The following is an 87,667-nucleotide window of genomic DNA, read 5'->3' on the forward strand; positions in this document are numbered from 1 at the left end:
GGTGGAAGTGGGAGGAGGGACGGTGGGGGTGTCCCGTCTCGGGGGTTGACCCTAGGAGGCGCGCGGACGACGCTGAAGTGTACGTTTCCTCCACTCAGGCGCCCCGAAGTGGAGGTTTCGCACATGCCGCGTTCCGTGCCCCCGCCGTCCACCCCGCCGGTCCTGTTGGCGGACCTGCTCGCCCGGACGGACTTGGGCCTGCGTCAGCTCGCCGGCCCCCGTTCGGGCGTGACGATCCACTGGGTGCACACCTCGGAGATGGCCGACCCGGTGCCGTACCTCCTGGGCGGCGAACTGCTGTTGACCGCCGGCGTCCACCTGGCGGAGGCTCCGGCCTCGGAGGACGGCGCCGCGCTCGACGCCTACCTGGACGGCTACGCGGCCCGCACCGTCGCGGCCGGCGCCGCCGCCCTCGGCTTCGGCATCGCGCCGGTGCACCGGACCGTGCCACCGGCCCTGGTGGACGCCTGCGACCGGCACGGGCTGGCGCTCGTCGAGGTCCCCCGGGAGACGCCGTTCACGGCCGTGGAGAGCGCCGTCTGGCAGGCCGTGACCGAGGCCCGGCACCGCGAACTGACCCGGATCGGCGCGGCCCAGCGCGCCCTGTCCGCGGCGGCCGCCCGCCCGGAACCCGCCAGCGCCGTGCTCCGCGCCCTGGCCCGCCACGCGCACGGCTGGGCCGCACTGCTCGCCCCCGACGGCACCGCGCACGGCACGGCCGGCCGGCGCCCGTCCGCCGCCTGCCGGGCCGCGGCGGTCCGCCTGGCCGGGGTGGTCACCGCCGGCGGCCCCACCTCGGCCGCGGACGCGCTCCCGGGCACCCAACTGACCGGCTACGCCCTGACGGGACGGCCGCTCCCCGGCCCCCAGGAGGCCGAACCCGCAGGGACCGGCCCGCAGGAGACCGGCGGCGGGCTCGCCCTGGTGGTCGCCACCGACCCGGACGATCCGCCCGCGCACACCATCGCGGGCGTCGCCGCCGTCCTGCTCTCCCTGATCACCGGCCCCGCCGCCACCGGGCCGGCCGGCGGCGACCACGCGGCGGCCCTGGTCCAGCTCCTCGTCGGCGCCGCCCCGGACGACGTCGCGCCGTTCCTCGGCCATCCCCGGTGGACCGTCGTGCACGCCGCACCCCGCCGCGACACCCCGGCCGCCCCGGCCGGCCTGGCCCGCGCCCTGAAGACCCCGCTGGTGGCGCCGGCTTCCGCCCCCGGCGGGCTGCGGGCCCTGGTCCCCGGTGACGTCGGGGTCGCCGCCCTCCCCGGCTGGACGCTGGGCGTCAGCGAGCCCGTCCCGGTGGCCGGCCTGCCCGCCGCCGACCGGCACGCCGCGACCGCACTCCGGCGCGCTCTGGCCCGCCGCACCCCGCTGGCGCGCCACCACGCCGCCGGCCCGAACGGTCTCGGTGCCCTCGTCGACCCCGCGGACGCCAGGGAACACGCCCGGGCCCTCCTAGCCCCTCTCGCCGACTCCCCTCCCCTTCGCACCACGTTGCACAACTGGCTCTCTTTGCACGGAAGTTGGGACCGCACCGCGACCACCCTCGGCATCCACCGCAACACCGTCCGCCAACGCATCACCCGCATCGCCGGCCTCCTCGACACCGACCTCGACGACCCCGACGTCCGCATGGAACTCTGGTTCGCCCTCCGCACCCTGGAGGACGAGACCGACGAAACACCGAACAGGGCAATACCTGACCAGCAGAACAAATAGACCCAACCGCCTTATTCACCTGAAGCCAGCAAGTCCCGTAAACCCCACAAGTTCCGCAAGTTCCGTAAGCCCCGCAAGTACCGCAAATGCTGCGAAGAATGGGAAACATCCCGCTAAGGGGCCGAAGATCCGGGCCGGGCGACCGGACCGTTCCCGAACGCCCCCGGCCCGGCACCCGCCACAGGCGAACCCACTACGCTTCTCCGACGTCGGTCAAGGTGACCGGAATTCGCGGCCTTGACCTGGTCGTGACTGATGCAGGACGACACGGCATGACAGCGGGCATGACCCAGCGAAGCCAACGGGAGGGACCTCCATGACGGACTCCGCAGCCGGCAACCCGGCCGGGAACGCGGGCGCCGCCCCCGGCGGACAGCCGGGCGGCACCACGGGCGCACCGGAGGGCACCACCGCCGGCCAGCCGCCGCTGCCGCCGCCGTACCCGCCGAGCGCCGTCCCCGGCCAACAGCCCGACGCCGACGCCCCGCCCAAGGTGGTGCCGACCTCCGCCGACCACGCCCTGGAGATCGGCCGCGCCTACTTCCCGCCGGTCGGCACCCCGGGCGGCCCGGTCTCGCTCCTGGTCCACGAATTCGACGAGGGCTACCTCGTCTACGCCGGCTGGCCCACCCCCGAGGACCCCACCGCCCCGCCGGCCAGCCCGGGCGGCACCAACATCGTGATCACCAAGAGCAACGGCGACGTGACCACGGTGCCCAACTTCCCCCCGGACTCCGCCATCGCCGTCTACCGGCAGTGGTACCGCCCGGGCACCGCGTGAGGCACGCGGACGCCGGCCGGCACCAGGCCGACGCCCTCACGGCACCTCACGGCACCTCACGACGCCCGCAGGCATGACAACGCTGTGACAGTAGGCATCTTGCTGTGCAGCAGACCGACGCGACTAGAATTTGCTTGAGTCCGAGCACTACGTGACGAACTCTGAACGGGGGCAAAGAGCATGGCCGGCGATGGCCTACAAGCAGACGTACCGTCACTGAAGTCGGGTGGCGGCAGCTTCACCAACATCGGCGAGCGGTACCAGACCGCCGTGGAGAAGCTCAAGAACGGCCTCACCGATCTGGAGGGGTCCGGCACCCCGCCGTGGGGCGACGACGACATCGGCTCGAAGTTCGGCGTCGTCTACGAGGGCCTGCGCGACGGCATGTACGAGTCGATGGGGCATCTCGCGGCCAAGCTCCAGGAGATCGGCGGCGCGCTCACCACCATGGCGACCAACCATGAGAGCAACGAGGACTTCAACCACTCCTTGATGCAGCAGCACGTTGCCAACGCCGAGGCCGAGAGCCAGCTGATCAGCAACTTCAAGTCCCCCAACACCTAGCCCCGGGGCGCCTGCCCGGGGGTGGGATCGGGGTCGGATCAGGGCCAGACAGGGGTCGGATCGAGGTCCGCGTCCGGGGGCTCGGAAGCCGTCGCCATGCGGTCGCTCCCCGGCTTGCCGCCCACTTCCCCTTCCTGCTCCTCAGCTCCCTCACCGCTCCCTCCGTTCCTCCTTCTCCATCTGCTCCTCCCGCTCCTTCTCTTTCCACCTCTATTCGTTCGCGCTCACCGCCTCGCCGTCTACGGGGGATTCTCCATGTCAATCATGCTGCCGGACTGGCTTGAGTGGGTCCTCCAGATGCTCGGCTACGACTGGCCGACGGGCGACGAGGACAAGATGAACGAGTCCGCCAGTGAGTGGCGGGAATTCGCGAACATGGTGGAACAGCTCCAGTCCGAGGGCGTCACCGCGGCCGGCAACGTCCTGTCGTCGAACTCCGGCGACAGCATCGACGGTTTCAGCAAGAACTGGGACAAGTTCTCCGACGGCGGCAACGGCTACATGAACGACGCCCGCGAGGCGGCCGAGCTGATCGCCTTCGCGATGGACGCCGGATCAGGCGTGATCGTCGGGATGAAAGTGGCGGTGATCGCCCAGTTGGCGATCCTCGCGGCGGAAATCATCGCGGCCCAAGCAGCCGCCCCCTTCACCTTCGGGCTCTCCGAAGTGGGGGCCGCGGGCGCCACCCAAGCCACCCGCCTCATCGTCCGCCGCATCCTCAAGGAAGCGCGCGACGCCCTGGTCGAGGCGATCATGAACACCGTCAAGCAGCCGGCCATGGACGCGCTACAGGCGATGATCTCCGACGCCATCGCCCAGGGCGTCAACATGTCGTTCGGCGCCCAGAACGGCTTCGACGTCAACCGCAGCCTCAAGACCGGCGCCGACACGGCCACCGACTCCCTCAAGAACTCCGGCGAGAACCTCGGCACCAACTTCCGCGACGCGCTGGGCGGCAAGGCGGGCCACCACGCCCGCACCGGCCTGGACCACGCGGCCGGCCACGGCGGCGGCGAGCACGGCGGCAGCGGCGGCGAGCACGGAAGCGGGGAGAGCGGGGGCGGGGAGCACGGGAGCGGCTCGGGGTCCGGTTCCGGGGCCGGGTCGGGGTCGGGGTCGGGCGAACACGGCGGGTCCGGGTCCGGAGGTGGCTCAGGTTCCGGGTCGGGTTCCGGGTCGGGTTCGGGTTCGGGTTCCGGCGAACACGGTGGATCCGGGAGCGGTTCGGGCTCCGGTTCCGAGGGGCACTCCGGCTCGGGCGAGGGCTCCGGCAGCGGCAGCGGTTCGCACGGCGGCTCCGGAACGGACTCCGGTTCTGGTTCCGGCTCCGGCTCGGGTGGACAGTCCCACGCCCCGCGCCCCGGCGACAGCCCGTCCAGCCCGACCACCTCCCCCGAACGCGCCCACTCGGACACGCCTCCCGGCGCCGACTCGGGCTCCCACAACGGCTCCGATTCCGCTTCGGGTTCGGGTTCGGGTTCCGGTTCTGGTTCTGGTTCCGGGAACGACCATCCCAGGCCCACCGCCCAGCCCCTCCCCGACGCGGCCCACCGCTCCCCCTTCGACGAGGGCTACCAGGGCGGCCACGACGCGTCCGGGCCGTCGCACTCCCCCGAGTCCGCCGCCACCCCCGACTCCGGTCACGGCCCGACTGCGGAGCACCCCGACGGGGTCAGCACCCACCCCACGGCCGACAACACCCCCAACTCCGCGCGCCCGGAACCGTTCAGCACCCAGCCGGCCGCCGACCACACCCCCGACGCGCCGCACCAGGACGGGGTGGGCACGCACCCGACGCCGGACGCCGCCCGGCCGGACTCCGTCGGCACCCACCCCACCCCGGACACCGCTCCGGACCACTCGGCGAGCCACCCGCCGGACCGCGGCCCCGACCCGGTCAGCACCCAGCCGGCTCCCGAGCACCACGCCAGCCCGAGCCACGACGACTCCGCCGGCGCCCCACCCGCGCCACAGCACTCCGCCCCCAGCCCGCACGACGCCCCGAGCCACGACGGCACCTCACCCACCGACCACGGCTCCGGCAGCCCGTCCCCCGCGCCGTCCCCCACCCCCTCCCACGACGGCGGCTCCGGCAACGGCACCGGCACAGGCACCGGGGACTCGTCGGGTTCCGGCTCGTCGGGCGGCCCGGGGGCGGGCAGCCGCCCCTCCATGCCGCACATGGGCACACCGGTCGCCCAGGGCGCGCCCATCCAGCACTCCGCGGGGCAACCGTCCGTCCAGCACCGCGACCCGGCGCCGGGCGACCCCATGCCGCACGTCGGCGACGACCACGACACCACCGTGCGCACCCAGTCCGCCGACACCATGACGGCGCCGCCGCCCACCCAGCACAGCGCCACGGACTCGGGCGCCGGCAGCCCCAACTCCGCTGCATCCGGCGGCACTTCGCCGCAGGGCTCCCAGGGCGCACCGCAGAGCGCCGGCCCGGCGATGGGCATGCCCTCCGCCATGCCGTCGCACGGCGGCGGCGCGCCCTCGGCCGGTTCGGGCACCCCCGGCCCCGCGCCCTCCCGCCCCACCGCCGACGGCGGCGCGCCGAGCAACCGGCGCCCGGACGGCTCCCAGCCGATCCGTGACGTCAGCCAGCAACGCGGCCCGGACCGCCCGGCGTACAACCCGCGCCTCGACGGCCCCCGCCCCAACGCCAACGCCACCGCCCCCGGCCCCAACCGCCGCCCGGACGGCACCCAGGCCGTCCACGACGTCACGCAACAGCGCACCCCGGAACGTCCGCCGCACGACCCGCGCCTGGACGGCCCCCGCCCGAACGCCGCCCACCCGGACGCCCGGCACCCGAACGATGGCCACCCGAACGCCCCGCGCCCCGCGGACGCCCACCGCCCGCAGGACCCACGACCGGACGCCAACCACGCACAGCCCCAACGGCCGACGGACACCAACCACCCGCACCCGGACGCCAACCACCCGCGTCCCGAGGGCACCCACCCGCGACCGGACGGCACCTCGCCGCGCCCGGACGCGGACCACGCCAACCGCCCCCACCCGGACGGCAACCAGCCGCACCCGGACGACCGTGCCAACGGCCGGCACCCCGACGCCCAGCGCCCGGAACCGCCGCGGCCCGACGCTCAGCACCAGCCGAACCCCGACCGGCCACGCCCGGAGAACACCCACCCGGACAGCCCGCGCCCGGACGCCACCCGCCCGAGCGATCACCGTCCGGAATCCCCGTCCCCCGAGCACTCGCAGCCCCAGGGACACCTGCAAAACCCCAACCCCCAACACCCGCAACAGCCCCACCAGCAGCCGGGGCCACACCAGCAGGCACCGCACCAGCAGCCGCAGCAGCCCCACCACCCCCAGCAGCCGCATGCCCAGCAGCCGCACCCCCAGCAAAACCAGCCTCACCAGGCCAACCAGCCCCATCAGGCCAACCAGCAGCACCACCCGCAGCAGCCCACGCTGCAAAGCCACCACCCGCAGCAGCAGAGCCAGCAGCCCCACCCCCAACAACAACACCAGCCACAGCCGCAGCCGCACCAGGCCCCGCAGCAACAGCACCACCAGAATCAACAGCAGCAGCACAACCAGCAGCAGCCGCAGGATCACCACCAGCAGCCTCAACACCCGCAGCAGCAGCACCAACAGCAGGCGCCGCACCACCAGCAGCCGAGCCTCAACGACGTCCGCGCCAGCCTGAACCACCACCCGGGCGGCCTGTACTCACCGTTCCCGCACGACCAGCAGGCGCTGGAGCACAACTTCCCGCGGAACCCGGACGGCACCCCCCAGGTCCACGCCGACCCGTTCCAGCCGTGGGCCAAGTACCAGAACGACGGCGGCCCGACCGTGCCCGGCCGGTCCAACAACTGCGCCGACTGCACCCGCTCCTTCATGGAGTCCTGGTACGGCAACCCGCAGGTCTCCGCGCCCCGTACGTACGACAGCGACGCGCACGGCAACCTGGACCGCGCGAGCGGTGAACGCGACGGCACCCACAACATCCAGAACTGGGCGGGCACCAACTTCCGCAACTCGGGCCAGAACGCCCACGACAGCTACAACAACATCGCCCACGAACTCCAGCAGTCGGGCCACGGCTCGGCCTCGGCCGTCCTGGTGACGTGGCCGAAGAACCCCGACGGTTCGGGCGGCGGCGCCCACGTCTTCAACGCGGTCAACCACAACGGCAAGGTCGTCTGGGTCGACAGTCAGACGGGCCAGATCAGCCACCAGCCCATCCACACCCACGCCGAGGGCGTCTGGCACCTCACCCTCGACGGCGACCGCAAGCCCTTCGACCCCACCGCCACCCAGAACCACACCCCGAACCAACACCCTCAGCAGTCCCCCCACCCCCAACAACAGCCGCAACCGCAGCCGCACCAGAACCAGCAGCAGCCGCACCCCCAACAGCAGCACCCGAACCCGCAGCACCCCTACCAACAGCAGCCCCAACACCCGCAGGTACAGCAGCAACCCCAACACCAGCAGCCGTACCCGCAACAGCAGCCGCACCAGCCACAGCCCCAGTACAACCAGCCCCACCAGCAACCCCAGTACGGCCAACACCAGCCGCAGCACCAGCCGCAGCCGCAGCCGCAGCCGCACAACCCGTACGCCCAAAACCCCCAGCACAACCCGTACGCCCAGCAGCCCCAGCACCAGCCACAGAACCCCTACCAGCAGCCGCACCCGCAGCAACCGCACCAGGGCCAGCAGCAGCCGCACCAGGGCCAGCAACCTCAGCACCCCTACCAGCAGCAACCCCACCAGGGGCAGCAGCCACAACACCCTCAGTACCAACACCCGCAGCAACACCAGCAGCAACACCAGCCGTACCCACAGCAGCACCAGCAGCCGCAGCACGCACCGGCACCCCACCAGCAGCCGCAACCGCACGTGCCGCAACAACCCCACGTGCCGCAGCAGCAACACCCCCAGCAGCCGCACGTCCAGCACCCGCAGCACCCGCAACAGCCCCACCAGGGCCAGCCCCAGCACCCGTACCAACAGCAGCCCCACCAGGGCCAGCACCAGCCCTACCCCCAGCACGCCCCCAACCAGCAACACGGCGGCGGCCAGCACCCCGCGGGCGCACCGGAGCCCCACCACACCCCCGGCGACGGCCTTGCGCCGAACGCCGAGCACCCGCACCACGACTCACCCGGGACGAAGCCCGAGCAAGCTCCGCACCACACGGCGGACCACCGGTCGCCGGAACACGGTCCCGAGCACCAGCCGGCGGCACACTCCGGCGCCGAGCATCCGCACCAGCCGCCCGTGCCCCGCAATCCCGGGGCCCTGCCGCCGCCCGACCCGTCGGGCCACCAGCCCTCGGGGCACGGCAAGGACGCGCATCACCCGGACGACAAGGACGGGAAGAACGGCGACGAGAAGCCGAAGAAGGGCAAGCACAAGCTGGAGGAGACCCCGGAGGAGCGGGCCGCGAAGCGCCGTGCGATGCGGGACCGGAGCGACCAGGTGGCCAGCGAGCCGTACAGCGGCGACCGGGCCAAGGGCAGCACGCCCTACGAGCAACGGCAGCCTGGTGACGGCACGCACGAGCACTACACGATGCAGTCGGATGGCTCCCAGTCCACGCTGCGCCACACCAACGACGTGCGGCAAGTGAATCTCGAACCGGTCATCGAGCATCTGAACCACTGGGCCAAGCCGGCTGACGGAGACGGCGCCAAGCCTCCGCTGCTGCACGCCATCGACGAATCAGCAAAGGGCCCGATCACCAAGGAGCGGCTGGCGGAAATACTGCCCGGATTCGGTTCGATGAAGCAGTCCGAACAGCTCGCCACGGTGGGTGCCATCGCCCGTATGAGCCACCAGTTCCACGATGCACACGCCGTGGAGAACTCCGGCGGCTCCTATCTCCATTCGCGTCACGACCCCAAGAGCGGCGACCCGGTGGACCCCGCGCCGCAGGCCCGCGCCTACGGTGTACGACGAAACGTCACCGAGCACGGGGACGAACCGAACTCCGCGGCACTGGGCAAGGAACAGCGGAAGTTCAACGCACTGTGGCGGAATGTGGTGGGCAAACCGTCCAAGAGCGACGATCCCGATGTGCAGGCGAGCGCCGCCCGGCTGCGCCCGGACTTCTCCGGAAAGAACTACGCGGTGCTGGAAGTGCAGAAGACGAACCACGACGGCAGCACCGAGACGCACTACGTCATCGACTCTTCGGTACCCGCCAACAATTTCGACAAGGCCCCGGACCATTCAGAGCCGGTACTGGGTGAGGCGTTCCGCAAGATGGACGCCGAACACCCGGGCGTCTACCAGTCGATCGCCATGTACACGGAGTACGAGCCGTGCGGCTCCAAAACGGACCCGGCATCGGCAAACTGCTCCTACTACCTCTCCCATGAATTCGAGCGGCCAGCGGGAGCAGATCGCACGCAGTACCACGAAATCCCGCACGACCAGCGTGGCAATCTGCCGAGCCGGACGAATTCGACGACGGTTTACTACGCGGCCGGATACCGCTACGGCGACCTCTCCCCGCACGAGGTCGAACGCATTCGTGACAGCGTCGGCGAGGAGAACGCCGAAAAGGCCGTCAAGGATGCGAAGCAACAGGCAAAGATGCGACGGGAGGAGGATATGCACCGGGCCCGGGGCGAGATGCTCCGCGTATGGATGCAGGTAGCCTCGTCCTGACACCCCCGCCCCTTGGATCGGAGTCCGGAACGTGCAGTACGACGAGGCCCTTCGGACCGCCATCGGCTGGCTGGAGCAAGCCGGTCCCTCGGGCACCGTCCTCCAGGTCTCCGGTCCTCCCGGGGCCGGCAAGACGCAGTTGCTCGCCGACCTCGGCCGGCGTTTCCCCGCAGCCGTCACCGTCGACTGCCGCGGCCTGACCGCCGACCGGGTCGCACACGCCGTGCTGGCCGGCCTCGGGCTCCGCATGGACCCGTCGCGCGACCGCGAACCGCTGCGCGACGCCCTCGCCCGGCACGAGGGTGACGCCGTCGTGCTGCTGGCCAACGCCCAGTGGGCCGGGCCGCTGTTCAGTTCCCGCGAGCCGACCCGGGTGGGCGGGGACCTGACCGCCGAGATCGGTCTGCGCAGCGGCGGCCGGGTGTCGGTCGTGGTGGAGGTGGACGGGTCGCACGAGCGGGTGGCGGTGACCCGCCGCAAGGACGTGGAACTAGCGGGCCGACCGGCGCACGAAGCACCCGTCGCCCGGATCGTCGCCGAACACCCGGTCCTGCAGGCACTGGCGGCGGCGGAGACCGGTACCGTCCCGCTCGCCGTGTGGGCCTTCCTCGCCGGGGCGCTCGGGGTTCCCGCCACCGTCGCCGAGCTGTCCGCCCTGGCCGGGCGCCTCCCGGAGATCGTCGCGCAGCACGCCGCGGACGCGTCGGACAGCGAAGCGGTGGGCTTTTGCACCGACGGTCTCAAGCACCTGGCCCGCCGGGCCCGTCCGCTCACCCCGGACCAACAGCAGGCGCTCACAACGGCGTTGCACACCGCGCTCACCGACCGCCCGCCGTCCGACGAGGTGCGCGCCTACGCCGCGGAGGCGCTGGCCGTGCACGCCGCCCTCGCCGACGCCCTCCCCGCGCTGCTCGACACCGCACGCGCGCTGGCCCACTGCACCCGCTACTCGCTGCTCCAGGCCCTTCCGCTCCACTTCACCGAGGGCGTTCCGCAGCACGGTGTCGCCGCCGACATCCACTACCTCGAAACCGACGGCATCGCCCCCGAGGGCCAAGGGGAGTGGCTTGCCTGGCTCCATTGGGCGGCCACCAACCGCGGTGCCACCGCATGGGCCGCGGCCCTAGCCGACGCCGGCGTCCCGCTGTCGTGGCGCACCGCCTGGTCACACCACCGCCCGTACGGCGTCCTCGGCCCCGTCCCCGGAGAAACCGGCAAGGTGGACTACCTGTACCCCGGGGTCCTGGACGGCGCCGGCGCGGTGGCCGGCCAGCGGCTGCTGCCGGTGTTCCAGGAAGGCGACCACGTGCCGCCGGAGGGAGACGACCAGGCCGTCGAACGGGTGTGGCGGTTGGACGACGGCACGGAACCCGAGCCGTCGACCGTCGTGGACCTCTTCTACGACGTGGAGGGGGACCTCGAAAGCGTCGAAGGCCGGGGCCGGTTCGAGAGCACCGGGGACGCCGCCCTGGCCCTCGATCCGCACACTCCGCTCCGCCTCCCCCGCAGTGCCACCGCCAGCTGCCTCGTGACCGAGGGGCGCTGGGTGTTGGCCGGACGCGGCGGCCTGTTCGCCGTCGACACGGCCCGCCCGGAGCCCGCTGCCGGCAGCGACGACGCGGACCACTCGCCCCACTGGGCGCCCCCGCTCATCGCCCCGCACACCACGGCGGCCACCTGGGAGTTCCCAACGGAGCTCGTCACCCCCCAGGGGCCGACCCCCGCCGCCCTCGCCCGGGCCTTCGGCCCGGACGCCTGCCGTCGCCTCCCCGCCGATGCGGTGCCCGCCGGCCTGGACGACGCCACCCGCCGCTGCCTCACCGAGACCGGCGTGCCCGTCGTCAACGGCCAGATCTACCTGGCGACCCTCCCGCCCCTCGACGAGACGGGCCTGCCCACCGGCGACTGGGAGGCCGAACCCGCCGTCCCCTCCCCCGGTGACGGACCCTTCCACCCCCTCGGCACCTGGATCGGCTCCGGCGCCTACCTGGACGCCGCCACCGGCCGCATCATCCAGGACGGCCGCTCGGGCGCCTCCTTCGAACTCGTCGTCGCCAGCAGCCTCCCCCAGTACCTCGCCCTCCTCTGCCTCTACCGGACCTTCCAGATCAGCCCCTTCGCCACCACGGCCGAACACCGCGATGCCGCCCGGAGCCTCACCCAGTGGGCGAGCCGCATCGATCCCGTCGTCGCGGACAGCGACATGTGGGACGCGGTGCTCTCCGGCTCCATGGAATCCGACCTGATCGTCAGCGGCTGGGACCTGCCCGGCCTCCGGCCCGCCTGACCGACGCACGCGCACTCGCACTCGCACTCGCACTGGACCGTCAACGTGCCACAAGAAGCTCCCGACCCCCTCCTCCTCACCGCCGACCAGGCCGCCGCCCGCGTTCTCGACTGGTGGGAGAACCACCGCGATGACGCGAGTCGGGTGAACCTCGCCGTGGACGACGACGGTGTCGCCCGGCCAGCGGTGCGGGAAGTGCACCGGCGGGTCCCCGACAGCATCCTGCTCGACGCAGCCGGGAAGTCGGCGGAGGGTCTGTTCCGTGAGCTGCTGGACGAACTCGGCCTGGAGAGGTGCCGCTACGCGTTCGAGTGGGGAGGCCAGCTCAGGAAGCTCGGCCGGGACCACCTGGTCCTGATCGACGGCGCCCTCTCCGCGGGCCCCACCCGCCGTTCCGCACAACCCGAACTGGTCGTGCATCACCTGGCCGAGGATCTGCGCCTCGCCACCGGCATCGGCGTCGTCCTCGCCGTGCCCCCGGATCACAAGGTGCGCAAGGGGCGGACCACCCTGCGCCTCGCCTCCCCCCCAGCGGACGCGCTCCCCTCGCCCACCGCCCTCCCCGCCGCCGTCCAAGCCCTCGCCTTCTCCGAGCCCCGCCGGGTCCCCCTGGCCGTGTGGCGGGAGCTGATCGCCGCGGCCACCGCCGCCGGTCTCACCGCACCGGACACGACCGCCCAGGAGCCCGCCGAGCGGATCACGGAGGCGGAACTGGCGGCCCTCGCAGGGCAGTTCGCCGACCACCTCGTCCACGCCGACGGCCACGTCGGCTTCCGTGACGAGCGCACCGCCGAGGCGGTCCGCGGGGCGTACGGGCCCGAGTTGCCCGCCGCCGTCGGCCGCCACCTGGTCGCCTGGCTGCGCGCGCAGGCGCCCGGCTTCCGCCATCCCGACGGCTGGGCCGCCGCCGGCCCGCTCGGCCGCTACGCCGCCGACGGCCTCGCCATGCACGCCGTCCAGGCCGGCCTCCTCGACGAGCTGCTGACCGACGGCACCGTCGTCGGTCAGCTCCCGCCGGACGCCCTCGTCGACGCCGCGCACTGCGCCCACGACGGTTCGCTGCCCGGCAACAACGCCGCCGCCGACGCCGTGCACCTGCGGATGTTCGGCCTGCACCGGCCCGACCAGCCGAGCTGGGCGGCCTGGCTGCACCTCATGGCCAGCGCCCGCAACGACACCGCGCTGGCCGACGGCATCGCACACTGCGGCGTGCGGCTTCCCTGGCAGCCCCTGTGGACCCACTGGCGGCCGCCGGGCGCCTGCCACCTCAGCTATCTGCGACCCGGTCCGGTCGGCACCCCGTTCTGCGTGCGCTGGCAGGGCCGCCCGGCGGTGCTGTCCTCCGGTGACCACGTGCACGTCTGGGACCTGGCGTCGGGCGCGCTGCTCGCCGGCCCCTGGCCCGCGGGCGAGGAGTTCCCCGTCGAGGCCCGGCCCGCCCTCGCCTGGGCCGCCGGCGAACACCCCACGCCCGGCCCGGTCTCGGTCCGCGAACTCAGCCGCGCGGCCGACACCGCGGAGGCGGTGGACGGCGCCCTCGAAGACCTGCTGCACACCTGTCTGGACACCGGGGTCGCGGCCTCGCCCGAACTCCCGGCGCCCCTCGTCCTGTCCGGGCCGGGCGGGCTCTTCGCCGTCCAGCCGCAGCCGGGCGTGGACCGCAGCGCGTTCGACGAACCGGGCGGGGAGCCCCTGTTGGGCACCCTCACCGCCACCGAGGCGGCCACCCCGGCCGGCGCCCCCGACCCCTCGCCCCACGACCTCGCCGACCTCTACGGCACCGACGTCTACGTCACCACCGCCACCGAAGACCTCCCCGAGGGCCTCACCGACCCCACCGCCCGCCGGGTCCTCACCCACACCGGCCTGCCCGAGTTCGACGACCAGGGCCTCGCCCTCCAGCCCTCCCAACCGGGCTTCCTGCAAGAGGTCGAGTGGCCGGAGGACCACCCCGAACAACCCGCCGACGACGGCCCGTTCTACCGCCTCGGCCTATGGATGGGCGGCCACGTCGTCCTCGACGGCCCCACCGGACACGTCCTGCGCTGCCCCACCGACTACGACGACCCCACCGCCGAAGACGGCGTCCTGGTCGCCACCGACCTGGAGAACTTCCTCACCATGGCGGCGCTCTTCGTCACCGGCCGCCGGCTCTTCCTCGGCCTCGACAACCGCGACGAGGTCAACGTGCTGCGCCAGCACACCGAGGACGCCCTCTGGAACGTCGACTGGAAGGGGTCGGGCGCCGGCGCCTGGCAGTACCCCCTCCACAACGAATAACCCCGGCCGCCCCCCAAAAAACCACGAAAACCGCCGGCCGCCCCCGAAGGGGCCGGCCGGCGGTTCGTGCGGTGTCCGGGGGGCCGGTCAGCCGCGGGCGTCCGCGATCTGTCGGGACATGATCGTGGTCAGCTCGTACGCGGTGTGCGAGGCGGCGACGGCCGTGATCTCCGCGTGGTCGTAGGCCGGGGCGACCTCCACCACGTCCGCGGAGACCAGGTTGCAGGACGCCAGGCCGCGCAGGATCTCCAGGAGTTCGCGGGAGGTCATGCCGCCCGCCTCCGGCGTGCCGGTGCCCGGGGCGTGGGCCGGGTCGAGGCAGTCGATGTCGATGGAGATGTAGAGCGGCCGGTCGCCGATGCGCTGGCGCAGCTGGTCGGCGATCTCGTCGGCGCCGCGCCGGTAGACGTCCGCCGAGGTGACGATGCCGAAGCCCATCTTCTCGTCGTCGGTGAGGTCCTTCTTGCCGTAGAGCGGACCACGGGTGCCGACGTGGGAGAGGGCCGAGGTGTCGAGGATGCCCTCCTCGACGGCCCGGCGGAACGGGGTGCCGTGGGTGTACTCGGCACCGAAGTAGGTGTCCCAGGTGTCCAGGTGCGCGTCGAAGTGCAGCAGGGCGACCGGGCCGTGCTTCTTGGCGACCGAGCGCAGCAGCGGCAGCGCGATGGTGTGGTCGCCGCCCAGCGTCATCATGCGGGCGCCGCTGCCGAGGAGGTCGTCCGCGGCGGCCTCGATGGTCTCCACGGCCTCGTTGATGTTGAACGGGTTGGCCGCGATGTCACCGGCGTCGGCGACCTGCGCCAGCGCGAACGGCGAGGCGTCCTGCGCCGGGTTGTAGGGCCGCAGCAGCCGCGACGCCTCACGGATCGCGTTGCCGCCGAAGCGGGCGCCCGGGCGGTAGGAGACGCCGGTGTCGAAGGGGACACCGACGACGGCGACATCGGTCCGGCCGCCGACCTCGTCGAGGCGGGGCAGCCTGGCGAAGGTCGCGGGCCCGGCGTAGCGCGGGATGCGGGAGGAGTCGACGGGGCCCACGGGCTCGTTCGATGCGGTGGTCATGGGGGCAGAGTAGGGACCGCCCGCGCACCCGGCACATGGACATTTCCGATCTCCGGGCCGCTCGCGTTCGACGTTTTGTCCAGCCGCCTCCTCGCCGCGCCGCCGTGTCCGGCCCGTGTCCACCCGGTGTCCGCGCTGTGGAACGCCCGACCGGAGGAGATCCGTACGGGCACAATGTCGCTATGCCGATAGCCGCTGCAGCCCCCTCGCGTGCCGAACTCGTCGACCACCTCGTACGGACCCGGATCGCCGGGCAGGTCGCCACCCCCCGCGAGAACAACCTCCTCCACTACCGCCGGCTCGCGAACGGCGACCGCCACTACTGGTTCGGCCTGGAGCTGGGCGACCGCTGGACGGACGAGCAGGACGTGCTGGCCGTGATGGCGGAACGCTGCGGCGTCAACGACGACCCGCACCACCGGCAGGGCCAGGACACCATCGCCCCCGAGCTGACCGTGGACGCCCTGGACCGCGCGGCCGCGGTGCTGCGCAAGGCCGCCGCCGACCGCCAGCGGGTGCTGTTCGCCACCGGCCACCCCGGCGGCCTGCTGGACGTCCACCGCGCCACCGCCCAGGCCCTGCACGCCCGGGACTGCGAGATCGTGGTCATCCCCGACGGGCTGCACGCCGACGACGGCATGGTCTTCCAGTTCGGCGACGTGGCGATGCTGGAGCGCGGTGCGACGCTGTGGCACACCCACTCCCCGGAGCCGATGGCGGCGGTCCTGGACGGCCTGGAGCGCGCCGGCCGGGCCCTGCCGGACCTGGTGATGGCCGACCACGGCTGGGCCGGCTGCGCGGGGCAGCGCGGCATCCCCACGATCGGGTTCGCCGACTGCAACGACCCCGCGCTCTTCCTCGCCGAGTCCGAGGGCACCGTCCAGGTCACCGTCCCCCTGGACGACCACGTCCTGAGCCCCCGCCACTACGACCCGCTGACCAGCTACCTGCTGGCCGCGGCGGACCTGCTCTGACCCCGGAGGGGTGGCGAGGGGCCGTCGGCAGCGCGTCCGCGGGGCTCCGGTCACCCCTCCCGAGGCGCCCGCACAAGCCCCTCCTGCACCACGGACGCCACCAGGCGCCCGTCCGCCGCGAAGATCCGCCCGGTGCCCAGCCCCCGGCCGCCCCGCGCGGTCGGCGACTCCTGGTCGTAGAGCAGCCACTCGTCGGCCCGCAGCGGCCGGTGGAACCACATGGCGTGGTCGAGGCTGGCGCCCACCACGTCGCCGACCGCCCAGCCGCCGCGGCCGTGGGCCAGCAGCACCGAGTCCAGCAGGGTCATGTCCGAGACGTACGTCACCAGGCAGACGTGCAGCAGCGGCTCGTCCTCCGGGCCGTCCAGCTTGCCGTCGGTGCGGAACCACACCTGGGAGCGCGGTTCGCGGGCCGTGCCGGGGGTGGCGAACGGCGGCTCCTCCACATAGCGCAGGTCGACGGCGGCCCGGGCCTCCAACAGCCGCTGGAGCATGTCCGGTTCGCGGAACCGGTCGGCGTAGCGCGGCAGCAGTTCGGCCTGGGTGGGCAGGGTCAGCGGGTCCGGTGCGGCCGGCATCGGCTCCTGGTGCTCCAGCGCCGCCTCCTCGTGCGCGTGGAAGGACGCAGTGAGGTGGAAGATCGGCTTGCCGTGCTGGACGGCGACGACCCGGCGGGTGGTGAAGGACCGTCCGTCGCGGATCCGGTCGACGGTGTAGACGATGGGCGCGCCGGGGTCGCCGGGGCGCAGGAAGTAGGCGTGCAGCGAGTGCGGGGGCCGGTCGGCGGGGACCGTGCGCCCGGCCGCGACCAGCGCCTGGGCGGCGACCTGGCCGCCGAAGACCCGGGGCACGACCGAGGCCCGGCTCCGGCCGCGGAAGATGTCCTGCTCGATCGGCTCCAGGGCGAGCAGGTCGAGCAGTGACTTCAGTGCGTCGTTCACGTGCGGGGTCCCTGCGCCCTACAGGCCCATGGACTTGGCGATGATGGACTTCATGACCTCGCTGGTGCCGCCGTAGATGCGGTTGACGCGGTTGTCGGCGTAGAGCCGGGCGATCGGGTACTCGTTCATGAAGCCGTAGCCGCCGTGCAGTTGCAGGCAGCGGTCGATGACGCGGTGCGCGACCTCGGTGCAGAACAGCTTGGCGGAGGCGGCCTCGGCGGCGGTCAGCTCGCCGGCGTCGAGGGCCTCCAGGGCGCGGTCGGCGACGGCCTCGGCGGCGTCCACCTCGGCCTGGCAGGCGGCGAGTTCGAACTTGGTGTTCTGGAAGGAGGCGACGGACTTGCCGAAGACGGTGCGCTGCTGGACGTACTCCTGCGCGAACCGCACGGCGGCCTTGGCCTGCGCGTAGGCGCCGAAGGCGATGCCCCAGCGCTCGGAGGGGAGGTTGCGGCCGAGGTAGCCGAAGCCCTTGTTCTCCTCGCCGAGGAGGTCCTCGACGGGCACCTCGACGTCGACGAACGCCAGCTCGGCGGTGTCGGAGACCTTCAGGCCGAGCTTGTCGAGCTTGCGGCCGACGGAGTAGCCCGCGGAGGTGGTGTCGACGGCGAACAGCGAGATGCCGAAGCGGCGGTCGTCCTCGCGCGGCGGGGAGGTGCGGGCGCAGACGATGACGCGGTCCGCGTGCACGCCGCCGGTGATGAAGGTCTTGGCGCCGTTGAGGACGTAGTGCGTGCCGTCCGCCGACAGCTTCGCGGTGGTCTTCATGCCGGCGAGGTCGGAGCCGGTGCCCGGCTCGGTCATCGCCAGGGCCCACATCTCCTCGCCGGAGACGAACTTGGGCAGGAAGCGCTGCTTCTGCGCGTCGGTGGCGAGCATCTGAAGGTACGGCAGGCCGAGCAGCACGTGGACGCCGGAGCCGCCGAAGGAGACGCCGGCGCGGGCGGTCTCCTCGTACATCACGGCCTCGAACTTGTGCGAGTCGATGCCGGCGCCGCCGTACTCCTCGGGCACGCGGATGCCGAAGACGCCCAGCTCGGCGAGCTGGTAGTAGAAGTCGCGGGGCGCCTGCCCGGCGGCGCACCACTCGTCGTAGACGGGGACCACCTCGGCCTCGATGAAGGCGCGCACGGTCGCGCGGAACGCCTCGTGGTCCTCGTCGTACACCGTCCGTCGCATGCCCGGCCTCCTTCACCGCCACAGCTGGCTAAGCGTTTGCTCAGCGCAAGCTACCCGCCGGTCAGCAAGGCTGTCCAGAGGTGGAACGGGCCCGCGGCCCGCCCCCGGAGGGACGGACCGCGGGCCCGGACGCGAGCGGTTCAGCCGGCCCGACGCGCCGCCACCGCGCCGTCCCCGGCCCCCGCGGCCGCCTCGGCGTCCACCGCGCCGAACGCGCCCAGCGCGAGCCGGTGCAGCAGCCGCGCCATCTCCGGGCGCCCCGGCAGCGAGCCCGGGCGCCCCAGGTGCGGGGTGGAGTTCAGCAGCCCGAAGACCGCGTGCACGGCGGCCCGCACCTCGGACTCCGCCGACTCGGCGTGGACCTGCCGGACGACCTGGACCCACAGCTCGACGTACTGCCGCTGGAGCTGCCGGACCCGCTTGCGGTCGGCCTCCCGCAGGCGGTCCAGCTCGCGGTCGTGGAGGGTGATCAGGGGGCGGTCGTCGAGCGCGAAGTCGATGTGCCCGTCGATCAGCGCGTCGAGCACCGCCGCCGGGTTCTCGCCGCCCTCCTCGACCCGCATCCGGCCGCCGGCCAGCAGCCGCTCGCTGATCCCGACGAGGAGTTCGGCGAGCATCGCGTCCTTGCCGGCGAAGTGCCGGTAGAGGCCGGGGCCCGAGATGCCCACGGCCGCCCCTATCTCGTCCACGCCGACGCCGTGGAAGCCGCGCTCCGCGAAGAGCCGGGCGGCCTCCTTGAGGATCTGCTCGCGGCGGCTGGTCGGGGCGGGGGCGTGCGCATTACTCATGCCGTCGATTGTAGACAGGCGGGTTAGTGGTCGTTAACCTGAGGGAAATGAGGTTAACGCCTATTAACCCGCCTGGCCCCGCGACACACCCCGCGGCGCCCGGCGGCCAGCCGACCGAGCGAGGGGGCCCATAGCGATGGAGGCCATCGAGCAGGCACCGGTGCTGACCAGCACCGACGACCCGGCGTCCGACGCCTGGCAGGCCAACGAGGCCGCGCACCGCGAGCTGGCCGACCACCTGCGCGCGAAGCTCGCCGCGGCCCGGCTCGGCGGCGGCGAGAAGGCCCGGGCACGGCACACCGCCCGCGGCAAGCTGCTGCCGCGCGAGCGGGTGGACGCACTGCTGGACCCCGGCTCCCCCTTCCTGGAGCTGGCGCCGCTGGCCGCGGACGGGATGTACGACGGGGCCGCACCGGCCGCCGGGGTGATCGCCGGCATCGGCCGGGTCAGCGGCCGGGAGACCGTGATCGTCGCCAACGACGCCACCGTCAAGGGCGGCACGTACTACCCGATGACCGTCAAGAAGCACCTGCGCGCCCAGGAAGTGGCGCTGGAGAACCGCCTCCCGTGCCTGTACCTCGTCGACTCCGGCGGCGCGTTCCTGCCCATGCAGGACGACGTCTTCCCCGACCGCGAGCACTTCGGGCGGATCTTCTACAACCAGGCCCGGATGTCCGCCGCCCGCATCCCGCAGATCGCCGCGGTCCTCGGCTCCTGCACCGCCGGCGGCGCCTACGTCCCGGCGATGAGCGACGAGGCGGTGATCGTGCGGAACCAAGGCACGATCTTCCTCGGCGGCCCCCCGCTGGTGAAGGCCGCCACCGGCGAGGTGGTCAGCGCCGAGGAACTGGGCGGCGGCGAGGTGCACTCCCGCACCTCCGGCGTCACCGACCACCTCGCGGAGGACGACGCGCACGCCCTGCGGATCGTCCGCACCATCGTCGCCACCCTCGGCGACCGCCCGCCGCTGCCCTGGTCCGTCCGGCCCGTCGAGGAGCCCAAGGCCGACCCCGCCGGGCTCTACGGCGCGGTGCCGGTGGACTCCCGCACGCCCTACGACGTCCGCGAGGTGATCGCCCGGATCGTCGACGGCTCGCGCTTCGCCGAGTTCAAGGCCGAGTACGGCACCACCCTGGTCACCGGCTTCGCCCACGTGCACGGCCACCCGGTGGGCATCGTCGCCAACAACGGCATCCTGTTCTCCGAGTCCGCCCAGAAGGGCGCCCACTTCATCGAGCTGTGCGACCAGCGCGGCATCCCCCTGCTGTTCCTCCAGAACATCTCCGGCTTCATGGTCGGCCGGGACTACGAGGCGGGCGGCATCGCCAAGCACGGCGCGAAGATGGTCACCGCGGTCGCCTGCACCCGTGTCCCCAAGCTGACCGTCGTCGTCGGCGGCTCCTACGGAGCGGGCAACTACTCGATGTGCGGCCGCGCCTACTCCCCCCGCTTCCTGTGGATGTGGCCCAACGCCAAGATCTCGGTGATGGGCGGCGAGCAGGCCGCGTCCGTCCTCGCCACCGTCAAGCGCGACCAGTTGGAGGCGCGCGGCGAGGAGTGGAGCGCGGCGGACGAGGCCGCCTTCAAGGACCCGATCCGCGCCCAGTACGAGACCCAGGGCAACGCCTACTACGCGACCGCCCGACTGTGGGACGACGGCGTCATCGACCCGCTCCAGACCCGCCAGGTGCTCGGCCTGGCGCTGACCGCCTGCGCCAACGCCCCCCTGCCCGGGCGGGACGACGCGGCGCCGGCCTTCGGCGTCTTCCGGATGTGAGAGGACCTATGACCAGCTTCGACACCGGCCCGTTCGACACCGTCCTGGTCGCCAACCGCGGGGAGATCGCGGTCCGCGTCATCAGGACGCTGCGCACCCTCGGCATCCGCTCGGTCGCCGTGTACAGCGACGCGGACGCCGACGCCCGGCACGTCCACGAGGCGGACACCGCGGTCCGGATCGGCCCGGCCCCGGCCACCGAGAGCTACCTGTCCGTGCCGCGCCTGCTGGACGCCGCCGCGCGCACCGGCGCCCGGGCCGTCCACCCCGGCTACGGCTTCCTCGCCGAGAACGCCGCCTTCGCCCGCGCCTGCACCGACGCCGGGCTGGTGTTCATCGGCCCGCCCGCGGACGCCATCGACCTGATGGGCGACAAGATCCGGGCCAAGGAGACGGTCCGCGCGGCCGGCGTCCCGGTCGTCCCCGGCTCCTCCGGCAGCGGCCTGAGCGACGCGGAACTCGCCGCCGCGGCCCGGGAGATCGGCATGCCGGTGCTCCTCAAGCCGTCCGCAGGCGGCGGCGGCAAGGGCATGCGCCTGGTCCACGAGGCCGACCGGCTCGCCGACGAGATCGCCGCCGCCCGCCGCGAGGCCCGCTCGTCCTTCGGGGACGACACCCTGCTGGTGGAGCGGTGGATCGACCGGCCCCGGCACATCGAGATCCAGGTGCTGGCCGACGGCCACGGCAACGTCCTCCACCTCGGCGAGCGCGAATGCTCCCTCCAACGCCGCCACCAGAAGATCATCGAGGAGGCGCCCTCGGTCCTGCTCGACGCGGCCACCCGGGCCGCGATGGGCGAGGCGGCCGTCCAGGCGGCCCGCTCCTGCGGCTACCGCGGCGCCGGCACCGTCGAGTTCATCGTCCCCGGCAAGGACCCGGCCGGCTACTGCTTCATGGAGATGAACACCCGCCTCCAAGTGGAGCACCCGGTCACCGAGATGACGGTGTCCTTCGACCCGACGGGCGCCGGGGGCGGGCTGGACCTCGTCGAATGGCAGCTGCGGATCGCCGCCGGGGAGCACCTCCCCTACGCCCAGGAGCACCTGTCGTTCACCGGGCACGCCATCGAGGCCCGGATCTGCGCCGAGGACCCGTCCCGCGACTTCCTGCCCACCGGCGGCACCGTGCTCACCCTGCGCGAGCCGGCCGGCGACGGCACCCGCACCGACTCCGGGCTCTCCGAAGGCGCCGAGGTCGGCAGCCGGTACGACCCGATGCTCGCCAAGGTCATCGCGTACGGCCCGGACCGGGCGAGCGCCCTGCGCAAGCTGCGGGCCGCGCTGGCCGCCACCGTCACCCTCGGCGTCCCGACCAACGCCGGCTTCCTGCGCCGCCTGCTCGCCCACCCGGACGTGGTGTCCGGCGAGTTGGACACCGGGCTCGTCGAGCGGGTGGCGGCCGACCTGGTGCCCACCACCGTCCCGGACGAGGTGTACGCGGCGGCCGCCGCGGTCCGGCAGGCCGCCCTGGAGCCGGCGGCCGACGTCGCCGGCTGGCGCGACCCGTTCGCCGCCCCGACCGGCTTCCGGCTCGGCGGCGAGCCCGCCCCGGTCCGGCACTGGCTGCGCGTCCCCGGGCACGACCCGGTGGCGTACGACGTCCGACCCGGCGTCGCCCCGGAGCGGTTCGAGGTCACCGCGGACGCGGTGCGGGTCACCGTGGACGGCATCCGGCACGCCTTCCACCGCGGCGGCCACTGGCTGGGCCGGGACGGCGACGCCTGGCACGTCACCGACCACGACCCGGTGGCCGAGGCACTGCGGGAGGCCGCCCGCGGGCACGGGGTGGACACCCTCGCCGCCCCGATGCCCGGCACCGTCACCGTCGTCAAGGTGGCCGTCGGCGACGAGGTCACCGCCGGGCAGGGCCTGCTGGTGGTGGAGGCGATGAAGATGGAGCACGTGATCTCCGCGCCGCACGCCGGGACGGTCACCGCACTCGACGTCACCCCCGGCAGCACGGTCGCCATGGACCAGGTGCTGGCCGTCGTCGCCCCGCACGAGGACGCCACCGGCGGCGACCCCGGGGACGCCGGGACGCCGGCCCCCGGCACGGACGAGGAGGCGACGGCATGACCACCGACGGCGCACCGGCGAGGGCACTGCCCATGGAGGTGACCGCGGAGGGCCTGCCCACCCGCGTGCGGATCCACGAGGTCGGCCCGCGCGACGGCCTCCAAAACGAGCAGGCGGTGGTCCCCACCGAGGTCAAGGCGGAGTTCATCCACCGGCTGGCCGCCGCCGGCCTGCCGGTCGTCGAGGCGACCAGCTTCGTGCACCCCAAGTGGGTGCCCCAACTCGCCGACGCCGAGCGGCTGTTCCCGATGCTGGCCGACCTCGATCCGCGGCACCTGCCGGTGCTGGTGCCCAACGAACGGGGCCTGGACCGCGCCCTGGCGCTGGGCGCCCGCCGGATCGCGGTGTTCGCCAGCGCCACCGAGTCGTTCGCCCGGGCCAACCTCAACCGCACCGTCGACGAGGCGCTGGCGATGTTCGAACCGGTCGTCCGGCGGGCCCGGGACGAGAAGGTGCACGTCCGCGGCTACCTGTCGATGTGCTTCGGCGACCCGTGGGAGGGCCGGGTGCCGATCGCCCAGGTCGTCCGGGTCTGCCGGGCCCTGTTCGACCTGGGCTGCGACGAGCTGAGCCTGGGCGACACCATCGGCGTGGCCACGCCCGGCCACGTCCAGCACCTGCTCGCCGCGCTCAACGAGGCCGGCGTGCCCACCTCCCGGCTGGGCGTCCACTTCCACGACACCTACGGCCAGGCCCTGGCCAACACCTTCGCCGCGCTCCAGCACGGCGTCACCACCGTCGACGCCTCGGCGGGCGGCCTGGGCGGCTGCCCGTACGCCAAGAGCGCCACCGGCAACCTCGCCACCGAAGACCTCGTGTGGATGCTGCACGGCCTCGGCATCGAGACCGGCGTCGATCTGGAACGGCTGACCGGGACCAGCGTGTGGCTGGCCGGCGTCCTCGGCCGTCCCAGCCCCTCGCGCACCGTCCGCGCCCTCTCCCACAAGGAGTGAGTGACCCATGTCCCTGGACCACCGCCTGCCCGACGAGTTGGAAGAACTCCGGCGCACGGTCGAGGCGTTCGCACACGACGTCGTCGCCCCGGAGATCGGCGCGTACTACGAGCAGCACGCCTTCCCGTACGACATCGTCCGCCAGATGGGCCAGATGGGCCTGTTCGGGCTGCCGTTCCCCGAGGAGTACGGCGGCATGGGCGGCGACTACCTGGCACTGGGCATCGCGCTGGAGGAGCTGGCCCGGGTCGACTCCTCCGTGGCGATCACCCTGGAGGCCGGGGTCTCGCTCGGCGCCATGCCGATCCACCGCTTCGGCACCGAGGAGCAGAAGCGGGAGTGGCTGCCGAAGCTGTGCAGCGGCGAGGTGCTCGGCGCGTTCGGCCTCACCGAACCGGACGGCGGCTCGGACGCCGGCGCGACCCGCACCACCGCGGTGCGGGACGACAACGGGGACTGGGTGATCAACGGCAGCAAGTGCTTCATCACCAACTCCGGCACCGACATCACCGGCCTGGTGACGGTCACCGCGGTCACCGGCCGCAAGGACGACGGCTCCCCGCTGATCTCCGCGATCATCGTGCCGGCCGGCACCCCCGGCTTCACGGTCGCCGCCCCGTACTCCAAGGTCGGCTGGAACGCCTCGGACACCCGCGAGCTGTCCTTCTCCGACGTCCGCGTCCCGGCCGCCAACCTCCTCGGCGAGGAGGGCCGCGGCTACGCGCAGTTCCTGCGGACCCTCGACGAGGGCCGGGTCGCCATCGCCGCGCTGGCCACCGGCCTGGCCCAGGGCTGCGTGGACGAGTCGGTGCGGTACGCCAAGGAACGCCGGGCGTTCGGCCGGCCGATCGGCGCCAACCAGGCCATCCAGTTCAAGCTGGCCGACATGGAGCTGCGCGCCCACACCTCCCGGCTGGCCTGGCGCCACGCCGCGTCCCGGCTGGTGCATGGCGAGACGTTCAAGAAGGAGGCCGCGCTCGCCAAGCTCTACTCCTCCGAGATCGCGGTGGACAACGCCCGCGAGGCCACCCAGATCCACGGCGGCTACGGCTTCATGAACGAGTACCCGGTCGCCCGGATGTGGCGGGACGCCAAGATCCTGGAGATCGGCGAGGGCACCAGCGAGGTCCAACGCATGCTCATCGCCCGCGAGTTGGGCTTCTAGGCGGGAACCCGACGCCGCCGACCGGCGGCCGCCCGCACCGCCGGGGGCGCACCCCTCCGGGGCGGGCGAACGGATCCCGTAGGGGGCGGCGGCGCCCCCTGTGGACCACAACGCGGCGGGCCCGGGAGGGAATTCCCGGGCCCGCCGCGCCGCCCCGACGCATCACCGCGTCACCGCATCACCGCATCACCGCGCCGGCCACGCCACTTCCGGCGCCCGGTAGTAGTCGATGCCCTGGGCGTCCCACCGCGGACCCTGCGCGGCCAGCCGCACCCGGTACGCGTCCCAGCCGTGCGCCCGGGCCGGCGACCAGCCCAGCTCGGCGATGCCCGGCAGCCGCGGGAACGCCAGGTACTCGATGTTCGCGGAGGTCGTCAGGGTCTCCGACCACAGCGGCGCCTCGACGCCGGCGACCGCCGCGCCGGGCACGCCGGCCAGGTAGCTCCCCGGGTCCCAGTCGTAGGCCCGCCGGACGTCCACGTAGCCGGCCCAGGCCAGGCCCAGCGGGCTGTCCTTGTCGTACTTCATGTCGAGGTAGGCCCGGTCGGCGGGCGAGAGGATCAGCCCCGTCCCGCGCTTCGCCGCGTCGACGACCTGCTGCCGTTCCTGGGCGCCCGTCTTGTCGTAGCCCCAGTACTGGGCGAGGGCGCCCTTCACCGGGTGGGCCCCGGTCAGCTGGTGCCAGCCGATCACCGTCTTGCCGTACTTGGCGACCACCGGCTGCACCTTGTCCATGAAGGCGACGTAGTCCGCGTGGGCGGTGGAGTGCGCCTCGTCTCCGCCGATGTGGAGGTAGCGGCCGGGGGTGAGCGCGGCGATCTCCCGGATGACGTCGTCGACGAAGTCGTAGGTGACCTTCTTGGGCACGCACAGCGAGCTGAAGCCGACCTTGGTGCCGGTGTAGAGCGGCGGCGCCTCCCCGTTGCAGTTGAGGTCGGCGTAGGAGGCGAGCGCGGCGTTGGTGTGGCCGGGCACGTCGATCTCGGGGATCACGGTCAGGTACCGGCTGGCGGCGTAGCGGACGATCTCGCGGTAGTCGTCCTTGCTGTAGTGGCCGCCGGGGCCGCCGCCGACCTGGGTGCTGCCGCCGTAGGTCGCCAGCCGCGGCCAGGAGTCGATCGCGATCCGCCAGCCCTGGTCGTCGGAGAGGTGCAGGTGCAGCTTGTTGATCTTGTATTGGGCGAGCTGGTCGATGTACCGCTTGACCTGCTCGACGGTGAAGAAGTGCCGGGAGACGTCGAGCATCGCCCCGCGGTAGGCGTAGCGGGGGGCGTCGGAGATCGTCCCGCCGGCGATCCGCCAGGGGCCGGGCTGCCGGCTCTTCTTCTCGACGGCGGCCGGCAGCAGCTGGCGCAGGGTCTGGACGCCGTGGAAGAGGCCGGCCGGGCGGGCGGCGCTGATGGTGAGCGCGCGACCGCCGGAGGTCAGCCGGTAGCCCTCCGCGCCGAGGCCGCGGGTGTCCCGGCCGCCGAGCCGGAAGACGATGCCGTCCGCGCCGCCGCGGGTGGTGACCGGCAGCGCGAAGCCGGTGGCCGGCCGCAGCAGTCCCGCCAGGTAGCCGGCGATCTGCCGGGCCTCGCCGGAGTTGCCGGGCACCCTGATCCGGGTGCCCGCGCCGAGGGTGAAGGCGTCGCCGGCCGGGCGGACCGAGGCGGGGGCCGGGATCACCCGGTCCAGCGGCGTGGCGGCCAGGGCCGCGGTGGCCGGCCGCGGCACGGCGGCGGTCACCGTGCCGGCCGCCGCGACCAGGAGCAGGGAGAAGAGGAGTCTGCGTCGTCTCATGGGCGGTCCCTTCGGCGAGCTTCGTCAGCGGCACGTTCTGCGGGGCGTTCGGCGGGCGACGCACCCGGGGGCGCACGTTCTGCATGGCGTGGAGCGACCGGATGGTGACCATGCGTACCGTGCGCCCGGTTACCGGTCAAGGTGTAGACCAGTTTCCGGGCGCGTTCGGCACCACCTGCCCGATATCGGGCAGGTTTCTTGCGATTCTCCGCTCGGCCCCGCAATATCGACGGGTGCTCGAACGCCGTCCGTCCCACGAGGACCTCATCGACCACCTGGTCCGCAGCACGCCGCTCCACCGCGGCGAGGCGACCCGGGTGGTGCTGGACGTGCTGGCGTACTTCGACGAGAGCACGGAGGGGTTCGTCCGCCGCAGACACCGCGAGCTGCAGTCCCAGGGACTGCGGAACGAGGCGATCTTCGAGCGGATCGCACACGAGCTGCCGCACCGCGCCGTGTCCCCACCACCGCTCTCGCTGCGCCAGCTGCGCCGCCTGGTCTACGGCTGACGGCCGCGACGCCACCGGACCGCAGCCCCGGACGGGTCGAGGACGGCCGGGCACCCACCACGCCAACCAGAAGGGTCACCGTATGTGCGGGATCGTCGGATACATCGGCAAGCGCGACGTCGCGCCGCTGCTCCTTGAGGGCCTCCAGCGCCTGGAGTACCGCGGCTACGACTCGGCCGGCATCGCCATCCACGCCAAGGGCACCGGCAAGGCCGCGGGCGGCCTGAAGACCGCCAAGGCCAAGGGCCGGGTCCGGGAGCTGGAGTCCCGCCTGCCGAAGCGCTTCGCGGGCTCCACCGGCATCGCGCACACCCGCTGGGCCACCCACGGCGCCCCCACCGACGAGAACGCCCACCCGCACCTCGACACCGAGGGCAAGGTCGCCCTCGTCCACAACGGCATCATCGACAACGCCGCCGAGCTGCGCGCCCGGCTGACCGCCGACGGGGTGGAGTTCGCCTCCGAGACCGACACCGAGGTGCTGGCCCACCTGATCGGCCGCTCCACCGCCCCGACGCTGGAGGAGAAGGTCCGCGAGGCCCTCCGCCACATCGAGGGCACCTACGGCATCGCCGTGCTGCACGCCGACTTCGCCGACCGCATCGTGGTCGCCCGCAACGGCTCCCCGGTCGTCCTGGGCATCGGCGAGCACGAGATGTTCGTCTCCTCCGACGTCGCCGCGCTGGTCTCGCACACCCGCCAGGTCGTCACCCTCGACGACGGCGAGATGGCCACCCTCAAGGCCGACGACTACCGCACGTACACCACCGAGGGCTCCCGCACCACGGCGACGCCGGAGACCGTCGAGTACGCGGCCGAGTCCTACGACCTGGGCGGCCACGACACGTACATGCACAAGGAGATCTCCGAGCAGGCGGAGGCGGTGGACCGGGCGCTGCGCGGCCGGATCGACGACCGCTTCTCCACCGTCCACCTCGGCGGCCTCAACCTCGACGCCCGCGAGGCGCGCGCGGTGCGCCGGGTGAAGATCCTCGGCTGCGGCACCTCGTACCACGCCGGCCAGATCGGCGCCCAGATGATCGAGGAGCTGGCCCGCATCCCCTCGGACGCCGAGCCGGCCTCCGAGTTCCGCTACCGCAACCCGGTCGTGGACCCCGACACCCTCTACGTCGCCGTCTCCCAGTCCGGTGAGACCTACGACGTGCTGGCCGCCGTCCAGGAGCTCAAGCGCAAGGGCGCCCGGGTGCTGGGCCTGGTCAACGTGGTCGGTTCGGCGATCGCCCGGGAGACCGACGGCGGCATCTACGTGCACGCCGGCCCCGAGGTGTGCGTGGTCTCCACCAAGTGCTTCACCAACATGGTGGTCTCCTTCGCGCTGCTCGCCCTGCACCTGGGCCGGATCCGGGACCTGTCGGTCGCGGACGGCAAGCGGATCATCGAGGGCCTGCGCAAGCTGCCCGGCCAGATCGACGAGATCCTCAAGGACGAGGACGAGATCAAGAAGCTCTCGGCGCTGTACGCCGACGCCAAGTCGATGATGTTCATCGGCCGGGTGCGCGGCTACCCGGTGGCCCGCGAGGCGTCCCTGAAGCTCAAGGAGGTCTCGTACATCCACGCCGAGGCGTACCCGGCCTCGGAGCTCAAGCACGGCCCGCTGGCGCTCATCGAGCCGGCGATGCCGACGGTCGCGATCGTGCCCGACGACGACCTGCTGGAGAAGAACCGCGCCGCGCTGGAGGAGATCAAGGCCCGCAGCGGCCGGATCCTCGCCGTCGCCCACCAGGAGCAGGAGAAGGCCGACCACACCATCGTGGTGCCGAAGAACGAGCCCGAGCTGGACCCGATCCTGATGGGCATCCCGCTCCAACTCCTCGCCTACCACACGGCATTGGCGCTCGGCCGGGACATCGACAAGCCCCGCAACCTCGCCAAGTCGGTGACGGTGGAATAGGCCCGCAGGACAAAGGCGCTGGCTCCGCGCGCGTGCCACCGTACGCGCGCGGAGCCGGCGCCTCCCCTTTGCCGGCGTCGCCCATTACGCCGGCGGGATGCCGCCGCCCCGGGACCCGTCACTTCCCGACCGACAGCACGTCGTCGTGACCGTTTTCTACCCGCCACCGACGTGCGGCCAACCCTCGGACGGCAACCGGGCACCCGCCGCCCGCAAATCCCCATGACGCCCCCTCAACTGTGGACATGTCGCAAAGAGCCGATCAACGAGGGGCCCGCACACGGGAGTTCGACTCCGTCACGGACGGGACGGAGCCGGGCGTCGGCGTCAGGGAATGACCATGACCGGACGCTGCGCGCGGCGGGCCAACCGACCGGCCACCGAGCCGAAGATCCGGCCGACCAGGCCGTGCGTGGAGCCGACCACGATCGCGTCGGCCTCGTACTCCCGGCCGACCTCCTCCAACTCGTGGCAGATGTCGCCGCCGCGCTCGACGAGGATCCAGGGGACCTCGGCCAGGTGGTCGGCGCAGGCGAGCTCCAGCCCGAGCACCTCGGTGCGGTGGTCGGGGACGTCCACGAAGACCGGGGGTTCGCAGCCCGCCCACACCGTCGTCGGCAGCCGGTTGGCCACGTGGACGATGATCAGGCCGGAGCCGTGACGCCGCGCCATTCCGATTGCATACGCCAACGCGCGCTCGCTCGACGTGGAGCCGTCGAAGCCGACCACGACGCCGTGCCGGAAGGCGGGATCGCAGGAGTGGTGCTTCTGTTCCACCGCTTCGAGGTCCGCCATCGGATCGGCGACCTGCTTGCGGTCCGCGGGTTCAGGGATTTCGTGACCGGCCATGGGTGTCTCGGCGAGAACGTCCTCTTGCGGAGGGGCGAACGGGGAACGGCGATTGACTTGATCCGGCAGTTGACCTGGGCGGCTCGATCAAGGAGCGAGAGCCTTAGTTCAAAGAGGAACGATACGACTGGGAATCATCTTTCCAAGCCGATACCCCAAGAGTACGGCGCTACTCCTCTGCTGCCCAGAACGCCCACGGGCCTCCGGCGCACCCCCACGGGGCGGTCCGGGGCCGCAAGCGTTCCCCGGAGCATGCCGGAGCGTGGCGCGGATGGCAATGCCCCGTCCTGCCCCCGTACGTACCCCCGGCGGCGCCCCGCGCGCCTCGGTGGCGCCGTCCGCGCCGCCCGACCGCGGTGATCCCCATCGTGCCGCCGCCGCACCGGAGATCACTCGACCCGGTGAGCGGCGTCGTGCCTCCGGATGCGCCCGACCGCACCCCGGCGACCGACTCCTTGATCACCGAGCGGATCCCGCGGGACCGACGCGGGCCGCACCGGCACCGGCCCCACCGAGGCGGCCGACGGCCACCGGGGACCCTCACCCCCACCCCGCCGGACGCGCCCGCCCAACGGTGCTTGACCCCCGAAACACTAGATGGACATAAGCGAACAGATAGGTACGTAAAGGCAAGGGGGCGGACACCTCTACAGGGGGCGTACGCCGGTCGTTTGGGGGCTCCGCAAGTCTGCACACGACCGTTTTCAGCCAACTTCCGGCCCCTACCCACCCCATGCCCTGGACCCCCCTCAACCCCGGCGTGAGCAGGGAGGAAAGGACCGCTGGGCATGGTTGTGCCCTACTGCGAACGGGCAGAGCCGAGACGCGCACTTCCCATGCAGGCCCGACGAGTGGAACGCTTCGTGATCGAATGCTTCGCGCCAAGTTGCCATATCGACATACCAGTGGGTGGTGAACTTGGCACTCCATCCTCACGGGACACAGTAGATTCGATCTTGGTCAGTGACGGCGGGGGAACTGTGCAGGACCGAGAGGGCGAGACGACCGAGGGGGGCTTAAGTGCCATGAGCCAGGACTCCGCTGCCGTACCAGATGCCGCACGCAAGCTCGCCGCCCGACGACGCCGCGAAATAGTCGCGGTGCTCCTCTTCAGCGGCGGCCCCATTTTCGAGAGCTCCATTCCGCTCTCGGTCTTCGGCATCGACCGCCAAGACGCCGGCGTTCCGAGGTACCGGCTACTTGTGTGCGCTGGCGAAGATGCGCCTTTGCGCACGACTGGGGGGCTCGAACTGTCAGCCCCCTACGGGCTGGAGGCGATTTCCCGCGCCGGGACGGTCGTCGTACCGGCCTGGCGTTCCATCACCCAGGCTCCGCCACCCGCGGCGCTCGACGCCCTGCGTCGCGCGCACGAGGAAGGGGCCAGGATCGTCGGGCTGTGCACGGGGGCGTTCGTCCTCGCCGCAGCCGGACTGCTCGACGGCCGACCGGCCACCACCCACTGGATGTACGCACCGACGCTCGCCAAGCGTTACCCGTCCGTCCACGTGGACCCGCGTGAGCTCTTCGTCGACGACGGCGACGTGCTCACGTCCGCGGGCACCGCGGCAGGCATCGACCTGTGCCTGCACATCGTCCGCACCGACCACGGCGCCGACGCGGCCAACGCGCTGGCCCGCCGGCTGGTGGTCCCGCCCCGGCGGACCGCGTCCGACCTCGGGCACCAGCGCTACCTCGACAGGTCGTTACCTGAAGAGATCGGCGCCGACCCGCTCGCCGAGGTCGTCGCCTGGGCGCTGGAGCACCTCCACGAGCAGTTCGACGTGGAGACGCTGGCGGCCCGCGCGTACATGAGCCGGCGCACCTTCGACCGGCGGTTCCGCTCCCTCACGGGCAGCGCGCCGCTCCAGTGGCTGATCACCCAGCGGGTCCTCCAGGCCCAGCGGCTGCTGGAGACCTCCGACTATTCGGTGGACGAGGTCGCCGGGCGCTGCGGGTTCCGCTCGCCGGTCGCGCTGCGCGGCCACTTCCGGCGGCAGCTGGGCGCCTCGCCCGCGGCCTACCGGGCGGCCTACCGCGCCCGCCGGCCGCAGAGCGGCGCGCCCGAACCGGCACTGCGTCCGGAGCGGGCCGAGCGTCCGGAGCGCGAGCGCGCGACGCTGGGCGGCGAGCGGTTCTCCGCCGCCGCACTGAGCGGGCACGCGCTCGCCGCCGAGGCGGTGGAGGCGGGCAAGCCCCAACCGGAGGGGTACGCCGCACGGCTGCCGGAGACCCCGGTCGGCCGAGGGGCCGGCCGCCCCGTGCTGCCCGGCCAGCGGGAGCGCCCCGTAGGGTGAGACGCATGAACGATCGCATGGTGTGGATCGACTGCGAGATGACCGGACTCTCGCTGGCGAACGACGCGCTTATCGAGGTGGCCGCCCTGGTCACCGACTCGGAGCTGAACGTGCTGGGTGACGGCATCGATGTGGTGATCCGTCCCCCGGCCGAGGCGCTGACCACCATGCCGGAGGTGGTGCGGCAGATGCACACCGCCTCCGGGCTGCTGGCCGAGCTGGACACCGGGACGACGCTCGAGGAGGCCGAGGCACAGGTGCTGGCTTACATCAAGCAGCACGTGCCGGAGCCGGGCAAGGCACCGCTGTGCGGGAACTCCGTCGGCACCGACCGCGGCTTCCTGCTGCGCGACATGCCGACCCTGGAGAGCTACCTGCACTACCGGATCGTCGATGTGTCGTCCGTGAAGGAACTGGCCCGGCGCTGGTTCCCGCGGGCGTACTTCAACAGTCCGGACAAGAACGGCAACCACCGGGCGCTGGCCGACATCCGTGAATCCATCGCGGAGTTGCGCTACTACCGGGAGGCCGTGTTCGTGCCGCAGCCGGGGCCGGATTCGGAGACCGCGAAGGCCATCGCGGCCAAGCACAAGCTGCCCGCCGAACCGGAGACGGCAGCACAGTGACACAGCTCGCTCCCGGGCACGCGAAACCTGGGAGCGAGCACCCCTCCGGAGCCTGTACACTTTTTCTCAGCCGGTGGGGAAAAGGAACCACACAGCACCGGTCTTGGTGGGTATAGCTCAGCTGGTAGAGCACCTGGTTGTGGTCCAGGATGTCGCGGGTTCGAGTCCCGTTACTCACCCCAGCATCAAGGCCCCCGATCTTCGGATCGGGGGCCTTCGGTGTTTCCGGGTCAGATGCCGCCGCCGGCACCGGCGGCGCCGCACGGCTCAGTAGCCGACGGTGTACCGCTCACCGACGTGACGGGGCTGCTCGACCTCGTCGAGGACGGCCACCGCGTAGTCCTCGGCGGAGATCCGGCTGCTGCCGTCCGCGGCGACGATCAGGTCGTCGGTGGCGGTGCGGTAGCTGCCGGTGCGCTCGCCGGGCGCGATGGTGGCGGCCGGGCTGAGGTTGGTCCAGCGGACGTCGGAGACGGTGCGGTAGAAGTCCAGCGCGTCGCCGTGCGCGTGCATGATCTGCAGCAGCGGGACGGGCAGGCCCTCGGCGTCCCAGACCTGGGTGCCGTCGGGCTTGCGGAGCGAACCGGCGCCGCCGACCGTGATCAGGCGGGGCGCGTCGCCGCCCAGCCGCCGCACCCCCTCGACGAGCGCCTCGGCGGCCGGCCGGATGGTGGCGATGTGGCCGGCGCCGTCGCCGCCGCCGACCGCGCTGACCACCACATCCTGGCCCTTGGCCACCTCGGTGACGGACTCCGAGTCGAGCGCGTCGCCGTAGACCACGGTGAGGGCCGGGTGGGTCACGGTGACCTTCGCGGGGTCGCGGACCACCGCGGTGACCTGGTGGCCGCGGCGCAGTGCCTCGTCGAGGATGCGGCTGCCGATGGTGCCGTTGGCCCCGAACAGAGCGATCTTGGACATGGTGGGTTCTCCCGGTGGTTCGGTGCGGGCTAGGTGTGCCCGGGGTGGGGCGCGGTGTGGCGGCCTCCGTGGTGCAGATGCCGTTTTCCGCCATCAGCCGTGCTGACGTCTCCTACGCTAGGGGCATCAACGGGAGATTCCGGGGTAGCGAGGCGACGGGTCATGGTGAAAAAGCGACAGGACCCCCTGGAGGATGGAGGGGAGATCCGCGAGGTGGCGTTCTCCGCGCCGGCCGGGCGGCCCGCCGGGGTGGAAGTGCTGACCCTCGCCGAGCTGCGCGAGCGCGCCGACGCCTGCCGGCTCTCGACGCCGCACCGGCCCGGCTTCCACCACCTGCTGGTCCTGGACCGGGGGCGCCTGGTGCACTGCGTCGACTTCCACGAGCACCTCCTGACGCCCGGGGACCTGCTGTGGTCGCGGCCGGGGCAGGTGCAGCACTTCGGGGACCTGAGCGGGGCGGAGGGGCGGCTGGTGCTCTTCGAGTCCGGGTTCGTCGGCCCGGCGACCGCCGCCGCGGCCCGCATCGAGGACTGGTACGGGCCGGCCGTGCGGCGCCCCGAGGGCGCCGCGGCCCGGGCGCTGGACGAGGCGCTGACGCAGCTGCACCGGGAGTTCGGGGCGCTGGGCGGGCTGCCGCTGGAGGTGCACCTGGAGGTGCTGCGGCACCTGCTCGCCGTCCTGGTGCTGCGGGCCGCGCACCCCGAAGGGACGGGGAGCCGCCGGGACGACGCGACGTGCGGGGCGAGCGAGACGTACCTGCGGTTCCGGGACGCGGTGGAGCGGGGCTTCCCGCACAGTCGCCGGGTCGCCGACTACGCCCGGACGTTGGGCTACGCGCCGCGCACCCTGTCGCGGGCCACCGAGGCGGCGGCCGGGGTCGGCGCGAAGGAGTTCATCGATCGGCGGGTGGTGCTGGAGGCCAAACGGCTGCTGGCCCACGGCGACCAGCCGGCGTCGCGGATCGCGGACCGGCTGGGCTTCGCGGACGCCACCAACTTCAGCAAGTTCTTCCAGCGGCAGGCCGGGATCACGCCGATCGCGTTCCGGGCGGCCGTGCGGGGCGTCGCCTGACCGACTCCCGGCGGTCGGGGCGGGCCTGGGGACGAAGGGGGGCGGAGCGCAGCGGGTGGGGGTGGGGCCGCTGCGCTCCGCCGGGGAGCGGTCCGGGAGACGGACCCGAACCGGTGGGGGGTCAGCCGGTGTAGGCGCCCAGCGCCTTGGTGAAGGCGAGCGGGGCCTGGTCGACGGAGCTACAGGTCGGCTGGGCGGAGTGGGACGCTCCGCCGGGGCAGGGCCGGTCGCGGGTGGCGGACCACATGGACAGCCAGGCCAGGTGCTTGCTCCGGGCGAACGTCACCAGGGCGGCGGCGTCGGCGGGCGTGAAGACCTCGCCCTGGACGTCGTTGACGCCGATCATCGGGGTGACGGCGACGGTCTTCCAGGCGTCCGCGTCGCTCCGGCCGAGCGCCTTCTTCACCTGGGCCTGGGTGGCGGTGGCGGCCTGCGTCGCGTAGGTGCCCATGTCGCCGTGGTAGGAGGAGCCGTAGTCCATCGCCATGATGTTGACGGCGGAGACCTGCACGCCGTTCTGCTTGGCGTTGCTCAGCAGGTTGACGCCGTCCTGGGTGAGGCCCTCGGGCATCACCGGCAGGGTGAAGGAGACGTCCAGGCCCGGGTGTTGCTTCTGGAGTTGGGCGATGGCCTGGGCGCGGCGGGTGTTGGCGGCGGTGTCGGGCAGCGCGCCGCCCTCGATGTCGAAGTCGACCTCGGTGAGCTTGAACTGGTCGACGGCCTTGCCGTAGGCGGCGGCCAGTTCGGACGCGGAGGAGCAGGCGGCGGCGAGTTCGGTGCCGTTGGCGCCGCCGAAGGAGACCCGGACGTCGCCGCCGGCCTTGCGCAGCGCCGGTATCTGCCGGGCGACCGCGTCGCCCGCGAGGTCGCCGGCGCCGCCCCACTTGGGGACGCAGCCGCCGCCGGAGGTGAGGAAGGCGAGGGTGAAGTGCTTCACCCCGGTCTTCTGCACAGTGCCGGTCAGGTCGTAGGCCGGGGTGAGGGAGGTGTCGACGTACGGGGTGAAGCCGGCCGCGGCGGCCGTGGGGGCGGCGGGGGCGGCCTGCGGGGCCTTGGTGGCCATCGCGGAGCCCGCGACGGCCAACCCGCCGCCGACTGCCAGCGTGCCGGCCGCGGCCACGCCGATCAGCTGGGTCGTGCGGCGCGTCCGGCGCCGGTGTGCCGAGGAACTCATCTCGTGCCTGCCTGTCGTCACATGGGGTGGGGGCGCACCCGTGGGGGAAGGTGCGCCCCGCACGCTAGCGGCAACGAAACGGACAAATGCCGGGATACGCACGGGGGTTGGCGGAATTATGGCCGCCTTAAGGAAGCGGAAGGGGCCGGTTAAGAGCCGGCGCCCCGCGCGGTGCCGCGGGCGGCCCGCCGGCCCCGGCGGCCGAACGTCCCGCCGCCGATCCGTCGGCGCAGCCGGTGCCCGCGGCGGGCGCCGGGGTGGGGGCGCCGGCCGTCCAGCGCCAGCCAGAGGCGGACCTCGGTGCCGCCCAGTACGGAACGGCCGATGCGGACGTCGCCGCCGGTGGACTCGGCCAGTTGGCGGACGATGTCGAGGCCGAGGCCGGTGGAGCCGTCGCCCCCGCCGCCGTGGCCCCGGCGCAGCGCGGCGGCCGGGTCGGCGATGCCCGCCCCGGCATCCGAGACCAGCACGATCACCGCGTCGTCGGCGTTGTGCACGTCGACGGCGAAGGCGGTGCCCTCGGGCGTGTGCCGGAAGACGTTGCCGAGCATGGCGTCCAGGGCGGCGGCGAGGTCGGGGCGGGCGACCGGCACCCGCACCGGGCGGTCCACGCCGGCGACCCGGGCGGTGCGGCCCTCGTCCTCCGCCAGCGCCGACCAGAAGTCCATCCGTTCGCGGATCACTTCGGCCGCGTCGCAGCCGGCCGCGGCGGCGACCTGGACGGTGTGCTCCCGTTGGGCGCGGGCGGTGCGGATGATCTGGTCGACCTCGCGCTCCAGTTGCGCGACCGCGGCCCGGGTCTGCTCGGCGGCCGGGCCGTCGCCGAGCGAGGCGGTGTTGAGGCGGAGCACGGTCAGCGGGGTGCGCAGCCGGTGCGAGAGGTCGGCGGCCAGCTCGCGTTCGTGGGCGAGGAGCTGGACGACCTGGTCGGCCATGGAGTTGAACGCGCTGGCCGCCGAGCGCAGTTCCTTCGGGCCGTCCTCCTGGACGCGGACGCCGAAGTCGCCGCGGCCCAGGTCGTGGGCGGCGGCGGACAGCCGTTCGGCCGGCCGCACCATCCGGGTGCCGAGCCGGTCGGCGACCGCGACCGAGCCGATGACCAGCGCCAGCCCGACGCCGGCCAGCACCGCCCAGGAGGTGGCCACCCCGTTGGTGAGCGCGTCATCGGGCACGTAGACCTCGACGACCGCGATGCCGGAGGCGACCGCGGTGGGCTGGAGCAGCGAAGTGCCGCCGGGGACCTGGGCGATGGAGGCCCGGCCGAGTCGGATCGCGGCGGCGACGTCGGCGGGGGCGGCCCGGCGGGCGCCGATCTCGGCCGGGTCGCCGCCCTTGCCGCCGGCCGGGACGTGGATGCCGATCCGGCCACCGGGGCCGGTCTCGGCACTGGCCAGCGCCCGTTCGAGCTGGGTGCGGTCGGTGGTGATCGCGAGGACCGGGCCGAGGGCGGCGGCCTGCCGTTCGGCGCCGCCGTAGGCGCGGTCGGAGGCCATCTCCTTGACCACCAGCCCCAGGGGCACCGCGAACGCGACCACGACCATCGTGGTGACCGCCAGGGCCACCTTGACCAGGGCCCACCTCACGGCGTCCGCCCGCCGGCCGCCCGGTCCGCGGCCGCCCGGTCCGCGCCGCGGGCGGCGCTCATCGCGGCGGCTCCAGCTTCACGCCGACGCCGCGCAGGGTGTGCAGGTAGCGGGGGCGAGCCGCGGTCTCGCCCAGTTTGCGGCGCAGCCAGGACAGGTGGACGTCGATGGTCTGGTCGTCGCCGTAGGACTGCTGCCACACCTCGGCGAGGAGTTCTTTGCGGGGCACGACCACGCCGGGGCGCTGGGCGAGGAAGGCCAACAGGTCGAACTCCCGGCGGGTGAGGTCCAGTGCGCTGCCGTCGAGCGCGGCCCGGCGGCGCAGCGGGTCGATGGACAGCCCGCCGACCCGGATCACTCGTGAGGGCGGTTCCGCGCCGGGGGCCGCACCCCGGGACCGGCGCAACACGGCCGCCATCCGCGCCGAGAGGTGCTCGACCGAGAAGGGCTTGGTGAGGTAGTCGTCGGCGCCGTCGTTGAGCAACCGGACGATCTCCGCCTCGTCGTCCCGCGCGGTGGCGATGATCACCGGGACGTCGGTGATGCCGCGCAGCATCTTCAGCGCCTCGCCGCCGTCCAGATCGGGCAGCCCCAGGTCGAGGACGACCAGGTCGAAGCCGACCTGCGCGACCTCCCGCAACGCTTCCAGTGCGGTCCCGACGCTGCGCACCGCGTGGCCGGCCTCGGTCAGGTGCCGGATGAGCGCGGAACGTACGAACTGGTCGTCCTCGACCACGAGCACTCGTGCCATGGGCCGCACCGTACGCCATACGGGCGAGTTTCCTTATGCGCGGTTGACACCCGAACGGCGCCCCGCCCGGCAGCGGACGGACTGCTACCGGTGCGGCGGGTGGGGCAAGATGAGCCAGATGCAACGAGGTCTGGTTCATGCGGCGGCCTGGACGCTGGCGACCGGCGCCGCGGTCGCCCTGTCGTGGTTCGGCGTGCACACCGTGCTGGCCGGCACCGTCTACGACGCGCCGCGGGCGCTGCCCTTGTCCGACCAGGTGGACTCCTCGGCCCTGCCGCAGGCCTCCTCGACCCACCGGCCCAAACCGTCCGCCCCGGCCGCCGCGCGCCCGTCCTCCTCCCCCGCCGACGACCGGCCGGCGCGGACCACCGCGCCGTCCCGCACCGCCGGCAGTCCCCCGCCGTCCCCGCAGGCCGGCGCGGGCGGCGGCACGTCGCCGGCCGCCGGCGGCCGGGTCCGCAGCTACGCGACCTCGGGCGGGCGGGTGGTGCTCTCCCTGGGCTCCGACGCCGCCGAGTTGGTGTCGGCGACCCCCGACGCGGGCTGGGAGATGCAGGTGTGGAAGCAGGACCAGTGGCTCCGGGTCGACTTCACCGGCGGCGGTGCGCACACCTCGGTGATCTGTACCTGGAACGGCCACCCGCCGATCGTGCAGACCAGTAACCACGCCTCGTAGCACGGGGGTTGGCGCCCACCGCGGGCTCCGTCAGGTGAAGACGCCGGCGGGCGGGGACGGGGAGGCGACCGCGGTGGCGTCGGTGACCGGGGCGGCGCCGCCGGTGAAGTCCAGCAGCGCCCGGCCGTGTTCGACCCGGCCGGCGTGCGGGTCGCTGGCCGCCCGCCGGGTCAGCTCGGCGATCGGCAGCGTCCGGTCCGCGGCGAGCAGCACGGCGTTGCCGAACCGCTTGCCGCGCAGCACGGCCGGCTCGGCGGTCAGCGCCAGCTCGGGGAAGACGGTGTGGACGGTGGCGATCTGACCTCGTAGGAAGGCCAGCGGCGGCCCGTCGGCGAGGTTGGCCGCGTAGTACCCGCCGGGCCGTAGTACCCGGCGCACCTCCGCCGCCCATTCGACGCTGGTCAGGTGGGCGGGGGTGCGGGCCCCGGCGAAGACGTCGGCGATGACCAGGTCCGCCCAGTCGTCCTGGATCTTGGCCAGCCCGGCGCGGGCGTCCGCGCCGCGCACCCGGATGCGCCAGGTGCCGTCCAACGGGAGGTGTGCGCGGACGAGGTGGACCAGGGGGGCGTCGATCTCCACGACCTGTTGGGTGGACCGCGGCCGGGTCGCGGCGACGTAGCGCGGCAGGGTCAGGGCACCGCCGCCGAGGTGGACGACGCGCAGCGGGGCGCCGGGCGGGCCGGCCAGGTCGGCGACGTGACCGAGCCGCCGCTGGTAGGAGAACTCCAGGTGCGACGGGTCGTCGAGGTCGACGTGGGACTGCGGGGCCCCGTCGAGCAGCAGCGTCCAGCCGTGCGGCCGGTCCCGGTCGGGACGGAGTTCCGCGACGCCGCCGCCGACCGTTGCGGTGACGGTTTCCGGGCCGCCGCGCCCGCGTCTGCTTCTCGCCATGCCCTCAGTATGGCGTGCCGCCGTGCGGAGGTATTCGCTGGTCAGGGCAGGTGCGGAAGCTGAGGCGGCGGACCGCCCAGCGGCCGGGGCCGTGGGCAGTCCGCCTGAGGTGCCGCGCCCCGACCCGGTCCGCAGGTCGCGGCGGACCGGTGCCGGGTCACTTGTTGACGCAGATGTTCCCGAACCCCGGGTTCAGCAGGGCGAGGACGTTGACGGTGTTCCCGCACACGTTGATCGGGATGCTGATCGGCACCTGGATGACGTTGCCGCTGAGGACGCCCGGCGAGCGGACGGCGATGCCCTTGGCGTGCGCACCGCCTCGGCCGTGGCCCTCGTCGAAACGACCGTGGTGGTGCCGACCCTGACGGCCGTGGTGCCCACCGTCAGCGGAGGCGATACCCGCGCCACCCAGGACAAGCGCCGAGGTGACCGCGGCCAGCGCGGCGGTCTTGGCGAACCGCTTCATTCCATTCTCCTCTCAGTTTACGAATGGGGCATCGGACACAACGAACAATATGGACCGGGGATGCGGGCGTTACCACTTAAGCGGATTCATTAGGCTGTCTGGCTGGTATGCGTCCGATCGAAAACCAGGAAGGTGCCGCGGCGCGCCTGCCGCGATTTCCAGCATGATTTCTGCCAGAGTGCTCTCCTGTTTGACTGATTTGCAGCCGGAGAGGACGTCATGGCGAAGTCGCTGGACCGCACCGGGCGCGGCGCCGTGGGTGCGCTCGCGGCCCTGGTCCTGTCGGCCGCGCTGACGTCGGCGGCCCCGGCCCCGAATCCCAGGGAATCCGCCCGGATTCCTTTCGCGGAGCGCTTCCACACCACCGGGCACGGCGGGATCGCGCGGCTCACCCGGACGGTGGCAACCTGCCGGCCGGCGGCGCGCGGGCCGGCCGTCACGGGCGGCCCGTCCTGCTCCGCGCCCCGGCACACCGGCCGCGCCCGGCTACGGCTGCCGGCCGGCTCCCGGGTCCGCTACGCGCGGCTGTACTGGGGCGGCGACCTGCGCGGCGGCGGTCCCACGGCGGCCCGGGACGCCGGGCAGGTGCTGCTCGCCGGGCCCCGCGGCCGCTACGAGGCGGTGCGCGCGGAGGGCCCCCTCGGGCGCCGCAGCACCGGCCGGACCGACGACTACCAGGCGTCCGCCGACGTCACGCCGCTGGTGCGGCAGGGCGGCGCGGGCCCGTACGCGGTGGCCCGGCCGGCTCCCGGGCACCGGCGGGCGCGGGGCGCGGCGCGGGCCGGCTGGACGCTGGTCGTCGCCTACGAGAACCCCCGGGAACCGCTGCGGCGGCTGACCCTGTGGGACGGCTTCGAACCGCTGGGCGGGCGCCGGCGGGCGTTCGCGGTGGAACTGGCTGGGCTGGGCCTGCCGGCGCGGGCGCACGGACGGGTCGGGGTGGTCGACTACCACGGAACCCGCCGACCCCGCCGGACGATCTCCGCCCGGGCCGGTGGGATTACTCCGGTCGCGCTCCACAATTCCGTCGATCAGCCGAACGGAACGGAGAATTCGGCCGATCCGAATTCCGGTCGACGGGCGTCCCTGGCACCCGTCGACCACGGCAACCGTGCTTTTGATTCAGAGGTCTTGGACCTGACGCCGGCGCTCCGGTCCGGGGGCGATCGGCTGACATTCCGCTTCACCACCCGAAAGGCGGGATATCTGCTCGGGGCGCTGTTCGTCCAGGCCGATCTGCGGCGCTGAACGACGGGCCCGGGCAATTCCCGCGGAGTTCTGACAGCTCGGTAATCAGGGGAGCAGTGCGCGTGCTGCCACAAGACCTGCCGTCCCAGGACCGCCTCACGGTCCTCCATGTGTCCCAGCCGGTCGACGGCGGGATCGCCCGGGTCATCGCCGACCTGGTGCGATCCCAGGTGGCGGCCGGCCTGCGGGTGGTGGTGGCCGCACCGCCCGGCGGAACCCTGCACGTGGAGGCCGCCATCGCGGGTGCCGAAGTGGTGCTCTGGCCGGCCCGCGGCACCCTCCGCACGCTGCTGTCCGGGCGCCGGCGACTGGCCCGGCTGGTCCGGCGCGCCGGCCCCCACCTGGTGCACGCGCACGGTCCCCGCGCCGGGTACACCACCCGGATGGCGCTGCGCGGACGCATCCCGACCGTCCACCAGCCGCACTGCTGGCCGTTCGAGGCGGTCGGCGCCTTGGCGGCGCGGGTCTGGGAGCGGTACGCGGCGCGCTGGACGCACCGGGTGCTGTGCGTGAGCGAGGCCCAGCGGCGGCGCGGCGCGGCCGTTGGGGTGACGGGCCGGTGGGTGGTCGTCCCCAACGGCGTGGACCTGCGGCGGTTCGCGCCCGCCGCCGATGCCGCCGACGACGCCCGGGAGGCGCTGCGCGAGGCCCTGCCCGGGCTGCGCGACGCGGTGCCGGTCGGGGCGCCGCTGGTGGTGTGCGTGGCCCGGCTGTGCGCGCAGAAGGGCCAGTCGACGCTGTTGCGGGCCTGGCCCGAGGTGGCCGCGGCGGTCCGGGACGCCCGGCTGGTGCTGGTCGGGGACGGGCCGGACCGGGCGGCCCTCCAGCGGTCCGCGCCGCCCGGGGTGGTGTTCGCCGGCGCCGCCGACAGTGCCGTCCCCTGGTACCGGGCGGCGGACCTGGTGGTGGTGCCGTCGCGGTGGGAGGGGATGGCGCTGGTCCCGTTGGAGGCGATGGCCTGCGGGATCCCGGTGGTGCTCAGCGACGTCGGCGGAGCCCGGGAGTGCCTGCCGGCCGATGCCGCGGACGACTGCCTGGTGCCGCCAGGCGACCCGGCCGCCCTGGCCCGGGCACTGACCGCCCTGCTGTCCGACCACGACCGGCGGGCCGCGCTCGGCACCCGGCTGGCGGAGCACGTGCGGATGGCCCACGACGTGCAGCGGACCGCGGGCGCGGTGCTGAACGTGTACCGCGAACTGCTCGCCGTACCGCCCGTCCTGACCGCGGCGCGGACCGATCGATGACCGCCGACCGCGCGGACGCGCCCGCCCTGCACGCCGGGACGCTGCCCCGACCGGCCGCCCCGGGCCGGCCGCCCCGCCGGGCGTCCGCCGCCCCGCCGGCACCGCTCCGGGCCGGCCGGACGCTGCCGCGGCGGGCGGCCCCGGTCCTGCTCGCGACGGCGGACGCCCTGGCCGCCGCCGGTGCGGCCCTCCTCGTAGGGGCGGACCCGGCGGTGCTCGCCGGGCTGGTGCCGGTCCTGCTGCTGCTCACCGCGCGGGCCGGGCTGTACCGGCCGGGCCCCGCGCCCGCCGCGCTCGACGAGACGGCGCCGCTGGTGGGCCGGGCCGCGGTCGCCCGGTGCGCCACGGCCGCGGCGCTGGCCCCGCTGCGCCCCGGGGACGCGCCGGGCCCGGTGGCCCTGCCGGCCGCGGTGCCCGCGACGGCGGTGCTGGCCGGCGCCGGCCGGGCCGTGGTGTACCGGGTCCGGCGGGCCGCCGCCCGGCGCCGCCCGCGGTCGGTGCTGCTGGTCGGACCGGAGCCGGCGGCCCGGCAGTTGGCGGTGTCCCTGCTGGCGCATCCGGAGTACGGGCTGCGGCCGGTGGGCGTGGTGGCGGCCGGACCGGCCGGGCCCGACGGCGTCCCGCCCGGTGCCGGGCCGCCGCTGCTGCGCTCCTCCGAGGCGGTGACCCGCGCCGTCATCCGGCACACCGTCCGCGACGCGGTGTTCCTGCTGCCGCCGGAGAGCGACCCCTATTCCGCGGCGCTGCTCCGCCGGTTCCTCGGGCAGGGCGCGGCCGTCTGGCTGGCGGGGGCCGCCGCCGGGCGCGACGGGCGGCCGGCGGCGCCGGGCACCGGCCACCTGTGGGGGTTCGCCTGCCGCCCGTACGAGACCGCCCGGTCGCACCCCGGCAGCCCGGTCAAACGGGCCCTGGACCTCGTCCTGGCGTCGGTGGCGCTGCTGCTGACGGCGCCGCTGCTGCTCGGCTGCGCGCTGGCGATCCGGTGGGCGGACGGGCCCGGAGTGTTCCACCGACCGGAGCGCGTCGGCAAGGACGGCCGCCGCTTCGCCCTGCTGCGGTTCCGCACCGCGCGCCCCGGTGCCCGGCCCGGCCGCGTCGGGCGGTGGCTGCGGCGCACCGCGCTGGACGGGCTGCCGCAGCTGTGGAACGTGCTGTGCGGCGAGTTGAGCCTGGTCGGGCCGCGTCCCGAACGCCCGTCCCGGGCCGCGGAGTGCGCCCGCCGGCACCCCGACTACGCGGCCCGGCTCCGGATGCCGCCCGGCCTCACCGGCCTGGCGCAGGTGCACGGGCTGCGCGACGGCGCCCGGGCCGAGGACCGGATGCGGTTCGACAACCTCGCCATCGACGGCTGGTCGCCCGGGCAGGACCTGCGGATCCTGCTGCGGGCCGCGATCCGGCCGCGGTCGCGGCGGGAGGGCCGGTGACCTGGGCCCCGGCGACGCCGTCCGCCGCCGGCGCCCCTGCGCCGCACCGCGGCGCGCTGCCCCACGACGAGGCCGACCCGGCCGCTGACCAGGCCACCCTGGCCGCTACCCCTGGAGGGACCCGGTGAAAGTCCTGCACGTCATCACCGGCCTCGAAGTGGGCGGCGCCGCGCTGCAGCTGCGGCTGCTGCTGCGCCGGCTGCCCGCCCACTGCGAGGTCGTCACCCTGACCAACCCCGGCCCGCTCGCCGAGGCCATCGAGGCGGACGGCACCCGCGTCACCCACCTCGGCATGACCGGCAACCGGGACCTGTCCGCACTCCCCCGGCTGGCCGCCCTGATCCGCGACGCCGGCCCCGACCTCGTCCACACCCACCTGTACCGGGCGTGCGTCTACGGCCGGATCGCGGCCCGCCTGGCCGGTGTCCGGGCGGTCGTCGCCACCGAGCACTCGTTGGGCGACGCGGTCATCGAGGGCCGGCGGCTGACCCGCGGCGTCCGCACCCTGTACCGGGCCACCGAACGGCTGGGCTCGGCGACCGTCGCGGTCTCCGACACCGTCGCCGCCCGGCTGCGCCGTTGGGGCGTCCCCGAGCGGCGCATCCACGTGGTGCCCAACGGCATCGAGGCGCACCGCTTCGCCTACGACCCGGCCGCGCGGGCCGCGGTCCGGGCCCGGCTCGGCCTGCCGGTCGACGCGTTCGTGGTCGGCGGCGCCGGCCGGCTGGTGCCCGGCAAGCGGTTCGACGTCCTGGTCCGTGCGGTGACCCAACTTCCCGGCGTCCACCTGCTGCTGGCCGGCGACGGACCGGATCGGGAGCTGTTGCGGCGGACGGCCGGGCAGTTCGGCTCCGGCGACCGGATCCACCTGCTCGGGGCCCGCAACGGCGTGGACCGGCCGGCGGCCGGCGACGGGCCGGACATCCCCGGGATGCTGTCGGCCATCGACGTGTTCGTCTCGCCCTCCCCCGACCAGGCGTTCGGGCTGTCGACCCTGGAGGCGCTGGCCGCCGGACTGCACGTCCTGCACGGCAGCTGCCCGGTCGTCGACGAACTCCCCGACGACCAGGCCCCCGGCGCCCGCCGCTTCGGCCACGGCGTGCACGAACTGACCGCCGCACTACGGGAGTTGCGGCGCACCGAGGTGGTCCGACTACCGGTTCCGCCGGTGGTGCGGCGCTACGACATCGACCGCAGCGCCCAGGAGTTGATGGCCGTCTACGAGGAGGCCCGGGCCGCGGCGCGCCGGACCCGGGCCGCGGCGGCGCCCACCGGTCCCCCGCCGCAGGGCCTGCCGCCGGGCGTCTCGCTGCCCGACCCGTCCCCGGCACCGTTCCCCGACGGGCACTCGCTCTCCCAGCGCTGACCCGGCGGCGGGCCGACCGGTCCGGCAACGGCGAAGGGGCGGCACCACGGCCGCCCCGCACCGGCCGACGGCCACCTCACTGACAGCGGTCGACCGCTTCGATCGTGCGGGCCGCCTCGCCCAGCGCCGCCCGCAGCACCATCGGGTCGGTGGCGTCGCCGTACGCCCCCTCCGGCGGGACCAGCCAGCCGGTGCCCTTCACCGGCGGCTCCGCCACCGCCCCGTCGTCCGGCCCGCCGTAGGCGACCTCGCGCGCGTAGGTCTGGGTGCAGGCGCTGCCGGGCACGTCCCAGCCGTCGGCCGTGCCCGGCGGGACCAGGAAGCCGAGGGTGTCGCAGGAACCGTCGTGCAGGACCGGCCCGACGCCGTCCCGCAGCCGCAGGATGTCCACCGCCTCCAGGCCCTGCCGGGCCGGCACCGTGACCAGGTCACAGGGTTGGACGACGGTCACCGGGGCGGTACACCCCTCGCGGCCCGCGGTCCGACCCGCGGACTCCTTGCCGGCCCTGCTGACGCCGGTCTCCCACACGGAGAACCCCTCCTCCTGCACGCGCCACACCCTTTACACCGTCTCCAACGGCGAAACGCGTCAACAGCTACGGCGGCGGAACGCCGCAAAGGATGGCACTTCATGGCGGATCGCGGGTGAGATATTCCGGTTTGTCGCCAAACGCAGGGTGCCGGACCGGTCACAGCGGGTACCGTCGTCCCGCCGCACCGCCAGGACGCGGCACGGTCACACGATGGCACGGAGTAGGGCACGGAAGAGGTCCGCCATGGCGTCGCAAGCGCAGCGTTCAGCGTCGTCCCGCACCGTACCCGCCCGCCCGAACACCGCCTTCCGACAGCTGCGCGGCCGACTGTCGCCCGGTGAGTTCGCGGCGGCGGTCCGACGGGCCGCCCGTGAGATCGGCGAGCAGGTTTCGTGCGACGCCCGCTACGTGGGCCGCGTCGAATCCGGGGAGATCCGGTGCCCGAACTACGCCTACGAACGGGTGTTCCGGCACATGTTCCCCGGGCTGACGCTGCCCGACATGGGGTTCGCGCCGCGCGAGACGGTACGCGGACGGGGGGCCCGTACGTCGCCGGACAGCGCCGCGCCCCTGGCGACCGACCCCGACCACCGCGATACCCGTATCCAGAACTGCGAGGAGAGCGACGTGCTACGTCGCGCGTTCATCACCGGCGGCCCGGCGGCCGCCCTGGGCCTGACCGGCCTCTGCCCGGCCGGCCGGACCGACCCCCCGGTGCCCGCACCGGCTGCACCGCAGGGCCACGCGGCGCCCCTTGCCGCCACCGTGCCGGGGCCCCGCACCGCCCCCGGCGCCCGGGCCGGCGCCACCGAGGCCACCGCCGTCGAAGAGGCGGTCCGCCGGATCCGCCTGCTGGACGACCGGCACGGCGCCGACGGCCTGTACCACCGCGCCACCCAACCCCTGCGCGCCGCCTACGAACTGCTGGACGCCGGCGCCCAACGCCGGGCGATCTACGACCGGCTGCACGCCGGCGCGGGCGAACTCGCGATCTCCGTGGGCTGGTTGGCCCACGACTCCGGCCGCTTCGACGACGCCCGTTCGCACTACGCGGAGGCACTGTCCACCGCCCGGGTCTGCGGCGACGCCGCCCTGGAGGCGCACGCCTTCTGCAACACCGCCTTCCTGGCCCGCGACGCCGGTCGGCCGCGCGAGGCGGTGCGGGCCGCGCAGGCCGCCCAGCAGGCCGCCAAGCGGCTCGGTTCGCCGCGGCTGCGGTCGCTGCTGGCGCTGCGCGAGGCCGGCGGCTGGGCGGGCCTCGGCGACCGCACCGGTTGCACGCAGGCGCTGGCCCGGGCCGAGCGGCTGTTCGCGGCCGGGCCCGGGGAGCGCGACCCGGAGTGGATGAGCTTCTACGGGGAGGCCGAGCTGAGGGGCCTCACGGCGCAGTGCTGGTCCGCACTGGGCGAACGGGGGCGCGCGGCGGAGCACGCGCGCCGGGCGGTGGCGCTCCAAGACCCGCACTTCACCCGCAACATCGCCCTGTTCACCACGGAGCTGGCCGGCAACCTCGCGGCGCACGGCACCGTCGACGAGGCAGCCACCGCCGCCCTACAGGCGCTCACGCTGCTGTCCCGGGTCCACTCCGCCCGGATCCGGGCGATGCTGGACGACACGGCGCGGGCCCTGCGCCCCCACCGCAGCTGCGGCCCGGTCGGCGAGTTCCTGGACCGCTACCGGACGGCCGGCGCCCCCGTCGGGCGGCAACCGGCCTGAGCCGCGCCCCGGTCCACGCCCCGTCCCGCCGGGAGCGCTCAGTCCAGGTGCCCGGTCTCGTTCCAGCTCACCACGGCCGGTTCGCCGTACGCCCAGCCGAGCACCGACAGGGACGTCGGCGCCAGTCGGAGCCGCGCCGCGAAGGAGACGTCCAGGCCCAGCCAGCGCGCCCCCAGGACCCGCAGGACGTGGCCGTGCGCGAAGACCAGCACGTCCCGGTCGGCCGAACGCGCCCAGTCGACCACCTCGTCGACCCGCGCGCCGACCTCGGCGAGCGTCTCGCCGTCCGGGACCCCGTCCCGCCAGATCAGCCAGTCCGGCCGGTCGGCCTTGATCTGCGCCGGGGTCAGCCCCTCGTAGGCGCCGTAGTCGACCTCCAGCAGCGCGTCCCACTCCTGGGCCCGTGCGCCGAAACCGGCCAGCTCGCAGGTCTCCTTGGCGCGCACCAGCGGGCTGGTGCGGACCTCGACGTCCGGCAGGCCGTCCCAGGGGGCACGGTGCAGCCGCTCGCCGAGGAGCTTGGCGCCCTGCCGTCCCTCGTCCAGCAGGGGGATGTCGGTGCGTCCGGTGTGCCGGCCGGAGACGGACCACTGGGTCTGCCCGTGCCGGGCCAGGAGAATGCGCGGTGCCATGGGTCGTACCTCTCGCCGGATTCCCGGCTTGTCGTCGTGCTTCGCTGGGCGCGGGCGGCGCTGACCGCGGCCCCTCCATCATCGCGCACCCGGCACAAAACCCCGGCGGGGGTCCTGGCGGGGCCACCGGCGCGGGACCTGGCGACGCCCGCGGCGCCCGCCGTCGCGGTGGAGGCGATGCCCGCTCCGGGCGTGGTGGATGCCAGACTTCGGCGGGTGAACGTTTCCCGCGAGAGCCCACCGAGCCCGCCGCCGGGGGCGCCTCCCGGCGTGATCCGGGGGAGTTTGACGGAACTGCGCGGGCCGGGGGTGCGCCCCCGGTCGCTGGACGCCCGCGCGCTGGCCGCACTGGCCGCCAACCCCGGCTGTCGACGCCGGGCGCTGCTGGACGGCGCGGGCGTCGACAAGGGTGCGCTGGCCCGCGCACTGGGGTCGCCCGCGGGCTACGGGCAGTCCCAGTTCGCGCTGGTCCGCGGCAACTCCTTCGAGGCCCGGGTGAAGGCCGACGGCGGCGCCGAACTGCTGCGGCTGGTGTGCGAGCGGCTGGCGCCGGGCACCGCCCTGCCGGAGGACGACGCCGTCGCCCGGCCCGACCTGTCCGCGGCCGGCCCCGAGGGGCGGGCCGCGCGCACCGCGCTGGCGCTGCGCGAGGCGACCGCGGCCGGCGACTGGGCACTGCTGGACCACCCGCTGCTGGCGATGGACGTCGCCGGCTCGCCGGCCTACGTGGAGCCGGACGCCGTGGTCGTGCATCCGGACGGCGGCTGGACGGTCGTCGAGATCAAGTCGTTCCCGATGATCGACGGGGCCGCGGACGCCGCCAAGGTCGGTGCCGCCGCCCGCCAGGCGGCGGTCTACGTCCTCGCCCTGGAGCCGGTGGCCGAGCACACCGCGGCGCACACCGGCCGCCCCGTCGCCGTCCACGACCGGGTGCTGCTGGTCTGCCCCAAGGACTTCTCCAACCTCCCGACCGCCGCCACCGTCGACGTCCGCAAGCAACTGGCCACCACCCGGCGCCAGTTGGCCCGGCTCACCCGCGTCGAGGAGATCGCCGCCGCGCTTCCCCCGGGGACCACCTTCGACCTCGGGCTGACCGACGACGGCCAGAGCGCGACCCGCCCGGCCGCCGAGCTGACCGAGGCGGTGGAGGCGGTCCCCGCGGCCTACGCCCCCGAATGCCTGGCCGCCTGCGAACTGGCCTTCCACTGCCGCAAGCGCGCCCGCGAGGACGGCGCGGTGGAGGCCCTGGGCCGGGGCGCGCGGGGCGAACTGGGCGGGCTGCGCACCGTCGACGAGGCGCTGGCGGCGGCCGCCGGCGACCCCGACGCCGACCCCGACGACCCGGCCGTCCAGGCCCTGCGCGCGGCCGCCGCACTGCGCCGCGCGGCCCTCGCCGACGCCTCCGGTGCACGCACCGGCCCCACCGGAGCGGCCGACGCCGCACCCCTACCCGCACCGCGGACCGGGGAGGACCCGTGTCACTGATCGAGACGCTGGCCAGGATGGAGGCGGCGGCCGCCGGCCGCGCCCAGCCGCGGACCACGGTCCGCCACCGCCACCTCGCCGCCCGCCCGTTGGTCCTCGTCCCGCTGACCACCGCCGGTGAGGCCGGCGCCCCGTTGGGCGCCCTGGTCGGCACGGACCGCGAGAAGCCACTGCTGCTGACGGTGCCTCAACCCCGCGACCGCGACCTGCGGTTCGCCTTCCTCGCCGACCTGGCCGAGGCGGTGCTGCCCCATGTGGACGGCTTCGCCGACGACGTCGAGTTCGAGGAGCGCAAGGAGACCGACGCGGAGACCGGCAAGAAGGTCCCGGTGCAGGTCGAACTGTGCGCCGACGCACCCCAGTTGATCGTGCCCAGCACCGCCGGCATCGAGTACGTCCGCCTGCTGGGCCGCTCGATGCGGTTCCGGCGGACGGCCGAGCAGGAGCCGGAGACGCCCTACCCCGCGCCGCCGCACGTCCCGCTGCTGGGCCGCTGGTTCACGCACTTCGGCGAGCGGGCCCGGGTGCCGGGCGCCTGCCTGCTGCTGTCCCTGACGGAGCTGCTGACCCGCCACTGGGCGACCGGGCAGAGCGCCCTGGAGGACCAGCACCTGGGCGCGCTGCTGGCCTGGATCGCCCCGCCGCCCGGCGTTCCGGCCCAGCGGGCCGCCGAGTTCGCCGAGGCGGGCCGCGACGCGGAGGGCCAGCTGCACTGCCCGCCGGCCGGACCGGCCACCGACCCGGCGTTCGACAACCGGCTGCTGGCGCCCGCGATGGCGCGTTACGACGCCGGCACCCCCGGGGCCCAGGACGAGGTCCGCGCCCTCGTCGAGCGCCAACTGCGCCCCACCTGGGACGCCGTCTGGCAGGGCATCGACCTGCTCCGCGGCCTGCCCGAGGGCGCCCGGGTCGCCGACCGCTGGAAGCGCGACCGCTGGTCGTACACCGCCCACCGCGACCGGATCCGCGCCGGCGAACCACCGCAGCCCAAGCGGGACGACGCGGTCACCGCCGCCCAGAAGCTCGCCGCCCGGGAGAGCGCGCAGGCCCAACTGGACGCCCACGAGGCCCTCGACGACCCCCTGGTGATGGCCGCCCGGCGGCTCGCCGGCGAGGCCCTCCAGGGCACCGTCACCGACGTCGAGATGGCGCTCTCCGAGGGCAAGCGGCCGATGCCCCGCCCGTTGGTGACGCTGTCCACCGACGACCGTCCGCCGCTGGCCGAGGGCACCAAGCTGCACCGCGCGCTGCCCGACGGGCGCACCCAGACCGCCGAGTTCGTGGCGCACGCCGCCGGCGCGGAGGGCGCACCGGTGCTCCGGCTCACCGGCGGCATGGGCCGCGGCCGCACGCCGGAGCCGGGCTCGGTTCCGGAGCCCGGCGACGTCCTGTGCTGGACGCTCTTCGAGCACGCCCCGCGCGGCGGCCCCACCCTCCCGGAACCGGAGGACACGCCGTGGACGCACGGCGGCCCGCCGCCCGGCCCCGGTGACGCACCGCCCGTCGCCGATCCGGTCACCCCGGAGGACTTCCTGTGACCCGCGCCGCCCGCCCCACGCCCGCCAACTCCCCGGAAGGCGCCCCGGCATGACGCCCCCGCCGCCCCTGCCCGCGCCGCCGCCGACCGACCCCGCCGCCGCGGCGGCCCGGGCGACCGACGCGATCCTCCACGACACGCTGCACAGCACCCGGCGCGGCGTGGTCGTCGACTCCCCGCCGGGCGCCGGGAAGTCCACCCTGGTCGTCCGCGCCGCCCGCGAACTGGCCGCCGCGGGCCGCCGTTTGATGATCGTCGCGCAGACCAACGCCCAGGTCGACGACCTCGTCCTGCGCCTCGCCGCGAAGGACCCCGAGCTGCCCGTGGGCCGCCTGCACAGCAGCGAACCCGGCGCGTTCGACCCGGCCCTGGCCGAGCTGCCCGCCGTCCACACCTCCGCCAAGATCGCCGAGCTGGCCGCGCTGGACGTGGTGGTCTCCACCGCCGCCAAGTGGGCCTACACCAAGGTCGAGGAACCCTGGCGGCACGCGATCGTGGACGAGGCGTACCAGATGCGTTCCGACGCGCTGCTGAGCGTCGCCGGCCTCTTCGAGCGGGCGCTCTTCGTCGGGGACCCGGGCCAGCTCGACCCGTTCAGCGTGGTCGGCGCCGACCAGTGGGCCGGCCTGTCCTACGACCCCTCCGCCAGCGCCGTCTCCACCCTCCTCGCCCACAACCCCGACCTGCCGCAGCACCGCCTCCCCGTCTCCTGGCGGCTGCCGGCCTCCGCCGCGCCCCTGGTCTCCGGCGCCTTCTACCCGTACACGCCGTTCCGCAGCGGCACCGGGCCCGACGACCGGCGGCTGGCGTTCGGCGTCCGGGGCGACGGCTCGGCCGTGGACCGCGTCCTGGACGAGGCCGCGGAATCCGGCTGGGGGCTCCTGGAGCTGCCGGCCCGGCACACGCCCCGCACGGACCCGGAGGCGGTCCGCGCCGTCGCCCGGGTCGTCCGTCGGGTGCTGGACCGCGGCGGGGTCGCCACCAGCGAGCAGGCGGACGGCGGGGTGCCGCTGACGGCCGGCCGGATCGCGGTCGGCACCGCCCACCGCGACCAGGCCGCGGCGGTCCGGGCGGCCCTCGCCGAGCTGGGCGTCACCGGCGTCACGGTGGACACCGCCAACCGCCTCCAGGGCCGCGAGTTCGACGTCACCGTCGTCCTGCACCCGCTCTCCGGCCGCCCCGACGCGACCGCCTTCCACCTGGAGACCGGGCGGCTGTGCGTGCTCGCCTCCCGGCACCGGCACGCCTGCATCGTCGTCTGCCGCGCCGGGGTCGCCGACCTCCTCGACGAACATCCCGCCACGGATCCCGTACAACTGGGCGTCACGGTGAAGTTCCCGGACGGCTGGGAAGCCAACCACGCCGTACTCGCACACCTCGCGGAACACCGGGTGACCTGGCGCCCCTGACCACCGCTGCGCCAGCTGCCCGACGGGCGATCTGCACGGCGCCGCCGGTGGCGGGTGCCGCTGCGGGGGTGGTGCGGCCGGGTGCCCCGCCGCCGGTGCCGGCCGTGGTGGTGGCCACCGCCGCGGGCCACCGGCGGCCCCCTTGCGGAGGGCGGGACAATGGAATGCGGCACACAACCATGGAGGTAGGTACATGTCCGAGCCGCAGCCGGCTCCCGATCCACGCGGTACGGCGCCCGCCCCCCGCCGCATGAGGCCCGCGCAGTTGCTGTTCGAGCCGCCCGAGGCCACCGTCGACCCCGAGCACTTCTTCGGGCTGGAGTCGGTCGAGGACCCCGGCGCCCTGCTCGGCCGTGCGACCGAGCTCACCCTGGCGTTCCGCGCGGCGGCCGACCGCGCGACGGAGTTCCAGGCGATGGCCGCCGCCCAACTGACCGACCCCCGCCGCTTCGACCGGCTGTCGCTGGCCGCGGTCGCCGAGCGGGCCGACTGGACCGAGGACTACGCCCAGAAGATGGTCGAGTTCGGCCAGAGCCTGCTGCGGAGCGGCAGCACCGTGCCGCCCGACACCGACTGACCGGCGCCCGGGCCGGCCACGGATCCACGAGGCCGGCGCGCCGCGGTCCGGCCCACGAAAGCCGTGGTCACAGCAATCACACCGACCCCAGACACCCCTCTCGGCTCATGGTCCTAGATCATGAGCCGCTGGCATATGCGGCGCGGGGAAGATACTCCCCAGCGCCCCGTCCTGTCCCGGTTTCCGCCAATGAGGACTGCCGCGGGCTCCGAGTCGGTAGACCTGTCTCATGAGTGACTGGCTGCCCGAGACTCCGCGGAACCTGGCTTTCCCCACCACGGCGTACGTCACGCTGGCCGGGGCCGACTGGCTCGCCTCCGCCAGCCCGCATCCGGAGGGCATGCACGTGCTGTGGGCGGAGCGTCCCGAGGCGCCCACCGTGCTGCCGTGCGGCGCGGCCTTCGACGTGATCAACGCCCCGGCGCTCTTCGGCCGGCGCATGGTCGACCGCCTGTGGTCGAGCGGTCCGGGCTCGGGGCCGGTGGCCACGCACCGCGGCCGGATCCTGCTGTTCGCGGCGCCCGGCACCGCCCAGCGGCTGCCCTCGCTGCTGGCCTGGGAGGAGTGGGGCAGCGCCGTGCCGCCCCTGCTGTGCCACGGGAGCGGGGACGCGGTGACGGTCCCGCCGCTGCATCCGCGCCCGCACGCCGCGGGTGGCGCGGGGGACGAGACGCCCGCCGGGTCGCGCTGGCTGGTGGCACCGGACGTCCGCGCCCCCTGGCTGCCGGGGCCGGACATCCTGCTGTGGGCCTGCGTACGGGCCGCCCGCGGCGGGCTCGGCGCGGACCGGGAGACCCCCCGTGCGCACCACGAAAGCGCTGTTCAGGGCATGGATCCCGTACTGACGGGAGGCTGAGGGGAATCGATTTTTGCCCTCCCCGGCCAGGATGCTAATGTTTTCCCCGTCAGCAGGCGCCGCTAGCTCAGTTGGTTAGAGCAGCTGACTCTTAATCAGCGGGTCCGGGGTTCGAGTCCCTGGCGGCGCACAGACGGTCGAAGGCCCCCACTCCGGTGGGGGCCTTCGGCGTGTGCGGGGTCACGGCGTGCTGCGGGTGACCTTGACCGCCCATTCGCCGTCGGTGGTCCGGCCCTGGACCTGGATGCGCACGCCGTCCTCGGTGTCGTTGAGGCTCTCCCCCACGCCGAGCGGGGCGTCGGCGAGCGGCGGGTAGACGGAGGTGCCCCAGCAGGCGGAGGTGCCGGGGTGGCCGTCGAGCACCTGGACGGGGCCCGCGCCGGAGGCGGTGGTGCTGCGGACGCGGTAGACGAGGACGCCCTCGGTGCAGAGCGCGCGGTCGTTGCCCTCGGCGCCGCGGGCCTCCATGGCGAGGGCGCTGTCGGGGCCGGTGCGGACCACCAGGAGGCGGGGGCGACGGCGGTCGCCGGGGTCCTCGGGGGCGGAGAGGGTGCGCAGCGAGTGCATCCGGGGGTGGTCCAGGCCGACGCAGTCGACCTGGGCGTCGGTGATCCAGCCCAGCCGCCACTTGTGCCAGGCGAAGGGGTCGGGGGCCAGTCCGAACTGGCTGCCCATGAGGTCCCAGTCGCCCACGTAGGTGTCCCAGTCGCCGTGGCCGTTCTCGGGGCGGTGGTAGAGGTCGGGCAGGTCGAAGACGTGGCCGGTCTCGTGCGCGAGGACGTTGCGGTCGGGCGGGCTGTGCTCGAAGACGGTGACGAAGCGGCGGAGCTCGGCGCCGTCGACGTGCATCGGCTGGTCGAGGTTGACGACCTTGGTGGCGTCCGAGTCGACGCCCGGAGCGGACGGGTCGGCGACGAGGTAGACCAGGTCGTAGCGGCTGAAGTCGATGGCCGGGTCGGCCGCGGCGACCGCGTCGCGCAGGTAGGCGGAGCGGCGCCCGGATTCCCAGTCCCGTTGTATGCCGTACCAGGTGGAGCGGTGCGGCATGCGGACCCACCGGTGGTGGATGTGGGTGCGGAGGTGGAACTTGCCGTAGGAGGCGCGCTCGAAGAAGCGGGAGGTGCTGGGGAAGTAGTCGCCGGACAGCTGTTGGGGGGTCGTGGTGGGGCGGGCGTCCGGGAAGGACAGGAAGATCATCACCGCGTCGAGGTGGCGGTTCGGGCGGGGGTAGGCGCCGTTCCAGTTGTCGACGCCCTCGGAGTGGTGGGCGTCGGTGCGCCCCAGGGCGCAGGAGAGGGCCGCCTCGGAGGCGGTGGCCGGGCCGGCCACGATGGAGGTCGCGATGAGCGCGCTCAGGGAGGTGGCGACGGCGGCGACGCGCCGCATGCGGCGGCGGTCCACCCCGTGGGGTGTCTGGGCGCGCGGCACGTAGACCTCCAGGGATGGATTCGGGACACCCACTTACCCTGTGGTGATTTCATGCTCTTCGTCTCGTTATGGCAGCCCGTATGAGTGATGGTCACGCCCCCGCCAGGTCGTAACGGAAAGTCACAAGCGACCAACGGGGCAATAGGGACGAACAGAGCCGGGCAGAATTGGCTGAACTTCCGTCATGCGTGCGGATGGTCACGGCTTCGTCGCTGGATCGGCCCTCGTGCCAGCCTCTATGATCGCCACACTTTCCAGGGCGAGGTCCCCCCTCCGTCACGAGACAAGCGCCATGCGGGAGCGAGCAGTGAGCGGACACCCCGACAGCACGGGCCGCATGCCCGGAGCGACACTGCCCTCGGTGACGGAGCGTGAGGGTTCGACCAACGAATCGGCGTCCCGTCCCGCTCCCCCGTCCGTCTGCGACGCCTCCGCCCGGTGCGACGACACCGCCGCCTCGCTCGGCGACTACCGCGCCGCCTTCCACACCGCGAGCCTGCCGATGGCCGTCCTCAACCGCGACGGACTGGTGCTCGCCGCCAACCCCGCGCTGGGCGAGCTGGTGGGCGCCGACCCGGACGACCTGGTCGCCGCCACCGCCGCCGACCTCACCGACCTGGGCGCCGACCCACGGGTGTGGGCGGCGTACCGGGAGGTGCTGTGCGGCCGCAGCGACCGGCTGCGCTCCACCCGCCGGGTGAAGCGGTCCGACGGGAGTTCGGTGTGGGTGGAGGTGACCGTCGAGCCGGTCGCCGAGGGGCCGCTGGGCGGTGCGGAGCGGGTCCTGCTGTCGATCGCGGACATCAGCGACCGGCACGACCTGCTGGCCCGGCTGCGGCACCTGCAGATGCACGATCCGGTGACCCGGCTGCCCAATCGCGCGCTGTTCTTCGAACGGCTCTCCGCAGCGCTGGAGGCGGCCGCGTTCGAGCGGACGGGCACCGGCCGGATCGGGCTGTGCTACCTCGACCTGGACGGCTTCAAGGCGGTCAACGACACCTTGGGGCACCGGGTCGGCGACCGGCTGCTCAGCGCCGTGGCGCAGCGGCTGACGGGCTGCGCGGAGCACGCCACGGGGCGCGGACCGGGCCGCGCCGGGCACCTGGTGGCGCGGCTGGGCGGCGACGAGTTCGCGCTGCTGGTCGAGGACTCCACCGGCACCGACCAGCTGGCGGAGCTGGCCCAGTCGGTGCTGGACGCGCTCCAGCGGCCGTTCGACCTGGCCGGGCAGCGGCTGTCGGTGTCGGCGAGCATCGGCGTGGTCGAGCGGACCGCGAGCGGCACCACGGCGACCGGGCTGATGCAGGCCGCGGACACCACGCTGTACTGGGCCAAGGAGGACGGCAAGGCCCGCTGGACCCTCTTCGACCCGGAGCGCAACGCCCACCGGATGACCCGGCAGGCGCTGTCCAGCACGCTGCGGCCGGCGGTGGACCGCGGCGAGTTCACCCTGGAGTACCAGCCGCTGGTGGGGCTGGGGGACGGCCGGGCGCAGGGCGTGGAGGCGCTGGTGCGGTGGCGGCATCCGCAGTTCGGCGTGCTGTCGCCGAATCGGTTCATCGCGCTGGCCGAGGAGAACGGCGCCATCGTCGAACTGGGCCGCTGGGTACTGGAGCGGGCCTGCTACCAGGCGCGGGCCTGGCAGCTGGCGCACCCCGGGGGCGAGCCGCTGTTCGTCAGCGTGAACGTGGCCGTGCGTCAGGTGTGGGACTCCGACCTGGTGGCGGACGTCGCCGGGATCCTGGCGGAGACCGGGCTGCCGCCGCAGCTGCTCCAGTTGGAGCTGACCGAGTCCGCGGTGATGGGGTCGGCCGGCCGGCCGTTGCAGGCCCTCCAGGCGCTCAGCGACATGGGCGTGCGGATCGCCATCGACGACTTCGGCACCGGCTACTCCAACCTCGCCTACCTCAGCCGGCTGCCGGTGTCGGTGCTGAAGCTGGACGGGTCGTTCGTCCACGGCTTCCGCTCCCAGGAGCACCCGAACCCGGCGGACGAGATGATCGTGGAGGCGCTGGTGGCGCTGGCGCACCGGCTCGGGCTGACGGTGACCGCGGAGTGCGTGGAGAGCGCCGAGCAGGCCGAACGGCTCCGCCGGATCGGGTGCGACACCGGTCAGGGCTGGCTCTACTCCCGGCCGGTGGCCCCGGACCGGGTGGAGGCGCTCTTGGACGCGGGGCGCGCCTGTAGTTGAGCCGCGCGCCCCGCGTCCGCGCCGGGCGTCAGCCCTGCGGGAGTCCGTAGGCGTCGGCGATGAGGTCGTAGGAGCGGCGGCGGACCTCGCCGGTGTGGGCGTTGGCGGTGATCATCAGCTCGTCGGCGCCGGTGCGCTTGGCCAGGTCGTCGAGGCCCTGGCGGACGGCGTCGGGGGTGCCGTGGACGACGTTGCCGAGCCAGCTGTCGACGAAGTCCTGCTCGACGGCGCTGAAGTGGTGGGCGGCCGCCTCCTCGGGGCTGGGGACGAGGCCGGGGCGGCCGGTGCGCAGCCGGATCATGGCGAGCGCGCCGGTGCGGACCTGGCGCAGCGCCTCCTGCTCGTCCTCGGCCGCCAGCGCGGAGACGCCGATCAGGGCGTACGGCTCGGCGAGCACCTCGGAGGGGCGGAACGAGGCGCGGTAGAGGTCCAGGGCGGGGACGGTGTTGGCCGCGGAGAAGTGGTGCGCGAAGGCGAACGGCAGGCCGAGCGTGCCGGCCAGGCGGGCGCTGAAGCCGGAGGAGCCGAGCAGCCACAGGGGCGGGCGGTGCGGGGACTGGACGCCGCCGGGGGCGGTGGCCTGGACGGGGCCGGGGACGGCGTGGATCCGGGCGTAGGGGTGGCCGTCGGGGAAGGAGTCGTCGAGGAAGCGGGTCAACTCGGCGAGCTGCTGCGGAAAGTCGTCGGCCCCCTCGTGCAGCCGGTCGGTGCGGCGGAGCGCGGCGGCGGTGGCGCCGTCGGTGCCGGGGGCGCGGCCCAGGCCCAGGTCGACGCGGCCGGGGGCCATCGCCTCCAGGGTGCCGAACTGCTCGGCGATGACCAGGGGGGCGTGGTTGGGCAGCATGACGCCGCCGGAGCCGAGCCGGATGCGGTCGGTGTGGGCGGCGAGGTGCGCGAGGAGCACCGCCGGCGAGGAGGACGCGACGCCGGGCATGGAGTGGTGCTCGGCGACCCAGAAGCGGTGGAAGCCGCGGCGCTCGGCGCCGCGGGCGATGTCGACGGCGGTGCGGATCGCGGCGGTGGCGGTGCTGCCGGCGCCGACCGTCACCAGGTCGAGCACGGACAGGGGGACGGGTGCGGTGCCCAGGGCCGTGCCTCGGATCCCGTCACTCCCGGGTCGGCCGTCGGTGCCCGGGGTCTGCTGCTGTTCGCCGCTCACGGTGCGGGTCCTCCTCGCGTCGCGCGTCCTTGACGTCGTTGCTGTGCGAGAAGGTCAACCGGAGCGATTCTCCGGTTATTCCCGAGCCGGGCGGCGATTCCGGCCGGGGCGTGGCGCCGGCCGCGGGCCGGCCGTTCCCGGCCGGGGTCGACGAAGGTCCCGACCGCGGGCCGACGGCTGCCGGTCGCGGCCGGGGTGACGGGCCGGGGCGCTAACCGCGGGCCGTGCGGGAGAAGAGCGTGCCCAGCTCCGGGCAGGACAGCGGGCGGTCGAGCAGCCGCAGCCCCTCCCAGACCGTCACCTGATTGGCGGTGAGGACCGGCTTGCCGAGCGCGGCTTCGAGGGCGGGCAGGTGGGCGGCGGTGTGCAGGGCGGTGTCGGGCAGCAGGACGGCCTCGGCGTCCGGGTGGTCGCCGGCCCGGGCCAGGGCGAGCACCTCGTCGCGGCCCCAGGTGCCGACCTCGGCGGCGGTGATGATGCCGCTGCCCCGGGTGGCGACGACCTCGGCGCCGGCGGCCTTGAGGAACGCGTGGAAGTACTCGGCGACGTCGGCCGGATAGGTGGCGGCGATCGCGACCCGGCGGACGTCGAGCGCCCGGACGGCGTGCGCGAAGGCGAAGGAGGTGCTGGAGGCGGGCAGCCCGGCGGCGGCCGACAGCTCCCGCACCTGCCGCTGGGCGCCCTCCCAGCCGTAGACGAAGCTGGCGCTCGTGCACGCCCAGACGACGGCCTGGGCGCCGCGGTCCCGCAGCGCGTCGACGCCGGCCCCGAGCCGGGCCGCGGAACCCATCTCCAGCAGCGCGTCGACGCGGTGGGCGTCCTCGCCGATGTCGGTGTGCACGAGCGGCAGGCGGACCGCGCCGCCCAGCAGCGCTTCGAGCCGGGGGTAGTCGTCCTCTGCGGAGTGGCCGGGGTAGAGGAAGCCGACCGATGCCATGCAGTTCTCCCTTGCGGGTGGTGGGTGCGGTGTGCGGTGGTGCGGCGGAGCGGGCTCAGCCCGGCGGCTGGTGGCCGGGATCGTCGGGGAGGTAGGGGGACGGTTCGGTGCCGTCGACCGAGTCGGCCTCGGGCGGCGCCGACGGGCCGGCGAAGGCGGCCTCGGGAGTGGGGCCGGGTCCGCCCGGCGGCTGGCTGCCGGTCATCGCGGCCGGGCCGCTGCGCGCCACCGGATCGAGCAGCGCCTGGTACGCCCCGACGGCCTGGATGCCGATCGCGCGCAGCGCGGCCCACACCGTCACCTGATTGGCGGAGAGCACGGGCATCCGCAGCTCCGCCTCCAGTTGGGGGATGACGTCGTAGGTGGGGAGGTTGGTGCAGCTGATGAAGAGGGCGTCCGCGCCCCCGACGACGGCCTCCCGGGCCATGTCGACGACGTCGCGGTAGGGGACCTTCCAGATGTGTCGGGTGAGTCCAAGGTAGGCGCGGCCGGTGACGGTGATCCCGGCCTCGCCCAGGTACTCCTCCAGGGAATCGGTGACCGACTTGGTGTACGGGGTGACGACGGCGACGCGCCGGGCCCCGATCTCGTGGAGCGCCGCGATCGCGGCGCCCGAGGTGGTGAGGGCGGGTACCTCCCCCGCCTGGGTCATGGCCGCGCACATCGCGCGTTCGCCCGCCATGCCGCCGACGAAGCTGCCGGACGTACAGGCATAGGCGATGACCTGGGGCGATACCGCGCACAGCGCCTGGACGGCGGCGTGCAGGGTCTCGTGCTCGCTGACCAGGCGGGCCAGGTCGAGGCTGACCTCGACGGGTACGAAGGGAGTTCGGGTGAGGTGGAGGGACACGTCGTCGGGGACCCAACGCCACAGCTCGCGGTCGAGTGCGAAGTCGAAGGGAGCGACGACGCCCACGCCGAGCTGCGGCTGTGGGCCACCCAGGAAAGAGACGTCCATGAAGGCCCCTAGAAGGCACGAAGGGCTGGTATGGCGCGGCCACAGTGGCCGGGGGAGGTGGTGCAGCCGGACAAGCCGGGACGTCGGGACAGAGCCGTTGTTGACACGGTAGATACGACTTCTTAGCGTGGTCAATCCTCGCATCTCAGGCATCTGTCGGCGCCCTGTTCCGCGATACGGGGCACACGCTTCAGAACGGTTCTGGCCTATGTCCGATAGCACCGGCAGCACCCTCCTCGTACTGGGTTCCGACCCGCTCCCCCAGCTCGACCGGCTCGCCGGCCGGGCCGACGTCGTCTTCGCCGACGAGAAGACACTCGCCGACCTACTCCCCACCGCCGACGTGCTGTTGGCCTGGGACTTCACCTCCGACGCGATCCGGGACAGCTGGCCGGAGCGCGGCCCGCGGCCCCGCTGGGTGCACACCGCGAGCGCCGGCGTGGACCGGCTCCTGTGCCCGGCGCTGATCGCCGACGACACCGTCGTCACCAACGCCCGCGGAGTCTTCGAACAACCGATCGCCGAGTACGTCGCCGGACTGGTGATCGCCATGGCCAAGGACTTCTACGGGAGTTGGGAGCTCCAGCGGCAGCGACGCTGGCGGCACCGGGAGACACTGCGGCTGGCCGGCACCCGCGCGGTGGTGGTGGGGTCCGGGCCGATCGGCCGGGCCATCGGCACCACCTTGCTGGCACTGGGTGTCGAGGTCGAGCTGGTGGGCCGCCGGGAGCGGACCGATGATCCGGAGTTCGGCCGGGTGCACGGCGCGGACGGCTTGAACGCGCTGCTGCCCGACGCGGATTGGGTGGTCTGCGCGGCGCCGCTGACGGCGGCGACCCGGGGGATGTTCGGGGCCGCGGCGTTCGCGCTGATGCCGCGCCGGGCCCGCTTCGTCAACGTCGCGCGGGGGCCGCTGGTGGACGAGGAGGCGCTGGTCGCGGCGTTGCGGGAGTGGCGGATCGCGGCCGCGGCGCTGGACGTCTTCCAGCACGAGCCGCTGGCCACCGACAGTCCGCTGTGGGACGTGCCGCACCTGATCGTCTCGCCGCACATGAGCGGCGACACCCTGGGCTGGCGGGACGCGCTCGCCACGCAGTTCCAGGACAACTTCGACCGGTGGGCGGCCGGGGAGCCGCTGCTCAACGTGGTCGACAAACGCCTCGGATACGTACCGGTGCAGTGACCGCGCGGACCGTCCGGGTCCGGCCCGCGGCGGTCCGTGCCCCGCCCGCCGTCCCGCTCGGGGCGGCCGACGCTCGGAGGACGCATGACCAACGGACCGACCCGCCTCGCCGACCTGTCCGCCACCCGACTGACGGCCGGCTACGCCGCCGGCGAGTTCTCCCCCGTCGAGGCGACCCGGGAAGTGCTGGCGCGCGCCGAGGCCGCCCGGGTCGCCGTCAACGCCTTCACCCGGATCGACGCGGAGTCGGCGCTGGCGCAGGCGGCGGAGTCGACGGAGCGCTGGCGGCGCGGGGAGCCGGCGGGGCCGGTGGACGGGGTGCCCGTCACCGTCAAGGACCTGCTGCTGACCCGGGGCGCGCCGACCCTGCGCGGGTCGCGGACGGTCCGGGCCCAGGGCGCGACGTGGGACGAGGACGCGCCGGCGGTGGCCCGGCTGCGGGAGTCCGGGGCGGTGTTCGTCGGCAAGACCACGACGCCGGAGTTCGGCTGGAAGGGCGTCACGGACAGTCCGCGGCACGGGGTGACGGGCAATCCGTACGACCCGGGGCGCACCTCGGGCGGTTCCAGCGGGGGCAGCGCGGCGGCGGTGGCGTCGGGGGCCGGGCCGCTGAGCCTGGGGACGGACGGCGGCGGGTCGGTGCGGATCCCGGCGTCGTTCTGCGGGATCTTCGGGCTGAAGGCGACCTACGGGCGGGTGCCGCTGTATCCGGCGAGCCCGTTCGGGACGCTGGCGCACGTGGGGCCGATGACCCGGGACGCGGCGGACGCGGCCCTGATGATGGACGTGATCTGCGGTCCGGACTGGCGGGACTGGTCGCAGCTGGCCCCGGAGACGGGGTCGTTCCGTCAGGCGCTGGCCGGGAAGGTGACGGGGCTGCGGGTGGCGTACAGCCCGACGCTGGGCTGGGACGTGCCGGTGGCGCCGGCGGTGGCGGCGGCGGTCCGCCGGGCGGTGGACGCGCTCGCCGGGCTCGGCGCGGACGTCGAGGAGGTCGATCCGGGCGTGGCCGATCCCGTGGAGGCGTTCCACACGCTGTGGTTCAGCGGCGCGGCCCGGGTGGTGCAGCCGCTGGGGGCGGCCAACTTGGCGCTGCTGGATCCGGGGCTCCAGGAGGTGTGTGCGCAGGGCGCCCGCTACAGCGCGCTGGACTACCTGGCGGCGGTGGACGTCCGGATGGCGCTGGGGCGGGCGATGGGGCGCTTCCACAGCGTCTACGACCTGCTGGTGACACCGACCGAACCGCTCACCGCCTTCGCGGCCGGCGTGGAAGTGCCGCCTGGTTCCGGCCACGCCCGGTGGACGGGCTGGACGCCGTTCACCTATCCGTTCAACCTCACCCAGCAGCCCGCCGCGACCGTGCCCTGCGGGCTGGACGGCGACGGGCTGCCGATCGGGGTGCAGCTGGTGGGTGCCCGGCACGCGGACGCGCTGGTGCTGCGCGCCGCGCACGCCCTCTACGAGGCGGGGACGGCGGACATCCCGGCGCCGCCGGTGCCCTAGGGGGCGGGCGAACACTTCCCGTAGGGGGCGCCGAGGCCCCCTGCGGGGCCACAACGCGGCGGGGGCGGGGGGCATTCCGGCGCCCGGCGCCCCCGGGCGGGTGGCGGGGTGGCGGGGGTCAGGCCCGGCGGAAGGTGAGGGTCTCCCCGAGGGCGCCGGCCCGCCAGAGGTCCTGGCAGGCGTCGGCCATCCGGTCCAGGCCGTCGACGACCGAGCCCCAGACGATGCCCGGCACCCAGCCCGCGTCACCGTTGATCAGCAGGTTGTTGCGCTCGTAGAAGAGCGCGAGGTCGACGACGGTGGCGCGGCCGCGGTGCTTGGCCGCGTTCTCGTAGCCGTAGGAGGCGGTGCCCAACTGGGTGTCGCTGAAGGTGAAGTAGCACAGGTCGCCGGGGATCGGGGTGATCGTCGGGTTCTCCAGCGGCGGCTCCTCGGGGGCGAACGGCGGGAGCAGCGCGTAGATCTCGTTGCGGGCGTACTTGGCGTGGTAGACGTCGCCGCCGAGCGGGAGGGCGTCCCAGACGGCTGCGCACGTGAGCGGGGCGCGATCGTCGAGCAACTTGGCCGTGCAGCCGACGCCGCGCTTGTCCAGGGAGACTTCGATGAAGCGATCGGTCATATCCCGAGCGTAGGGGGCATTACCGGCGTACGGAACATCTCCCGTGCCGGTGTGAAGGGCTGGAAACCATCGGCATAGGCGTGAACGGTTCGGGTAGCCGCGCGCCCATGGCTCCACCACAGAGCACGACCTCAGACAATCCGATATCTCACCCTCCTCTAGGACACCACACCCAGGGACACGACATCACCGGACAACGGACCCGTGGCATCCGTCGCCGGTCGCTGCTCGCGGGGGTAGCGGCGCTCGGCGCAGCGGGGGCGATGGGCGCGGCGAGCGGCTGCAGCCGGGTCCCGACCGCGAACGCGACGGGCGGCGGCGAGTTGCTGGACCGGCTGCGCAAGAAGGGGTCGGTCACCCTGGGCCTGGCCGGTGAGCAGCCCTACGGCTACATCGGCACCGACGGCAAGATGACCGGTTCGGCGCCCACCATCGCCCGGGTGGTCTTCAAGCGGCTCGGCGTCCCGCGCGTCGAGCCCTTCCCGACCGACTTCGGTTCGTTGATCGTCGGGCTGAACTCCCAGCAGTTCGACGTGGTCGCGGCCGGGATGTACATCAACCCCGACCGCTGCGCGCAGGTCATCTTCGCCGATCCCGAGTACCAGATGCTGGACGCCTTCATCGTCCGCAAGGGCAATCCGCTGAAGCTGCTCAGCTACAAGGACATCGCCCGGACCGGGGCGCGGATGGCCACCGGCGTCGGCTACGCCGAGATCGACTACGCCAAAGAGGCCGGGGTCACCAAAATCACCACGCTGCCCGACCAGTTGGCGGGTCTGCTGGCGGTCGAGCAGGGGCGGGTGGACGTCTTCGTCGGGACCGCGGTGACGGTGCGCAACGTGGTGAAGCAGTCGCGGACCACCAAGGCGGAGGCGACGCCCGAGGTCACCCCGTACGTGAAGGGCAAGCCGGTGATCGACGTCGGCGGCTTCGCGTTCCGCACCCCGGAGACCAACCTGCGGGACGCGTTCAACCGGGAACTCCACACGATGAAGCGGTCCGGGGAACTCCTGGACCTCATGCGGCCCTTCGGCTTCACCGCGCAGCAGATGACGAAGATCACCGCCAAGGAGAAGTGCCGGCCATGAGCGACATCACCTGGGGTCTGTGGGAACTCCTCCTCAAAGGCGTCTGGATCACCGTCCAGCTGACCGTCTACAGCGCGGCCCTGGCCGCCGTCGTGGCCTTCGGGATCGGCCTCGCGCGCACCCACCGGCGGTGGATCGTGCGGTTCCTGTCCGGGGCCTACTTCGAGGTCTTCCGCGGAACCTCCGCGCTGATCTTGATGTTCTGGATGTTCTTCGTGCTGCCGATGGGGTTCGGCTGGCAGTTGGCCCCGATGTGGGCCGCGGTGCTGACGCTGGGCCTGACCTACGGCGCGTACGGTTCCGAGGTCGTCCGCGGCGCGATCGCCGCGGTGCCGGCGGGCCAGCGCGAGGCCGGCATCGCGCTGAGCTTCTCGCCCGCCCAGCAGCTGCGGAAGGTCGTCCTGCCGCAGGCGTGGCCGGGCATGGTCCCACCGTTCAACAACCTGCTGATCGAGCTGCTCAAGGGCACCGCGCTGGTGTCGATCCTGGGCGTCGGCGACATCGCGTTCGGCGCCTCCCTGGTGCGCAACGCCACCGCGCAGAGCGCCCCCGTCTACACGATCATCCTGGTGATGTACTTCGTCCTGGCGTTCGCCCTGACCCGCGGGATGCGGGCGGTGGAGCGGCACGCCAAGGCGGGCGTCGGGCAGGCGCCGGCCGAGCGGTCGCGGCTGCGACTGCGGTCCGCCACCGGCCCGGCGGTCACCGGTACCGCCGCCCGCGCGGAAGGTGAGGCCCGATGAAGTTCGACTGGTCCGCGATCGGCGACTTCCTGCCGACGTTCTGGAAGGGCGTGCTGGTCACCCTCCAGGCCCTGGCCCTGGGTTCCCTGATCGCCTTCGCGCTCGGCCTGGTCTGGGCGCTGGCCCAGCGCTCGTCCTTGAAGGCGGTGCGCTGGCCGGTGACCGTGGTCACCGAGTTCGTGCGCAACACCCCGCTGCTGGTGCAGCTGTTCTTCCTCTTCTACGTGATGCCCGAGTGGGGCCTGACGCTCAGCGCCCTGGCCACCGGCGTGATCGGGCTGGGCCTGCACTACTCGACGTACACCGCCGAGGTCTACCGCGCCGGCATCGACGGCGTCCCGGCCGGCCAGTGGGAGGCGGCCGTCGCGCTCAGCCTGTCGCGCCGCCGCACCTGGACCGCGGTGATCCTGCCGCAGGCGATCCGCCGGGTGGTCCCCGCCCTCGGCAACTACGTGATCGCGATGCTCAAGGACTCGCCGATGCTCTTCGCCATCGGCGTGCTGGAGATGCTGGGCGAGGCCCGGCAGTTCTCGTCCCAGACCTTCCAGACCATCGAGCCGTACACGCTCGTCGGGGTCGCCTTCCTCGCCATCGCCTACCCCGCTTCCCTTCTCCTGCGAGCCCTGGAGCGCCGCCTTGTCCGCTGAACACAGCACCCCGAACACCCCGCCCACCGTCAAAGACGGCGCGAACTCCGGGGAGACCGAACTGATCCACTTCGACAAGGTCACCAAGCGGTTCGGGACGCACACCGTCCTCGACGCGCTCGACATGAAGGTCTACGCCGGCAAGCACGTCACCCTGATCGGCCCGTCCGGCTCCGGCAAGACCACGATCCTGCGGCTGATGATGACGCTGCTGAAGCCGGACGAGGGCACCATCAGGCTGGGTGACCGGTACCTGACCCACGAGGAGAAGGGCGGCAAGCTCGTCCCGGCGAGCGACCGCTACAGCCGGGAGATCCGCAAGAACATCGGCATGGTCTTCCAGCAGTTCAACCTGTTCCCCAACATGAAGGTGCTGCGGAACATCACCGAGGCCCCGGTGCACGTCCTCGGGCTGGACAAGGACGCGGCCGAGGAGCGCGCCCGCGAGCTGCTCGAACTCGTCGGCCTCACCGCCCACCTCGACAAGTACCCGACGCAGCTCTCCGGCGGTCAGCAGCAGCGGGTCGCCATCGCCCGGGCCCTGGCCATGCGCCCGCAGGTCCTGCTGCTGGACGAGGTGACCTCGGCCCTCGACCCGGAGTTGGTGGCCGGCGTCCTGGACCTGCTGCGGGACATCGCGCACTCCACGGACATCACCATGCTCTGCGTGACGCACGAGATGAACTTCGCCCGGGACGTCTCCGACTGCGTGATGATGTTCGACGCCGGGCGGGTCATCGAGTTCGGCCCGCCGGAGCAGATCTTCACGGAGCCGGAGAACGAGCGGACCCGGGAGTTCCTGAGCGCGGTGCTGTAGGCGGCGCGACGGGCGGCGCCCCACGAGGGCGCCGCCACGGGGCGGGCGGGAGTGCACCGCGTGGTGCGTGCTCCGGCCCGCCCCGCCCGCCGCCCGCTTCCCGGGCGATCAGGGGCCGGGCCCCGGTACACCGGGAGTTTTGAGACATCCGCGCCCCCTGCGTCGGACGTGACGGATGAGGCGTACGCGTCCCTGGCGGAAAAGAGCGCACCAGGCGGAACGATGAGGCACCCGGGCCTCAGGCGAAAACCCGACGCTCCGTCAACTTCGCACGTCATCACCGGCCGTCAACCCGGGCCGTCAGCGGACCGCCCGCCCCGTTCCGACCTGCCGTTGTCGCCGGTCCGCGCCGGATCCCACGGCCTGTTCATGACGATGGCATATGCCAGAGTGTAGGGCGCCTGCACAGACGCGTGAACCGACCCGGTTTTCAGTCAAGACCCCCTCCATCCGGGCCCGTTGACCGCTATCGTGATACGAGCCCGTTGTCCGGAAGCGGCCCGCACACCCCGCGGGCGCGGCCGTCAGCAACGGTCACGACGCAAGCGGTACCAACCTCCTAGGGGGACACCGTGGCGCTGAAGCCCGAGCCGACCGCGCCGTTCCATTCGGTGCAGTACGCCCTCCGCGTGCTCGAAACGATCTCCCGGCACGCCGATGGCGTGACGGACGCGCAGATCGCCCGCGAGACCGGACTGCCGGCAGCCCACCTCACCCAGCTGCTGTCGATGCTGCGCCGGGAAGGCTACGCGCAGCAGCTCGCCGACGGCGCGTACGTCGTCGGCGAGTCGCTGCTCCTGCTCGGCTCAGGCGCCGACCGCAGTCGCGCCCTGTGCGACAAGTTGCAGCGCACGCTGGACCAGCTCCGCGATTCGGTCGGGGCGGCGGTCTACATCAGCCGGTACATCGACGGCGAGGTCAAGATCCTCCACTACGCCGACGGCCCGCTGGCGCCCAAGGTCAACGAATGAGCCGAGTTCCGCCGCACGGCGCACGCCAGCGCGGTCGGCAAGTGCCTGCTGGCCCAGCTCGACCACGACGGCCGGATGGACCACCTCTCGCGCCACAAGACCGCCCGGCTCACCTCCCGGACGATCACCAACGAGAAGGTGCTGTTCCACAAGCTGGACAGCCAGCCGCCGACCGTCCCCGTGCTGGACCTCCAGGAGTACGCGGTCGGCACGGTCTGCGCCGCGGTGCCGATCACCGCCGGCAAGACGGTCGGTTGCCTGGCCCTGTCCATGCCGCTGGAGCACGCCCACCGGCTGCGGCAGGCCGCCGACGCCCTCAACCGCAAGGCCGCACCGGTCCTGCTGTCGCTGGCGATCTGAGGTCGGGCGCGGTCCCGGTGCGGGCCGCGCCGGGCATGATCGCACGGGTGGTCATGAGCACCCCTGTCGACCCGGTAGTATTTCTTCTGTCAGCGCGCGCCGCTAGCTCAGTTGGTTAGAGCAGCTGACTCTTAATCAGCGGGTCCGGGGTTCGAGTCCCTGGCGGCGCACGTACGAAGTGGGCGCCCTCGGTTTACCGGGGGCGCCCACTTCTTTTGCGTTCCGGACCACGGCCGGCGGGCGTCGGGCCGGGTCTCAGCGGTCGAGGAGGTGCTCCCGGCCGTGATCGCGGTACTGCGCCAGGAGGGCGGCACGGTCGTCGTCCGCGAAGCGGCGGTACTCCGCCGACGGGGCCGGGGCGGTGGGAGCGCGGCGGGCGGCCGGTCGCCGGGCGGCCGGGGCGATCGGCCGCCACCAGACCGGGTCCGGGCAGCGGAAGCCGGCCCGCCGGAGGGCGACCCGGTGCACCTTGTTGGTCGCGGTGACCGGCAACGCGGCGACGGTCCGCACGAAGCGGGGCGCCATCTTCGTGCCGAGGTCGGGCTGGGCGGCGAGGAAGGCCGCGAAGTCGTCCGGGTCGAAGGCCGTGCCGTCGGCGAGCGCGAGGGTCGCCATGACCTGGTCGCCGGCGACCGGGTCGGGCACGGCGTAGACGGCGACGCCGACGGCCGGGGCGTAGCGGGCGAGGATGTTCTCGATCATCGCGGCGGCCAGGTTCTCGCTGTCGACCCGCAGGCGGTCGTCCGCCCGGCCGGCGAAGTGGAAGAAGCCGGCCGGATCGCGGAAGAAGAGGTCGCCGGTCCAGTACCAGCCCGCGCCGGCACCGCCCGGCGACCCGCCCCGGGTGCGGGCGGCGGTGGCCTCCGGGTTGCGCCAGTAGCCCTCGAAGGCGCTGCGTCCCCGGTTGACCAGCTCCCCTATGGCCTCGTCCCCGTTGAGCAGCCGGCCGGCCGGGTCGAGGCGGGCGCGCGGCAGTTCGTCGCCGGTCTCCGGGTCGACGACGGCGAGGTCGTCGCCGGGGGCGGGCCTGCCGAGGGCGCCGGGCGGGGTGTCCGGGGTGCGTTGCAGCGCCGCGCCGCCCTCGGAGGAGCCGTACCCCTCGACAAGGCGGACGCCGAACCGGGCGGCGAAGCGGGCGGCGTCGACGGCGCCCGCCTCGGTCCCGAATCCGCTGCGCAGCGCGTGGTCGCGGTCGTCGGGGGCCGGCGGGGTGGCGAGGAGGTACTGCACGGCCCGGCCGACGTAGGTGAAGTAGGTGGCGCCGTAGTGGCGCACGTCGGGGAGGAAGGCGGAGGCGGAGAAGCGGCGGCGCAGGGCGACGGCCGCGCCGCCGGCGAGCGCCGGGGCCCAGCCGGCGATCACCGCGTTGCCGTGGAACATCGGCATGCACAGGTAGTGGACGTCCGACGTGCGCACGCCGAAGTGGCCCACCAGGGAGCGACCGGCGGCGGCCAACCTGCCCTGGCTGCACAGGGCGGCCTTCGGCGCGCCGGTGGAACCGGAGGTGAAGTAGAGGAGCATGCGGGTGGTGGGGTCCGGGGTGCGGCGCGGGCCGGGCCCCGTGCGGAGCACGGAACCGGTGACGTCGTCCGGTCGGGCGCCCTCGTAGGGGGCGAGCAGTTCCTGGTAGGCGGGGTCGTCGACGGTCAGGACGCGTTCGGGCGGCAGGGGCAGGTCGAGGCCGGCAAGCAGCGGGAGGTGCGCCCGTTCAGTGATCAGCAGCGCGCAGTCGGTGTGGGTGATGTCGCGGGCCAGCTCCGGGCCGCGGCGGGTGGGGTTGATGCCGGCGACGGCGGCCCCGGCGAGCGCCGCCGCGCCGAGCCACAGCGGGAACTCGGGGACGTTGTCGAGCAGCACCGCGATGTGCGGCTCCGCGCCGGGCGGCAGCAGTTCGCCGAGCAGCGCGGCCCGGGCGGCGGCCGCCCCGGCGACCTGGTGGTGGGTGAGCACCGTCTGCTGGTGCTTCAGGGCGGTGCGGTGGTCTCCCCACTGCGCCTGGACGAGTTCGGCGACGGTGCGGGGAGCGGACGGGGTGCGGGCGGGGGCGTCGCGGGTGCGCGGGCTGTCGCTGCGGGAGCTGTCGGCCACCATGGCGGCGGAGCCTAGCTGACGTAGCGTCAGATGTGGAGGGGTGGGGAATGCCCTGCGGTGACCCGTCAACCCCTGGGTCCACTTCCGCTGCGACGGGAGACCAACCCGTGGTGTGACGCCGCCAACTCCCGGATTCCGTAGCGTTCTTACAGACGGAGACAGTGGCGGTCGTCCCCTGCGAGGGCCGCTGGCGCATCCCGGGGCGGCGAGGGCCTCCCCGGAGGAGGACGGGGAGGCCCGATGACGACACCACATCTGCCGCCGGGCACGGGGCGCGGGGGCGGTACCGAGGTCAGGACAGGTCGACGTCCGAGCAGGCGTAGAACGCGTTGCCCGTGTCGGCGATGTTCCATACGCCCAGGATGAGGTGGCGCCCGGACTTGAGGGTGGGGACGGTGCCCTGGTGCTGCACCGTCGATCCCGGCTGCGCGCCGCCCATCGGCACCGTCATGAACGGCTGGGGTTCGAGGTCGGCGCGGGTGAGCGGCTTGGTGGGGTCGTAGCCGTCCTTGGTGATGAAGTACTGGAAGTCGGTCGTGGCGTGCCGGGCGGTCAGTCGCCAGGTGAAGGTGTAGCCCTGCCCCGGGGAGAGCTTGGTCCCGGGCCACTTGCCGCCGCGCGGGTCGTCCAGCTCGCCGAAGCCGTCGTGCCCGCCGGAACAGATCTTGCCGTCGGCCGGCCCGGCGGCCGGGAAGCCCTTGGGCCCCTCGACGCTCTGGGGTTCGTACTGGATGGCGCCGCAGTCCTTGACGGTGCCGTTGGCGCAGAGCGCCTGACGACTGGGAGGTGCGTCGCTGTAGCCGTGACTGGAGGCGCTGCCCGTCGCGAGGACGGAGGCCCCGACGATACCGAGGCCGATCACGGCGGCACTGAGCTTCTTGCGCATGCTTCGCTCCTGAAGAACGTGGGGGGCGAGGGGAGTTCCGCGAGTCGAGTGCAGTGCGGTGCTGTGCGTGGTCCAGACCAACTGGCAGACTAGTGAGGGGAATTGAACATGTCTAGACCATGAAGCGATCATGTCCGCTCAGCGTCCGCTCTCCTCCGCGGTGTGGCTGGGGCATCGGGGACAGTTACGGCTACGGCTACGGCTACGACGACGGCCCGGGCGTTCCTCGGCTCGTGCCAGGTCGACGCCTTCGGGCGGACGGGGTTCTCGGGTGCGGCGCCTCGTGCTGACCCCGGTGACTGTCAGTGGTCCGTGCGAGGGTGACGGCATGGAAACGACACCCGATGGCCGCCCCGTCCCGCCCCCGCACGCCGGGGAGTACGAAACCCTGACGAGCTGGCTGGACTTCCACCGCGCCACGCTGGAACTGAAGTGCGCGGGCCTCGATGACCACCAGCTGCGGCTGGCCCCCGTGGCGCCGTCCCCGATGACGCTCCTGGGCCTGGTCCAGCACCTGACGGAGGTCGAACGGAACTGGTTCCAGCGGGTGTTCGCCGGTCAGGACGCGCCGCGGGTGTACCCGGAGGATTCAGGCGACGGCTTCACGCTCCCGCCGGAGCGCGGGGTCGACGAGGTCCTGGGGCGCTGGCGCGCGGAGGTCGCCCGGAGCAGGGAGCTGATCGCCGGTTCGGCGCTGGAGGAGTCCGGCAAGCTCTCGGAGGCGGAGGCCGGACACGTCGGCGACCGGGGAGTCTCACTGCGCTGGATCCTGGTCCACATGATCGAGGAGTACGCACGCCACAACGGTCACGCGGACCTCATCCGGGAGTGCATCGACGGCACGACGGGCGCCTGAGACACCTCGGGGCTCACCCGAGCCGGACGGCACCGGAGAGCCGGTTCGCACCGCCGGGCGGGTGGGTCCTGCCCGACCGGCCCGGGTCGCTCGCCCGTACCGGCACCCCGCTCGGTGCCGCTCGTCGGTGCCACTCGTGAGTACCGGCACTCCGCTCGGCGGTGCCGCTCGGCGGTGCCGGCGCTCCGCTCAGCGGTTGCCACTCGTTGGTGCCCGCACTCCGCTCGGCGCGCCGCTTGTCCGTGCGGCGCTCCGCTCGGCGCGGGGTGTCGGTGCGGTCGAGCCGCTTGGTGCCGCTCGCCGTTACGGCCGAGTCGCTTGGTGTCGCTCGCCGTTACGGCGGAGCCGCTTGGTGCCGCTTGGGGTCACTGGTGTCGTTTGATGCCAGTTGATTCCGGTTGGTGCCGTGCGGCGGTGCGGCTGCTGCGCGTTGGTGTCGCTCGTCGGTGCCGTCAGGCGGCTTCCGGGAGCGGGCCCGGGGTGGGGGCGGCGGCGGTGTGGACGAGGGCGGTGTAGGTGCGGCGGAGGGCGATGAGCGACTCCTGGGCCTCGCGGTAGACGGCGGCGTCGGGGCCGCCGCGGTGGGCGAGGGTGCGGACGGGGGCGCAGTGCCGGTCCATGGCGCTGAGCCAGGCGCGGTGCTGGGCCGGGAGGTGGCGGCGCAGGTGTTGGCGGCGGCCCTCGCCGAGGCGGCGACCGCCGATGCCCAGGACGGCGTCGGCGGCCTGGAGGACGGGCGGCTCCAGGGCGCCCTGTTCGGCGAGCGCGCCGAGCACCGCGCGCTGCTGGTCGGTGGCCGGGGCCGCCGCCAGTTCGGCCGCCTCGGAATGCAGCTGGGCGCGGAGCGCGTGCTGGATGCGGACCAGGCGGCGCAGCGCCATCGGGGTGGACGAGTCGTCGGGGGCGCGGCCGGCCAGGGTGTCGGCGAGGCGGAAGAGCCAGATGCCGTGCGCCTCCAGCCGGGTCGCGGCGAGCATCAGCCGGTCGAGGCGGCTGAGCGGCTGGCCCTCCGGGGCCCAACGCACGATTGGGACCAGCTGTTCGGTGCGGGCGAGCTGGTCGATGGGGATGTGCCGGCGCGGTTTGCGTTCCGGGGCCCAGTTGTGGAGCGCGAGGGTGGGCAGGGCGACGAACTGGTCGTGGTCGATGCGGTGCGCGATGGCCGCCCAGAGTTCCAGGAACGCCTCGTTGGCGACCTCGCGGGCGGCCGGCGCCTGCGGGTCGAGGGCGCTCCAGCCGCAGGACACCGCGATGACCGCGACGCGCATGGCGGCGGCCTCCGCATTGCGCGGCGAGAGGCGGGAGACGCGCTGCCGCAGGGCGGTCAACTCGTCCGCGCGATGGGCGCGTTCGACGACGGCGAGGGCGCTCGCGCGATCGGGGGCGACGGCCGCCTCGCGGGCCATGGCGTCCAGCCGCGTCCAGGTGCCGATCATGGAGCGCACGGGGGGCCGCTCCGGGAGGAAGCCGTGGGCGCACGGGTCGTGCGGGGCGGGGGCCCCTGAGGCGTCGCCGTCGGTGGCCGCGGCGTCGGTCGCCCCGGCCGGGGCGGCGGTCGGGACGCCGGGGCCGCCCTGGGCCGGGATGCGGACGGCGGGATCGGCGCCGGTCCGGGCGGCCGGGATGCGGGGGGCGGCGGCCCGGGCGCCCGCACCGTTGGCGGTCACGTTCCGCGGGTCGGCGGTCGCGGTGCTGCCGGTGGCGCCCGCTTCCTGGGGGGCCCGCGCGCGTATGGCGAGGCGGGCGTCGGGCGTCGTCGTCATGGGAGTGGGAGTCATCAGCACTTCCCCGCTAGCAGGCGGGCCAGGTGGGCGTCCATATCGAGATAGCGGTCCTCGTGGCCGGGCGGGACGATGGCGGCGGTCTGCTCCAGCCAGGCGGTGAGTTCCGTGGCGCGCACCGTCAGCTCGCAGACGTTGTCGTCGGTGGCGAGTTCGACGTGGATGCGGTGGGACGCGCCGGCCCGGCGGTCCGGCCACACCCGCACGTCGCCCTGCCCGACCTCGCCGCAGACTCCGCCGAGCAGCAGTTCGCGGGCGAACAGCCAGGTGGCGACCGTCTCGCCGCGGCTGAGGAAGGCGACCTCGACCTCGTAGGGGCGGTCACTGCGGTAGCTGAACCGGCCGGCCACCGGAACGGCTTCGTGCGGCCCGAGGAGGAGCTGCATCTCAAGGGTGCGCTTGGCTGTCGACACCACGACGATCAACCTTTCCGAAGAGGGGCGAGTCCCGGGGCCCCGGTTCGGGGCTCGCGTCCTAGCAGACGTCGGCTCGCGGGATGGGGTTGCAGGTGAGGGCGGAGTAGTGATGGACGCCATGATCCGCGGAGGAAGTGTGCGCGGGCGCGGGAGCCCGGTGGCCGGGTCAGGGGGAAGGTGACGCGCACGGTGCCGCGGGCTGCGTGCACCGGGACCGTCATCCCCGTTCACCTCCGGCGCGGCTGCTCGTGCGGGTCCGCGCGCCCCGGCGTCGGCCCCGGCGCGCGCCGGCGCTGGCCCCACCCTCTCAACGGCCTGGAGATACCGCATGTTGACGGGGCAACTGATGCACTACGGCTTGAACTCGATCTTCACAGACCCATTCGGACGCCTCGGTAGGCGAAGGTCCCGATGCGTCGGGACTTTGGCCCCGGGCCGAAAGGGTCCCCCGTGAGCTACGGGAGGGAGGGGGCGGTCGGGGCGGGTGTGGTGGGTGAGCGGGTTCGCCGTCGGGGGCGGGTGGCTGCACAGCGGAGCGGGCGTGGGGGTGGCGGGGATCACAGGGGGCGGAGGCGTGGGGGGCGCGTTCCTGGGTACGGACCACCCCCGGAGTTCGTGTAGAGTTTTCTTCGTCAGCGCGCGCCGCTAGCTCAGTTGGTTAGAGCAGCTGACTCTTAATCAGCGGGTCCGGGGTTCGAGTCCCTGGCGGCGCACGTAGGACTGAGGCCCCTCGCAGTTGCGAGGGGCCTCAGTCGTGTTCTCCCGCGGTGTCGTGGGACGACGGGGCCCGACTGCGCGGAGCGGACGTGCGGGCCTGGTCCGACGGGTCGGCCGGGGCACGGCCGACGGCGGCGGCGTCACCGGTCACGGGGAGCCGCACCGGAGTGCCACCCGGGAGCCCGGGGCCCCCGCCGCAGAGCCAGCAGACCAGCAGCAGCCCGACCCCGACGAGGCCCACCAGGAGGCGGGGCGCCGGGGCGGCGGGGTGTGGGGGCGCCGGGTTCGCCCGCTCGGCGGGCCGCGGGACCCTCGCCCGTGCGAGGCGGGTCCCGCCGGGGAGTCGTCGACCGGACCGGCCGGCGGCTGCCGCGCCGTTCCGCCGGGCGGTCGGATGCGCGCCGTCCCGCGGAGCGGTCAGGTGCGCGGGGTCCGGCCGGGCCGGACCGTCCTCGGTGACCCGTGTGGTGGGGGCGTCACTGTTCGTCGGCACTGCCGCCCCCCTGGCGTTCGCGGCGGAGCCGGAGTCTGAGGCGGAGCAGCTGACCGGCGATGACCAGGATCGCGCCGCCCGCCAGGACCAGGGCGACGGCCGAGGTGCTGCTCAGTTCGTGGTGGGCGGTGACGCGGTGGGGCGTGAGGTGGATCCGGGCGGCCAGGACGGGCGCGGAGCCGGCGGGCACCGTCGCGACCGGGGCGGTGGCCCGGGCCGGGTGGATGTCGGTGGGGTGCGGGCCGGTGGGCGCAGGGCGGTGCGGGCCGTGGGCGGCCGGGGCGGTGACGACGGCGGTCTGGGGGGTGCGTGCGCCGCGACCTACGTCGGCGGCGTACGCGGGTGCCGTCGTCACCGCACACGCCGCGACCGCGGCACAGAGTGCGAGCTGCGGTGAGCGCATGGTGTACCTCCGGATACTCCGAAGGTCCGTCGGTGCGCCGCCGGGCGCATCCGGGGCGGGGCCGGGTTACGCCGTTCAGGTGGGGAAGCCGGTGCGGCCCGGGGTCGGCGGGCGTGCCGCCGGCCCCGGGGCGCGGGTCAGACCAGGTCGACCAGGTCCGCGATGGAGTCGACGACGCGGGAGGGGCGGAACGGGTGGCGTTCGATGTCCTCGGGGCGGGTGAGGCCGGTGAGGACGAGGAAGGTCTCCATGCCCGCCTCCAGGCCGGCGACCACGTCGGTGTCCATCCGGTCGCCGATCATGGCGGAGGACTCGGAGTGGGCGCCGATGGCGTTGAGCGCGTGGCGCATCATCAGCGGGTTGGGCTTGCCGACGAAGTACGGCTCGACGCCGGTGGCCTTGGTGATCAGCGCGGCCACCGACCCGGTCGCGGGCAGCGCGCCCTGCGGGGAGGGGCCGGTCTCGTCGGGGTTGGTGGCGATGAAGCGGGCGCCGGCGTCGATCAGCCGGATGGCCTTGGTGAGGGCCTCGAAGCTGTAGGTGCGGGTCTCGCCGAGGACGACGTAGTCGGGGGCGTGGTCGGTGAGGACGTAGCCGATGTCGTGCAGCGCGGTGGTGAGGCCGGCCTCACCGATGACGTAGGCGGTGCCGCCGGGGCGCTGGTCGTCGAGGAACTGGGCGGTGGCCAGCGCGGAGGTCCAGATGGACTCCCAGGGGACGTCCAGGCCGATGCGGTTGAGGCGGGCGTGCAGGTCGCGCGGGGTGTAGATGGAGTTGTTGGTCAGGACGAGGAAGGGCTTGCCCGATTCGCGGAGCCGCTTGATGAAGGCGTCCGCGCCGGGGACCGGGACGCCCTCGTGCATGAGGACGCCGTCCATGTCGGTGAGCCAGGACTCGATCGGCTTGCGCTCTGCCACTGCCACTCCTGTCGTGCGGGTTGACCAGGCTGGCCGAACGGCCAGGGCGCCGGCCGGCCCGAACGGGCGGCCGACGGCCCCAGCCTAAGTCAGCGACGGCGTGCGGGCCTCGGTCGGTGGTGGTCAGCTTCCGGTTGCGGTCTTCCATGCCTCGATGTAGGTGTCGAGGTTCTTGTCGATGTCGTTCCAGTCGGGCTGGAAGACGTCGACGCCCTTCATGATCTTGGCGAGGGCCACCGCGTTGGGGTCGGTGGCCTTGACGTCCCGGCGGGCGGAGAAGCCGCCGCCGACGGCCGAGACCTCTTCCTGGACCGGCTTGCTGAGCAGGTAGTCCAGGAACTTGCGGGCGTTGGCGGCGTGCGGGGCGTTCTTCACCAGGCCGGCGGCGTACGGCAGGGCGAAGGTGGCGGGGCGGGCGCCGGGCTTGGCGGCGGGGAAGAAGATGCCCTGGTTGGGCATGGACTTCATGTTGGCGTAGTTCATCTGCACGTCGCCGTTGGCGACGAGGAGTTCGCCCTTGTCGGTCTTGGGGGCGAGCTGGCCGGTGGAGGAGGACGGGCCGACGTTGTTGGCCTGGAGCTTCTTGAGGAAGTCCATGGCCGGGCCCTGGCCGCCGAAGTCGTGCAGGGCCTTGATCAGCACGGCGGTGCCGTCGCCGGCGACGCCGGGGGTGGAGTACTGGAGCTTGCCGGCGAAGCGGTGGTCGGTGAGGTCCTGCCAGGTGGCCGGGGGCTGCTTGAGTTCCTTCTTGTTGTAGATGAAGCAGAAGTAGTTGTTGACGATGGAGACCCACTTGCCGTTGGGGTCCTGGTCGGCGGCGGCGATGTGCTCGGCGCCCCGGGGGCGGTAGATGTCCAGCAGGCCCTTGCCGTCGGCCTGTTGGATGAACGGCGGCAGGGTGACGAGCACGTCCGCCTTGGTGTTGGTGCGTTCCCGGGCCAGGCGCTGGACGGCGGCGCCGGAGCCGGACTCGACGTAGTTGACCTTGATGCCGGTCTGCTTCTCGAAGTCCTTGAAGACCTTGTCGTAGAAGCCGTCGCCCTGTTCGCTCTTGAGGCCGTCGGCACTGTAGACGGTGATCTCCTTCGCGTTGGGGTCGGCGGCTGAGGAACCGCAGGCGGTGACGGAGGCGGCCAGGACGAGGACGGCGGCGCCGGCGGTCAGGGGGCGGTGCAGGCGGCTGGGCATGGTGGGTGCTCCTGGGGAACGGGTGGGGCGACGGGGGGGTGGCGTGGGGTCAGCGGTGGGCGGCCCGGGTGCGGATGCGGGAGACGCCGAGCAGGACGAGGAGGGTGGTGGCCATCAGGACCACCGCGAGGGCGGCGCCGGTGAACAGGGCGCCACGGTCGGTGGCGGCGAAGATCTGCACCGGCAGCGGCATCCAGTCCGGCGGGTAGAGCATCATCGTGGCGCTCAACTCGCCCATGGACAGGGCGAAGCACAGGCCCGCGGCCGCGGTCAGCGACGGCAGGAGCAGGGGGAGCTTGACCCGCCACAGGACGTAGCCGGGGCGGGCGCCGAGGCCGGCGGCGCTCTGCTCGTAGGCCGGGTCGAGGCGGGCCAGTGCGGCCGTCACCGACTGGTAGGCGAAGGCGGTGACCAGCACGGTGTGGGCGATGATCACGATCTGCGGGGTGCCGTTGAGGAGGAACGGCGGCTGGGAGAAGGCCACGAGGAGGGCGAGGCCGACGACGACTGAGGGGACGGCGACCGGCAGGAGGAAGAGGGCGTCCAGGACCCGGCGGGCCCGCCGGCCGAGCTTCTCGGCGGCCAGCGCGGCCCAGGTGCCGGCGGTCAGCGCGGCGAGGCTGGCGGCGAGGGCGGTCAGGACGCTGGTGGTCAGGGCGGTGAGCGCGTCCCCCGTGGCGATGTCCTGGTAGTGCGTCAGGGTCAGACCGGAGGGCAGGGCGCCGCTCCAGCCGCCGGCGAACGACGCGGCGACGACCACCAGCAGCGGGAGGGCGAAGACCGGGACGAAGAGGAGGAAGAACACCGCCCAGACGACCCGGCGGGCGGCTGCGCTATGCACGAGCACGGTCGGCACCTCCTGCGGCGAGGGCGGGGACGGGGGAGGCGGGAGAGGTGGGAGAGGCGAAGGAGGCTGCTGAGGTCGCGGAGACCGCTGACTCTGCTGAGTCCGCTGAGGAGACCTCGGCCCGGCCGGCGAGGGCGGCCGGCCCGGTGCCGGCCGCGGCGGCGTCGGCGGAGGCCCGGGTGCTGGTGCGCTTGCGGCGCCCGGGGGTGCCGCCCGTACGGGCCATGACCACCCGGTAGAGGGCGTAGAGGGCGACCGACAGGACGATGTTGACGACCGCGACGACGCAGGCCCCGGTGTAGTCGCCGTCCAGGATCGCCTTGGTGTAGACGAGCACCGGCAGGGTGACGACGTTCTTGGCGCCGGTGAACAGCACGATCCCGAACTCGTTCAGGCACATCACCAGGACCAGGGCGCCGCCGGCGGCGAGCGAGGGCAGCGCCTCGGGCAGGATCACCGTCCGCACGATCCGCCAGGGTCGGGCGCCCAGCGAGCCGGCGACCTCCAACTGTGCGGTCTCCACCTGCGAGAACGCCGCGAGCAGGGGGCGCATCACGAACGGGGTGAAGTAGGTGACCTCGGCCAGCAGGACGCCCCAGGGGGTGTGCAGGAAGTCCAGTGGCCCGTTGGTGGCGCCGGTGAGGTCCGTCCACAGGCCGTTGGCGATGCCGACGGTGCCGTAGAGGAACAGCAGGGCGAGGGTGATCAGGAAGGAGGGGAAGGCCAGGAAGATGTCGATGAAGCGGGCCAGCGCCTTGCCGCCGGGGAACGGGACGAAGGCGATGACGAGGGAGAGCAGCAGGCCGAGGAGGAGCGCGCCGAGGGTCGCGCCGGCCGCGATCAGCACGGTGTTGGCGAGCGCGTCCCGGAAGGAGGTGGTGGCCAGCACCGCGGTGTACGGGGCGGCGGACGGCCCGCCGCCGTTCTCCGGGGTGAAGGACTGGCGGACCACCAGGGCGAGCGGGTAGAGGAACACCACCGCGAGGGCGGCGACCGGCGGCAGGGCCCACAGGGCGGCGGTCCGGCCGGGGCGGCGGGCCGCGCGTGGCCGGGTCCCGTCGGGCGCGGTGCGGTCAGGCATGGTGCGCCGCCTCGATGCCCGCGGGGATGAGGACCGCGTCCTCGGGGGCGAAGTGCAGGGTGACTTCGGTGCCCAGCGGCGGGGTCTCGCGCAGTTCCCGCAGGTCGGCGAGGACGCGGTGGCCGTCGACCGCGAGGTACAGCCGGTGGGTGGCGCCGCGCCACTGGACCTCGGTGACGGTGCCGCGCAGGGTGTTGCCGTGCGGGTCGGGGGCCGGGCCGGTGGCGAGCCGGTGCGGGCGGACGCACAGCGTGGCGGTGGCGCCGGGGCCGGCGTCGCCGGTGGCGACGGCCAGCGGCCGGCCGGCGAACTCCACGCCGCCCGCGCCGCGCACGGTCACCGGCAGGAGGTTCGCGGTCCCGACGAACGACGCGGTGAACGCGGTGCGCGGGCTGCGGTAGAGCTCCTGCGGGGTGCCGCACTCGCGCAGCCGGGCCGACTCCAGGACGGCGATCCGGTCGGCGAGGGTCAGCGCCTCCACCTGGTCGTGGGTGACGTAGAGGATCGAGACGTCCGGCAACTCCCGGTGCAGGCGGGCGAGTTCGGTGAGCATGCCGGAACGGAGCTGGGCGTCGAGCGCGGACAGCGGCTCGTCCAGCAGCAGCACGCCGGGGCGGATGGCGAGCGCCCGGGCGATGGCGACCCGCTGCTGCTGCCCGCCGGACAGCTCGCGGGGGTGCCGGTCGGCGTAGGCCGCCATGCCGACCAGCTCCAGGGCTTCGGCGACCCGGCCGGGGATCTCGGCGCGCGGGACCTTCTGCGCCTTGAGGCCGAAGGCGACGTTCTCGGCGACCTTCATGTGCGGGAAGAGCGCGTACTGCTGGACGACCATGCCGATGCCGCGCTTGTAGGGCGGCAGGGCGGTCACGTCCCGGTCGCCGATCAGGACCCGCCCGGAGACCGGCCGGACGAATCCGGCGACCGCCCGCAGTGCGGTGGTCTTGCCGGAGCCGGACGGGCCGAGCAGGGCCATCACCTCGCCCGGTTCGACGGTGAGGTCGAGGGAGTCCAGGACGACGTGCTCGCCGTGCCGGCCGTGCGCGACGGTGACGTGGTCGAAGCGGATGCCGGAGGCCGGCGGCGCGGGGGGCGCGGCGGGGCGGGTGGGTCGGGCGGGGGCCGCGGTGGAGGGGGCGGGCATCTCACACCACTCCCAGCAGGGCGGGCAGTTCGGCGACCGAGCCGAGGACGTGGGTGGCGCCGGCAGCCGAGAGCTGCGGGACGTCGTGGGCGCCGGTGAGGACCCCGGCGACCACCGTGGCGCCGCTGCGGCGTCCGGCGGTCATGTCGTAGGAGGTGTCGCCGGCCACCGCGATCTGTGCGACGTCGTCGGCGGCGCCGGTGCGCAGCAGGGCGGCCAGCACCATGTCGGGGTAGGGGCGGCCGCGGCCGCCGGCGTCGGCCGGGCAGAGGGTGAGCCGGACCAGGTCGCGCCAGCCGAGCGCGTCGAGGATGGCGTCCTGGGTGACCCGGGCGAATCCGGTGGTGAGGACCACGGTGCGCCCGGCGTCCTGGAGGGCCTCGATGGCGGCGCGGGCGCCGGGGACGGGGGCGATCCGGCCCTCGTCGACGAGGGCGCCGTAGGCCGTCTCGAAGGCGCGGTTGGCGCGCTGGGCGGCGTCCTCGGTGGCCTCCCGGTCGCCGTCCGGGGCGGCGAACAGGTGCCGGAAGACGGAGATCTTGGACTCGCCCATGGTGGCGCGGACGTAGGCGAGGTGCTCGGCGTGCCGGGGGCTGCCCGGCTCGACGCCCATGTGTCGGGCGGCGGTGTCGAAGGCCCGCTCCACCAGGCCGTCGTCGGCGACGGTGGTGCCGGCCATGTCGAGGACGACCAGGCGGACGTCCTCGGGGCGGGCGGGGTGCGCGGGGTGCGCGGTCGGGTTCGTCAACGGGCTCACCATCCCAGTTCGTTCGCGGTGGTTTCGGCGATGGCCGGGGAACAGGTCATGCCGCGGCCGCCGGGTCCGGTCACCAGCCAGACGCCGTCGCGGACCTGCTGGCGGTGGACGACCCGGCTGGTGTCGGTGCACTGGGCGTAGACGCCGGCCCAGCGGTGGCGGATGCGGGGCAGCGGGCGGCCCAGGATCACCTCGACGACGCCGGTGAGGTGCTCGTAGGGCTCCTCGACGGTGTCGAAGGCGAACGGCGTCTCGTACTCGTGGGTGTCGCCGATGGTCAGGCCGCCGTCGGCGCGCTGGACCATCAGCAGCTGCATCCTGTGGGCGGCGGCGGTCGGGGCCTGCGCCTGGCCGGCGTTGAGGGCGTCCAGGGCGTCGCCGCGGTAGGCCGGGTAGTAGCGGAAGCTGTCGGCGTCGGCGACGGAGGTGGTCAGCGCCTCGCCGAGCGGGTCGGTCTGCATCATCTGCAGGCGCACCCGGCGCACCGGCAGGTCGGGGACGAGCTCCCGGACCAGGCCGCCGAGCCAGGCCCCGGTGCACAGCACCACCGCGTCGCCGTGGTGGGTGGCGCCGTGGTCGTCGCGGACCGCGCGCTCGCCGACCACGTCCCGGACCTCGCGGTTGCCGAGGTAGGTGTACCGGCCGGACGCCAACAGGGCTTCCTTCAGGGCACGTTGGGCGACCCGGGGCTCCACGGCGGCGTCCCGCTCGCACCACAGGGCGCCGGCGAAGTCGCCGCGCAGGGCCGGGTTGAGGGCGCGGGCCCGGTCGGCGTCGAGGAGGCGGTAGCCGCGGGCTGCGGCGTCCGGGCGGCGGGTGGCGGCCTCGGCGACCGCGCGCTCGGCGTCGTTGCGGACGACGGTCAGCGAGCCGATGGCCCGGAACCCGATGCCGGGGACGCGGGCGCCGATGCCCTCCCAGAGTTCGCGGGCGCGCAGCGCGGTGTCCAGTTCCTCGCCGCCGGCGCGGCCGCTGACCCAGATCTGCCCGAAGTTGCGGACGGAGGCGCCGCGGGCCTCGGCCTCCCGTTCGATGTGGAGGACCTCGTGGCCCCGTTCTATGGCGTGCCAGGCGTGCAGGGTTCCCAGCACGCCGGCTCCGACGACTATGACTCGCATGCCCCAGACGTTCGCTGCGGCGGGTGGCCCGCTGGGGACGGTTCGGCGACGGGCCGGTTAACACGGCTTCAAGCTTGGCCTAGACCCGTTACCTTTCCGTTATCCAACGGGGTGGCGACAGGCCGCGGGGCGGGCCGTGTCAGGTCTCCCGGCCGCCGCCCAGATGGGTGGTGAACGAGAACCGGTCGCCCCGGTAGAGCGAACGCACCCGCTCCAGGGGGCGGCCCCCGGTGTCCCGGGAGAGCCGGTGGATCAGCAGCATCGGCAGGGCGCCGGGCGTCCCGATCAGCAGCGCCTCGCGCGGGGTGGCCAGGACCGTCTCCAGGCGTTCGTCGGCGTCCCCGAAGTCGATGCCGAGCCGCTCGTGGAGGTAGGCGTAGAAGGAGGAGTCCGGCTCGAAGTCGGTGGCCAGGTCGGGAACGCGGGAGACCGCGACGTAGGTGCTCTCCAGGCCGACCCGTTCGTCGTCGGCGAGCAGCACCCGCTCCATGTGCCACACCGCGTCGCCCGCGGCGAGCCCCAGGTCCGCGGCGAGCGCGGGCGGGCTGGCGAAGCGGTCGAGCGAGACCAGGTGCCGCCCCGGCGCGCGGCCCTGGCGGCGGACGCCCTCGGTGTAGCTGGCGAGCGAGAGCGGCTGCGCCATCTTCGGCCCGGCGACCACCGTGCCGCGCCCCGACCTGCGCAGCCGCCCCTCCAGCACCAGTTCTCGCAGTGCCTGGCGCAGCGTCTCCCGGGAGACCTCGAACCGCAGGGCCAGTTCGCGTTCGGCGGGCAGGGGTTCGCCCTCGCCCAACTCCGCGAGCAGCGCGGCGATTTCGACCTTCGCCGCGTAGTACTTGGGGATGCGTCCGTGTTCGGGAATGCCGGACCGGACCGGTGCGCCAGGATCCTGGCCGTACGGGAAATCCACCCGGCGATCTTCGCACCCGCGGCGGGCCCGGGGCGCCGCCGCCCGGTCGGACCGGTGCTCCCCCGCACCTCCCGGTCGGCCCCCGACGCCCGGCCTCAGCGGAACAGCGCGGCCAGCACCAGTTCCGCGGCGCCGTCCGCGACGGTGCGGGCACCGCCCCGGGCCAGGGCCACCGGCACCGCGGACGCGGCACCGGAGCCGGACGCCGTCCCGGTCCGGCCGCGCAGGGCCGCATGGTCGGCCAGGACCCGGGCCACGCCGTCCCGGAACCGCTCGGGGTGCGCGAGCACGGTGCGCCCGCCGAGCAGCACCCGGTCGACGTCGAGGAGTTCGACGAGGTTGGCCGCGGCCTCGCCCAGCACCCGGGCCGCCGCCGCCAGGTCGCCGCGGGCCACCGCCGCCAGGCAGAGCGCCTCGACGCAGCCGCGCCGCCCGCAGTCGCAGCGCGCTCCGTCCAACTGCACGACCTGGTGGCCGAACTCGCCGGCGCCGGTGTGCGGTCCGCGGTAGAGGTCGCCGTCGAGGACCAGCCCGGCGCCGAGCCCGGTCCCCAGGTGGAGATAGGCGAACGAGGTTCCGCCGGCCTCGACCGGGGCGCGGCCGAGGCCGAGGGCCGCCGCGTTGGTGTCCTTGTCCAGCACCACCGGCAGGCCGAGGGCCTCGGCGAGCGCGTCCCGCAGCGGGAAGCCGTCCCACTGCGGGGCGCCGGTGACCTGGCGCAGCACCCCCGTCGCGTGGTCCAGCGGCCCTGGGCAGGCCACGCCGGCGCCGAGCACCGGCGGCCCGCCCGCCGCGTCCCGCAGCGCCGCGACCTCGCGGGCGACGGCGGGCAGCAACACCCCGGCGCCGGCGCCGAAGTCCAGTGGTGCGCGGCGGACGGCGGCCGGCCGGCCGGTGAGGTCGGCCAGGACGCAGAGGAGTTCGTCGCGGTCGAGGTGGACGCCGACGGCGTGCCGGGCGCCGGGGACCAGCCGCAGCACGGTGCGCGGTTTGCCGCCGGTGGAGGCCCGGTGGCCCGCCTCGGCGGCCAGCCCGTCGGCCCGCAGCCTGGCAGTGATCTTGCTGACCGCCTGCGGGGTGAGCCCGGTCCGCCCGGCCAGCTCCAGGCGGCTGACGCCCTCCTCCCCCGCCGCGCGCAGCAGGCCCAGCACGAGTGCGGTGTTGTGCCCGCGCAGGGCGAGGAGGTTGGCGCCGGGGGCGGCGGCGTCCGGGCGGGTGCCGAGGTCCGGAAGGGCGGGGTCGTTGTCGCTGCTCACCCCTCCATTCTCCGCACTGCTTGCACTTTGGCAACAGCGTTGCGAAAGTGGAGGGCATGAGCGTTCCCGAAGCAGTCACCGCCCCCCGCCGCGTCGGCCTGATCGGCTACGGCCTGGCGGGTTCGGTCTTCCACGCCCCGCTGATCGCCGCCACCGACGGGCTGCTGCTCGACACCGTCTCCACCCGCAGCCCCGAGCGACAGGCACAGGCCCGCGCCGAACACCCCCAGGTCCGCACCGTGGCCACCGCCGAGGAAGTACTGGACCGGGCCGCCGCCGGCGCACTCGACCTGATCGTGCTGGCATCGCCGAACAAGACGCACGTCCCGCTCGCCACCGCCGCACTGGAGGCCGGCGTCGCGGTCGTCGTCGACAAGCCGCTGGCCGCCACCGCGGCCGAGGCCGAGGCACTCGCCGCGCTCGCCGACCGCCGCGGACTGCTCCTCTCCGTCTTCCAGAACCGCCGCTGGGACAACGACTTCCGCACCGTGCGGCAGCTGGTCGCGGACGGCGCGCTCGGCGAGGTGCAACGCTTCGAGTCCCGCTTCGAACGCTGGCGGCCGCAACCCAAGGGCGGCTGGCGCGAATCCGGCGACCCGGTGGAACTGGGCGGCCTCCTCTACGACCTGGGCAGCCACCTCGTCGACCAGGCACTGACCCTCTTCGGCCCGGCGGTCTCCGTCTACGCCGAATCCGACGTCCGCCGCCCGGGCGCCCAGGCCGACGACGACACCTTCTTCGCCCTCACCCACGCCGGCGGCGTCCGCTCCCACCTGTGGGTGAGCGCCACCACCGCCCAACTCGGCCCGCGCTTTCGCGTGTTGGGCAGCCGGGCGGGCTACGTGAAGTACGGCCTGGACCCACAGGAGGCCGCACTGCGCGCCGGCCTACGACCGGGCACCGAAGGCGACGCCTGGGGCGTGGAGCCCGCCTCCCGCTGGGGCCGCCTCGGCGCCGAGGGACAAGCCCACGCGGCCGGGGCCGAGTCACCCGGGACCCCCGCCGGGCAGCCGGTACCGAGCCTGCCGGGGGCCTACCCGGCCTACTACGCGGCAGTGGCACGGGCCCTGCGGGACGGCGGTGCCCCGCCGGTCACCGCCACCGAGGCCGCCGCGACACTCCGCGTCCTGGAAGCGGCGGGGCGCTCCGCGCGGGAGGGGCGGGCTGTGGCCCTCTGATCGCGTAGCCGCGGCGTGGGGCTCGCCCCACGTTTTTGTCTTTCCCGCCGCGCGGGTTGCTGTCTTTGCGCCTGCGGCGCGTTGCCGCTGCGCGGGGCTTGCCCCACGTTGTCGGCCTCCCCGCCGTGGTTGCTGTTTGCGCCTGCGGCGCGGGGCCGCTGCGCGGGGCTTGTAGGTAGGTGCGGTGTCGGGTTGGCGGGTGGTGGGGTGCCCGGACTGCTGCGCTTTACGTCCGGGCACCCCACCACCCCCCAACCCGACCCCTCCCGTAGATGGGTGGGAAAGGGGTGAGTGGGGGC

68 protein-coding genes, 4 tRNA genes and 3 pseudogenes are annotated in these 87,667 nt (G+C 73.9%); 41 read left to right on the forward strand and 34 right to left on the reverse strand.

The genetic code is table 11. From position 1 onward, the window contains the following. The first annotated feature begins 123 nt into the window (after positions 1–123). From ABD385_RS15745 to ABD385_RS15775, 6 genes are all read left to right on the forward strand, one after another. Positions 124–1,716 carry a PucR family transcriptional regulator ligand-binding domain-containing protein gene (locus ABD385_RS15745; protein ID WP_344576027.1) on the forward strand — a complete coding sequence of 531 codons (1,593 nt, stop codon included), beginning with the start codon at positions 124–126 and terminating at the stop codon, positions 1,714–1,716. A 316-nt stretch (positions 1,717–2,032) separates the two neighbouring features. After that, entirely contained in the window at positions 2,033–2,497 is a 465-nt protein-coding gene (locus ABD385_RS15750; RefSeq protein ID WP_344576029.1) for a hypothetical protein, read from the forward strand. Between the two features lie 180 nt (positions 2,498–2,677). Beyond that, complete coding sequence (locus tag ABD385_RS15755) at positions 2,678–3,061, forward strand: hypothetical protein (RefSeq protein WP_344576031.1); 384 nt, start codon at positions 2,678–2,680, stop codon at positions 3,059–3,061. Positions 3,062–3,316: 255 nt separating this feature from the next. Next, a complete protein-coding gene (locus tag ABD385_RS41340; protein ID WP_425585408.1) occupies positions 3,317–9,724 on the forward strand; it encodes a toxin glutamine deamidase domain-containing protein in 6,408 nt (2,135 codons plus the stop codon). Between the two features lie 31 nt (positions 9,725–9,755). After that, positions 9,756–12,011, forward strand: a complete 2,256-nt coding sequence (locus ABD385_RS15770) for an ATP-binding protein (RefSeq protein ID WP_344576033.1) — start codon at positions 9,756–9,758, stop codon at positions 12,009–12,011. A gap of 45 nt (positions 12,012–12,056) precedes the next feature. Then, on the forward strand, positions 12,057–14,291 hold the full coding sequence (locus ABD385_RS15775; RefSeq protein ID WP_344576034.1) for an SUKH-4 family immunity protein: 2,235 nt from the start codon (positions 12,057–12,059) through the stop codon (positions 14,289–14,291). Between the two features lie 87 nt (positions 14,292–14,378). Here ABD385_RS15775 and speB read toward each other — a convergent pair whose 3' ends face one another. Further along, entirely contained in the window at positions 14,379–15,350 is a 972-nt protein-coding gene (speB, locus tag ABD385_RS15780; RefSeq protein ID WP_037634764.1) for an agmatinase, read from the reverse strand. Positions 15,351–15,532: 182 nt separating this feature from the next. On the opposite strand from speB, the gene ABD385_RS15785 reads away from it, so the two are divergent. Beyond that, complete coding sequence (locus ABD385_RS15785; RefSeq protein WP_344576038.1) at positions 15,533–16,324, forward strand: phosphatase; 792 nt, start codon at positions 15,533–15,535, stop codon at positions 16,322–16,324. A gap of 50 nt (positions 16,325–16,374) precedes the next feature. Here ABD385_RS15785 and ABD385_RS15790 read toward each other — a convergent pair whose 3' ends face one another. The 3 genes from ABD385_RS15790 to ABD385_RS15800 all read right to left on the reverse strand — a co-directional run bounded on the left by ABD385_RS15790 (position 16,375) and on the right by ABD385_RS15800 (position 19,229). Continuing rightward, on the reverse strand, positions 16,375–17,265 hold the full coding sequence (locus ABD385_RS15790) for an acyl-CoA thioesterase (protein ID WP_344576039.1): 891 nt from the start codon (positions 17,263–17,265) through the stop codon (positions 16,375–16,377). 18 nt (positions 17,266–17,283) lie between these two features. Then, entirely contained in the window at positions 17,284–18,441 is a 1,158-nt protein-coding gene (locus tag ABD385_RS15795) for an acyl-CoA dehydrogenase family protein (protein ID WP_344576042.1), read from the reverse strand. A 140-nt stretch (positions 18,442–18,581) separates the two neighbouring features. Beyond that, positions 18,582–19,229, reverse strand: a complete 648-nt coding sequence (locus ABD385_RS15800; protein WP_344576045.1) for an SACE_7040 family transcriptional regulator — start codon at positions 19,227–19,229, stop codon at positions 18,582–18,584. Between the two features lie 145 nt (positions 19,230–19,374). Here ABD385_RS15800 and ABD385_RS15805 point away from each other — a divergent pair, with 145 nt between their 5' ends. Genes ABD385_RS15805 through ABD385_RS15820 form a run of 4 tightly spaced genes read left to right on the forward strand, consistent with a single transcriptional unit; the run spans position 19,375 to position 25,199 of the window. After that, positions 19,375–21,006, forward strand: coding sequence for a carboxyl transferase domain-containing protein (locus ABD385_RS15805; protein WP_344576155.1), 1,632 nt, complete (start codon positions 19,375–19,377; stop codon positions 21,004–21,006). An 8-nt stretch (positions 21,007–21,014) separates the two neighbouring features. Beyond that, on the forward strand, positions 21,015–23,081 hold the full coding sequence (locus ABD385_RS15810; RefSeq protein ID WP_344576046.1) for an ATP-binding protein: 2,067 nt from the start codon (positions 21,015–21,017) through the stop codon (positions 23,079–23,081). Beyond that, positions 23,078–24,034 carry a hydroxymethylglutaryl-CoA lyase gene (locus ABD385_RS15815; RefSeq protein ID WP_344576048.1) on the forward strand — a complete coding sequence of 319 codons (957 nt, stop codon included), beginning with the start codon at positions 23,078–23,080 and terminating at the stop codon, positions 24,032–24,034. The genes ABD385_RS15810 and ABD385_RS15815 overlap by 4 nt, the downstream gene beginning before the upstream one ends. Before the next feature lie 7 nt (positions 24,035–24,041). Beyond that, positions 24,042–25,199: an acyl-CoA dehydrogenase family protein gene (locus ABD385_RS15820; RefSeq protein ID WP_344576049.1), complete on the forward strand. Its 1,158-nt coding sequence runs from the start codon at positions 24,042–24,044 to the stop codon at positions 25,197–25,199. A gap of 186 nt (positions 25,200–25,385) precedes the next feature. Here ABD385_RS15820 and ABD385_RS15825 read toward each other — a convergent pair whose 3' ends face one another. Further along, the gene (locus ABD385_RS15825) at positions 25,386–26,981 is read right to left on the reverse strand and encodes a beta-N-acetylhexosaminidase (protein ID WP_344576051.1); all 1,596 of its coding nucleotides are present in this window, start codon (positions 26,979–26,981) and stop codon (positions 25,386–25,388) included. Positions 26,982–27,214: 233 nt separating this feature from the next. Here ABD385_RS15825 and ABD385_RS15830 point away from each other — a divergent pair, with 233 nt between their 5' ends. Both ABD385_RS15830 and glmS read left to right on the forward strand, forming a co-directional pair. Further along, positions 27,215–27,490 (forward strand): hypothetical protein, encoded by a 276-nt coding sequence (locus ABD385_RS15830; RefSeq protein WP_344576053.1) that lies wholly within the window; start codon positions 27,215–27,217, stop codon positions 27,488–27,490. A gap of 82 nt (positions 27,491–27,572) precedes the next feature. Further along, positions 27,573–29,402, forward strand: coding sequence for a glutamine--fructose-6-phosphate transaminase (isomerizing) (gene glmS, locus ABD385_RS15835; protein ID WP_344576055.1), 1,830 nt, complete (start codon positions 27,573–27,575; stop codon positions 29,400–29,402). A 327-nt stretch (positions 29,403–29,729) separates the two neighbouring features. Here the strand turns inward: glmS and ABD385_RS15840 are convergent, their stop codons facing one another. After that, positions 29,730–30,251: a universal stress protein gene (locus ABD385_RS15840; protein ID WP_016574539.1), complete on the reverse strand. Its 522-nt coding sequence runs from the start codon at positions 30,249–30,251 to the stop codon at positions 29,730–29,732. Positions 30,252–31,276: 1,025 nt separating this feature from the next. Between ABD385_RS15840 and ABD385_RS15845 the strand changes: the two genes are divergently transcribed. The 3 genes from ABD385_RS15845 (at position 31,277) to ABD385_RS15855 (ending at position 33,353) form a co-directional block, all read left to right on the forward strand. Then, entirely contained in the window at positions 31,277–32,545 is a 1,269-nt protein-coding gene (locus ABD385_RS15845; protein ID WP_037634766.1) for a GlxA family transcriptional regulator, read from the forward strand. Positions 32,546–32,550: 5 nt separating this feature from the next. Next, entirely contained in the window at positions 32,551–33,171 is a 621-nt protein-coding gene (orn, locus tag ABD385_RS15850) for an oligoribonuclease (protein ID WP_344576057.1), read from the forward strand. Positions 33,172–33,277: 106 nt separating this feature from the next. Then, positions 33,278–33,353: transfer RNA gene (locus ABD385_RS15855), tRNA-His, on the forward strand. An 85-nt stretch (positions 33,354–33,438) separates the two neighbouring features. Here ABD385_RS15855 and ABD385_RS15860 read toward each other — a convergent pair. Then, positions 33,439–34,089, reverse strand: coding sequence for an NAD(P)-dependent oxidoreductase (locus ABD385_RS15860; protein WP_344576058.1), 651 nt, complete (start codon positions 34,087–34,089; stop codon positions 33,439–33,441). Positions 34,090–34,251: 162 nt separating this feature from the next. On the opposite strand from ABD385_RS15860, the gene ABD385_RS15865 reads away from it, so the two are divergent. Next, a complete protein-coding gene (locus tag ABD385_RS15865) occupies positions 34,252–35,160 on the forward strand; it encodes a helix-turn-helix domain-containing protein (RefSeq protein ID WP_344576059.1) in 909 nt (302 codons plus the stop codon). A gap of 121 nt (positions 35,161–35,281) precedes the next feature. Here ABD385_RS15865 and ABD385_RS15870 read toward each other — a convergent pair. The 3 genes and pseudogenes from ABD385_RS15870 to ABD385_RS15880 all read right to left on the reverse strand — a co-directional run. Beyond that, a pseudogene (locus ABD385_RS15870) lies at positions 35,282–36,211 on the reverse strand (chitinase); the annotation flags it as partial. A 272-nt stretch (positions 36,212–36,483) separates the two neighbouring features. Next, positions 36,484–37,917, reverse strand: coding sequence for an ATP-binding protein (locus tag ABD385_RS15875; RefSeq protein WP_344576060.1), 1,434 nt, complete (start codon positions 37,915–37,917; stop codon positions 36,484–36,486). Positions 37,918–37,975: 58 nt separating this feature from the next. Next, positions 37,976–38,668, reverse strand: coding sequence for a response regulator transcription factor (locus tag ABD385_RS15880; RefSeq protein WP_233657628.1), 693 nt, complete (start codon positions 38,666–38,668; stop codon positions 37,976–37,978). Between the two features lie 118 nt (positions 38,669–38,786). Between ABD385_RS15880 and ABD385_RS15885 the strand changes: the two genes are divergently transcribed. Further along, positions 38,787–39,344, forward strand: coding sequence for an RAD23 family protein (locus ABD385_RS15885; RefSeq protein ID WP_344576061.1), 558 nt, complete (start codon positions 38,787–38,789; stop codon positions 39,342–39,344). A 30-nt stretch (positions 39,345–39,374) separates the two neighbouring features. Here the strand turns inward: ABD385_RS15885 and ABD385_RS15890 are convergent, their stop codons facing one another. Then, positions 39,375–40,235 (reverse strand): spermidine synthase, encoded by an 861-nt coding sequence (locus tag ABD385_RS15890; RefSeq protein WP_344576062.1) that lies wholly within the window; start codon positions 40,233–40,235, stop codon positions 39,375–39,377. A 157-nt stretch (positions 40,236–40,392) separates the two neighbouring features. Beyond that, a complete protein-coding gene (locus tag ABD385_RS15895; RefSeq protein WP_344576063.1) occupies positions 40,393–40,701 on the reverse strand; it encodes a chaplin in 309 nt (102 codons plus the stop codon). A gap of 219 nt (positions 40,702–40,920) precedes the next feature. Between ABD385_RS15895 and ABD385_RS15900 the strand changes: the two genes are divergently transcribed. The 4 genes from ABD385_RS15900 (at position 40,921) to ABD385_RS15915 (ending at position 45,983) form a co-directional block, all read left to right on the forward strand. Further along, complete coding sequence (locus ABD385_RS15900) at positions 40,921–41,949, forward strand: hypothetical protein (RefSeq protein ID WP_344576064.1); 1,029 nt, start codon at positions 40,921–40,923, stop codon at positions 41,947–41,949. A gap of 62 nt (positions 41,950–42,011) precedes the next feature. Continuing rightward, positions 42,012–43,193 (forward strand): glycosyltransferase family 4 protein, encoded by a 1,182-nt coding sequence (locus ABD385_RS15905; protein ID WP_344576065.1) that lies wholly within the window; start codon positions 42,012–42,014, stop codon positions 43,191–43,193. Continuing rightward, positions 43,190–44,617, forward strand: a complete 1,428-nt coding sequence (locus tag ABD385_RS15910; RefSeq protein WP_344576067.1) for a sugar transferase — start codon at positions 43,190–43,192, stop codon at positions 44,615–44,617. Before ABD385_RS15905 ends, ABD385_RS15910 begins: the two co-directional genes overlap by 4 nt. 124 nt (positions 44,618–44,741) lie before the next feature. Further along, complete coding sequence (locus ABD385_RS15915; protein ID WP_344576068.1) at positions 44,742–45,983, forward strand: glycosyltransferase; 1,242 nt, start codon at positions 44,742–44,744, stop codon at positions 45,981–45,983. A gap of 76 nt (positions 45,984–46,059) precedes the next feature. Here the strand turns inward: ABD385_RS15915 and ABD385_RS15920 are convergent, their stop codons facing one another. Further along, a complete protein-coding gene (locus ABD385_RS15920; RefSeq protein ID WP_425585409.1) occupies positions 46,060–46,533 on the reverse strand; it encodes a hypothetical protein in 474 nt (157 codons plus the stop codon). Positions 46,534–46,759: 226 nt separating this feature from the next. On the opposite strand from ABD385_RS15920, the gene ABD385_RS15925 reads away from it, so the two are divergent. Continuing rightward, the gene (locus ABD385_RS15925; RefSeq protein ID WP_344576070.1) at positions 46,760–48,232 is read left to right on the forward strand and encodes an NsdA family TPR-like regulatory protein; all 1,473 of its coding nucleotides are present in this window, start codon (positions 46,760–46,762) and stop codon (positions 48,230–48,232) included. A gap of 38 nt (positions 48,233–48,270) precedes the next feature. Here the strand turns inward: ABD385_RS15925 and ABD385_RS15930 are convergent, their stop codons facing one another. Then, positions 48,271–48,864, reverse strand: coding sequence for a histidine phosphatase family protein (locus tag ABD385_RS15930; protein WP_344576071.1), 594 nt, complete (start codon positions 48,862–48,864; stop codon positions 48,271–48,273). A gap of 177 nt (positions 48,865–49,041) precedes the next feature. On the opposite strand from ABD385_RS15930, the gene ABD385_RS15935 reads away from it, so the two are divergent. From ABD385_RS15935 to ABD385_RS15960, 6 genes are all read left to right on the forward strand, one after another. Next, positions 49,042–50,349, forward strand: coding sequence for a hypothetical protein (locus ABD385_RS15935; RefSeq protein ID WP_425585410.1), 1,308 nt, complete (start codon positions 49,042–49,044; stop codon positions 50,347–50,349). Beyond that, complete coding sequence (locus tag ABD385_RS15940; RefSeq protein WP_344576073.1) at positions 50,340–51,887, forward strand: hypothetical protein; 1,548 nt, start codon at positions 50,340–50,342, stop codon at positions 51,885–51,887. The genes ABD385_RS15935 and ABD385_RS15940 overlap by 10 nt, the downstream gene beginning before the upstream one ends. Before the next feature lie 49 nt (positions 51,888–51,936). Next, positions 51,937–53,295 (forward strand): AAA domain-containing protein, encoded by a 1,359-nt coding sequence (locus ABD385_RS15945; RefSeq protein WP_344576075.1) that lies wholly within the window; start codon positions 51,937–51,939, stop codon positions 53,293–53,295. A 193-nt stretch (positions 53,296–53,488) separates the two neighbouring features. Continuing rightward, positions 53,489–53,872, forward strand: a complete 384-nt coding sequence (locus ABD385_RS15950) for a hypothetical protein (RefSeq protein WP_344576077.1) — start codon at positions 53,489–53,491, stop codon at positions 53,870–53,872. A gap of 229 nt (positions 53,873–54,101) precedes the next feature. Then, on the forward strand, positions 54,102–54,728 hold the full coding sequence (locus tag ABD385_RS15955) for a bifunctional DNA primase/polymerase (RefSeq protein WP_344576078.1): 627 nt from the start codon (positions 54,102–54,104) through the stop codon (positions 54,726–54,728). A gap of 56 nt (positions 54,729–54,784) precedes the next feature. Beyond that, a tRNA-Lys gene (locus tag ABD385_RS15960) sits at positions 54,785–54,858 on the forward strand. A 50-nt stretch (positions 54,859–54,908) separates the two neighbouring features. On the opposite strand, the gene ABD385_RS15965 is transcribed toward ABD385_RS15960, so the two are convergent. Beyond that, positions 54,909–56,114, reverse strand: a complete 1,206-nt coding sequence (locus tag ABD385_RS15965; protein WP_344576158.1) for a M6 family metalloprotease domain-containing protein — start codon at positions 56,112–56,114, stop codon at positions 54,909–54,911. Positions 56,115–56,517: 403 nt separating this feature from the next. Between ABD385_RS15965 and ABD385_RS15970 the strand changes: the two genes are divergently transcribed. After that, positions 56,518–58,347, forward strand: a complete 1,830-nt coding sequence (locus ABD385_RS15970) for a putative bifunctional diguanylate cyclase/phosphodiesterase (protein WP_344576079.1) — start codon at positions 56,518–56,520, stop codon at positions 58,345–58,347. A 28-nt stretch (positions 58,348–58,375) separates the two neighbouring features. Here ABD385_RS15970 and ABD385_RS15975 read toward each other — a convergent pair whose 3' ends face one another. The 3 genes from ABD385_RS15975 to ABD385_RS15985 form a co-directional block, all read right to left on the reverse strand. Then, a complete protein-coding gene (locus ABD385_RS15975) occupies positions 58,376–59,506 on the reverse strand; it encodes an LLM class flavin-dependent oxidoreductase (RefSeq protein WP_344576081.1) in 1,131 nt (376 codons plus the stop codon). Positions 59,507–59,717: 211 nt separating this feature from the next. After that, the gene (locus ABD385_RS15980; RefSeq protein ID WP_344576083.1) at positions 59,718–60,443 is read right to left on the reverse strand and encodes a maleate cis-trans isomerase family protein; all 726 of its coding nucleotides are present in this window, start codon (positions 60,441–60,443) and stop codon (positions 59,718–59,720) included. Positions 60,444–60,498: 55 nt separating this feature from the next. Then, entirely contained in the window at positions 60,499–61,401 is a 903-nt protein-coding gene (locus tag ABD385_RS15985; RefSeq protein WP_344576084.1) for a maleate cis-trans isomerase family protein, read from the reverse strand. 208 nt (positions 61,402–61,609) lie between these two features. On the opposite strand from ABD385_RS15985, the gene ABD385_RS15990 reads away from it, so the two are divergent. Continuing rightward, on the forward strand, positions 61,610–62,584 hold the full coding sequence (locus tag ABD385_RS15990; RefSeq protein ID WP_344576085.1) for a D-2-hydroxyacid dehydrogenase: 975 nt from the start codon (positions 61,610–61,612) through the stop codon (positions 62,582–62,584). 84 nt (positions 62,585–62,668) lie between these two features. Then, positions 62,669–64,087 (forward strand): amidase, encoded by a 1,419-nt coding sequence (locus ABD385_RS15995; RefSeq protein WP_344576086.1) that lies wholly within the window; start codon positions 62,669–62,671, stop codon positions 64,085–64,087. Positions 64,088–64,205: 118 nt separating this feature from the next. On the opposite strand, the gene ABD385_RS16000 is transcribed toward ABD385_RS15995, so the two are convergent. Then, the gene (locus tag ABD385_RS16000) at positions 64,206–64,706 is read right to left on the reverse strand and encodes a DUF3830 family protein (RefSeq protein ID WP_344576087.1); all 501 of its coding nucleotides are present in this window, start codon (positions 64,704–64,706) and stop codon (positions 64,206–64,208) included. 263 nt (positions 64,707–64,969) lie between these two features. On the opposite strand from ABD385_RS16000, the gene ehuB reads away from it, so the two are divergent. The 6 genes and pseudogenes from ehuB to ABD385_RS16030 all read left to right on the forward strand — a co-directional run bounded on the left by ehuB (position 64,970) and on the right by ABD385_RS16030 (position 69,502). Then, entirely contained in the window at positions 64,970–65,794 is an 825-nt protein-coding gene (gene ehuB / locus ABD385_RS16005) for an ectoine/hydroxyectoine ABC transporter substrate-binding protein EhuB (protein WP_344576088.1), read from the forward strand. After that, the gene (gene ehuC / locus ABD385_RS16010; protein ID WP_344576090.1) at positions 65,791–66,537 is read left to right on the forward strand and encodes an ectoine/hydroxyectoine ABC transporter permease subunit EhuC; all 747 of its coding nucleotides are present in this window, start codon (positions 65,791–65,793) and stop codon (positions 66,535–66,537) included. Before ehuB ends, ehuC begins: the two co-directional genes overlap by 4 nt. Next, on the forward strand, positions 66,534–67,184 hold the full coding sequence (gene ehuD, locus ABD385_RS16015) for an ectoine/hydroxyectoine ABC transporter permease subunit EhuD (protein WP_344576091.1): 651 nt from the start codon (positions 66,534–66,536) through the stop codon (positions 67,182–67,184). The genes ehuC and ehuD overlap by 4 nt, the downstream gene beginning before the upstream one ends. Further along, on the forward strand, positions 67,174–68,001 hold the full coding sequence (gene ehuA / locus ABD385_RS16020; RefSeq protein WP_425585411.1) for an ectoine/hydroxyectoine ABC transporter ATP-binding protein EhuA: 828 nt from the start codon (positions 67,174–67,176) through the stop codon (positions 67,999–68,001). Before ehuD ends, ehuA begins: the two co-directional genes overlap by 11 nt. 572 nt (positions 68,002–68,573) lie before the next feature. Beyond that, a pseudogene (locus ABD385_RS16025) lies at positions 68,574–69,332 on the forward strand (IclR family transcriptional regulator). A gap of 96 nt (positions 69,333–69,428) precedes the next feature. After that, positions 69,429–69,502, forward strand: a tRNA-Lys gene (locus ABD385_RS16030). Positions 69,503–69,587: 85 nt separating this feature from the next. Here ABD385_RS16030 and ABD385_RS16035 read toward each other — a convergent pair. Both ABD385_RS16035 and ABD385_RS16040 read right to left on the reverse strand, forming a co-directional pair. Further along, on the reverse strand, positions 69,588–71,423 hold the full coding sequence (locus tag ABD385_RS16035; protein WP_344576093.1) for an AMP-binding protein: 1,836 nt from the start codon (positions 71,421–71,423) through the stop codon (positions 69,588–69,590). A gap of 292 nt (positions 71,424–71,715) precedes the next feature. Then, a complete protein-coding gene (locus tag ABD385_RS16040) occupies positions 71,716–72,309 on the reverse strand; it encodes a lytic polysaccharide monooxygenase auxiliary activity family 9 protein (protein WP_344576094.1) in 594 nt (197 codons plus the stop codon). Positions 72,310–72,637: 328 nt separating this feature from the next. On the opposite strand from ABD385_RS16040, the gene ABD385_RS16045 reads away from it, so the two are divergent. Continuing rightward, on the forward strand, positions 72,638–73,165 hold the full coding sequence (locus ABD385_RS16045) for a DinB family protein (RefSeq protein ID WP_344576095.1): 528 nt from the start codon (positions 72,638–72,640) through the stop codon (positions 73,163–73,165). A 452-nt stretch (positions 73,166–73,617) separates the two neighbouring features. Here the strand turns inward: ABD385_RS16045 and ABD385_RS16050 are convergent, their stop codons facing one another. Both ABD385_RS16050 and ABD385_RS16055 read right to left on the reverse strand, forming a co-directional pair. After that, positions 73,618–74,943, reverse strand: coding sequence for a hypothetical protein (locus ABD385_RS16050; RefSeq protein ID WP_344576096.1), 1,326 nt, complete (start codon positions 74,941–74,943; stop codon positions 73,618–73,620). Further along, positions 74,943–75,362: an SsgA family sporulation/cell division regulator gene (locus tag ABD385_RS16055; protein WP_344576097.1), complete on the reverse strand. Its 420-nt coding sequence runs from the start codon at positions 75,360–75,362 to the stop codon at positions 74,943–74,945. Before ABD385_RS16055 ends, ABD385_RS16050 begins: the two co-directional genes overlap by 1 nt. Before the next feature lie 639 nt (positions 75,363–76,001). On the opposite strand from ABD385_RS16055, the gene ABD385_RS16060 reads away from it, so the two are divergent. Beyond that, positions 76,002–76,075 (forward strand) — tRNA-Lys (locus ABD385_RS16060). 35 nt (positions 76,076–76,110) lie between these two features. Here ABD385_RS16060 and ABD385_RS16065 read toward each other — a convergent pair. From ABD385_RS16065 to ABD385_RS16115, 11 genes and pseudogenes are all read right to left on the reverse strand, one after another. Further along, positions 76,111–76,572 carry a hypothetical protein gene (locus ABD385_RS16065; RefSeq protein WP_344576098.1) on the reverse strand — a complete coding sequence of 154 codons (462 nt, stop codon included), beginning with the start codon at positions 76,570–76,572 and terminating at the stop codon, positions 76,111–76,113. Further along, complete coding sequence (locus tag ABD385_RS16070) at positions 76,556–76,975, reverse strand: hypothetical protein (RefSeq protein WP_344576099.1); 420 nt, start codon at positions 76,973–76,975, stop codon at positions 76,556–76,558. The genes ABD385_RS16065 and ABD385_RS16070 overlap by 17 nt, the downstream gene beginning before the upstream one ends. Positions 76,976–77,112: 137 nt before the next feature. Continuing rightward, complete coding sequence (locus tag ABD385_RS16075) at positions 77,113–77,892, reverse strand: HAD-IIA family hydrolase (RefSeq protein WP_020931251.1); 780 nt, start codon at positions 77,890–77,892, stop codon at positions 77,113–77,115. 123 nt (positions 77,893–78,015) lie between these two features. Then, the gene (locus ABD385_RS16080) at positions 78,016–79,080 is read right to left on the reverse strand and encodes a 2-aminoethylphosphonate ABC transporter substrate-binding protein (RefSeq protein WP_344576102.1); all 1,065 of its coding nucleotides are present in this window, start codon (positions 79,078–79,080) and stop codon (positions 78,016–78,018) included. A gap of 49 nt (positions 79,081–79,129) precedes the next feature. Then, positions 79,130–79,927 (reverse strand): ABC transporter permease, encoded by a 798-nt coding sequence (locus ABD385_RS16085; protein WP_344576103.1) that lies wholly within the window; start codon positions 79,925–79,927, stop codon positions 79,130–79,132. Between the two features lie 211 nt (positions 79,928–80,138). After that, positions 80,139–81,008, reverse strand: a pseudogene (locus ABD385_RS16090) (2-aminoethylphosphonate ABC transporter permease subunit); the annotation flags it as partial. Next, positions 81,001–82,149, reverse strand: a complete 1,149-nt coding sequence (locus tag ABD385_RS16095) for an ABC transporter ATP-binding protein (RefSeq protein ID WP_344576105.1) — start codon at positions 82,147–82,149, stop codon at positions 81,001–81,003. The pseudogene ABD385_RS16090 and the gene ABD385_RS16095, both read right to left, overlap by 8 nt. Before the next feature lies 1 nt (position 82,150). Continuing rightward, positions 82,151–82,909 (reverse strand): phosphonatase-like hydrolase, encoded by a 759-nt coding sequence (locus tag ABD385_RS16100; RefSeq protein ID WP_344576106.1) that lies wholly within the window; start codon positions 82,907–82,909, stop codon positions 82,151–82,153. Then, complete coding sequence (locus ABD385_RS16105; RefSeq protein WP_344576109.1) at positions 82,903–84,024, reverse strand: TIGR03364 family FAD-dependent oxidoreductase; 1,122 nt, start codon at positions 84,022–84,024, stop codon at positions 82,903–82,905. Before ABD385_RS16105 ends, ABD385_RS16100 begins: the two co-directional genes overlap by 7 nt. A 139-nt stretch (positions 84,025–84,163) precedes the next feature. After that, on the reverse strand, positions 84,164–84,934 hold the full coding sequence (locus tag ABD385_RS16110; RefSeq protein WP_344576111.1) for a GntR family transcriptional regulator: 771 nt from the start codon (positions 84,932–84,934) through the stop codon (positions 84,164–84,166). Positions 84,935–85,029: 95 nt separating this feature from the next. Next, positions 85,030–86,190, reverse strand: a complete 1,161-nt coding sequence (locus ABD385_RS16115) for an ROK family transcriptional regulator (RefSeq protein ID WP_344576115.1) — start codon at positions 86,188–86,190, stop codon at positions 85,030–85,032. Positions 86,191–86,246: 56 nt separating this feature from the next. Here ABD385_RS16115 and ABD385_RS16120 point away from each other — a divergent pair, with 56 nt between their 5' ends. Then, the gene (locus ABD385_RS16120; RefSeq protein ID WP_344576117.1) at positions 86,247–87,368 is read left to right on the forward strand and encodes a Gfo/Idh/MocA family oxidoreductase; all 1,122 of its coding nucleotides are present in this window, start codon (positions 86,247–86,249) and stop codon (positions 87,366–87,368) included. Positions 87,369–87,667: the final 299 nt, after the last annotated feature.

It is taken from the genome of Streptomyces lunalinharesii, from assembly GCF_039532155.1.
GTDB lineage: Bacteria > Actinomycetota > Actinomycetes > Streptomycetales > Streptomycetaceae > Streptomyces > Streptomyces lunalinharesii.

Bases quoted from the DNA above. Each gene is read 5' to 3' on its own strand.
- ABD385_RS15745 (WP_344576027.1), top strand. From the start codon at position 124: ATGCCGCGTTCCGTGCCCCCGCCGTCCACCCCGCCGGTCCTGTTGGCG.
- ABD385_RS15750 (WP_344576029.1), top strand. From the start codon at position 2,033: ATGACGGACTCCGCAGCCGGCAACCCGGCCGGGAACGCGGGCGCCGCC.
- ABD385_RS15755 (WP_344576031.1), top strand. From the start codon at position 2,678: ATGGCCGGCGATGGCCTACAAGCAGACGTACCGTCACTGAAGTCGGGT.
- ABD385_RS41340 (WP_425585408.1), top strand. From the start codon at position 3,317: ATGTCAATCATGCTGCCGGACTGGCTTGAGTGGGTCCTCCAGATGCTC.
- speB (WP_037634764.1), bottom strand. From the start codon at position 15,350: ATGACCACCGCATCGAACGAGCCCGTGGGCCCCGTCGACTCCTCCCGC.
- ABD385_RS15785 (WP_344576038.1), top strand. From the start codon at position 15,533: ATGCCGATAGCCGCTGCAGCCCCCTCGCGTGCCGAACTCGTCGACCAC.
- ABD385_RS15795 (WP_344576042.1), bottom strand. From the start codon at position 18,441: ATGCGACGGACGGTGTACGACGAGGACCACGAGGCGTTCCGCGCGACC.
- ABD385_RS15800 (WP_344576045.1), bottom strand. From the start codon at position 19,229: ATGAGTAATGCGCACGCCCCCGCCCCGACCAGCCGCCGCGAGCAGATC.
- ABD385_RS15810 (WP_344576046.1), top strand. From the start codon at position 21,015: ATGACCAGCTTCGACACCGGCCCGTTCGACACCGTCCTGGTCGCCAAC.
- ABD385_RS15815 (WP_344576048.1), top strand. From the start codon at position 23,078: ATGACCACCGACGGCGCACCGGCGAGGGCACTGCCCATGGAGGTGACC.
- ABD385_RS15820 (WP_344576049.1), top strand. From the start codon at position 24,042: ATGTCCCTGGACCACCGCCTGCCCGACGAGTTGGAAGAACTCCGGCGC.
- ABD385_RS15825 (WP_344576051.1), bottom strand. From the start codon at position 26,981: ATGAGACGACGCAGACTCCTCTTCTCCCTGCTCCTGGTCGCGGCGGCC.
- glmS (WP_344576055.1), top strand. From the start codon at position 27,573: ATGTGCGGGATCGTCGGATACATCGGCAAGCGCGACGTCGCGCCGCTG.
- ABD385_RS15840 (WP_016574539.1), bottom strand. From the start codon at position 30,251: ATGGCCGGTCACGAAATCCCTGAACCCGCGGACCGCAAGCAGGTCGCC.
- ABD385_RS15845 (WP_037634766.1), top strand. From the start codon at position 31,277: ATGAGCCAGGACTCCGCTGCCGTACCAGATGCCGCACGCAAGCTCGCC.
- orn (WP_344576057.1), top strand. From the start codon at position 32,551: ATGAACGATCGCATGGTGTGGATCGACTGCGAGATGACCGGACTCTCG.
- ABD385_RS15860 (WP_344576058.1), bottom strand. From the start codon at position 34,089: ATGTCCAAGATCGCTCTGTTCGGGGCCAACGGCACCATCGGCAGCCGC.
- ABD385_RS15865 (WP_344576059.1), top strand. From the start codon at position 34,252: ATGGTGAAAAAGCGACAGGACCCCCTGGAGGATGGAGGGGAGATCCGC.
- ABD385_RS15880 (WP_233657628.1), bottom strand. From the start codon at position 38,668: ATGGCACGAGTGCTCGTGGTCGAGGACGACCAGTTCGTACGTTCCGCG.
- ABD385_RS15885 (WP_344576061.1), top strand. From the start codon at position 38,787: ATGCAACGAGGTCTGGTTCATGCGGCGGCCTGGACGCTGGCGACCGGC.
- ABD385_RS15890 (WP_344576062.1), bottom strand. From the start codon at position 40,235: ATGGCGAGAAGCAGACGCGGGCGCGGCGGCCCGGAAACCGTCACCGCA.
- ABD385_RS15895 (WP_344576063.1), bottom strand. From the start codon at position 40,701: ATGAAGCGGTTCGCCAAGACCGCCGCGCTGGCCGCGGTCACCTCGGCG.
- ABD385_RS15900 (WP_344576064.1), top strand. From the start codon at position 40,921: ATGGCGAAGTCGCTGGACCGCACCGGGCGCGGCGCCGTGGGTGCGCTC.
- ABD385_RS15910 (WP_344576067.1), top strand. From the start codon at position 43,190: ATGACCGCCGACCGCGCGGACGCGCCCGCCCTGCACGCCGGGACGCTG.
- ABD385_RS15925 (WP_344576070.1), top strand. From the start codon at position 46,760: ATGGCGTCGCAAGCGCAGCGTTCAGCGTCGTCCCGCACCGTACCCGCC.
- ABD385_RS15930 (WP_344576071.1), bottom strand. From the start codon at position 48,864: ATGGCACCGCGCATTCTCCTGGCCCGGCACGGGCAGACCCAGTGGTCC.
- ABD385_RS15935 (WP_425585410.1), top strand. From the start codon at position 49,042: ATGCCCGCTCCGGGCGTGGTGGATGCCAGACTTCGGCGGGTGAACGTT.
- ABD385_RS15945 (WP_344576075.1), top strand. From the start codon at position 51,937: ATGACGCCCCCGCCGCCCCTGCCCGCGCCGCCGCCGACCGACCCCGCC.
- ABD385_RS15950 (WP_344576077.1), top strand. From the start codon at position 53,489: ATGTCCGAGCCGCAGCCGGCTCCCGATCCACGCGGTACGGCGCCCGCC.
- ABD385_RS15955 (WP_344576078.1), top strand. From the start codon at position 54,102: ATGAGTGACTGGCTGCCCGAGACTCCGCGGAACCTGGCTTTCCCCACC.
- ABD385_RS15965 (WP_344576158.1), bottom strand. From the start codon at position 56,114: ATGCGGCGCGTCGCCGCCGTCGCCACCTCCCTGAGCGCGCTCATCGCG.
- ABD385_RS15980 (WP_344576083.1), bottom strand. From the start codon at position 60,443: ATGGCATCGGTCGGCTTCCTCTACCCCGGCCACTCCGCAGAGGACGAC.
- ABD385_RS15985 (WP_344576084.1), bottom strand. From the start codon at position 61,401: ATGGACGTCTCTTTCCTGGGTGGCCCACAGCCGCAGCTCGGCGTGGGC.
- ABD385_RS15990 (WP_344576085.1), top strand. From the start codon at position 61,610: ATGTCCGATAGCACCGGCAGCACCCTCCTCGTACTGGGTTCCGACCCG.
- ABD385_RS15995 (WP_344576086.1), top strand. From the start codon at position 62,669: ATGACCAACGGACCGACCCGCCTCGCCGACCTGTCCGCCACCCGACTG.
- ABD385_RS16000 (WP_344576087.1), bottom strand. From the start codon at position 64,706: ATGACCGATCGCTTCATCGAAGTCTCCCTGGACAAGCGCGGCGTCGGC.
- ehuB (WP_344576088.1), top strand. From the start codon at position 64,970: ATGGGCGCGGCGAGCGGCTGCAGCCGGGTCCCGACCGCGAACGCGACG.
- ehuC (WP_344576090.1), top strand. From the start codon at position 65,791: ATGAGCGACATCACCTGGGGTCTGTGGGAACTCCTCCTCAAAGGCGTC.
- ehuD (WP_344576091.1), top strand. From the start codon at position 66,534: ATGAAGTTCGACTGGTCCGCGATCGGCGACTTCCTGCCGACGTTCTGG.
- ABD385_RS16035 (WP_344576093.1), bottom strand. From the start codon at position 71,423: ATGGTGGCCGACAGCTCCCGCAGCGACAGCCCGCGCACCCGCGACGCC.
- ABD385_RS16040 (WP_344576094.1), bottom strand. From the start codon at position 72,309: ATGCGCAAGAAGCTCAGTGCCGCCGTGATCGGCCTCGGTATCGTCGGG.
- ABD385_RS16045 (WP_344576095.1), top strand. From the start codon at position 72,638: ATGGAAACGACACCCGATGGCCGCCCCGTCCCGCCCCCGCACGCCGGG.
- ABD385_RS16050 (WP_344576096.1), bottom strand. From the start codon at position 74,943: ATGACTCCCACTCCCATGACGACGACGCCCGACGCCCGCCTCGCCATA.
- ABD385_RS16070 (WP_344576099.1), bottom strand. From the start codon at position 76,975: ATGCGCTCACCGCAGCTCGCACTCTGTGCCGCGGTCGCGGCGTGTGCG.
- ABD385_RS16080 (WP_344576102.1), bottom strand. From the start codon at position 79,080: ATGCCCAGCCGCCTGCACCGCCCCCTGACCGCCGGCGCCGCCGTCCTC.
- ABD385_RS16095 (WP_344576105.1), bottom strand. From the start codon at position 82,149: ATGCCCGCCCCCTCCACCGCGGCCCCCGCCCGACCCACCCGCCCCGCC.
- ABD385_RS16100 (WP_344576106.1), bottom strand. From the start codon at position 82,909: ATGGTGAGCCCGTTGACGAACCCGACCGCGCACCCCGCGCACCCCGCC.
- ABD385_RS16105 (WP_344576109.1), bottom strand. From the start codon at position 84,024: ATGCGAGTCATAGTCGTCGGAGCCGGCGTGCTGGGAACCCTGCACGCC.
- ABD385_RS16120 (WP_344576117.1), top strand. From the start codon at position 86,247: ATGAGCGTTCCCGAAGCAGTCACCGCCCCCCGCCGCGTCGGCCTGATC.